This window comes from Pseudomonas sp. GW821-FHT03C07, assembly GCF_059420925.1.
Genome location: NZ_JBWKUQ010000009.1, coordinates 172,543 through 275,296 on the forward strand (window position 1 = coordinate 172,543; position 102,754 = coordinate 275,296).

Annotated in this window: 93 protein-coding genes (1 of these 93 cut by a window edge); 65 read left to right on the plus strand and 28 right to left on the minus strand. The window is 61.5% G+C overall.

Annotation, left to right across the window (positions count from 1 at the left end):
* From ydcS to AC07VG_RS18880, 4 genes are all read right to left on the minus strand, one after another.
* A protein-coding gene (gene ydcS, locus AC07VG_RS18865) for a putative ABC transporter substrate-binding protein YdcS (RefSeq protein WP_494999352.1) crosses the window boundary here: on the minus strand, positions 1-676 show its 5' portion. 476 nt of this gene lie to the left of the window's left edge; the window shows 676 of its 1,152 coding nt (coding positions 1-676); it begins with the start codon at positions 674-676; the stop codon falls past the left edge of the window.
* Between the two features lie 87 nt (positions 677-763).
* The gene (locus tag AC07VG_RS18870; RefSeq protein ID WP_494999353.1) at positions 764-2,254 is read right to left on the minus strand and encodes a gamma-aminobutyraldehyde dehydrogenase; all 1,491 of its coding nucleotides are present in this window, start codon (positions 2,252-2,254) and stop codon (positions 764-766) included.
* Positions 2,255-2,360: 106 nt separating this feature from the next.
* A complete protein-coding gene (locus AC07VG_RS18875; protein ID WP_494999354.1) occupies positions 2,361-3,275 on the minus strand; it encodes a LysR family transcriptional regulator in 915 nt (304 codons plus the stop codon).
* Between the two features lie 95 nt (positions 3,276-3,370).
* Entirely contained in the window at positions 3,371-5,038 is a 1,668-nt protein-coding gene (locus AC07VG_RS18880; RefSeq protein WP_495021676.1) for a diguanylate cyclase domain-containing protein, read from the minus strand.
* Positions 5,039-5,124: 86 nt separating this feature from the next.
* Between AC07VG_RS18880 and AC07VG_RS18885 the strand changes: the two genes are divergently transcribed.
* The 8 genes from AC07VG_RS18885 (at position 5,125) to AC07VG_RS18920 (ending at position 14,202) form a co-directional block, all read left to right on the plus strand.
* Entirely contained in the window at positions 5,125-6,747 is a 1,623-nt protein-coding gene (locus AC07VG_RS18885; protein WP_495021677.1) for a methyl-accepting chemotaxis protein, read from the plus strand.
* Entirely contained in the window at positions 6,747-7,265 is a 519-nt protein-coding gene (locus AC07VG_RS18890; RefSeq protein ID WP_495021678.1) for a chemotaxis protein CheW, read from the plus strand. The genes AC07VG_RS18885 and AC07VG_RS18890 overlap by 1 nt, the downstream gene beginning before the upstream one ends.
* Positions 7,262-8,545 carry a CheR family methyltransferase gene (locus tag AC07VG_RS18895; protein ID WP_495021679.1) on the plus strand — a complete coding sequence of 428 codons (1,284 nt, stop codon included), beginning with the start codon at positions 7,262-7,264 and terminating at the stop codon, positions 8,543-8,545. The genes AC07VG_RS18890 and AC07VG_RS18895 overlap by 4 nt, the downstream gene beginning before the upstream one ends.
* Positions 8,542-9,228, plus strand: a complete 687-nt coding sequence (locus tag AC07VG_RS18900; protein WP_494999359.1) for a chemotaxis protein CheW — start codon at positions 8,542-8,544, stop codon at positions 9,226-9,228. Before AC07VG_RS18895 ends, AC07VG_RS18900 begins: the two co-directional genes overlap by 4 nt.
* A complete protein-coding gene (locus AC07VG_RS18905) occupies positions 9,225-11,519 on the plus strand; it encodes a hybrid sensor histidine kinase/response regulator (protein ID WP_494999360.1) in 2,295 nt (764 codons plus the stop codon). Before AC07VG_RS18900 ends, AC07VG_RS18905 begins: the two co-directional genes overlap by 4 nt.
* Positions 11,516-12,526 (plus strand): chemotaxis response regulator protein-glutamate methylesterase, encoded by a 1,011-nt coding sequence (locus tag AC07VG_RS18910; RefSeq protein ID WP_494999361.1) that lies wholly within the window; start codon positions 11,516-11,518, stop codon positions 12,524-12,526. The genes AC07VG_RS18905 and AC07VG_RS18910 overlap by 4 nt, the downstream gene beginning before the upstream one ends.
* A 51-nt stretch (positions 12,527-12,577) precedes the next feature.
* Positions 12,578-13,582, plus strand: coding sequence for a diguanylate cyclase domain-containing protein (locus tag AC07VG_RS18915; protein ID WP_494999362.1), 1,005 nt, complete (start codon positions 12,578-12,580; stop codon positions 13,580-13,582).
* Between the two features lie 335 nt (positions 13,583-13,917).
* Complete coding sequence (locus AC07VG_RS18920) at positions 13,918-14,202, plus strand: hypothetical protein (protein WP_177144040.1); 285 nt, start codon at positions 13,918-13,920, stop codon at positions 14,200-14,202.
* 367 nt (positions 14,203-14,569) lie between these two features.
* Here AC07VG_RS18920 and AC07VG_RS18925 read toward each other — a convergent pair whose 3' ends face one another.
* The 3 genes from AC07VG_RS18925 to AC07VG_RS18935 are packed head-to-tail and all read right to left on the minus strand — an operon-like array spanning position 14,570 to position 18,662.
* Positions 14,570-15,460, minus strand: a complete 891-nt coding sequence (locus AC07VG_RS18925) for a hypothetical protein (protein WP_494999364.1) — start codon at positions 15,458-15,460, stop codon at positions 14,570-14,572.
* Positions 15,457-16,458, minus strand: a complete 1,002-nt coding sequence (locus AC07VG_RS18930) for a DUF2515 family protein (RefSeq protein WP_494999365.1) — start codon at positions 16,456-16,458, stop codon at positions 15,457-15,459. Before AC07VG_RS18930 ends, AC07VG_RS18925 begins: the two co-directional genes overlap by 4 nt.
* Positions 16,455-18,662 carry a type VI secretion system Vgr family protein gene (locus AC07VG_RS18935; RefSeq protein WP_495021680.1) on the minus strand — a complete coding sequence of 736 codons (2,208 nt, stop codon included), beginning with the start codon at positions 18,660-18,662 and terminating at the stop codon, positions 16,455-16,457. Before AC07VG_RS18935 ends, AC07VG_RS18930 begins: the two co-directional genes overlap by 4 nt.
* 273 nt (positions 18,663-18,935) lie before the next feature.
* Here AC07VG_RS18935 and AC07VG_RS18940 point away from each other — a divergent pair, with 273 nt between their 5' ends.
* The 8 genes from AC07VG_RS18940 (at position 18,936) to AC07VG_RS18975 (ending at position 26,235) form a co-directional block, all read left to right on the plus strand.
* Positions 18,936-19,484 carry a hypothetical protein gene (locus AC07VG_RS18940; RefSeq protein ID WP_495021681.1) on the plus strand — a complete coding sequence of 183 codons (549 nt, stop codon included), beginning with the start codon at positions 18,936-18,938 and terminating at the stop codon, positions 19,482-19,484.
* Positions 19,485-19,580: 96 nt separating this feature from the next.
* Entirely contained in the window at positions 19,581-19,922 is a 342-nt protein-coding gene (locus AC07VG_RS18945) for a type II toxin-antitoxin system YafO family toxin (protein WP_495021682.1), read from the plus strand.
* An 88-nt stretch (positions 19,923-20,010) separates the two neighbouring features.
* A protein-coding gene (prfB, locus tag AC07VG_RS18950) for a peptide chain release factor 2 (protein WP_248794669.1) occupies positions 20,011-21,106 on the plus strand; the annotation gives its coding sequence in 2 pieces (ribosomal slippage) (positions 20,011-20,082 and positions 20,084-21,106; 1,095 coding nt in all).
* An 82-nt stretch (positions 21,107-21,188) separates the two neighbouring features.
* The gene (gene lysS, locus AC07VG_RS18955; RefSeq protein ID WP_494999368.1) at positions 21,189-22,691 is read left to right on the plus strand and encodes a lysine--tRNA ligase; all 1,503 of its coding nucleotides are present in this window, start codon (positions 21,189-21,191) and stop codon (positions 22,689-22,691) included.
* A gap of 93 nt (positions 22,692-22,784) precedes the next feature.
* Positions 22,785-23,501, plus strand: coding sequence for a TetR/AcrR family transcriptional regulator (locus tag AC07VG_RS18960; RefSeq protein WP_494999369.1), 717 nt, complete (start codon positions 22,785-22,787; stop codon positions 23,499-23,501).
* A 9-nt stretch (positions 23,502-23,510) separates the two neighbouring features.
* Entirely contained in the window at positions 23,511-24,824 is a 1,314-nt protein-coding gene (locus tag AC07VG_RS18965; protein WP_494999370.1) for a flavohemoglobin expression-modulating QEGLA motif protein, read from the plus strand.
* Positions 24,825-24,997: 173 nt separating this feature from the next.
* On the plus strand, positions 24,998-25,912 hold the full coding sequence (locus AC07VG_RS18970; RefSeq protein WP_494999371.1) for an alpha/beta hydrolase: 915 nt from the start codon (positions 24,998-25,000) through the stop codon (positions 25,910-25,912).
* Positions 25,909-26,235 (plus strand): PA3694 family proteiin, encoded by a 327-nt coding sequence (locus AC07VG_RS18975; RefSeq protein WP_494999372.1) that lies wholly within the window; start codon positions 25,909-25,911, stop codon positions 26,233-26,235. Before AC07VG_RS18970 ends, AC07VG_RS18975 begins: the two co-directional genes overlap by 4 nt.
* A 195-nt stretch (positions 26,236-26,430) precedes the next feature.
* On the opposite strand, the gene AC07VG_RS18980 is transcribed toward AC07VG_RS18975, so the two are convergent.
* Positions 26,431-26,772, minus strand: coding sequence for a pilin assembly protein (locus AC07VG_RS18980; RefSeq protein WP_494999373.1), 342 nt, complete (start codon positions 26,770-26,772; stop codon positions 26,431-26,433).
* A gap of 223 nt (positions 26,773-26,995) precedes the next feature.
* Between AC07VG_RS18980 and ppc the strand changes: the two genes are divergently transcribed.
* The 6 genes from ppc to AC07VG_RS19010 all read left to right on the plus strand — a co-directional run bounded on the left by ppc (position 26,996) and on the right by AC07VG_RS19010 (position 33,711).
* Positions 26,996-29,626 carry a phosphoenolpyruvate carboxylase gene (gene ppc, locus AC07VG_RS18985; protein ID WP_495021683.1) on the plus strand — a complete coding sequence of 877 codons (2,631 nt, stop codon included), beginning with the start codon at positions 26,996-26,998 and terminating at the stop codon, positions 29,624-29,626.
* 285 nt (positions 29,627-29,911) lie between these two features.
* The gene (adk, locus tag AC07VG_RS18990; protein WP_100942394.1) at positions 29,912-30,559 is read left to right on the plus strand and encodes an adenylate kinase; all 648 of its coding nucleotides are present in this window, start codon (positions 29,912-29,914) and stop codon (positions 30,557-30,559) included.
* A gap of 93 nt (positions 30,560-30,652) precedes the next feature.
* Positions 30,653-31,327, plus strand: a complete 675-nt coding sequence (tsaB, locus tag AC07VG_RS18995) for a tRNA (adenosine(37)-N6)-threonylcarbamoyltransferase complex dimerization subunit type 1 TsaB (protein ID WP_494999375.1) — start codon at positions 30,653-30,655, stop codon at positions 31,325-31,327.
* A gap of 334 nt (positions 31,328-31,661) precedes the next feature.
* Positions 31,662-31,964, plus strand: a complete 303-nt coding sequence (locus AC07VG_RS19000) for a hypothetical protein (RefSeq protein ID WP_494999376.1) — start codon at positions 31,662-31,664, stop codon at positions 31,962-31,964.
* 13 nt (positions 31,965-31,977) lie between these two features.
* Positions 31,978-32,850: a DUF72 domain-containing protein gene (locus AC07VG_RS19005; protein WP_494999377.1), complete on the plus strand. Its 873-nt coding sequence runs from the start codon at positions 31,978-31,980 to the stop codon at positions 32,848-32,850.
* 33 nt (positions 32,851-32,883) lie between these two features.
* Positions 32,884-33,711 (plus strand): isocitrate lyase/PEP mutase family protein, encoded by an 828-nt coding sequence (locus AC07VG_RS19010; protein WP_494999378.1) that lies wholly within the window; start codon positions 32,884-32,886, stop codon positions 33,709-33,711.
* Between the two features lie 29 nt (positions 33,712-33,740).
* On the opposite strand, the gene AC07VG_RS19015 is transcribed toward AC07VG_RS19010, so the two are convergent.
* Positions 33,741-34,355: an energy transducer TonB gene (locus tag AC07VG_RS19015; protein ID WP_494999379.1), complete on the minus strand. Its 615-nt coding sequence runs from the start codon at positions 34,353-34,355 to the stop codon at positions 33,741-33,743.
* 92 nt (positions 34,356-34,447) lie between these two features.
* Between AC07VG_RS19015 and AC07VG_RS19020 the strand changes: the two genes are divergently transcribed.
* Positions 34,448-35,230 (plus strand): class I SAM-dependent methyltransferase, encoded by a 783-nt coding sequence (locus AC07VG_RS19020; protein ID WP_494999380.1) that lies wholly within the window; start codon positions 34,448-34,450, stop codon positions 35,228-35,230.
* 156 nt (positions 35,231-35,386) lie between these two features.
* On the opposite strand, the gene AC07VG_RS19025 is transcribed toward AC07VG_RS19020, so the two are convergent.
* Positions 35,387-36,022: a TetR/AcrR family transcriptional regulator gene (locus AC07VG_RS19025; protein WP_494999381.1), complete on the minus strand. Its 636-nt coding sequence runs from the start codon at positions 36,020-36,022 to the stop codon at positions 35,387-35,389.
* A 93-nt stretch (positions 36,023-36,115) separates the two neighbouring features.
* Between AC07VG_RS19025 and AC07VG_RS19030 the strand changes: the two genes are divergently transcribed.
* Positions 36,116-37,216, plus strand: a complete 1,101-nt coding sequence (locus AC07VG_RS19030; protein ID WP_494999382.1) for an efflux RND transporter periplasmic adaptor subunit — start codon at positions 36,116-36,118, stop codon at positions 37,214-37,216.
* 6 nt (positions 37,217-37,222) lie between these two features.
* The gene (locus AC07VG_RS19035; RefSeq protein ID WP_495021684.1) at positions 37,223-40,333 is read left to right on the plus strand and encodes an efflux RND transporter permease subunit; all 3,111 of its coding nucleotides are present in this window, start codon (positions 37,223-37,225) and stop codon (positions 40,331-40,333) included.
* Between the two features lie 123 nt (positions 40,334-40,456).
* Here AC07VG_RS19035 and AC07VG_RS19040 read toward each other — a convergent pair whose 3' ends face one another.
* From AC07VG_RS19040 to plsB, 3 genes are all read right to left on the minus strand, one after another.
* Positions 40,457-41,146 (minus strand): DUF4197 domain-containing protein, encoded by a 690-nt coding sequence (locus AC07VG_RS19040; RefSeq protein WP_494999384.1) that lies wholly within the window; start codon positions 41,144-41,146, stop codon positions 40,457-40,459.
* Between the two features lie 122 nt (positions 41,147-41,268).
* Positions 41,269-41,889: a hypothetical protein gene (locus tag AC07VG_RS19045; RefSeq protein ID WP_121137127.1), complete on the minus strand. Its 621-nt coding sequence runs from the start codon at positions 41,887-41,889 to the stop codon at positions 41,269-41,271.
* Between the two features lie 126 nt (positions 41,890-42,015).
* A complete protein-coding gene (plsB, locus tag AC07VG_RS19050) occupies positions 42,016-44,523 on the minus strand; it encodes a glycerol-3-phosphate 1-O-acyltransferase PlsB (protein ID WP_494999385.1) in 2,508 nt (835 codons plus the stop codon).
* Between the two features lie 246 nt (positions 44,524-44,769).
* Here plsB and AC07VG_RS19055 point away from each other — a divergent pair, with 246 nt between their 5' ends.
* Positions 44,770-44,979: a cold shock domain-containing protein gene (locus AC07VG_RS19055; RefSeq protein WP_017127105.1), complete on the plus strand. Its 210-nt coding sequence runs from the start codon at positions 44,770-44,772 to the stop codon at positions 44,977-44,979.
* Positions 44,980-45,172: 193 nt separating this feature from the next.
* Here AC07VG_RS19055 and AC07VG_RS19060 read toward each other — a convergent pair whose 3' ends face one another.
* From AC07VG_RS19060 to AC07VG_RS19075, 4 genes are all read right to left on the minus strand, one after another.
* The gene (locus AC07VG_RS19060) at positions 45,173-45,550 is read right to left on the minus strand and encodes a hypothetical protein (protein ID WP_494999386.1); all 378 of its coding nucleotides are present in this window, start codon (positions 45,548-45,550) and stop codon (positions 45,173-45,175) included.
* An 85-nt stretch (positions 45,551-45,635) separates the two neighbouring features.
* The gene (locus tag AC07VG_RS19065; protein ID WP_494999387.1) at positions 45,636-46,445 is read right to left on the minus strand and encodes a putative RNA methyltransferase; all 810 of its coding nucleotides are present in this window, start codon (positions 46,443-46,445) and stop codon (positions 45,636-45,638) included.
* Positions 46,445-47,596, minus strand: a complete 1,152-nt coding sequence (gene dapE / locus AC07VG_RS19070) for a succinyl-diaminopimelate desuccinylase (RefSeq protein WP_494999388.1) — start codon at positions 47,594-47,596, stop codon at positions 46,445-46,447. The genes AC07VG_RS19065 and dapE overlap by 1 nt, the downstream gene beginning before the upstream one ends.
* A 189-nt stretch (positions 47,597-47,785) precedes the next feature.
* A complete protein-coding gene (locus tag AC07VG_RS19075) occupies positions 47,786-50,377 on the minus strand; it encodes a glycosyltransferase (RefSeq protein ID WP_495021685.1) in 2,592 nt (863 codons plus the stop codon).
* A 264-nt stretch (positions 50,378-50,641) separates the two neighbouring features.
* Here AC07VG_RS19075 and tcdA point away from each other — a divergent pair, with 264 nt between their 5' ends.
* Positions 50,642-51,451, plus strand: coding sequence for a tRNA cyclic N6-threonylcarbamoyladenosine(37) synthase TcdA (gene tcdA, locus AC07VG_RS19080; protein WP_494999390.1), 810 nt, complete (start codon positions 50,642-50,644; stop codon positions 51,449-51,451).
* Between the two features lie 200 nt (positions 51,452-51,651).
* Here the strand turns inward: tcdA and AC07VG_RS19085 are convergent, their stop codons facing one another.
* The 4 genes from AC07VG_RS19085 to AC07VG_RS19100 form a co-directional block, all read right to left on the minus strand.
* Entirely contained in the window at positions 51,652-52,059 is a 408-nt protein-coding gene (locus AC07VG_RS19085; RefSeq protein WP_494999391.1) for a SufE family protein, read from the minus strand.
* Positions 52,056-53,261, minus strand: a complete 1,206-nt coding sequence (locus tag AC07VG_RS19090) for an aminotransferase class V-fold PLP-dependent enzyme (protein ID WP_494999392.1) — start codon at positions 53,259-53,261, stop codon at positions 52,056-52,058. Before AC07VG_RS19090 ends, AC07VG_RS19085 begins: the two co-directional genes overlap by 4 nt.
* 259 nt (positions 53,262-53,520) lie before the next feature.
* Positions 53,521-54,555, minus strand: a complete 1,035-nt coding sequence (gene dapD / locus AC07VG_RS19095) for a 2,3,4,5-tetrahydropyridine-2,6-dicarboxylate N-succinyltransferase (protein WP_494999393.1) — start codon at positions 54,553-54,555, stop codon at positions 53,521-53,523.
* Between the two features lie 45 nt (positions 54,556-54,600).
* The gene (locus tag AC07VG_RS19100) at positions 54,601-54,909 is read right to left on the minus strand and encodes an arsenate reductase (protein ID WP_494999394.1); all 309 of its coding nucleotides are present in this window, start codon (positions 54,907-54,909) and stop codon (positions 54,601-54,603) included.
* A gap of 268 nt (positions 54,910-55,177) precedes the next feature.
* Here AC07VG_RS19100 and AC07VG_RS19105 point away from each other — a divergent pair, with 268 nt between their 5' ends.
* Positions 55,178-56,839: a Na+/H+ antiporter gene (locus tag AC07VG_RS19105; protein ID WP_494999395.1), complete on the plus strand. Its 1,662-nt coding sequence runs from the start codon at positions 55,178-55,180 to the stop codon at positions 56,837-56,839.
* 133 nt (positions 56,840-56,972) lie between these two features.
* On the opposite strand, the gene dapC is transcribed toward AC07VG_RS19105, so the two are convergent.
* The 3 genes from dapC to map form a co-directional block, all read right to left on the minus strand.
* Positions 56,973-58,172, minus strand: coding sequence for a succinyldiaminopimelate transaminase (gene dapC, locus AC07VG_RS19110; protein ID WP_495021686.1), 1,200 nt, complete (start codon positions 58,170-58,172; stop codon positions 56,973-56,975).
* A gap of 159 nt (positions 58,173-58,331) precedes the next feature.
* Positions 58,332-61,034 carry a [protein-PII] uridylyltransferase gene (locus tag AC07VG_RS19115; RefSeq protein WP_494999397.1) on the minus strand — a complete coding sequence of 901 codons (2,703 nt, stop codon included), beginning with the start codon at positions 61,032-61,034 and terminating at the stop codon, positions 58,332-58,334.
* A gap of 55 nt (positions 61,035-61,089) precedes the next feature.
* Positions 61,090-61,872: a type I methionyl aminopeptidase gene (gene map / locus AC07VG_RS19120; RefSeq protein WP_494999398.1), complete on the minus strand. Its 783-nt coding sequence runs from the start codon at positions 61,870-61,872 to the stop codon at positions 61,090-61,092.
* A gap of 396 nt (positions 61,873-62,268) precedes the next feature.
* Here map and rpsB point away from each other — a divergent pair, with 396 nt between their 5' ends.
* The 23 genes from rpsB to ispD all read left to right on the plus strand — a co-directional run bounded on the left by rpsB (position 62,269) and on the right by ispD (position 88,343).
* Positions 62,269-63,009, plus strand: a complete 741-nt coding sequence (gene rpsB, locus AC07VG_RS19125) for a 30S ribosomal protein S2 (RefSeq protein WP_248794635.1) — start codon at positions 62,269-62,271, stop codon at positions 63,007-63,009.
* A gap of 189 nt (positions 63,010-63,198) precedes the next feature.
* Positions 63,199-64,062: a translation elongation factor Ts gene (gene tsf / locus AC07VG_RS19130; RefSeq protein WP_494999399.1), complete on the plus strand. Its 864-nt coding sequence runs from the start codon at positions 63,199-63,201 to the stop codon at positions 64,060-64,062.
* A gap of 203 nt (positions 64,063-64,265) precedes the next feature.
* Positions 64,266-65,009: a UMP kinase gene (gene pyrH, locus AC07VG_RS19135; RefSeq protein WP_003172271.1), complete on the plus strand. Its 744-nt coding sequence runs from the start codon at positions 64,266-64,268 to the stop codon at positions 65,007-65,009.
* Positions 65,006-65,563, plus strand: a complete 558-nt coding sequence (frr, locus tag AC07VG_RS19140) for a ribosome recycling factor (RefSeq protein ID WP_248794633.1) — start codon at positions 65,006-65,008, stop codon at positions 65,561-65,563. The genes pyrH and frr overlap by 4 nt, the downstream gene beginning before the upstream one ends.
* Positions 65,564-65,579: 16 nt before the next feature.
* On the plus strand, positions 65,580-66,335 hold the full coding sequence (gene uppS / locus AC07VG_RS19145; protein WP_494999400.1) for a polyprenyl diphosphate synthase: 756 nt from the start codon (positions 65,580-65,582) through the stop codon (positions 66,333-66,335).
* Positions 66,335-67,141 carry a phosphatidate cytidylyltransferase gene (locus tag AC07VG_RS19150; protein WP_495021687.1) on the plus strand — a complete coding sequence of 269 codons (807 nt, stop codon included), beginning with the start codon at positions 66,335-66,337 and terminating at the stop codon, positions 67,139-67,141. Before uppS ends, AC07VG_RS19150 begins: the two co-directional genes overlap by 1 nt.
* Complete coding sequence (ispC, locus tag AC07VG_RS19155) at positions 67,138-68,328, plus strand: 1-deoxy-D-xylulose-5-phosphate reductoisomerase (RefSeq protein WP_495021688.1); 1,191 nt, start codon at positions 67,138-67,140, stop codon at positions 68,326-68,328. The genes AC07VG_RS19150 and ispC overlap by 4 nt, the downstream gene beginning before the upstream one ends.
* A 51-nt stretch (positions 68,329-68,379) precedes the next feature.
* The gene (gene rseP / locus AC07VG_RS19160) at positions 68,380-69,732 is read left to right on the plus strand and encodes a sigma E protease regulator RseP (protein ID WP_495021689.1); all 1,353 of its coding nucleotides are present in this window, start codon (positions 68,380-68,382) and stop codon (positions 69,730-69,732) included.
* A 75-nt stretch (positions 69,733-69,807) separates the two neighbouring features.
* On the plus strand, positions 69,808-72,195 hold the full coding sequence (bamA, locus tag AC07VG_RS19165) for an outer membrane protein assembly factor BamA (RefSeq protein WP_494999404.1): 2,388 nt from the start codon (positions 69,808-69,810) through the stop codon (positions 72,193-72,195).
* Positions 72,196-72,240: 45 nt separating this feature from the next.
* On the plus strand, positions 72,241-72,744 hold the full coding sequence (locus AC07VG_RS19170) for an OmpH/Skp family outer membrane protein (RefSeq protein ID WP_248794627.1): 504 nt from the start codon (positions 72,241-72,243) through the stop codon (positions 72,742-72,744).
* 3 nt (positions 72,745-72,747) lie between these two features.
* Positions 72,748-73,803, plus strand: a complete 1,056-nt coding sequence (gene lpxD, locus AC07VG_RS19175) for a UDP-3-O-(3-hydroxymyristoyl)glucosamine N-acyltransferase (RefSeq protein WP_495021690.1) — start codon at positions 72,748-72,750, stop codon at positions 73,801-73,803.
* Positions 73,804-73,917: 114 nt separating this feature from the next.
* Positions 73,918-74,358, plus strand: a complete 441-nt coding sequence (gene fabZ, locus AC07VG_RS19180) for a 3-hydroxyacyl-ACP dehydratase FabZ (RefSeq protein WP_040064770.1) — start codon at positions 73,918-73,920, stop codon at positions 74,356-74,358.
* Positions 74,355-75,131 (plus strand): acyl-ACP--UDP-N-acetylglucosamine O-acyltransferase, encoded by a 777-nt coding sequence (lpxA, locus tag AC07VG_RS19185; RefSeq protein WP_494999406.1) that lies wholly within the window; start codon positions 74,355-74,357, stop codon positions 75,129-75,131. The genes fabZ and lpxA overlap by 4 nt, the downstream gene beginning before the upstream one ends.
* Positions 75,132-75,133: 2 nt before the next feature.
* The gene (lpxB, locus tag AC07VG_RS19190; RefSeq protein WP_494999407.1) at positions 75,134-76,264 is read left to right on the plus strand and encodes a lipid-A-disaccharide synthase; all 1,131 of its coding nucleotides are present in this window, start codon (positions 75,134-75,136) and stop codon (positions 76,262-76,264) included.
* Between the two features lie 11 nt (positions 76,265-76,275).
* Positions 76,276-76,902, plus strand: coding sequence for a ribonuclease HII (gene rnhB / locus AC07VG_RS19195; protein ID WP_495021702.1), 627 nt, complete (start codon positions 76,276-76,278; stop codon positions 76,900-76,902).
* Positions 76,903-76,975: 73 nt separating this feature from the next.
* The gene (gene dnaE / locus AC07VG_RS19200; RefSeq protein WP_495021691.1) at positions 76,976-80,497 is read left to right on the plus strand and encodes a DNA polymerase III subunit alpha; all 3,522 of its coding nucleotides are present in this window, start codon (positions 76,976-76,978) and stop codon (positions 80,495-80,497) included.
* A gap of 149 nt (positions 80,498-80,646) precedes the next feature.
* The gene (locus AC07VG_RS19205; RefSeq protein WP_494999409.1) at positions 80,647-81,594 is read left to right on the plus strand and encodes an acetyl-CoA carboxylase carboxyltransferase subunit alpha; all 948 of its coding nucleotides are present in this window, start codon (positions 80,647-80,649) and stop codon (positions 81,592-81,594) included.
* 42 nt (positions 81,595-81,636) lie between these two features.
* Positions 81,637-82,965: a tRNA lysidine(34) synthetase TilS gene (gene tilS / locus AC07VG_RS19210; RefSeq protein WP_494999410.1), complete on the plus strand. Its 1,329-nt coding sequence runs from the start codon at positions 81,637-81,639 to the stop codon at positions 82,963-82,965.
* A gap of 274 nt (positions 82,966-83,239) precedes the next feature.
* Complete coding sequence (gene pyrG, locus AC07VG_RS19215) at positions 83,240-84,871, plus strand: CTP synthase (protein ID WP_494999411.1); 1,632 nt, start codon at positions 83,240-83,242, stop codon at positions 84,869-84,871.
* An 18-nt stretch (positions 84,872-84,889) separates the two neighbouring features.
* Positions 84,890-85,735, plus strand: coding sequence for a 3-deoxy-8-phosphooctulonate synthase (gene kdsA / locus AC07VG_RS19220; protein WP_100938597.1), 846 nt, complete (start codon positions 84,890-84,892; stop codon positions 85,733-85,735).
* 161 nt (positions 85,736-85,896) lie between these two features.
* A complete protein-coding gene (eno, locus tag AC07VG_RS19225; RefSeq protein ID WP_494999412.1) occupies positions 85,897-87,186 on the plus strand; it encodes a phosphopyruvate hydratase in 1,290 nt (429 codons plus the stop codon).
* A gap of 171 nt (positions 87,187-87,357) precedes the next feature.
* Positions 87,358-87,636, plus strand: coding sequence for a cell division protein FtsB (gene ftsB / locus AC07VG_RS19230; RefSeq protein ID WP_017906255.1), 279 nt, complete (start codon positions 87,358-87,360; stop codon positions 87,634-87,636).
* Positions 87,633-88,343 (plus strand): 2-C-methyl-D-erythritol 4-phosphate cytidylyltransferase, encoded by a 711-nt coding sequence (ispD, locus tag AC07VG_RS19235; RefSeq protein WP_495021692.1) that lies wholly within the window; start codon positions 87,633-87,635, stop codon positions 88,341-88,343. The genes ftsB and ispD overlap by 4 nt, the downstream gene beginning before the upstream one ends.
* 139 nt (positions 88,344-88,482) lie before the next feature.
* Here ispD and AC07VG_RS19240 read toward each other — a convergent pair whose 3' ends face one another.
* Positions 88,483-89,379 (minus strand): LysR substrate-binding domain-containing protein, encoded by an 897-nt coding sequence (locus AC07VG_RS19240; RefSeq protein ID WP_495021693.1) that lies wholly within the window; start codon positions 89,377-89,379, stop codon positions 88,483-88,485.
* 107 nt (positions 89,380-89,486) lie between these two features.
* Between AC07VG_RS19240 and AC07VG_RS19245 the strand changes: the two genes are divergently transcribed.
* From AC07VG_RS19245 to rpoS, 8 genes are all read left to right on the plus strand, one after another.
* Entirely contained in the window at positions 89,487-90,599 is a 1,113-nt protein-coding gene (locus tag AC07VG_RS19245; protein WP_248807047.1) for an S-(hydroxymethyl)glutathione dehydrogenase/class III alcohol dehydrogenase, read from the plus strand.
* Positions 90,600-90,607: 8 nt separating this feature from the next.
* Positions 90,608-91,453, plus strand: a complete 846-nt coding sequence (fghA, locus tag AC07VG_RS19250) for an S-formylglutathione hydrolase (protein WP_494999415.1) — start codon at positions 90,608-90,610, stop codon at positions 91,451-91,453.
* A gap of 77 nt (positions 91,454-91,530) precedes the next feature.
* On the plus strand, positions 91,531-92,004 hold the full coding sequence (gene ispF, locus AC07VG_RS19255) for a 2-C-methyl-D-erythritol 2,4-cyclodiphosphate synthase (RefSeq protein WP_494999416.1): 474 nt from the start codon (positions 91,531-91,533) through the stop codon (positions 92,002-92,004).
* A complete protein-coding gene (truD, locus tag AC07VG_RS19260; RefSeq protein WP_494999417.1) occupies positions 92,001-93,059 on the plus strand; it encodes a tRNA pseudouridine(13) synthase TruD in 1,059 nt (352 codons plus the stop codon). The genes ispF and truD overlap by 4 nt, the downstream gene beginning before the upstream one ends.
* Positions 93,047-93,796 (plus strand): 5'/3'-nucleotidase SurE, encoded by a 750-nt coding sequence (gene surE, locus AC07VG_RS19265; protein WP_494999418.1) that lies wholly within the window; start codon positions 93,047-93,049, stop codon positions 93,794-93,796. Before truD ends, surE begins: the two co-directional genes overlap by 13 nt.
* A gap of 41 nt (positions 93,797-93,837) precedes the next feature.
* Positions 93,838-94,473 carry a protein-L-isoaspartate(D-aspartate) O-methyltransferase gene (locus AC07VG_RS19270; RefSeq protein ID WP_248794953.1) on the plus strand — a complete coding sequence of 212 codons (636 nt, stop codon included), beginning with the start codon at positions 93,838-93,840 and terminating at the stop codon, positions 94,471-94,473.
* Between the two features lie 198 nt (positions 94,474-94,671).
* On the plus strand, positions 94,672-95,550 hold the full coding sequence (locus tag AC07VG_RS19275) for a peptidoglycan DD-metalloendopeptidase family protein (protein ID WP_494999419.1): 879 nt from the start codon (positions 94,672-94,674) through the stop codon (positions 95,548-95,550).
* Positions 95,551-95,657: 107 nt separating this feature from the next.
* Positions 95,658-96,662 carry an RNA polymerase sigma factor RpoS gene (gene rpoS, locus AC07VG_RS19280; RefSeq protein ID WP_248794610.1) on the plus strand — a complete coding sequence of 335 codons (1,005 nt, stop codon included), beginning with the start codon at positions 95,658-95,660 and terminating at the stop codon, positions 96,660-96,662.
* A gap of 64 nt (positions 96,663-96,726) precedes the next feature.
* Here the strand turns inward: rpoS and AC07VG_RS19285 are convergent, their stop codons facing one another.
* On the minus strand, positions 96,727-96,939 hold the full coding sequence (locus AC07VG_RS19285) for an SEC-C metal-binding domain-containing protein (RefSeq protein ID WP_495021694.1): 213 nt from the start codon (positions 96,937-96,939) through the stop codon (positions 96,727-96,729).
* A 7-nt stretch (positions 96,940-96,946) separates the two neighbouring features.
* Entirely contained in the window at positions 96,947-97,429 is a 483-nt protein-coding gene (locus tag AC07VG_RS19290) for an LEA/WHy family protein (protein ID WP_494999421.1), read from the minus strand.
* A 133-nt stretch (positions 97,430-97,562) separates the two neighbouring features.
* Between AC07VG_RS19290 and AC07VG_RS19295 the strand changes: the two genes are divergently transcribed.
* Positions 97,563-98,066, plus strand: coding sequence for a hypothetical protein (locus AC07VG_RS19295; protein WP_495021695.1), 504 nt, complete (start codon positions 97,563-97,565; stop codon positions 98,064-98,066).
* Here AC07VG_RS19295 and AC07VG_RS19300 read toward each other — a convergent pair.
* Entirely contained in the window at positions 98,059-98,535 is a 477-nt protein-coding gene (locus tag AC07VG_RS19300) for a YchJ family protein (protein ID WP_494999423.1), read from the minus strand. The two genes, AC07VG_RS19295 and AC07VG_RS19300, sit on opposite strands and share 8 nt — an antisense overlap.
* A 94-nt stretch (positions 98,536-98,629) precedes the next feature.
* On the opposite strand from AC07VG_RS19300, the gene AC07VG_RS19305 reads away from it, so the two are divergent.
* The 5 genes from AC07VG_RS19305 to AC07VG_RS19325 all read left to right on the plus strand — a co-directional run bounded on the left by AC07VG_RS19305 (position 98,630) and on the right by AC07VG_RS19325 (position 102,694).
* Positions 98,630-99,928, plus strand: coding sequence for a site-specific integrase (locus AC07VG_RS19305; protein WP_495021696.1), 1,299 nt, complete (start codon positions 98,630-98,632; stop codon positions 99,926-99,928).
* 240 nt (positions 99,929-100,168) lie between these two features.
* Positions 100,169-100,798, plus strand: coding sequence for a DUF2815 family protein (locus tag AC07VG_RS19310; RefSeq protein ID WP_495021697.1), 630 nt, complete (start codon positions 100,169-100,171; stop codon positions 100,796-100,798).
* Positions 100,799-100,887: 89 nt separating this feature from the next.
* A complete protein-coding gene (locus AC07VG_RS19315; protein WP_495021698.1) occupies positions 100,888-101,661 on the plus strand; it encodes a hypothetical protein in 774 nt (257 codons plus the stop codon).
* Positions 101,662-101,789: 128 nt separating this feature from the next.
* Positions 101,790-101,999, plus strand: coding sequence for a hypothetical protein (locus AC07VG_RS19320; protein ID WP_495021699.1), 210 nt, complete (start codon positions 101,790-101,792; stop codon positions 101,997-101,999).
* Positions 102,000-102,040: 41 nt separating this feature from the next.
* Entirely contained in the window at positions 102,041-102,694 is a 654-nt protein-coding gene (locus tag AC07VG_RS19325; protein ID WP_495021700.1) for a hypothetical protein, read from the plus strand.
* The last annotated feature ends 60 nt before the right edge of the window (positions 102,695-102,754 follow it).

The window sequence follows — 102,754 nt, forward strand, 5'->3', positions numbered from 1 at the left end:
GGTCGAGCACGGCCTTGTACTGGGTTTCGGTCAGTTCGTAAGGGTTCTGGATGCCCAATTCCGGTTTGGCCGATTTCAGGTACAGCGCCGCGTCGGCGATATAGATCGGGCCGTCATAGGCCTGCACGCGGCCCTTGTTCGACTTGCCGTCCGGCAGGTTCTGCGTATCGAAGAGCACGCCCCAACTGGTCGGTGCCTGCTTGAACACGTTGGTGTTGTACATCAGCACGTTCGGGCCCCACTGATAAGGGGTGCCGTAGGTCTGCTTGTTGACCACGTACCACGGCGCATCCTTGAGCCGCGGGTCGAGGTTCTTCCAGTTCGGGATCAACGCGGTGTTGATCGGTTGCACACGCTTGCCGACGATCAGCCGCAGGGACGCATCGCCGGAGGCGGTGACCAGGTCATAACCGCCCTTGGCCATCAGACTGACCATTTCGTCGGAGGTGGCCGCGGTTTTCACGCTGACCTTGCAACCGGTTTCCTTCTCGAAACCCGTCACCCAGTCGTAGGCCTTGTCGCTTTCGCCGCGCTCGATGTAGCCGGGCCAGGCGACGATATCCAGTTGGCCTTCGCCCGCACCGACGGCTTTCAGCGGCTCGGCGGCCTGGATCGAGACGCTGGCCAGCAGCGCGGTGGTCATTGCACTGAGCAATGCGGTCTTGTGCACGAACATGGGGATTCCCTCTTCTTTAATTATGGTCGGGGCAGTTGAACGTGATGCAGCGTGCCGTTTGCGGGCTGGTTATTAGCGTAGAGCGTGTTACAGATGCTGGCCGTGGCGCGCCATGATGTGGCGCACCACGCTGTAGTCCTGGAGCGAATCACTGGACAGGTCCTTGCCGTAACCGGAGCGCTTCAGGCCGCCGTGGGGCATTTCGCTGACCAGCATGAAATGGCTGTTGATCCAGGTGCAGCCATATTGCAGGCGCGAAGCCACCTGCATGGCCTTGTCCAGGTTCTGGGTCCAGACCGACGAGGCCAGGCCGTATTCCGAGTCGTTGGCCCAATCCACCGCCTGGCTCAATTCGTCGAAGCGGGTCACGGTGACCACCGGGCCGAACACTTCGCGCTGGACGATTTCGTCGCTCTGCCTGCAACCGGCAAGCAGGGTCGGCTGGTAATAGAAGCCGGGCCCGGAATGCACGGCGGCACCGGTGACCCGTTCGATATGCGGTTGTCCCAGGGCGCGTTCGACGAAGCTGGCGACGCGGTCGCGCTGGCGGGTACTGATCAGCGGGCCGATTTCATTGTCGGCGTCGCGTTTGCCGGCAAACCGCAGGCTGCTGACCGCCGCGCCGAGTTCGGCGACCAATTTGTCGTGAATCCCGGCCTGGGCGTAGATCCGGCAGGCGGCGGTGCAGTCCTGCCCGGCGTTGTAGTAGCCGTAGCTGCGCACACCTTCGACCACGGCTTGCAGGTCGGCGTCGTTGCAGACGATCACCGGTGCCTTGCCGCCCAGTTCCAGATGGGTGCGCTTGACGCTCTTGGCGGCGGCCTGGAGGATTTTCTGGCCGGTGACGATATCGCCGGTCAGCGACACCATGCGCACCTTCGGGTGGCTGACCAGATGGCTGCCGACCCCCTCGCCACCGCCGCAGACAATATTGATCACCCCCGGCGGCAGCAGCTCGGCGAGGACCGGCGCCAGGGCCAGGATCGACAGCGGCGTGTGTTCCGATGGCTTGAACACCAGGGTGTTGCCGGCGGCCAGGGCCGGGGCGATCTTCCAGGCGGCCATCATGATCGGGTAGTTCCACGGCGCGATGGAGGCCACCACGCCAATCGGGTCGCGGCGGACCATGCTGGTGTAGCCCGGCAGGTACTCGCCGGACAACTGGCCGGTCTGGCAACGCACGGCGCCGGCGAAGAAGCGGAAGACGTCGACGGTGGCGCTCAGGTCGTCCTGGCGGGCCAGGTGCAGGGGCTTGCCGCAGTTCAGCGATTCCAGGCGGGCGAGCAGGTCGGCGTTTTTTTCTACCGCGTCGGCGATGGCCAGGAGGAGAGTGGCGCGTTGCTGCGGGGTCGTCCGCGACCAGCCGGGAAAGGCCCGGTGGGCGGCGAGGATGGCGCTTTCGACCTGTTCGCTGCTGGCTTCGGCGATATGGGTGAGCACCTCGCCGGTGGCCGGGTTGAGGATTGGCTCGACAAAACCCTGGCCGGCAACGAGTTCACCGTCGATCAGTAAAGCGGTGAACAGTGGGGTCGGGTGCGCGCCAGCCATTTTGCGAGTTCTCTTTTCTTGTGTGGCCATGGAGCTTCCCCTATCGCTGGAGTCCGGCCTTTCTCTAGATGGATGGCAAGAGACTAGTGGGCGGACGGGAGGTCGACAAATACTAAATACTGAATGCAGCGTTCGATTAAATAGATGGCTTGCGCCCGCCGTGAGGTGGCTCACGGGCCACGGTCAGGAACGGGTCCACCAACGGCGGCCGGGCGGTGCCTCGGCGCCAAGCCAGGCCGACGTCGAGGGTCTGGCTCAGGTCGGCCAGTGGCCGGGCTTCGATGATGTCGCCCTCCAGTGACCAGGGTCGGTAGGTCATGTCCGGCTGGATCGATACCCCCAGCCCGGCGGCCACCAAACTCCGCACTGCCTCGGTCGACGCGGTACGCAGGGTGATCCGCGGTTGCAGGCCGGCGCCGCGCCACATGCGCTGGGCATTGCGGTCCATTTCATCGACATTGAGCTGGATCAGCGGCTCGCGGGCGACATCGGCCAGGTTGATGCTGTCGTGTTCCAGCAGCGGGTGCTGGGCCGGCAGCCACAGGCGATGCGGCGAATGGGTCAGGACTTCGGTCTGCAGGGCGTGACGGTCTTCGAGGTTGGAGAGGATCAGCACCCCGACATCGATCTCGCCGCTGACCAGCAAGTGTTCGATATAAGGTCGCTCGTCTTCCATCACGCGGATTTCCACGTTGGGATAGGCGCGTTGGAAACGAGTCAGCAGGTCGGCGAGGTAGTAACCGGCCACCAGGCTGGTCACGCCGATGGTCAGTTGCCCGGCGACCTGGTCGGTGCTCTGTTGCAGGCTGCGCTTGGCATTGTCGACGGTGGCCAGGATCAGGTGGGCCTGGCGCAGAAACTGATGGCCCTGGTGGGTCAGGGTCATGCCCTTGGCATGGCGGTTGAACAGGCTGACGCCGATCTCCTGCTCCAGTTGCTGGATCGCCAGGGTCAGGGTCGACTGGGAAATAAACACCGCCTGGGCGGCGGCGGAGATCGAGCCGGTCTCCGCCACGGCGATAAAATGACGGATCTGACGCAGGGTCATCATGGGGCGGGCACCGATGCCGGTTAACCGGCAGGTTGTTTTTATGGATGCGAGCCAGTGTATATCTTTTTAATCGATGGCCTTGCCGGTGGCGGGCGTCAGCACAAACCGCCTTCCTTGGCCATCCCATGAAAATGCGCCTGGCCCTTGCCCGCATGCTTGGCGCGGTACAAGGCCTGGTCCGCCAGGCCGAGCACGTCACTCAGGTCCGCGGCATCCAGGGGCCACAGTGCGCCGCCGATGCTGCAACCGATCCAGGCGGGCACATCGTGCACCTGGAACGATTGCCCCAGGCTGGCCAGGACCCGTTCGGCAATGCTGCGCGCCTGGTCGATGGCATCGTGGCGGGGCACCTGCAGGACCATCAGGAATTCGTCGCCGCCCAGGCGCGCCACCAGGTCGCCTTCACGCAGGCAGAGGCGCAAGCGGCTCGCTACTTCCCTGAGCAGTTCATCGCCGCCGGCATGGCCGAACTGGTCGTTGATCGGCTTGAAACCGTCCAGGTCCAGGTAGAGCAAGGCCAGGTAGTGGTTCTGCGCCTGGCTGCGCTGTTGGGCGCGCGGCAGGTATTTTTCCAGGGCGGCACGGTTCGGCAGGCCGGTCAGGGCATCATGGTGGGCCAGGCTTTCCATCATCCCCAGGGCGGTCTGGTGATTGCTCAGGCTGTCCACCAGATGGCGGATCGACTGGCTCAACTGGGCGATTTCCCGGGTACCCTTGACCTCGGGAATCTCCATGGATTCACCCAGGCTCAAACGGTCGGCGGCCCTGGCGATGTCATGCAGCGGCCGGGTAAACCAGGTGGCCAGCAGCCAGCCGATAAAGGCGATGACCACCGCCAGGGCGATGCCCCAGGCCAGGATATCGCGCTGCAACTCCTTGGCCGGGGCGTAGGCTTCATCGAGGGTCTGGCGCGACACTACGGCCCAGCCCAGCCCGGCATAACTGCCATAACCGCGGCTCATGGCAATTCCCGTCAGGTAGTCGTTGCCGTCCGGCCAGCGCTGGACGCCCCAGCGGGCCTGCTGGGGGTCGAGGTGGTCGAGCAAGGGCAGGGGCAATGACTGGCCGATCGACTCGCGGGGACCGAGAATGACCTGATGGTTGGCCGCGAGGACGAAAAACTCCACCTTGCGCCGGTCTTTCAGGGGTTCGAACAAGGATTGGCGCAGCTCCTCGGCCCAAGCCCAGGACAGGTGCGTCGCGAGTACCCCGACTTTATTTGGTGATGGTATGTTGCCAAGTTCGTCGCTGAACACCGGCAGGCTGATATCGACGAACTTCATCGCCTCGCCATTGGGGTTGGGTAGCAGTCTGGACAGCAGCTTGGCGTCATGCACATCACCGACGAACAAGTGTTCCCGGCCCTGGGTGAACACTGGCCGCGCGCCGATATCGACCTGTTCGAGAACACCCTGGGTCGCGGCCTTGACCACGCCGTCGGGGGCGACGAAACCGACCCAGGCGAAGCTCGGGAACTCTTCCTGCAAATGGTTGAGCAGGTGACGGATCTGCGGGGTATCCGAGGCTTGTTGCATCACCTGCAGCCGGCTGATGACGCTCAGCAGGTGAATCCGGCTGGCCATGTCGCGGTCCAGCCGATCGGCCATCTGGTAGGCATTTTCGGCGAGATCCTGGCCGATTTCGTTGATCATTCGCGAATTGGAGTCGTGGCTGATGAACGAACCCAACAACCAGCTCAGCAGGCTGACCAACACGGCGATCATCAACGCAAAACGGCTGCGCAAGCTGGGCAGGGCGGGCATGGCCTGGGTTCCTGGAATGGATGGATCAAGGATGACACACGCTCGGCTATACTGCCCTTCATTTGAACGGCTCTAGAGGACTGCGAGTGAAGAACTGGACGTTGCGCCAACGAATACTGGCAAGCTTTGCCGTCATCATCGCGATCATGTTGCTGATGGTCGTCGCTTCGTATTCCCGACTGCTGTCGATCGAGTCCAGCGAGGAGAGTGTGCGCACCGACACCCTTCCCGGGGTTTACTACAGCACCATGATCCGCGGCGCCTGGGTCGACAGTTACGTGCTGACCCAACAATTGCTGGGGTTCAACGCGGACGGTGCTATCAGTGCCGCCGACCAGGCGCAGTTCAAGGCGTTCGAAAACCTTCTGGCGGAGCAGATAAGCAATTACCAGACAACGGTCTTCAGGCCTGAGGACGCGGCCGCCTTCGATCTTTTCAAGCGGGATCACGAGGCCTACAACAAGCTGCTGGTCAACGTGCTGGATCTCTATCAGCACAAACAGAACGACCAGGCCGTCCGTCTGTTCAACGAGCAACTGGCGCCCGCCTGGGCCGCCGGTCGCCAGCACCTCAACGCGATTATCAACGAGAACAAGGGGGCGGCCGACCAGGACACCAACTCGATTTCCGCGGCGGTATCCGCGGCGAAAATCAGCATGGGGATTTCGTTGCTGATCGCGGTGGTCGCCGCCGGCCTCTGCGGCCTGCTGCTGATGCGGGCGATCATGGCGCCGATGCAGCGGATTGTCGACATACTCGAAATCATGCGCACCGGTGACTTGAGCAGCCGCCTGAACCTGGAGCGCAAGGACGAGTTCGGCGCGGTGGAAACCGGCTTCAACGACATGATGACCGAGTTGACGGCCCTGGTCTCCCAGGCCCAGCGCTCCTCGGTACAGGTCACCACCTCGGTCACGGAAATCGCCGCGACCTCCAAGCAGCAGCAGGCCACGGCCACCGAAACCGCCGCGACCACCACCGAGATCGGCGCGACCTCGCGGGAAATCGCCGCCACCTCGCGGGACCTGGTGCGAACCATGACCGAGGTGTCCACCGCCGCCGACCAGGCCTCGGTGCTGGCCGGCTCCGGCCAGCAAGGGCTGGCCCGCATGGAAGAAACCATGCATTCGGTGATGGGCGCCGCCGACCTGGTCAACTCCAAACTGGCGATCCTCAACGAGAAGGCCGGCAATATCAACCAGGTGGTGGTGACCATCGTCAAGGTCGCCGACCAGACCAACCTGTTGTCCCTCAATGCCGCCATCGAAGCGGAAAAGGCCGGCGAGTACGGTCGCGGTTTTGCCGTGGTCGCCACCGAAGTGCGGCGCCTGGCGGATCAGACCGCCGTCGCCACCTACGACATCGAGCAGATGGTGCGTGAGATCCAGTCGGCGGTGTCCGCCGGGGTCATGGGCATGGACAAGTTCTCCGAGGAAGTGCGCCGCGGCATGTCCGAAGTGCAGCAGGTCGGTGAGCAGCTGTCGCAGATCATCCATCAGGTCCAGGCCCTGGCCCCACGGGTGCTGATGGTCAACGAAGGCATGCAGGCCCAGGCCACCGGGGCTGAACAGATCAACCACGCCCTGGTGCAACTGGGCGACGCGAGCAGCCAGACCGTCGAGTCCCTGCGCCAGGCCAGTTTCGCCATCGACGAGCTGAGCCAGGTCGCGGTGGGCCTGCGCAGCGGCGTCTCGCGTTTCAAAGTCTGATGAGCGAGTGGGTGGCTAAACGCGTCGCCAGCGCGCAGCCCAGGAACAGCCTGTTCCTGGTCTTTCGGATCCAGGGTGAACGTTATGCCCTGGAGGCCGTCGAGGTGGCCGAGGTACTGCCGTGCCTGCAACTCAAGCCGATTGCCCAGGCACCCGCCTGGGTGGCGGGGGTGTTGGCTCATCGGGGGACGATGGTGCCGGTGATCGACGTCAGCGCCATGACCTTCGGTGAGCCAGCGGCGGCGCGCACCAGCACGCGGCTGGTGTTGGTACATTATCGTCCCGCCGGCGAGGTGCCCGGGCGCTTGCTCGGGCTGATTCTCGAACAGGCCACCGATACCCTGCGCTGCAACCCGGCGGACTTCCAGCCCTATGGCCTGGACAACCGCGCGGCGCCCTACCTGGGACCGGTGCGTGAAGATGCCCAAGGCCTGCTGCAACGTATCCGGGTCAACGACCTGCTCAGCGCCGAGGTGCGCGCGCTGCTGTTTCCGGCTGCGGATGAGGCGCCTGCATGAGTGACGACCAGCGGTTTTTCGACTTTCTCAAGCAGCGCATCGGCCTCGACGTGGCCTCGGTCGGCCCGGCGATTATCGAGCGTGCCGTGCGGCAACGCTGCATGCAGTTGCAGATGCCCTCGGCGGATCACTACTGGACCCGCTTGCAGACCCGCGACGACGAACAGCAAGCGTTGATCGAGGCGGTGATCGTTCCGGAAACCTGGTTCTTCCGCTACCCGGAATCCTTTTCCACCCTGACGCGCCTCGCCACTGAGCGGTTGGCGCAGCTCAAGGGCCTGCGCACCCTGAAGATCCTCAGCCTGCCCTGTTCCACCGGCGAAGAGCCCTATTCGATCGCCATGGCCTTGCTCGATACGGGCTTGGCGCCGCACCAGTTCAAGGTCGACGGCATCGACGTCAGCCCGCTGTCGCTGGAGCGGGCCAAGTGCGCGGTGTACGGCAAGAACTCCTTTCGTGGCCAGGGCCTCGAGTTTCGCGAGCGGCATTTCACCCAGGTGGCGGACGCTTACCGGCTCAGCGAGCGGGTTCGCGAACAGGTGCGTTTGCAGAGCGGCAACCTGCTCGATCCCGAGTTGCGGGTCGGCGAGGTCTATGACTTCGTGTTCTGCCGCAACCTGCTGATCTATTTCGACCTGGCGACGCAACGCCAGGTCTTCGACATCCTCAAGCGCCTCACCCATGTCGACGGGGTACTGTTTATTGGCCCGGCCGAGGGCAACCTGCTGGGGCGGATGGGCATGCGCTCCATTGGCGCGGCGCAGTCCTTTGCCTTCCGCCGCCAGACGCAAGCCGAGCTCGAACCCTTACCAGTGCTCGTACCGCCATCCTTGCCGGTGCGGGTGTTGCAGCCGGTCAGCGCGCCGGTGCCGCCGCGTCGACCGTTCAGCAGCGGCGCGGCTTTCGCGCCGCCGGTGCCAGCGCCGGTGGTGACGGCCAAGACGTCGGACGACGCGGCTGGCTTGCTGGCGCGGATCGCCACCCTGGCCAACGAAGGCAAGGGCGCTCAAGCCCGCCAGGCCTGCGAAACCTATCTGCGTCAACACCCGCCGTTGGCCCAGGTGTTCTACTGGCTGGGCCTGCTGAGCGACGTGGCCGGCAGTGCGCTGGAGGCCCAGGGTTTTTATCGCAAGGCTTTATACCTGGAACCGCAGCATCCCGAGGCTCTTGTCCACCTGGCGGCCTTGCTGGCCTCCCAGGGCGACGTGGCAGGCGCCCGACGATTGCAGGAACGCGCCGCCCGTAGCGAGCGCACCGCTGACAGTGAGCGTAAACGATGAGCGGTTTGACAGCCTTGAACCTGACCCACCACGACGCCGAGAAAATCGACGATTGCTGGAACCGCATCGGTATCCACGGCGACAAGTCCTGCCCGCTGCTGGGCGAGCATATCCACTGCCGCAACTGCGCGGTGTACTCCGCCGCCGCCACGCGCCTGCTGGACCGTTACTCGTTGCAACAGGAGCGTCCCGAGCAGGCCGCGACAGTGGCGGTCGACAGCGATGTCATCACCCGTTCGCTGCTGATGTTCCGGCTCGGCGAGGAATGGCTGGGCCTGGTCACCCGCTGCCTGGTGGAAGTCGCGCCGTTGCGACCGATTCATTCCCTGCCGCACCAGCGCTCGCGGGCCTTGCTCGGTGTGGCCAATGTGCGCGGGGCGCTGGTGGCTTGTCTGTCGTTGGTGGAGTTGTTGGGGCTGGATGCCTCGCTCACGGTCGCACCGACCGGGCGGGTCATGCCGCGCATGCTGATCGTCAGTGCCCAGGGCGGTCCGGTGGTGCTGCCGGTGGACGAGGTGGACGGTATCCATGCCATCGACCAGCGTCTGCTCGACAACGCCAGCGCCGCGGGCCCCCAGGCCAGTGCGCGGTTCACCCGTGGCGTATTGCCGTTCAAGGGGCGCAGTCTGCGTTGGCTGGATGAAGAGCAATTGTTGTTGGCCGTGACCCGGAGCCTCACATGACCCCTGATCAAATGCGCGACTCGTCGCTGCTGGAACTGTTCAGCCTGGAGGCCGAGGCCCAGACTCAGGTACTCAGCGCCGGCTTGTTGGCCCTGGAGCGCAACCCGACCCAGGCCGACCAGCTCGAAGCCTGCATGCGCGCCGCCCATTCGCTCAAGGGCGCGGCGCGGATCGTCGGCGTCGATGCCGGGGTCAGCGTGGCCCATGTGATGGAGGATTGCCTGGTCAGCGCCCAGGAAGGTCGCTTATACCTGCAAGCGGAACATATCGACGCCTTGCTGCACGGCACCGACCTGTTGATGCGCATCGCCACGCCGAGCGCCAATGTCGGACCGGTGGAGATCGAGGCCTATGTCCTGCGGTTGCAGGCGTTGCTCGATCCTGCAGCCGCCGTTGCCCGGACGGTGCCTGAGCGGGCGGGTGTGGCCGTGTTGCCGGAACCTGAATTCGTGCCGCCAGCCGCGTCCCTTGACGTTGAAAGCGTGCTTGTTGAAACGGCCTCACCTGAACCGACGAGCCCCGGCCGCCGGGTCGCCGAAGGTGGCGAACGGGTGTTGCGGGTCACCGCTGAACGCTTGAACAGCTTGCTCGATCTGTCGAGCAAGTCCCTGGTGGAAACCCAGCGTATCAAACCTTACCTGGCGAGCATGCAGCGGGCGCGGCGGATACAGAACAAAGGCCTGCGCGCCCTGGACCAGCTTAGCGAGCAATTGAAAAACATCGGCCTGAGCCTTGAGGCCGAGGAGGCCCTGGTCGATGCCCGGCGCCTGTTGGCCGAGTCCCAGCAGATGCTGGCGGCGCAAACGCTGGAGCTGGACGAGTTCGGTTGGCAGGCCAGCCAGCGTGCCCAGGTGCTCTATGACACGGCCCTGGCCTGTCGCATGCGACCCTTTGCCGATGTCCTCAATGGTCAGGTGCGAATGGTTCGCGACCTGGGCCGTAGCCTGGGTAAGCAGGTTCGTCTGGAAATCGAAGGGGAGAAAACCCAGGTCGACCGCGACGTGCTGGAAAAGCTCGAAGCGCCGCTGACCCACCTGCTGCGCAATGCGGTCGACCATGGCATCGAGAGCCCGGAGCTGCGGGTACTGGCCGGTAAACCCGCGGAAGGCCTGATTCGCCTGCGCGCCTCGCACCAGGCCGGGCTGTTGGTGTTGCAATTGAGCGACGACGGCACTGGCGTCGACCTGGAACGGGTTCGGCGCAACATTATCGAGCGCCAGTTGTCACCGGCCGAAACCGCCGCGCAACTGAGCGAAGAGGAACTGCTGAGCTTTCTCTTCCTGCCGGGTTTCAGCCTGCGGGACACAGTCACCGAAGTCTCCGGGCGCGGGGTCGGTCTTGATGCGGTGCAGCATATGGTCCGCCAGTTGCACGGCGCGGTGGTGCTGGAGCAGGCAGCGGGGCAGGGCAGCCGCTTCCACCTCGAAGTGCCGCTGACCTTGTCGGTGGTGCGCAGCCTGGTGGTGGAAGTTGGCGGCGAGGCCTATGCCTTTCCTCTGGCCCATATCGAGCGTATGTGTGATCTGGCCCCCGAGGACATCGTTCAGCTCGAGGGGCGTCAGCACTTCTGGCATGAAGGTCGGCATGTCGGGCTGGTGGCGGCCAGCCAGTTGCTGCAGCGTCCGGCCAGCGGACACCAGGATGGTAGCCTCAAGGTCGTGGTGATCCGCGAGCGCGAGGCGGTCTACGGGGTTGAGGTGGAACGGTTTATCGGCGAGCGCACCCTGGTGGTATTGCCGCTGGACCCACGGCTGGGCAAGGTCCAGGATATTTCCGCCGGGGCCTTGCTCGACGACGGTTCGGCGGTGTTGATCGTCGACGTCGAGGACATGCTGCGGTCGGTGGAAAAACTGCTCAATACCGGTCGCCTGGAACGTATCGACCGGCGCAAGCGCCAGGTCAGCGAGGCTGTGCGCAAGCGCGTGCTGGTGGTCGACGACTCCCTGACCGTGCGCGAACTGCAACGCAAACTGCTGCTCAACCGGGGTTACGAGGTGGCGGTCGCGGTGGATGGCATGGACGGCTGGAACGCCCTGCGCGGCGAAGACTTTGACCTGTTGATCACCGATATCGACATGCCACGAATGGACGGGATTGAATTGGTCACCCTCTTGCGTAAAGACACACGCTTGCAGTCGCTGCCGGTCATGGTGGTGTCCTACAAGGACCGTGAAGAAGATCGTCGCCGTGGGTTGGACGCCGGGGCCGACTATTATCTGGCCAAGGCCAGTTTTCATGACGACGCCCTGCTCGACGCGGTGGTGGAACTGATTGGGGGTGCTCAGGGATGAGGATTGCTATCGTCAACGATATGCCCATGGCGGTAGAAGCGTTGCGCCGTGCCCTGGCGTTGGAGCCGGCGCACGAAGTGATCTGGGTCGCGGGCAACGGTGCCGAAGCGGTGAAACAATGCGCCGAGGACACCCCGGACTTGATCCTGATGGACCTGATCATGCCGGTGATGGATGGCGTCGAAGCTACCCGGCGGATCATGGCCGAGTCGCCGTGTGCCATTGTGATCGTCACCGTTGACCGGCAGCAGAATGTGCACCGGGTTTTCGAAGCCATGGGCCACGGAGCCCTGGACGTGGTCGACACCCCGGCCATCGGCGCCGGCAATCCGAAGGAAGCCGCGGCGCCGTTGTTGCGCAAGATCCTCAATATCGGCTGGCTGATCGGCCAGCGCGGCAGCCGGGTGTGCAGCGTGACCGCGCCGGCCCGGGACCACAGTCCACGGCAGAAACTGGTGGTCATTGGCTCTTCGGCCGGGGGGCCGGCGGCCCTGGAAACCTTGCTGAAAGGTTTGCCTGCCAATTTCCCCGCCGCCATTGTCCTGGTCCAGCATGTCGACCAGGTGTTTGCCGCCGGCATGGCCGAGTGGTTGGGCAGCGCCTGTGGTTTGCCGGTGCGCCTGGCCCGCGATGGCGAGGCGCCGCAGCGCGGTACCGTGTTGCTGGCCGGGACGAACCACCACATCCGCTTGTTGAAAAACGGGACCTTGGCCTACACCGCCGAGCCCGTGAACGAAATCTACCGGCCCTCCATCGATGTGTTTTTCGAGAGTGTCGCCAGTTACTGGAATAGCGATGCGGTGGGCGTGTTGTTGACGGGCATGGGGCGCGACGGTGCCCACGGGTTGAAGCTGATGCGCGAGCGCGGCTACCTGACCATCGCCCAGGACCAACAGAGCAGCGCCGTGTACGGCATGCCCAAGGCGGCGGCGGCTATCGATGCCGCCGTTGAAATTCGCCCACTGAACAAGATCGCACCACGTTTGCTGGAGATATTTCCGACATGAGTTCTATAGTCAGCAATCCTGGTTTGAAAGCAGTACTTCAGGTGACCGCGTATGAATGAATTACAGCTGTATGATTTCAAGACCTCCGACGAAAATGCCGCGATGGTGTTGCTGGTCGATGATCAGGCCATGATCGGCGAGGCGGTTCGGCGCGGGCTGGCCACTGAGGCCAATATCGATTTTCACTTTTGTGCCGATCCGCACCAGGCGATTGCCCAGGCGATTCGCATCAAGCCGACGGTGATCCTGCAGGACCTGGTGATGCCCGGGCTCGATGGTCTGAGCCTGGTGCGCGAGTACCGTAATCACCCGGCGACCAAGGACATTCCGATCATCGTGCTCTCGACCAAGGAAGAACCGCTGATCAAGAGCGCGGCGTTTGCCGCCGGGGCCAATGATTACCTGGTCAAGTTGCCGGACAACATCGAGTTGGTGGCGCGGATTCGCTATCACTCGCGGTCCTACATGACCTTGTTGCAGCGTGACGCGGCGTATCGGGCATTGCGGGTCAGCCAGCAGCAATTGCTCGACACCAACCTGGTGTTGCAGCGCCTGATGAACTCCGATGGCCTGACCGGCTTGTCCAACCGTCGGCACTTCGACGAGTACCTGGAGCTGGAGTGGCGACGGGCGCAGCGCGAGCAGATGCAGATGTCGCTGTTGATGATCGACGTTGACTATTTCAAAGCCTTCAATGACAGCTTTGGTCATCTGGAGGGTGATGAAGCCCTGCGCAAGGTGGCGGAGACGATCCGCGAGGCCGGCAACCGGCCTTCGGACTTGCCGGCGCGTTATGGCGGTGAGGAGTTTGCGTTGGTCCTGCCGAACACCTCGCAGGGGGGCGCGCGGCTGGTGGCGGAAAAACTACGGCAGACCGTGGCGGGGTTGAAGATTCCGCACAATACGCCGAGCGAGGGTTCGGTGCTGACCATCAGCATCGGCTTGTCCACCGTGATCCCGCAGCAGGGCAGCAACTGCCGCGAGCTGATTTCGGCGGCGGACAAGGGGCTGTATTTGGCGAAGAACAGTGGGCGTAATCAGGTGGGGATTGGTTGAGGCGGATAAATCGCCATTACTGGCATCCGCAGTGGCTCGTATTTCAAGGTGTAAAAGCGGCGACTATTGGGTGACTGGCTGGACTATAGTTCGGTCGTCGCCGATGTGTCGGTGATCGATCTTAGCCGGTCGAAATTCCTAACGGAGCTTGAGCGCCGCCATTACAATGCTGGCGCTTCCTACTGCCTGACGTTTGCGTTATGGCGGTTGTGCGCGGGACACCTTCGGGTGTGCCGGGTGTAGCTCCATAGGACCCGGTCGGCTAACCCGCGTACAGCTGCCACCCTAGTTTTGCTTAGCCGCAAAAGGTGGTGGCTCCTAATGGAGCTTTAGCAATGACTCAATATCGCCCGCTACAAAGCAACCTCACCGAAGTCCCCGTTCTCTACCTCAATCTCGATGCCCCGGTACGTGACCTGTATGAGTGCGCCATCCAGCGCATCAAGGCCGCCCGCGACCTGAGCCACAGCCTGACCTGCATGAGCATCGGCAACACCTGCGACCGTGATCTTCAGCATTTCGCCAGTGCCTCTTACCTGCTGTTGCAGGATGGCTGCGACGCGCTGGATGCGATGCAGGGCCGCTTCACCGACCGAGCCCGCAGCGCCCCGGTTTCCTGATCGAACACTCCCTGTGTGGGAGCCGGCTTGCCGGCGATGACGTCCGCAAGATCGGCACATGGCTCAAGGGCCTCTTCGCGGCGGTGCGGCGTCCCGACAAGCTCAGTTCCCACAGGTTTTGTGTCGTACACAATATCCGGGGTCGACTCAAAACCTGTGGGAGCGGAGCTTGCCCGCGAAGGCGTCAGTTCTGGCGATGCAAAATTTTAGGGTTTTATCACCCGTAAAGCCGGCTCCGACACGAGCCGGCATTGGCCTGAAAGGTTGCGTGAATTAAATGTTCAGCCCGCTCAATGAGGGTTTTTAAATTCATGCCAATTCCTCGGTTTCAACCGGAAGAGGGCGAAGGTTCTCCAGCGGGGAATGGCTATAAGCTAAGCGCCTTAATTAGCGGGTCTTGATACGATTCATCAATTTCTATGCCGGCTGCTCGGGCTTTGGTTTCCTGATCTTCGCGTTGTTTTTTAGCGGTCGCTAGCACGTCTGGTAGTAGCTCTTTCCAACGAAGCTTGTCTTTGCCTTGGAAGGGAGTTCGCCAAAATTCCGCCTCTGTCGAGAACTCCAGGCTTATTAGATAGGTTCCTCTTTCGTTAGGGTATTTTTTTGAAAGTCGACGCCACGCTCTAAGGTGCAGATATGAGCCGTTGTTGTAAAAAAACCAATTATAAAATGAGCCTACTTTAAGCCAGCGATCTATGTCGACTCTATAGTTTGGGTCTAGCCAAGGATGGCTGGATGTGAATTTTCCAAGTACTTCCCGCGGTGTGTCAATTTTGTCCATCTCTTTGCCCGAAACTCTAGGGTCGCTCCTACGGTAGTAGTGAGTCCAACCAGCACGTTGGATACCGTCGATTAGGTGGTATATGGAATTTTGATGGTCCGTGTGTAGGCTGTTGTCGGGAAGGCCTCTCAAAACGATTTCTATGTTTTCGATTTGGCTGCCGAATCTGTCAAAGATGGCAGTGCTTATTCTTGATGCATTCTTTAATAGTAGTGTGTGAGCCCCCGTCTTTATACTGGCGATAGGGAACTCTTTGCTATTGGGCGAACGAGATATTTCATGCCAGCATACACCCGCTGCCGCTAAGCAGTCAGGTTTGAATGGTATTGGGCTGCGCGCGATGACATCATTGATATCTTCGTGAAGGTTGATTTTGATGATAGGGGGACTGTCTTTCATTTTTTGCTTCTCTGGATTACTCGAGGTGTCGCAAGCAGTGAGTCCAAGTATTAGTGTCGCCACCAGGATTTTTTTCATGCGGCATCAGACCAGTTGGATATAGAGGTAATGCACTCCTCCATGTATTCGGTATTGTATTGCATGAGTAAATGGTATGTGTTTGCAATTTTTGTAATGAAATTCATTCTGTGCGTTTCGTTGTACAGATCCCCTTCCGTCATGTGCTCTCGAAGATTTTCTTCTTCTACATCACATGTCGTACTGAAAGCTGCAACCCTTAAGGGGAAACCGGGAAACCCTTCTGTCAATGCTTGGAGGTCCAACACTTTTTGGAAGATTTGATTCTCGTAGATAAGTGGCTGCAGGATTTCTAGCTGTTCATGGTTGGCTATGGCTAAAAGGGAGTCGAGCTGCAGGTCTGGCTTGTTTTCCGTGGTGGCCTGCTCGCACTTCTTGATGGTTTCAAAAGCTTCAAGAATATAAGAATTTACCCTGAAGTTATTCAAAGTCGCCAACGCCTCCTCCGCCCATGGCAAATTCTTTAGTCCCGCCAGTGCCAACTCAGGGCAGTTCAGCGCATTACGCTCCAACGCACATTCTTCGAATTGTTCGGGAAATTGGCTGTAAAACCAGTGCCAGACAAAAATGTCTTGGAACAACCAAAAGTTACCCTTACCCAGCCCGTCCTTGCCGATAGCCATTGGATTGGGCAGATAATCCCCTACTGAGACAGCCAGAGCGTCCGGTATGAAGTCCAATCCGCACTTGACTTGTTTACTGGCAAAGGCCGCCAGACCCATCCAGTAGAAACGTCCCTTCAGTTCGGGCTTTCCACCGTCTTCCAACTCCAGATAGAACCGCGCATAGGTCGCCGCGATACGCGCGGCACGGGCACTGAAACTGGCGACCAATTCGCTGCGTACGTGTTGCGAATAGGGATCGCGCCTCTCTACTGTCAGCCGACGTATCGCTTCCTGCTGACCCCAGGCCCAGAGTATTGCGCAGTCAAAAGTCTGCTGAGAGACCGAGCCGGGTCGAGTATTGGTGGTGCATGTGAGGATCGGATCTGCGCTCATTGCTTGCGACTCCTTTCGTAACTATCAGCGCCTTCCGGGACATGGAATTTGTCCCAGTTCAGAAATGCCTTGAGGTCCTGGGCGGTTTGGGTCTTGATACGGGGGAGAAGTCCGTCGACGTCGCTGGTGACAACCAGAGGGGCGCTTTCTCCAGGCACTGCAACGGTGACCTTGATCCCTTTCAGCGGCGTGCCGGAGCGGCTGAGCAGTTGCATCTGCTCGTCGTGGGCTTCTTGGGGTGAACTGCCGGGTATACGATGTGTGGTTCCGGCCTGTCCTACGGCGGCTGGTTTGAGAGCCGTCAACACGGCAATACCTGCTCCTGTACCTGCGATTCCATCGGTATCGGGGCCTACACGACTGATGCCGTTGCCGTCGAGCTTGATGAAGTGACCACCCACCTTGATCGTCAATTCAGCACCGGCCTCGATAACGATTTTTTTGCCTGCATAGAAATGAATTTCCTGGCCCGCTTCGACGAGGTAACCCACTCCTGCTTTCACCTGCTGGCTTCGACCCACCGTCAGATGATCATCCCCCTTCACCTCGCAACGCCGATCCTGATGAACCGTGTGATGCTCTTCGGCCCTGAACTCGGCATAGCTGTTGGCGTCGACCCTTTCATGCCGTTCATGGCCGACCTGTACGTGCTGGTCATGTTCGATGTGCTGCTCGAAATCCCGTTGGGCATGCACATAGATCTGTTCCTGGCCCTTGAGGTCTTCGATACGGATTTCATTACTGCCGCCACCCCCCGGGCTGCTCTGGCTTTTGAACACGCTGCGGGTCTTGTGCGCTGGCAGAGGGTAGGGCGCTTGCTGCACCGCGTTGTTCAGGCAACCGACGATCAGTGGCTGGTCCGGGTCGCCTTCCAGAAAGGTCACCAGCACTTCCATGCCGACACGGGGCAGGGTGACGGCGCCATGACTCGGCCCGGCCCAGCCGGACGCCACCCGCAACCAGCAACTGCTGTGGGTGCCGGTTTCGTCGGAACGGTCCCAGTGAAACTTCACCTTCACCCGGCCATATTCGTCGCAGTGGATTTCTTCGCCGGGCGGGCCGGTGACGATAGCGGTCTGGGCATTCAGACGACGGGATTCGCGCACCTGTAGCGGCGGCCGAAAGAACACATCCCACGGCGTGGCGAGAAAGCTGTTGCGGTAGCCCTGACGGAAACCGTCGTTGGCACTGTTCGGGCCAGGTGCCGACTCCTCCAGCACCTGCGGCTGTTTGCCTTCGTGGGTCAGGTGGGTCAGCAGCCAGAGATCATTCCAGTCCGGCTGTGGATGGTCGCTCAGGGTCAGGAGGTGACCGCTGACCAGTTGTGGCGCGTTGCTTTTGCCCGAGGCCTGTCGATAGTCGGCGCGATGGCGTTCCAGTTGGCGGCGATTGAGCTGTTTGCCGGCGTCGTCATGCTTGAAACGGCCGGGATAGCGATAGTCCTCCAACACAGGTTTCGGTAGTGAATCCGAGCAGTGGGTCGTCCGCTCCAGCAAGGTATGCGGCGTCTCGAAGTCGTAATCACGCAAGGCCGCATGACTGCTGCGGGTCTCCAGGCGCAGGTCAAAGGACTTGATGCTCGCGGTCGTAGCCACGGTGCCGCCGTCCGGCACATAGGGCACGGCATTGGACAGCCGGCGAAAGAAGGTCTGGTCATCGCCGAAGGCCAGGTGATGGTCGGCCGGGCTGTGCTGGAAGTGGTAGTGCAGGCCATCTTCCTCACACAGCCGATGGATGAAATCCAGGTCGGATTCGTTGTACTGCACGCAATACTCGCGGGCGGGCAGGGGGGTGGCGAGGTTGAAGCTGAAGGCATTGCCGAGGATGCCGTGGTCCTTGAGCACTCGGGCGATGATCTGCGGTACGGTCTGGTTCTGGAAAATGCGCTGGTTGAAGCGATGGCCCAGGTAAGTCAGTTGCGGCACAAGGGTGAGGTGATAGTGGCTCCAGCGCTGGCCGGTATCGCTTTGGCCGATGCTGTAGACCTGGCCGTGAATACCCGCGCCACCATCGTTGAAGGCGAGAAAGCCCTGCTGGTGCAGCAGCGCGTCGAGGTTCAGGTCCGGGCGGCGGCTGACCAGTTCCAGCTCGAAACGATAGGGCTGGCTGATGGCTTCACTGCCTTTGAAGGCCAGCACCTGGAGTTCAGGGGCAAGGCCCGGGAGGGTCAGGGTAAAGCGGTTTAACGGCGCTGAAATGAACATTCGTAGTCCCTTACTCAAGCGGTAAGGGGGGAGTCTGCTTGTCCTCGGCGGTGTGTTGAATAGGTCTGTTAAAAAACAGAAATGCCTTACATTTTAAGGTTAAAAGGACTGACGCAATAGCGGAATGTTTTGCCAAAAGAGGTGAAAGTGCCACTGCTGGGGGGCTTAAGCAGGTGGAGGGTTGCTGAAATATCACGATACGGTGTGCGGCTGTACAATAATTGCACACCAAAATACTTTTGAGCAGACCGCTCCTTGAACGGGTATTTCAACATGAAGCCTGAATCACCGCCCAGCATCCCCACAGCGTCGCTGCTATTGGCCGCGCTCGCTTTGATTGGTGGGTACGGTGCGGCGGTATCGGTTCAGGCTGCTGCGGATCATGATAGCGGCTTCAGAAATGAGGCCAGCCAGAAGTCTAGCCAGCTTGCCATTGAGATTCATAGGCTGATAAAAAAGGCGAAACAGGTAGAAAACGGGTTCGCAAGCCTCATCAAAGACATGCTTGCCAGAGACCCAGCTCGTACTCCTGAAGGACTGGATGCTCAAGCAAAACTTGAAGATCTAGGGCGGAATCTGGACAGCTTTCGCGGCATGGAACTGACGCTACGCAGTGCGATTGTTCCGGAGGGGTTGACCGAGGTCCATATGGATCTTCGTCGGTCCATGGCTCGTGCAAGGGAGAAAATGGCGATTACCCATAGCCTGCTTTCTCAGATGCTGACAGTGACGGAATCCTTTGAAGGTACTGCTGATGGAGAAGGGCTACGTGCATTGGCCGAGCATTCCACCCAGAGGCTGATTGAGTTGGCTAACGCCTGATGTCCAGGGCGTCAGCCAACTTTCATCCGGAATCCTGCCGCGAGTTTTTTCTGGATGTCCTGAAGGATTATCCTGGGTTGGACGCCGCTCTACTGAATGATTTCGCCCTCTATAAAGCAGACAGGTATCCCTTCAGATCGGTTTGGGCGTGACGCTCCCTACGTCTGGCCGGCGGCAGCGTTTAATGCAAACCTCATGCATATCCACTTAAAGCTTCCGCCGGAAAAATTCCCCAGGCACCTTCCGCAGATTGATCGAGTATGTCGTAGAGGCGCTCCGGAAAAGGACGCCGCTCTAGTTTATGTGCGCGGGGAGTTGGAGGAGCATCGTTACTGTCTCCTCGCGGTCCTGTATCCCGATGGGCATGCAAGGGCACGTGAAGAGAAGCTAATGCGATACCTGGCCAGATTGGCGCAGAAGTTTCGCGGCGAAAACTGAAATCACCCCGCCAAGCGGGCTGCCGGGACGCGCGCAATTCGGTTATACTCGCCGGCTTTCAAAAGTTCACCGACGAGTGCTGCCCGCCATGGAAATCAACCCGATCCTTAACAGTATCAAGGACCTGTCCGAGCGCTCCGAAACCATTCGGGGGTATCTTTGACTACGATCAAAAGCATGAGCGTCTGACCGAAGTCAATCGCGAGCTTGAAGATCCGGCTGTCTGGAACAACCCCGAATACGCGCAGAACCTCGGCCGCGAGCGCTCCGCGCTGGCGCTGATCGTTGAGACCCTGGATGACATGTCCAGTGGCCTGAGCGACGCCCGCGACCTGCTGGAAATGGCCGCCGCCGAAGAAGACCAGGGTGCCGTCGACGACGTCGCCGCTGAAGTCGAACGCTTGCGCGCCGCCCTCGAGAAACTCGAATTCCGGCGGATGTTCAGCGGCGAAATGGACGCGAACAACGCCTACCTGGATATCCAGGCCGGTTCCGGCGGCACCGAAGCCCAGGACTGGGCCAATATCCTGCTGCGCATGTATTTGCGCTGGGCCGACAAACGCGGTTTCGACGCCACCATCATGGAACTGTCCGCCGGTGAAGTCGCCGGGATCAAGGGCGCCACCGTGCATATCAAGGGCGAGTACGCCTTCGGTTGGCTGCGCACCGAGATCGGCGTGCACCGCCTGGTGCGCAAGAGCCCGTTCGACTCCGGCAACCGTCGTCACACCTCGTTCTCGGCGGTTTTCGTCTCGCCGGAAATCGACGACAACATCGAAATCGAAATCAACCCGGCCGACCTGCGGATCGATACCTATCGCTCCTCCGGTGCCGGTGGCCAGCACGTTAACACCACCGACTCGGCCGTACGGATCACCCACGTACCGACCAACACCGTGGTCAGCTGCCAGAACGAACGTTCCCAGCACGCGAACAAAGACACCGCGATGAAAATGTTGCGGGCGCGCTTGTACGAACAGGAAGTGCAGAAGCGCAACGCCGCTTCCCAGGCCCTGGAAGACACCAAGTCGGATATCGGCTGGGGTCACCAGATCCGCTCCTACGTACTCGACGCCTCGCGGATCAAGGATCTGCGCACCAACATCGAACGCAGCGACTGCGACAAGGTGCTGGACGGCGATATCGACGAATACCTGGAAGCCAGCCTCAAGCAAGGGCTGTAAGACACTACTGTGGGAGCCGGCTTGCTGGCGATCCCCGGCCGTAGGCCGGGGGCAACGAACCTGTGATGGAAAATCTAAAGACATGAGCGACCTACAACTCGACCCGCAAGCCCTGCAACAGGAAGAAAACACTCTGATCGCCCTGCGCAAGGAAAAGCTGGCTGCCGAGCGCGCCAAGGGTCAGGCCTTCCCCAACGACTTCCGTCGCGACGCCTACTGTGAAGACTTGCAGAAACAGTACGCCGACAAGACCAAGGAAGAGCTGGCAGAGGCAGCGATCCCGGTCAAGGTTGCCGGTCGCATCATGCTCAACCGTGGCTCCTTCATGGTGATCCAGGACATGTCCGGGCGCATCCAGGTCTACGTCAACCGCAAGACCCTGGCCGAAGACACCCTGGCCGCGGTGAAAACCTGGGACCTCGGTGACATCATCGCCGCTGAAGGCACCCTGGCCCGTTCCGGCAAGGGCGACCTGTACGTCGAAATGACCCAGGTGCGCCTGCTGACCAAGTCGCTGCGCCCGCTGCCGGACAAGCATCACGGCCTGACCGACACCGAAACCCGCTATCGCCAGCGCTACGTCGACCTGATCGTCAACGAAGAAGTACGCCAGACCTTCCGCGTGCGTTCGCAGGTCATCGCCCATATCCGCAACTTCATGATGCAGCGCGATTTCATGGAAGTGGAAACGCCGATGCTGCAGACCATTCCCGGCGGTGCCGCGGCCAAGCCGTTCGAAACCCACCACAATGCGCTGGACATGGGCATGTACCTGCGCATCGCGCCGGAGCTGTACCTCAAGCGCCTGGTGGTCGGTGGCTTCGAGCGGGTGTTCGAGATCAACCGCAACTTCCGCAACGAAGGCGTGTCGACCCGGCACAACCCTGAATTCACCATGTTGGAGTTCTACCAGGCCTACGCCGACTATGAAGACAACATGGACCTGACCGAAGAGCTGTTCCGTGAACTGGCCCAGGCCGTTCTCGGCAGCACCGACGTGCCATACGGTGACAAGGTCTTCCACTTCGGCGAACCTTTCGTGCGCCTGTCGGTGTTCGACTCGATCCTCAAGTACAACCCGGAGCTGAGCGCCGCCGACCTGCAGGACGTCGACAAGGCCCGCGCCATCGCCAAGAAGGCCGGCGCCAAGGTCCTCGGCTTCGAAGGCCTGGGCAAGCTGCAGGTGATGATTTTCGAAGAACTGGTCGAGCACAAGCTGGAACAGCCGCACTTCATTACCGAGTACCCGTTCGAAGTCTCGCCGCTGGCCCGCCGCAATGACGAGAACCCGAACGTCACCGACCGTTTCGAGCTGTTTATCGGCGGTCGTGAAATCGCCAACGCCTATTCCGAGTTGAACGACGCGGAAGACCAGGCCGAGCGCTTCCAGGCCCAGGTGGCCGAGAAGGACGCCGGTGACGACGAGGCCATGCACTACGACGCCGACTTCGTGCGGGCGCTGGAGTACGGCATGCCGCCCACTGCGGGCGAGGGCATCGGTATCGACCGCCTGGTGATGTTGCTCACCAACGCACCGTCGATCCGCGATGTGATCCTGTTCCCGCACATGCGGCCGCAAGCGTAAACCTGTTGTTGAAAAAGCCGCCCTTGCAAGGCGGCTTTTTTATTGTCTGTTGGTACTGATGTTTCAAATCATTACAAGAGAGGAAGACCGGTAGTGGAGCGTGCAAAGGCGCAAAAGGGAGCAGCTGGCGTCGCCACGGCGGTGGCTGAAAGCGTTCAGTATCAAGGGCGCAAGGCCAGCCGGCAGGGCAGCGAGCAGCGGCGACAGGAGATTCTCGACGCGGCCATGCGCATTGTCGTGCGCGACGGCGTACGCGGGGTGCGGCACCGCGCGGTGGCCGCCGAGGCCGGTGTGCCGCTGTCGGCCACCACCTATTACTTCAAGGATATCGATGACCTGCTTACCGATACCTTCGCCCAGTATGTCGAGCGCAGTGCGGCCTTTATGGCCAAGCTGTGGGGAAACACCGAAGGCATCTTGCGGGAAATGGTCGCCTACGGTGACGGCAGTACGGCCTCACGGGCGCAACTGGCCGACGACATCGCCCACATGATCGCCGACTACATCCAGCGGCAACTGCACAACCGTCGCGAGCACCTGATGGCTGAGCAGGCGTTTCGCCAGGAAGCGCTGCTCAATCCACGCCTGGCGGTGTTGGTGCGCTCGCACCAGCAGATTCTCCTGGAGGGCGCCTACCAGTTTGTCCAGGTGCTGGGAACCAAAGAGCCACAGCAGGATGCCAAAGTGTTGACGGCGATTATCGGACGGATGGAATATCAGGGCCTGCTCAACGACACCGAGGCCCAGACCGAGCAAGACATGCTGGGGATCCTCTCGCGTTACATGCATCTGGTGCTGGCCTCGGTCTAGGCTGCGTGCATGGCTATTCACCGCCGTCACTTTCAGGAGTCACCCTTGGACGATTACCAGCAGACGATACGCAGCCTCTCCGATCGCATTGTGCTGGCGCAGACACCGATTCGCGTGCTCGATGCGGTGAAGTGGGACGACAATATCCGCAAGGGGTTTCTCAAGGCCAAGGGCAAGGAAATGCCGGCGGTGGATCGCGACTATTACACCTCGCGGCCGCTGTCGTTCGATTCCAGCGCGGTGAAGCTGGAGTTCCAGAATATCGAGCGCGACATCACCCGGCGGCTCGGCCAGTTCAATCCGGTCGGGCAGATCATGCGCCGTATGTGCCGTGAGTACCGTCAGGTGGTGCGGATGCTTGAAGCCCGTGGCACCGCGGATTTCGGGCTGATTTCCCAGGAACTGTACGGCGCCGCGTCGGATGCCTTCCACGCCGGTGATCCGACCCTGGCGGACCTGGGCTTGATGCTGTCCGATTACCTGAACAATATCGACGTGCGCGGGGACCTCAAGGACGAACCCAAGACCCTCACTGCCAAGGACGCGGTCGAGCTGTTGCAAAGCCGCTTGAACAAGGTGTTCGGCGAGGCCGAGGGCACCATCCGGGTGTTCGAGTCTGACGGTATCGTCGCCGACGCGGCGGCGGGTGCCGATTACATCAAGATCCGTGCCGATGCGATGTTCAACTCGCGGGATGTACGGGCGCTGGAGGTGCATGAAGGTCTGGTGCATGTCGGCACCACCCTCAACGGCTTGAACCAGCCGATCTGCACCTTCCTGTCCAAGGGGCCACCCTCGTCGACCGTGACCCAGGAGGGCCTGGCGATCCTGATGGAGGTGATTGCCTTCGCCTCCTATCCGACCCGCCTGCGCAAGCTGACCAACCGTACCCGGGCCATCGACATGGTGGAGCAGGGCGCGGATTTCCTCCAGGTGTTCGAATTCTTTCGCGAACAGGGTTTCGAGATGGCGGAAAGCTATGGCAACGCCAGTCGGATCTTCCGTGGCTCGACCCCCACGGGCCTGCCGTTTACCAAAGACTTGTCCTACCTCAAGGGCTTCATCATGGTTTACAACTATATTCAGTTGGCCGTGCGCAAGGGCAAGCTCGAACAGGTGCCGTTGCTGTTTTGCGGCAAGACCACGTTGGAGGACATGCGCACGCTGCGCCAACTGGTGGATGAAGGCCTGGTGGTAGCCCCCAAGTACCTGCCGGAACAGTTCCGCGACATGAATGCACTGTCGGCCTGGATGTGTTTCAGCAACTTCCTGAACCACTTGAGCCTGGATCGGATCGAAGCGGATTACTCTAATATCCTCTGACCGCTGACCGCTGACCGCTGACCGCGCCCTGTAGGAGCGAGCTTGCTCGCGATGGACGTCAACGATAACGCGGGGCAACTGCTGCCCCGCGGTGCCTGTGCCGCCATCGCGAGCAAGCGCGCTCCTACAGGGGATGGCGGGGGGCTCTACATATCTAGCGAGGCTTCAAACGGATGAGAATCCTCGGCGTGCTGTGCTTGTTGCTGACCCTGGGCGGTTGCAGTTCCCTGCTGTTCTATCCCGATCCCGGCCTGCCATTCACCCCGGACAAGGCTCACCTCGAATACCGCGATGTCACCCTGACCACCGCCGACGGCTTGCGCCTGCGCGCCTGGTGGCTGCCGGTCAAGGCCGGCGTGGCGGTCAAGGGCACGGTGCTGCATCTACATGGCAACGGCGGCAACCTGTCCGGGCATCTGGGCGGCAGTTGGTGGTTGCCGGAGCAGGGTTACCAGGTGCTGATGCTCGACTATCGCGGTTATGGACTGTCCGAAGGCGAGCCGAGCCTGCCGGCGGTTTACCAGGATATCGATGCCGCGTTCGACTGGCTGCAAAAGGCCCCGGAAGTCCAGGGCAAACCCCTGGTGGTCCTGGGGCAGAGCCTGGGCGGAGCGCTGGTGGTGCATTACCTGGTGGAACGCCATCCCGAGTATCAGTCGCGGCTCAAGGCCCTGGTGCTTGATGGCGCGCCGGCCGGCTACCGGTCGGTGGGGCGTGATGCCCTCGCTTCGTCCTGGTTGACCTGGCTCCTGCAAATCCCGCTGTCCTGGTTGGTGCCCGACGGTGACAGCGCGATCAAGGCCATGCCGCGCCTGACCGGGGTGCCGAAACTGATTTTCCACAGCCTCGACGACCCGATCGTGCCGCTGAGCAATGGCATCCAGCTGTATCAGGCGGCGCCACCGCCACGGGTGCTGCAACTGACCCGTGGCGGTCATGTGCAGACCTTCGGCGACCCGACCTGGCGCCAGGTGATGCTGCGTTATCTCGACGACCCGCAACACTTCAACGGCCTGCGCCGCCTGGGCGAGATCCCGAATTATCCGCCTGTCCCGAATTCGAATAGTGAACCAGAGAGTCCGCAATGACTGAAGAACGTAACGCCATTCCCCTGATCATCACCGGTATCTGCAGCATCCTCGGTACGGTGGCGTGCTTGTGGTACTACGGCTACCTGCATTTCGCCAAGCCGGAGGATGCGCTGCTGTTGAACGAGTTCACCATGCTCAAGACGGTGCCCGGGGAGGATTACAAGCTGTCGCTGGAGCCGGCGGCGCAAACCGCGCAGTGCGTCGATGGCGTGCTGGTGCTGTTCGACACCGAACAGAAGGGCCTGACCGGCGTGCTGGTGAACAGCCAGAAGCAGGCGGTGCGCTGCATGGGGCAGGAAACGCCGAAGTTGGAGCAGTAACCTGCCTTATCTGTAGGAGCGAGCTTGCTCGCGATGGGCGTCAACGATAACGCGATTCTTCAAGGGTATCGCGGTGTCCTTGCGTTTATCGCGAGCAAGCTCGCTCCTACAGTGACCGCATGACCGCATGACCGCAGTGACTGTCGTTGCGCGTCAAGGGGCAAGACGGTATCCATAAGGGACGCGCGCTGCGCTTTAATGTTTCGGTTTGTCCTGGGACGCCAGGTCATGCAGATGACGTCGCGACAACGTCAGGAAACGCGGTGTCGGCCCGACGTCCTCATACAGCGGATCGCCTTCTTCGTCGGTGGCCACCACCTGTGCGCCCTGGATATAGGGGAAACTGGCTTCCAGTTCCTCCAGCGCCGCGCCGATCAGCTCGCCGAGCAGCTCTTCCGGGCGCCGTTTGGGGTACATGTCGATCACCGCCGCCAGTCGCGCCGCAGCTTCCACATCCAGATGAATGGCATAGCCGGTGTCGGTCAACCGACCCTTGGCGTTTTCTTCCCAGTGCTGGGCAAGCTCGCGGATTTTCATATCGACCTCAATTCGCACCCGTTGATGGTGGGTATTGATGAGTGACCGGCCTGTACCGGCGATAAGGCCCTCATGGGACCTATCTATCAGACTAGCTTCAGGTCACGAGGTTCATTGCGGATTTTTGCCGGGCAGCAATTATCCGCTCGACTTGTAAGCATTCGCCGCCGTGGTGCACTCTTGCGCTTGTGAGCCATCTCAGCGTCCCCCGGAGAGTCTGTCGATGTCCGATATTGATGTACGTTTGCGTGAAGACGTCCACCTGTTAGGTGAACTGCTGGGTAATACCATCCGTGCCCAGCACGGTGACGAATTCCTCGACAAGATCGAGCGTATCCGCAAAGGCGCCAAGGCCGACCGCAGCGGTTCGGTCAATGCCGAGCTCAGTGCCAGCCTGGACAGCCTGGGCGACGACGAGCTGCTGCCGGTGGCCCGGGCCTTCAACCAGTTCCTCAACCTGGCCAATATTGCCGAGCAGTATCAGTTGATTCACCGCCGCGACGAGTCGCAGCCAGCGCCCTTCGAGTCGCGGGTGCTGCCGGAGTTGCTGGCGCGGCTGCTCGCCGAAGGCCATGGCGCCGAATCCCTGGCGCGGCAATTGGGCCGCCTGGAGATCGAACTGGTGCTCACCGCGCATCCCACCGAAGTGGCGCGGCGGACTCTGATCCAGAAATACGATGCGATTGCCGCGCAATTGGCGCAGCAGGACCACCGTGATCTCACCGGCGCCGAGCGCGAGCAGATCCACCAGCGCTTGCAGCGTCTGATCGCCGAAGCCTGGCACACCGAGGAAATCCGCCGTACCCGACCGACGCCGGTAGACGAGGCCAAATGGGGCTTCGCGGTGATCGAGCATTCCCTCTGGCAAGCCATCCCCAATTACCTGCGCCGTGCCGACCAGGCGCTGTTTGCCGCCACTGGCCTGCACCTGCCCCTGGAAGGTGCGCCGATTCGTTTCGCCTCCTGGATGGGCGGCGACCGCGACGGCAACCCGAATGTCACGGCCAAGGTCACCCGTGAGGTCCTGTTGCTGGCCCGCTGGATGGCGGCGGACCTCTATCTGCGCGATATCGATCAGTTGGCCGCCGAGTTGTCGATGCAACAGGCCAGCGCGGCCTTGTGCGCCCGCGCCGGCGAGAGCGCTGAACCTTACCGCGCCGTGCTCAAGCAATTGCGTGAGCGGCTGCGGGCCACCCGCAACTGGGCCCAGGCCTCCCTCGCCACGACGCAACCGGCGTCGGACGAGGTGCTGCAGCACAACCGTGAACTGCTGGAGCCGCTGCAACTGTGCTACCAGTCCCTGCACGACTGCGGCATGGGCGTGATTGCCGATGGCCCGCTGCTCGATTGCCTGCGCCGGGCGGTGACCTTCGGTCTGTTCCTGGTGCGCCTGGATGTGCGCCAGGACGCCTCCCGTCACGCCGCCGCGATGACCGAGATCACCGACTACCTGGGCCTGGGGCGTTACGAAGACTGGAAGGAAGAAGACCGCCTGACGTTCCTGATGCGCGAGCTGGCCAATCGTCGCCCGCTGCTGCCGGCCTATTTCAAGCCTTCCGCGGACACCGCCGAAGTGCTGGCAACCTGCCGGGAAATCGCCGCGGCGCCGGCGGCGTCCCTCGGTTCCTATGTGATCTCCATGGCCGCTGCCGCCTCCGATGTGCTGGCGGTGCAGTTGCTTCTCAAGGAGTCCGGGGTGCTGCGGCCGATGCGTGTGGTGCCATTGTTCGAAACCTTGGCTGACCTGGACAACGCCGGGCCGGTGATGGCGCGACTGTTGCTGCTGCCCGGTTATCGCGCCCGCCTGCAAGGTCCGCAGGAGGTGATGATCGGCTACTCCGATTCGGCCAAGGACGCCGGCACCACGGCGGCGGCCTGGGCGCAGTATCGGGCCCAGGAACGCCTGGTGGAGATCTGCCGCGAGCAGCAGGTCGAACTGCTGCTGTTCCATGGTCGCGGTGGCACCGTCGGCCGTGGCGGCGGTCCGGCCCACGCGGCCATCCTGTCGCAGCCGCCGGGTTCGGTGGCGGGGCGTTTCCGCACCACCGAGCAGGGCGAAATGATTCGCTTCAAGTTCGGCCTGCCGGATATTGCCGAGCAGAACCTCAACCTCTACCTGGCCGCCGTACTCGAAGCCACCTTGCTGCCGCCACCGCCGCCGCAGCCGGCCTGGCGCACGTTAATGGACGAACTGGCCGCGGACGGCGTCAATGCGTACCGCGCCGAGGTGCGGGATAATCCGCAGTTCGTCGAGTACTTCCGTCAGTCGACCCCGGAACAGGAACTCGGGCGCCTGCCGCTGGGCAGCCGTCCGGCCAAGCGCCGCGCCGGCGGTATCGAAAGCCTGCGGGCGATCCCGTGGATTTTCGGCTGGACCCAGACGCGCTTGATGCTGCCGGCCTGGCTTGGCTGGGAAGCCGCGTTGCGCAAGGCCCTGGCCCGGGGTGAAGGCGAGCTGTTGGCGCAGATGCGTGAGCAATGGCCGTTCTTCCGCACCCGTATCGACATGCTGGAAATGGTCCTGGCCAAGGCCGACAGCGATATCGCCCGCTCCTATGACGAGCGCTTGGTGGATGCCGAATTGCGGCCATTGGGGGCGCACTTACGCGACCTATTGTCGCAGGCGTGCGCGGTGGTTCTGGGTTTGACCGGCCAGTCGCAACTGCTTGCCCACAGCCCCGAGACCCTGGAATTCATTCGCCTGCGCAACACCTATCTGGATCCGCTGCATCGCTTGCAGGCCGAGTTGCTGGCCCGTTCGCGGCGCCAGGAAACCACCCAGGACAGCCCTCTGGAACAGGCTTTGCTGGTGTCTGTGGCGGGAATTGCCGCCGGACTGCGCAATACTGGCTAAGGTGTGTAGGAAGCGTCTCTGTGTACGGCAAGGCAAAAGCGACTGCCCAGTCAGGGGCGGTCGTTTTTGTGTGGCGACACTTTATTGTCGGGGGGCGACCCGGCGTAGCAGGTTTCAGCGCTTGTGCAGGCATGAGTGACTGCGACTTTCGGCGGCTTGTGTGGGTACGGTCGGCTGTGTATCTTGATCAGCCTTTGGCCGTTTTGCGGCCATGACCCTATTTTTGAGATTGGCCCCACGAGGCGAATCCGAGCGTTTCTAAATAAAAAATTGAGGAGCACATCGATGCGCGTCATTCTGCTGGGAGCTCCCGGGGCCGGTAAAGGTACTCAGGCTAAGTTCATCACCGAAAAATTCGGCATCCCGCAAATCTCCACTGGCGACATGCTGCGCGCCGCGGTCAAGGCCGGCACCGAGCTGGGCCTCAAGGCCAAGGGCATCATGGACGCCGGCGGTCTGGTCTCCGACGACCTGATCATCGCACTGGTCAAGGACCGTATCGCCCAGGCCGATTGCGCCAAGGGTTTCCTGTTCGACGGTTTCCCGCGGACCATTCCCCAGGCTGAAGCCCTGGTGGACGCCGGCGTCGAGCTGGACTACGTGGTCGAGATCGCCGTCGATGACGAAGAAATCGTCCAGCGCATTGCCGGCCGTCGTGTGCACGAGGCTTCCGGGCGCGTCTACCACACCGTCTACAATCCGCCGAAAGTCGAAGGCAAGGACGATCTGACCGGGGATGACCTGGTCCAGCGCAAGGACGACACCGAAGAAACCGTGCGTCATCGCCTGTCGGTCTACCATTCCCAGACCAAGCCGCTGGTGGATTTCTACCAGAAGCTCTCGGCCGCCCAGGGCAAGCCGAAGTACAGCCATATCGCCGGTGTCGGTTCGGTGGAATCGATCACCAGCAAGGTGCTTGAAGCCTTGAGCTGATCGTTGTAGTTGCCGCGTCTACAACAGCCCGCTTGCGGGCTGTTGTTGTTTATACTGTTGCACTTTTTTCCTTTCGACCTGACGGATACATCGATGAGCACCTTGCTGGCCCTGGACACCGCGACTGAAGCCTGCTCCGTCGCCTTGCTGCACGACGGCAAGGTGACGAGCCACTACGAGGTGATTCCGCGCCTGCACGCGCAAAAGCTCTTGCCGATGATCCAGCAGTTGCTGGCGGACGCCGGTATCAGCCTGTCGGCCGTGGAGGCGATTGCCTTCGGCCGTGGTCCAGGGGCCTTTACCGGGGTGCGGATTGCCATTGGTGTGGTTCAGGGGCTGGCGTTTGCCCTGGAGCGTCCGGTGTTGCCGGTGTCGAACCTGGCGGTCCTCGCGCAACGGGCCTTTCGTGAGCGCGGTGTGCGTCAGGTGGCCGCGGCCATCGATGCGCGGATGGACGAGGTGTATTGGGGCTGCTACCGCGAGGAAGCGGGGGAGATGCGCCTGGCCGGGGTTGAGGCCGTGCTGGCACCGCAACTGGCGGCGTTGCCGGACGACGCCACGGGCGAGTGGTTTGGTGCGGGCACGGGCTGGGGTTATGGCGAACGGATCCAGGTTGCGTTGAGCGGTCAGGATGCCAGCCTGCTGCCTCACGCCGAAGACCTGTTGAGCCTGGCGCGCTTTGCCTGGGCGCGCGGCGAGGCGATCCCGGCCGACGATGCCCAGCCCGTCTACTTGCGCGATAAAGTGGCAACGCCCAAGGCGCGTTGAGCCCGCAAGGCTGCATACGGTCCTTGTAGGAAGTCTGGCTTGCCAGCGATGACGGCCGAAAGGGCAATACAAGGCTTACTGGCCTCATCGCCGGCAAGCCGGCTCCCACAAGGTTGGGCGGCAACTGATAAAATTCAGGCTAAACTGAACGTTAACTCGATCAGCCGAAAAAACGCCTGAATCAGTCAAAAATGTGCCGTTCATCATGTTTTTCCCACCCAGGCGTCAGGGTGTGAAAACCTTTTCCAGGTTCTGTGGTCCAGTTATCACTCGGGCAATAGCTAAGTGCGGTGCGTGCTGCTAAATTGCCATCATCGACACCGAGCATGCCCCAATGCGTATAGACGGCGTTTCCTCACAGTCCTACCCCATCAAGCGCAAGCCGCGCAAAGGCAGCGTCGTGCTCGACGACGATGCCGATGTCTCGAATGGTGATAGCGATGAGGACCTCTCCGAGGTCGCCGCCCGCGCCGAAGCGGCCGGTAGTCGTCTGGCCAATCTGCCGGCCCGCCCGCAGGACATGATCTTCCATCGCGCCATGAGCAAAAGCGTCGCCAATGCCCTGGCCAGCTACCTGACCACCGCCGGTTTCGTCGAGTGGGACATGGAAGTGCTGGGGCTCGACCTGCATATCTGATTTAATCGGGTCGATGACTGATCCTGTCCTGCTGCCTTACTACCTCGGTTGCCCCTCCTGGAGCGAAAACGCCTGGCGCGAGTCTCTGTACCCGCCCACCGCGCGCGCCAGCGACTTTCTCGATCTCTACGCTCAGCTGTTCAATGCCGTCGAAGGCAACACCACCTTCTACGCACGGCCCGCGCCCGCCACGGTAGAACGCTGGGCGCAGCTTATGCCCGAACACTTTCGCTTCACCGCCAAGTTTCCCCGGGATATCAGCCACGGCGGTGACCTGCGCGAGCAGGTCCAGGCCGCTGAAGACTTCCTGCAACTGCTCAAGCCGCTGGGCCCGCGGGTGGCGCCACTGTGGCTGCAATTGCCGGCCAGTTTTGCGCCGCAGCGCCTGGCCGAGCTGGCCGGGTTTATCGACGCATTGGAGCGCCCGTTGGCGATTGAAGTCCGTCATCGCGACTTCTTCGCCAAGGGCGACGCGGAGCGGATGCTCAATCGCATGCTGCTGGACCGGGGTGTCGAACGGATCTGCCTCGATCCGCGGGCACTGTTCAGTTGCACCTCCACTGAAGCCTCGGTGCTCCACGCCCAGTCGAAAAAGCCCAAGGTGCCACCACGGCCGGCGGCGTTCACGCTGTTCCCGCAAGTGCGTTTTATCGGTCACCCGGAACTGCAGGCGAATGAGCCTTTCCTGACCCCCTGGGTCGAAAAGGTCGCCGGCTGGATCGAGGAGGGACGCACGCCCTATGTGTTTCTGCATACCTCTGACAACCGTCTCGCACCGGCGCTGGCGCAACGGTTCCATGCCCGGCTGATGGCGCGAATGCCTGGCTTGCCGGCGCTGCCTGAGCTATACAGAGGACCCGCCACGGAGCAACTTGGTTTGCTCTGATGGCACTCCACTCTCTTCGCCAGGAGTCGACCCATGGATGCGCAAACCCTTAGAGCCCAAGCCTTCAAGGCCCTGCACGAACGTGCGGGGGCCTTCGTGATTCCCAATCCCTGGGATGCCGGCTCGGCGAAAATGCTCGCCGCGCTGGGCTTCGAGGCGCTGGCCACCACCAGCGCGGGCCTGGCGTTTTCCCTTGGACGTCCGGATGCGGAGGGGGCCAACTCGCTGAGCGATACGCTGGAAAACGCGCGCAGCATTGTCCTGGCCACGGCGCTGCCGGTGGCGGCGGATCTGGAAAATGGCTTCGGCCACAGCTCCGTCGGTTGCGCCGAGGCGATTCTGCGCGCGGCTGACGCCGGATTGGTCGGCGGCTCGATCGAGGACGCCAGCGGCCATGCCGAAGACCCTATCTATGCATTCAACCATGCAGTCGAGCGGGTCGAAGCCGCGGTTGCCTCAGCCCGCAGCCTGGCGTTCCCGTTCATGCTCACGGCGCGGGCGGAGAATCTGCTGCATGGCCGCCTGGATCTGGCGGATACGATTCGCCGATTGCAGGCGTTCGCCGAGGCCGGTGCCGACGTGTTGTATGCACCGGGCCTGCGCACACGTGAGGATATCCAGGCGGTGGTCAAGGCCGTGGCGCCCAAGCCGGTGAATGTGTTGATGTCGGGTGGGGTGTCGCTGTCGGTAGCCGAGTTGAGCGAGTTGGGGGTCAAGCGCATCAGCGTCGGTTCGGCGCTGGCCCGGGCGGCGTACGGCGCGTTCTATCGGGCGGCCGAGGAGATTCGTGGGCAGGGGACGTTTGGCGCGCTGGATCAGGCGATACCTTTTGCGCGGATCAATCAGATGTTCAAGGGCTAGGTAGACACATTCTTGCAGGCGCTGGCGACTCAGGCCGCCAGGCGCAGATTCTGTGCCACCAGCGGACGGGCCCAGTGCAGGTCGTAATCCATGGCTTTCTGCTGCTTGGCCAGGGTTTCTTCGTCGAATGGCACGTGGGGTTGCAGCAGGTCCAGTTCGAATTCGGCAATCGGCAGGTGCAGCGGACGCGGTTGCGGTGCCGGGCCGGGCACGGGCAGTGGCTGACCGGCGGTAAGAACGATAGGACGGACCCAACCGCTTTCGAAATCCTGCTGCTTCTGCTGGGCGACGATTTCTTCCGGCGGATAGGGCACGGGACGCTTCAGCAGGTCCAGATCGAATTCGGCAATCGGCAGGAACAGCGGCTCCGGTGGACGCACCGGTGTGTCCTGCACATCACACTGGCGCTGGTCGACGATCTGCGCGAGCAGCTCGGCGCCGGCGGTGGGTTCCACCGGGCCATCGACAGGCAGCTGTGCCTGGACATTCTTGCCATCCGGCGTATCCCCCACCTGTTCGGCCAGCGCCCGGGCAAAAAAATCTTGCCACAGGTGACTGACACCGCTCAGTGCCTGGGAATTGCGCAGGCCATAATCGCCGGTGGGCGACAGATAACCTATGGATGTATTGCGAATGTCTGACATGGCTCTCGAGTGGCGCTCAGGTCTGGCAAAATGCTGGATAATGTTTTTATCGGCAGCTTTTGCCGATCATTAAATTTTTGAGCGTGTTTTTCATGAGTGAGCAGCAAGCGCCGGTGCGTATCAGAGTCGAGGCCCTGGCCGAAGGGTTGCAATCCCGGGCCGAAGAGTGGGCCGAGCGCCTCGGTTTGCCGTTGCAGGAGCCCGAAGCGGAGTTCGCTCTGCAGCTGTCCGAGCAGGGCTTGCAATTGCAACAACTGGGCCCCGAGGCGCCCGGGCCGGTCCGCGTGGACTTTGTCGAAGGCGGCGCGGCACATCGACGTCTGTACGGCGGCGGCAGCGGGCAGATGATCGCCAAGGCGGTCGGGATTCAGCCAGGCGTGCGTCCGCGGGTGCTGGATGCCACGGCGGGCCTGGGCAAGGATGCGTTCGTGCTGGCCAGCCTGGGCTGCGAGATGAGCCTGATCGAGCGCCAGCCGTTGATTGGCGCCTTGCTCGAAGACGGTCTGTCCCGCGGGCTGGAGGATTTCGAGGTGGCGCCGATTGTCTCGCGCATGCGCCTGCTCAAGGGCAACTCGATCGAGGTGATGCGCAATTGGGAGGGTGAGGCGCCGCAGGTGATCTATCTGGATCCGATGTTTCCCCACCGCGAGAAAACCGCCCTGGTGAAGAAGGAAATGCGCCTGTTCCGGCCGTTGGTGGGCGATGACCCGGACGCGCCGGCCTTGCTCGAGGCGGCACTGGCTCTGGCGACCCATCGGGTGGTGGTCAAGCGCCCACGCAAGGCACCGTGCATCGACGGGCCGAAACCGAGCCATGGCCTGGACGGCAAGTCGAGTCGCTACGATATCTATCCGAAGAAAGCCCTGAAACCGTGAAAGCCTGCTTGGCGTGACGGCTTGGGCGGTCTTGAGGGCCTCATCGCGAGCAAGCTTGCTCCTACAAGTTTTGCGTCGTGCATAGACTTTGCTTACGACACAAATCTTGTAGGAGCAAGCTTGCTCGCGATAGCGGTTTGACAGGCACCCGAGTGCTCAAGGCCGGTAGGCGCGCATGAACAACCCCACCACTTCGCGCACATGCGCCTCGCCCTCGATTTCGCTCAACGGCTCGCCGCAGCCGTAGAGCAGGCGGAAGTTCCCCGCACCCTTGAGCAGGCAGAAAAAATGCTCGGCGGCGTTATGCGGCTTGTCGATCACCAGGGCGCCGCTCTGGTGAATCTGGCTGAGCAGTTGCTCCATCTCCGTGAGCATGCGTTGGGGCCCGGCCTCGAAGAAGATCTGCGAGAGCTTCGGGTCCTGGCTACCCAGGGCCATGATCAGCCGATGCAGGTTCACCGACTCGTCACTGTTGATCAGGTGATGAAAGCCCCGGGCGATGTTCAGCAATACGCTTTCCACCGGTACGCCTTGGGGCAGCACGAAGAACAACTCGGGCAGCTGTTCTGTGCATTTGGCCACCACGGCAGCGGAGAACAGCGTCTCCTTGTCGTTGAAATGGCTATACACCGTCAGCTTTGAAACACCTGCTGCTGCAGCGACTGCGTCCATGCTGGTGCTGGCGTATCCATGACTCAGGAACAGATCTTTCGCCGCGTTCAGAATGGCCTGGCGTTTTGCCAGGTCCTTGGGGCGGCCGGGACCGCTGGGCACTGAAAGATTGTCGGACATTTTTTTACTTAATACTGGACTGGTCGGTTTGGTATTAATACCATACTGATCAGTATAAATATTCTGAGCACCACTAGCGAAAGGTCCTACACCATGTTCCGCTATGTCATGCCCCTTGCGTTGCCCGTCAGTCTAGCCCTTTTCCTAGTCGGTTGTGGTCATGAAGAGCCGGCCCAGGTCAGCGTGCGTCCCGCGATGGTGGTGCAGCCACAGCCTTCGGCCCAGGCCATGGACAGTTATCCCGGCGAAGTGCGCGCGCGTTTCGAGCCTGATCTGGCCTTCCGCATCGGTGGCAAGGTGAGCAAGCGATTGGTGGAGGAGGGCGAGCGGGTCAAGGCCAACCAGCCCCTGGCGGAGCTCGACCCACAGGACGTGCGCCTGCAACTGGAAGCGACCCGCGCCCAGGTCGCGGCCGCCGAGGCCAACCTCAACCTGGTGCGCTCCGAGCGTGATCGCTACAAGACCTTGCTCGACCGGCAGATGGTCAGCCGCTCACAGTACGACAATGCGGAGAACCTCTACCGTTCCGGTGAGGCGCGCCTCAAGCAGATCAAGGCCGAGTTCGACGTGTCCAGCAACCAGGCTGGGTATGCTGTGTTGCGCGCGCCCCAGGACGGTGTGGTTGCCAAGCGCCTGGTGGAAGTCGGCCAGGTGGTTGCCGCCGGCCAGACGGTCTTCACCCTGGCCGCCGATGGCGAACGTGAAGTGCTGATCAGTTTCCCGGAGCAGGCCTTTGGACGATTCAAGATCGGCCAGGATGTCTCGGTGGAGCTTTGGTCGCAGCCGGATCAACGCTTCAACGGGCGGATCCGCGAGTTGTCGCCGGCCGCCGATCCCAAGTCGCGGACCTTCGCCGCGCGGATTGCCTTCAGTGCCGGCAAGGTTCCGGCCGAGCTGGGCCAGAGCGCCCGGGTGTTTATCCAGGCCGCCGGCGTGGTGCCGTTGTCGGTGCCGCTGTCGGCGCTGACCGCGGAAAACGGTGCGACCTATGTCTGGCGAGTTCAGGCCGACAATACCCTCAAGCTGACCCCGGTGCGGGTCGGCGCCTTTGGCGAAAAGACCGTGCCGGTGTTCGAAGGCCTGACGGCCAGCGACTGGGTGGTGGCGGCCGGCGTGCATGTGCTCCATGACGGCGAGTTGGTTCGCCCGGTGGATCGCTCCAACCGCGTGGTCAATCTGGCGGCCAAGGAGTAGTCCTCGATGGGTTTCAATCTTTCCGAATGGGCGTTGCGTAATCGCCAGATCGTGCTGTTCCTGATGATCCTGCTGGCGGTAGTCGGCGCGTTGTCCTACACCAAGCTGGGGCAGAGCGAAGACCCGCCGTTCACCTTCAAGGCCATGGTCATCAAGACCAACTGGCCGGGAGCCACGGCCCAGGAAGTTTCGCGGCAGGTCACTGAACGCATCGAAAAGAAGCTGATGGAGACCGGCGAGTACGAGCGGATTGTGTCCTTTTCCCGGCCGGGCGAATCCCAGGTGACGTTCATGGCCCGGGATTCGATGCACTCTTCACAGATTCCCGACCTCTGGTACCAGGTCCGGAAGAAAATCGGCGATATCCGCCAGACCTTGCCGCCGGACATCCAGGGGCCATTCTTCAACGATGAGTTCGGCACCACCTTCGGCAATATCTACGCCCTGACCGGCGAAGGTTTCGATTATGCGGTGCTCAAGGACTACGCCGACCGTGTCCAGATCCAGTTGCAGCGGGTCAAGGACGTGGGCAAGGTCGACCTGCTCGGTTTGCAGGACGAAAAGGTCTGGATCGAGCTGTCCAACGTCAAGCTGGCCACCCTCGGCCTGCCGCTGACCGCCGTGCAACAGGCCCTGCAAGAGCAGAATGCGGTGTCCACCGCCGGCTTCTTCGAGACCCCGACCGAGCGCGTGCAACTGCGGGTCAGCGGTAACTTCAAAACGGTCGACGAGATCAGGAGCTTCCCGATTCGCGTGGGCGATCGCACCTTCCGGATCAGCGATGTCGCCGATGTCCATCGCGGCTTCAACGATCCCCCGGCACCGCGCATGCGTTTCATGGGGGAAGACGCGATCGGCCTGGCGGTGGCGATGAACGAGGGCGGCGATATCCTGGTGCTGGGCAAGGCCCTGGAGACCGAGTTCGCGCGTATCCAGAAAAGCCTGCCGGCGGGGATGAAACTGAGCAAGGTCTCCGACCAGCCCGCCGCGGTGAAGAGTGGCGTCGGCGAGTTCGTCCAGGTGCTGGTGGAGGCCCTGGTCATCGTGCTGCTGGTGAGTTTCTTCTCCCTCGGCGTGCGCACCGGGATGGTGGTGGCCCTGGCGATTCCGCTGGTGCTGGCGATGACCTTTGCCGCCATGTATTACCTGGGCATCGGCCTGCACAAGATTTCCCTCGGTGCACTGGTGCTGGCCCTCGGCTTGCTGGTGGACGATGCGATCATTGCCGTGGAGATGATGGCGATCAAGATGGAGCAGGGCTTCGACCGCCTCAAGGCGGCGAGCTTTGCCTGGACCAGCACCGCATTCCCGATGCTCACCGGTACCCTGATCACCGCCGCCGGCTTCTTGCCGATTGCTACCGCGCAGTCGGGCACGGGCGAGTACACCCGTTCGATTTTCCAGGTGGTGACCCTGGCGCTGCTGGCGTCATGGATCGCGGCGGTGGTGTTCGTACCTTATCTGGGGGAAAAACTGCTGCCGGATTTGGCCAGGATCCATGCCGCCAAACACGGCGGCGAGCAACCGGACCCTTATGGCACGCCGTTTTACCAGCGGGTCAGACGCACGGTGGAGTGGTGCGTGCGTCGGCGTAAAACCGTGATTGTGCTGACTATCGCGCTGTTTATCGGCTCGGTGTTGCTGTTCCGCTTTGTGCCGCAACAATTCTTCCCGGCCTCCGGGCGACTGGAGCTGATGGTCGATCTGAAGCTGGCCGAAGGTGCGTCCCTGAACAACACCACCGAACAGGTTTCGCGGCTGGAGGCCCTGCTCAAGGATCACCCCGGTATTGATAACTATGTGGCCTATGTCGGCACTGGTTCGCCGCGTTTCTACCTGCCGCTGGACCAGCAATTGCCGGCCACCAGCTTTGCCCAGTTCGTCGTGCTGGCCAAGAGCATCGAGGAGCGGGAAGCACTGCGTACCTGGCTGATCAAGGTGCTCGATGAGCAGTTCGCCGATATACGGGCCCGGGTGACACGTCTGGAGAACGGGCCGCCGGTGGGCTATCCGGTACAGTTCCGGGTGACCGGCGAGCATGTCGAGGTGGTCCGTGCCCTGGCGCGCAAGGTCGCGGCCAAGGTCCGTGAGAACCCGCATGTGACCAACGTGCATCTGGACTGGGAAGAGCCGAGCAAGGTGGTCTACCTGAACGTCGATCAGGACCGTGCCCGGGCGTTGGGGGTCAGCACCGCGAACTTGTCGCGCTTCCTGCAGTTGTCGCTGACCGGTTCGACCGTCAGCCAGTACCGCGAGGACAACGAGTTGATCGAAATCCTGATGCGCGGCACTGTCCAGGAACGCAACCAGTTGTCGGCACTGCCGAGCCTGGCGATACCGACGGACAACGGCACCAGCGTGGCGCTGTCGCAGATCGCGACCTTGGAGTACGGTTTCGAGGAAGGCATTATCTGGCACCGCAACCGCTTGCCGAACGTGACGATCCGCGCCGATATCTACGGCCAGGAGCAGCCGCTGAGCCTGGTCAAGCAGATCATGCCGACCCTGGACCCGATTCGCGCCGAGTTGCCGGATGGCTACCTGCTGGACGTCGGCGGCACCGTGGAGGATTCGGAGCGCGGCCAGGCTTCGGTGAATGCCGGCGTGCCGCTGTTTATCGTGGTGGTGCTGACCTTGTTGATGCTGCAACTGCGCAGCTTCTCGCGGGTGGCGCTGGTGTTCCTCACCGCGCCGTTGGGCCTGATCGGGGTGACCTTGTTCCTGCTGGTGTTCCACCAGCCGTTCGGGTTTGTCGCGATGCTCGGGACTATCGCCTTGTCGGGGATGATCATGCGCAACTCGGTGATCCTGGTCGACCAGATCGAGCAGGATATCCGGGCGGGCATGTCGCAATGGCAGGCGATCATCGAGGCGACCGTGCGGCGTTTCCGACCCATCGTGCTGACCGCCCTGGCGGCGGTGCTGGCGATGATTCCGTTGTCACGCAGCGTATTCTACGGGCCGATGGCGGTGGCGATCATGGGGGGCCTGATCGTGGCGACGGCCTTGACCCTGCTGTTCCTGCCGGCGTTGTATGCGGGGTGGTTCAGGGTGAAGAAGACGGTCCATCAAGAGCAGCCGCTCGGAGCCGGCCTAGTAAGCGCCCCGGACCTGTAGGAGCCAGCTTGCTGGCGATGAGGCCAGTAAGCCTTGCATCGCCTGATCGGCCGTTATCGCCAGCAAGCTGGCTCCTACAGGGGAATTGTAGGGCGCCAGCAAGCCGGCGCGCCACAGGTGACATCACAGCGCGCCAAACACCTTCTTCGCCAGGCTGGTAGCCGCCGCCGCCGGGTTGGCGCGGATGTCTTCTTCCTTCTGGGCGATCATCTTGAACAGGCCGTCCAGGGCCTTTTCCGTTACGTAGCTTTCAACGTTGGCACTCTTGGCGTCGAGTACGCCGAGGGTCGCCGCCTGCCCGGCGAACGAGTTGTACTGCTTGGCCAGGCCCACCTGGTCGGTGGCCTGCTTGACGATCGGCAGGAACTTGGCGCGGATCTGTTCGCGGCTGGTCTTGTCCAGGTACTGGGTCGCCGAATCCTTGCCACCGGTGAGGATGCCCTTGGCATCGGTCACGGTCATCTTCTTCACCGCATCCACCAGCAGCGCCTGGGCCTGTGGCATGGCGGCTTCCGCGGCCTTGTTCATGCTGGCTTCCAACTGGTCAACCTGGGCGCCCATGCCGAACTGCTTCATCTTGCTGGCGACCTTGCCGAGGTTGCCCGGCAGTTCGATCTTCACGGCCGGGTTGTTGCTGAAACCACCCGGTTTGCCGAGGTTGGTCACGGCGGCGACGGCGCCCTGGGCCAGGGCATCCTTGAGGCCGCCGGACGCTTCGCCCTGGGTAAGACTGCCGAGGGACAAGGCCAGGGCGTTGACGGAAATCAGCAGGCCCGCGCAGAAGCCGGCCAGACGAAGGGAGGGACGGAGCATGGAAGCTTCCTTGTTGGGGTCAGTGGGGAAATCCGTGGCGCCAGAAGAAACCTGGCGCCAGCCAGTAAGAATCTAACGAATTTATCGACAAACGTCAGTTTTTGAAAGGCGCCGCATGCGACTCAGGCACTGAGGATCAGGCTTTGCGGTTTCTCTTTCAGTAGCACGACGGTGCGCGGAATGGGCTTCATGGTGAACTTGCGCCGACTGCCGAAGGTGCCCTGGGTCTCGTAGGTCTGGCCCGGCTTGACCTTGTTCACGTCGTAGCGCAGGTAGCGTGGGATGGAGCCCTTGAAGAAGGTGATTTCCTCGCTGAGCACATGCACTGGAATACCCGGTTCGGTCTGGGCGACCAGCCTCAGGGTGGCCAGGGTATTGTCCTGCGTGCCGATCATCGGCACCAGCGCCGCGCTGAGGTACAGGTACCCCGGTGGGCTCAGGTGAAAGGTTTCTTCCTGGTTGTCCCGACGCCAGCGGAAGCTGTACTTGATGTCCGGCAGCAGGGAGGTGCCGGCGACACTCAGGTCGATGTCGATCTCGACCTTGCAGTTACGCTTGAGATCCGCCGGCAGTTCGAAGGTGAAGCGCCAGGGCGACTGGTCGGGAAGTTGCGCGCTGGTCCAGGTCCCCAGCAGGGTGTCGCTGCAGCGGTTGCGCAAGGTGATACGGGTTTCGGCCTTGGCCGGGATCCTGTAGTCCGGTGGGAAGTGGAACACAGCGGTCACGACGTTTTTTGCGGTCATCTCGATGTCCTTATCGAACGCGTCAAAGGCAACGCAAGATTGAGTCTACACGGGCCTTTGCGCTTGAAAACCGGCCGAGAAGCATCCTTGCTGCTTTACCGAATAGCCTGACAAGGGTGGTTCGCCTTATCCCACCTCTGGAGCCGAATTGGGGCTTTGTTCGGCGGCATCTTCGCTGCGATGCACGGCCACTTGACGGATCGACAGGCGAATTTCCGCCGGCAGTACCCGTTTGGCGGCGCCCTCGGCCAACTCGCCGAGCAGTTCGTGATAACCCAGTTTGCCGGCGGCGTCGCGGCGCAGCACATCGAGGTCGAGCAGGGTCTGGATAAAGTGGCGGAACAGGCTCTTGTCGAAAAACTCCGGGGCGTTCAGGCCATGCAGAATCGACAGGCGCTGGGCCATGACCGTGCACAGGTCTTCCAGCTCCTCGGCGCTGATGCTGTGCTGGCCGCTGTTGAGCAGTAGCGAGATGGCCATGTAGAAACGTTGCAGGGTCTGGGCGATGCTCCGCGACAGCAGGGTCAAGAGTACGAAGTGCCGCGAGCTCGGCGCCGGGCGCAGGTAGACGTCGTTCTCCAGGCGCAACAGGCCCTGTTCGACAAAGGCTTGCAGCCATTGGTCGATCACCGCGTCGAGTTCCTCCAATGACCAGCGGATAAACAGTTCCGCCTGCAGGTAGGGATAGAGCGCGCGGCTGTAGCGCAGGATCTGCTCGCGGCTCATGCGCGTGGCGCTCTGGAAGAAGCTCGCCAGCAATGAAGGCAGGGCGAAGATATGCAGCACGTTGTTGCGGTAATAGGTCATCAGGACGGCGTTCTGCTCGTCCAGGTAGAGGATCTTGCCCAGGGCGTCGCTTTGCTCGGCCAGCAGGTCCATGTCCTTGACGTGCTGGATCAGCGCGCGACCATCGCCTTCCGGCAGGGTGGTGTGCGGCGAGTAAGGCACGCGGCGCAACAGCGCCAGGTAAAGGTCGAGCACCCGGGCCATGGCGCGGTCGTCGAGGGCCAGGCGCGTGGTCGAGAGCAACGCCAGGGCCACCAGGTTCACCGGGTTGATCGCCGCCGCTTCGTTCAGGTGCCGGGCCACACGCTCGCCGAGACGGTTGGTGGTTTCGTTGAGCCAGGCCGGGCGGAATTGCGGGCCCAGTTCCTGGGCACGCCAGTCCGGTTGTTCCTGGTCGAGGAACTCGGCCAGCTTGATCGGCTCGCCGAAGTTGACCGCGACCTGGCCGAAGCGCTGCTTGAGTGCGCCGATGACCTTGAAAATGTCGAAGATCGATTCTTTCTTCTTGCTCGCGCCGCGCAGTTCGCCCAGGTAGGTGCGACCCTCCAGCACGCGCTCGTAGCCGATATACACCGGGATGAAGACGATCGGCATGCGCGAGGAACGCAGGAAGCTGCGCAGGGTGATGGCCAGCATGCCGGTCTTCGGCCGCAGCATGCGCCCGGTGCGCGAGCGGCCGCCCTCAACGAAGTACTCCACCGGGAAGCCCTTGGTGAACAGGGTGTGCAGGTATTCGTTGAACACCGCGGTGTAGAGCGGGTTGCCCTTGAAGGTGCGGCGCATGAAGAACGCCCCGCCGCGCCGTAGCAGGCTGCCGATCACCGGCATGTTGAGGTTGATCCCGGCGGCGATGTGCGGTGGGGTCAGGCCGTTGCGAAACAGCAGGTAGGACAGCAGCAGGTAATCGATATGGCTGCGGTGGCAGGGCACGTAGATGACTTCATGGCCCTGGGCCACGGCCTGCACGCCCTCGATATGGTTGACCTTGATGCCGTCGTAGATCTTGTTCCAGAACCAGCTCAGCACCACTTCGAGGAAGCGGATCGCGGTATAGGTGTAGTCCGAGGCGATCTCGTTGCCGTAGCGCAGGGCCTGGGCCTGGGCTTTGTCCACGGAGATGTTCTCGCGCTGGGCTTCTTCGAGGATGGCCTGGCGCACCATCGGTTCGTTGACCAGGCCCTTGACCAGGTTGCGCCGGTGCGAGATGTCCGGGCCGATCACCGCGGCCTTGAGGTTGCGCAGGTGCACCCGCAGGATCCGCTGGGCCATGCGCACGGTGCGTTCATGGCCCTTGTTGTGTTCGATCAGGCCGCGCAGGTGGATCGGCGCGGAGAACTGCACGCGGGTCTTGCGCCCGAGAATCAGGATGCTCAGCAGGCGGCGCAGGCGCCCGGTGACCGCCCAGCTGTCGGCGAACAGCAGTTTCCAGGGGCTCGACTCACTGTCCGGCGACTGCCCCCAGAACACGCTGACCGGGATGATCAGCGCATCTTCGGCGGGGTTCTCGCTCAAGGCGCTGACCAGACGGGTCAGGGTCGGTGGCGCGCCGCGCTTGTCCTGGCGGCCGAGCCAGTCAGGCTCGGGGGTCAGGTAGAAGAACGCCGCCGGTTCCAGCAGCGAGCCGACGGACACCGGCAGTACCGGACGCGGCAGGCCGGCCTTGGTGCATTCGCGGTCGACCACGGCGAGGTCGGTCAGCGACGGCGATTGCAGGACGTAGAACACCGGCCGGCTGCGGTCGAGGTCGAGGGTCAGCGACGACTGGTTGATCGTCTCCGAGCGCACCCACAGGTACAAGAGGCGGCGCAAGGTACCAAACACGAGGCGGCGGAACGGGGAACGGGTCATACGGCTTCTGCAGGCTAGTGGATTGAACCGAGCGTTTGCTCGGTATGGCTAGTGTGCCGTATTCGTCAAAGATCGGCAAAAACGCGGCGAACTAATATTGATTGAGAGTTTTTTGACCTGTCTTATACTCGGTCGTTCGCCGTGGACGGTAGGATTTATCCGCGCAGCATGATGTTCTGGCGACGCAGCAGGCAGGGCCCGTCGAGCCGGGCCTCTCCCCACAATAACAAGACGGAGTACGGATTCATGGCAACTCGCGAGACAGGCAATGTGAAGTGGTTCAACGATGCCAAGGGCTACGGCTTTATTCAGCGCGAAGACGGGGCGGATGTGTTTGTGCACTACCGCGCGATTCGTGGCGAAGGTCACCGCTCCCTGGCGGAAGGGCAGCAGGTGGAATACGCGGTGGTGGAAGGCCAGAAAGGCCTGCAGGCCGAGGATGTGGTGGGGCTGTAAGACCAGTCTTCAATCGACGCCGACCGTGGATTGGCCGTTACGGTCAACGCGGTCATTGTGGGAGCCGGCTTGCCGGCGATGAGGCCAGTGAGTCTTGCATTGATCTTGCGGACGCCATCGCTGGCAAGCCAGCTCCTACAGGTTCGGTGTTTCACCGCAGAATACCGCCAAGCCCCGGGTTTGCCTGCCAGTGCTATGCCGTACGCCAGGTGATTTCTTCTTCGCCATCGGCGCTGATGCGGATCCAGCGATCGGCCGTCTCCTCGCCTTCTTCCTCGACCCAACTGCCCGGGGCGCAACGCACTTCCACGTTCAGCGCGGCAAAGGCGGCGCGGGCGCAGGCGATGTCGTCGTCCCACGGCGTCTGGTCGCTTTCCAGGTACAGGCTGTTCCATTTGCCCACGGCCTTGGGCAGCCAGGTCACCGGCACATTGCCGGCCTGGCACTTCCAGGTCTGGCCTTTCTGGACCCAGTCGCTGCAAGGGCCCAGCGCGGCGCCGAGCCAGGCGGCAACGGCCTTGTGATCGACGTCGTCGTCCTTGAGGTAAATCTCGATATCGGGCTGGCGCATGGAAATCCTCGCTGCGGTTGTTCGAAAAATCCATTCGCGGATTTTGTCGGCCTTGAACCGGTGTCCAAGGCCATGAAGAGTGGGGTTATTGCAAAACGAAGTAATCGTAGCGCATCGACACGCTGACCTCGAACGGCTCCGGCTGTTCGATGACCTGTGCCCGGCGCTCGGCGCTGGCCCGCCAGCCGTGAGGGGTCATGGCCAGCAGGTTCGCGCGGTCCTGGGCGCTGGCCAGGCTCAGCTTGAACTCCAGCACTTCGCTGTGTTGCAGCGCCATGCCCGCCGGCACCAGGGCCAGGTGCTTGTCGTCGGTGTACTCGCGCACTTCATCGTACAGACGCTCGCGCAGTTCCATCAGATGGCCGCTGGTCGGTCCGACTTTCATCAGGCCGCCACCGGGGCTCAGCAGGCGTTTGGCTTCCTGCCAGTCCAGCGGGCTGAACACGCTGGCGATGAACTGGCAGCTGGCGTCGGCCAATGGCACCCGCGCCATGCTGGCGATCAACCAGGTCAGTTGCGGGTTGCGCCGACAGGCGCGCTTGACCGCCTCGCGGGAGATATCCAGCGCATAGCCGTCAGCCGTGGGCATGGCCTCGGCCAACTGCGCCGTGTAGTAGCCCTCGCCGCAGCCGATATCGACCCAGCGTCCCGGCGCGCGTTCGGCGGCCAGCTCCGCCAGGCGGCGGGCCACCGGCGCGTAGTGGCCGGCGTTGAGGAAATCCCGTCGGGCTTCGACCATGGCCAGGTTGTCGCCCGGGTCGCGGCTGTTCTTGTGCTGCACTGGCAACAGGTTCAGGTAACCCTGGCGTGCCCGGTCGAAACGATGTCCGAGCGGGCACGCCACGCCGTTGTCGACCGCGCCCAGGGGCGCGCTGCAGAGAGGGCAGGTGAGCATCAGGCAAGCAACTTGATCAGGGTCTGGTAGTAGATTTCGGTCAGCACGTCGAGGTCGCTGGCCAGGACCCGCTCGTTGACCTGGTGGATGGTCGCGTTGACCGGGCCCAGCTCGACCACCTGGGTGCCGAGGGTGGCGATAAAGCGCCCGTCGGAGGTGCCGCCACTGGTGGAGGCCTGGGTCTCGCGTCCGGTGATGCTCTTGATGCTCGCCGACACCGCATCGAGCAGCGCGCCCGGCTCGGTCAGGAACGGCAGGCCGGACAGCGCCCATTCCACATGCCAGTCCAGGCCGTGCTTGTCGAGGATCGCCGCGACCCGCTGTTGCAGGCCTTCGACCGTGGACTCGGTGGAGAAACGGAAGTTGAACAGCGCCACCAGTTCGCCAGCGATCACGTTGGTCGCGCCGGTCCCCGAGTTGAGGTTGGAAATCTGGAAGCTGGTGGGCGGGAAGAAGGCGTTGCCGTCGTCCCAGTGCTCGGCGGCCAGTTCGGCCAGGGCCGGGGCGGCCAGGTGGATCGGGTTCTTCGCCAGGTGTGGGTAGGCCACATGGCCTTGTACGCCACGCACGGTGAGCCGGGCGCCGAGGGAACCGCGACGGCCGTTTTTCACCACGTCACCGACCAGGGTGGTGCTCGACGGTTCGCCGACGATGCACCAGTCCAGGCGCTCTTTACGCGCGGCCAGGCGCTCGACCACGGCCTTGGTGCCGTGGTGGGCCGGGCCTTCTTCGTCGCTGGTGATCAGGAAGGCGACCGAACCGCGATGATCCGGGTAGTCGGCGACAAAACGCTCGGCGGCCACCAGCATCGCTGCCAGGCTGCCTTTCATGTCGGCCGCGCCGCGCCCACAGAGCATGCCGTGCCCGTCGATCAAGGCATCGAACGGATCGTTCTGCCAGGCCTGCACGGGACCGGTGGGGACCACGTCGGTGTGACCGGCGAAACACAGCACCGGGCCTTCATGCCGGCCATGGCTGGCCCAGAAGTTATCGACGTCTTCGATACGCATCGGCTCGAGCTTGAAACCGGCGTCGCCCAGGCGCTGCATCATCAGTTTCTGGCAGTCGGCATCGACCGGGGTCACGGAAGGGCGGCGGATCAGCTCGCAAGCGAGTTGCAAGGTCGGCGAAAGGTCGGCGTGGGCCGTCATGGGAAAGCTCCGGTGCTTTTTTTGTAGGAGCCAGCTTGCTGGCGATTTGAGCGACGCGGTTAACCAGGATCACCGCGTCGCCTGGATCGCCGGCAAGCCGGCTCCTACACGGGTAGGGGCGCGCAAAGGGGAGATATCTTAAAGCAAAACGGCGGCCCGCAGGCCGCCGTTTCGTGTTGTACATCGCGTTTATGCGACTGCGGCCGGCTCCGGCTCGCCGGCCGGTTTCGGCAGCGACGAGACGAAGGCCATGATCAGCGCCGCCAGGTACGGCAGCGACTGTACCAGCAACATCACCACCCAGAAGCGCATGTCGTTGCTCGGCAAGCCCTGCACCAGGAAGATCCCCAGCGCCGCGGCCCACAACAGCAGCATGATGAACATCTCTTCCCGGGCCTCCGAAATCGCCACCCAGAAGCCGTGGTTGTCGGCGTTTTTCGGTGTGCGGAAGAACGGGATGCTGCTGGTGAAGAAACCGTACAGCACCGCCTTGGCGATGGTGTGGGACAAGGCCAGCCCAGCCAGTGCCGCGGCGAAGGCATCCTTCATGTTCACCCCGACCGCGCGACGGTAGAGGAACAGGATCTTGCCGACCTTGAACACGAACAGCGCCAAGGGCGGGATTGCGAAGATCAACAGCGGCGGATCGACCCGTTGCGGCACGATGATCATCGCCGCCGACCAGAGCAGGGCACCAACGGTGAAGAAGATGTTCATGCCATCGGCGACCCACGGCAGCCAGCCCGCGAGGAAGTGATAGCGCTGACCACGGGTCAGTTCGGTGTCCTTGCCGCGCAGCAGGCTGGCGGTGTGCCGCTTGATGATCTGGATCGCGCCGTAGGCCCAGCGGAAACGCTGTTTCTTGAAGTCGATAAAGGTATCGGGCATCAGGCCCTTGCCGTAACTGTTGTGGTGATAAGCCGCCGACAGACCTTTTTCGAAGACCCGCAGGCCCAGTTCGGCGTCTTCGCAGATGCACCAGTCGGCCCAGCCCAGTTCTTCCAGGACCGAACGCCGGGTCATGGTCATGGTGCCGTGCTGGATGATCGCGTCGCGGTCGTTGCGGGTGACCATGCCGATATGGAAGAAACCCTTGTATTCCGAGTAGCAGAGCTTCTTGAAGGTGCTTTCGTTCTGGTCGCGGTAGTCCTGTGGCGACTGCACGATGGCGATCTTCGGATTGGCGAAGTGCGGCACCATGTGCTTGAGCCAGTTGCGATCGACGCAGTAGTCCGAGTCGATCACCGCGATGACTTCGGCGTCCTTGGCGGTGTGCGGGATCAGGTAGTTCAGTGCCCCGCCCTTGAAACCGGCCAGTGGCGCGACGTGGAAGAAGCGGAAGCGCGGACCGAGGGTTTCGCAGTAGGCCTGCACCGGTTCCCAGACCGCCGGGTCCTTGGTGTTGTTGTCGATGATCAGGACTTCGTAGTCCGGGTAATCGAGGGCCGCGAGGGCGTCGAGGGTCTGTTTGACCATCTCTGGCGGCTCGTTGTAGCACGGCACGTGGATCGAGACCTTCGGCCGGTAGTCCGAGTCGCCTTCCACCGGCAGGAATTCACGCCGGCGCTTGTGGGTCCAGACCGCCTCGGCCAGTTCGTGGGCCTCGGTCAGCAGGACGATAAACACGCCCAAGGCACCGATGGCCAGCAGGAAACCCACCGTCAGGCTGAACCAGGTGCTGTATTGCTGGCTGTAGTCGTAGCCGATCCACACCAGCACCGAACCGCAGAGGAACGCGGTAAAGGTCAGGAAGGTCCGCCCGCGCTGGCGCAGGGCCGAGCCGTCGATCATCAGCAGGGTCAGCGAGAGCAGCGCCAGGACCACCGAACCGATGGCCAGTACGCGCCATTGCGGGATTGCCACCACCGGGCCTTCGAAGTTGAACTTCTGCTGGCGCGCGGCGTTGAACACGCCCCAGTAGGCGCCCACGGAACCCTCGTCGCTGGCTTTCCACGGCTGGTCGAAGGCTTCGATCACGAAGTAGTTGAAGCCCTGGCGGTTAAGCTTGTTGACCAGGGTGCGCAGGTAAATGGCCTGGTCGGCCTGGGTTGCATCGGCACCGCCCCGCATGCGGCCATTGCTCGGCCAGCCGACTTCCGAGAGCAGCAGGGGTTTTTTCGGGAACATGCGCTTGAGTTCGCGGGCGCGGTCCAGCACGTACTGGCCGGCCTTGTCCATCGGGATAGATTCCCAATAGGGCAGGATGTGCGCGGCGATCAGGTCGACGTGCTTGACCAGTTCCGGGTTGCGTTCCCAGATATGCCACTGTTCCGAGGTGGTCACCGGCACCTTGACGGCGGCGCGCACGCGGTCGAGCAGCACGGCCAGTTCCTTGGCGGTGATTTCCTTGCGGAAGATCGCCTCGTTACCGACCACCACGCGCACGACACTGCGGCTGGTGTTGGCCAGTTCAATGGCGCGGGTGATTTCGCGCTCGTTGCGTTCCTGGTCCGGGCTGATCCAGATCCCCAGGGTGACCCGCAGGCCGAACTCTTCGGCGAGCTTGGGAATATCCTGGAGGGTGCCGTCGACCGAGTAGATACGGATGTTATCCGTCAGCTTACTCATGATCTCCAGGTCGCGACGCATATCATCGTCGGTCGGATACTGCTCTTTCTGTGGGAATTGTCCCTGCTGGAAAGGCGAGTAGGAGAAGCCGGCGATCTGCTCGGGCCAGTCAGGCGCCGAAACCGGGCGGTTGATCAGCGCCCAGAAACCGGTGAATAGTGCGGCAATTGCCAGCACCACGACCAGGTTGAGTCCAAATTTACGCGATGACATAGGTATTTCGGGTTCCGAAAAGGGCTAGAACAGGGAACAGAGCGGCGCGCATCCTACACTTGCTATCCGTCGACCGTACAGTACCGTGGAGTGTGCGCGGACATTGGGCAATAACGCATGACTTAAGTTCTTTCCGGATTCTTTGTAGCTCTATTCTCGTCAAAGCGTTGTGATTTAACGCTCGTCGGCAGCCATTCATAGGCTAAAGCTGCCCTCGGCCCGCGCCCGGCCCTATAATGCGCGCCGGTTTTTGGGGTAATGGTCATGAGTGCAGAAGATCCGCGGTTTGCCGGCGTCGCCCGGTTGTATGGCATTGAAGGCCTGGAACGGCTGAAGGCCGCCCATGTGGCGATCGTCGGCGTCGGCGGTGTCGGTTCCTGGGCGGCCGAAGCCATTGCCCGTTGCGGTGTCGGCGAGATCTCGCTGTTCGACCTGGATGATGTCTGCGTCAGCAACAGCAACCGTCAGTTGCATGCCCTGGACAGCACCGTGGGTCGGGCCAAGGTCGAGGTGATGGCCGAGCGCCTGAAGGGCATCAACCCGGACTGTCGAGTTCACGCGGTGACCGATTTCGTCACCCGCGAGACCATGGCCGAATACATCACCCCGGATATCGACTGCGTGATCGACTGCATCGACAGCGTCAATGCCAAGGCGGCGCTGATCGCCTGGTGCAAGCGGCGCAAGATCCAGATCATCACCACGGGCGGTGCCGGTGGGCAGATCGATCCGACGTTGATCCAGGTGTGCGATCTGAACCGTACCTTCAATGATCCCCTGGCCTCGAAAGTGCGTTCGACCCTGCGTCGTGACTACGGTTTTTCCCGCACGGTGACCCGCCATTACAGCGTGCCGTGTGTGTTTTCCACCGAGCAACTGCGTTATCCCAAGCCGGATGGCAGCATCTGCCTGCAGAAGAGTTTTGTCGGCGATGGGGTGAAACTGGACTGCGCCGGTGGTTTCGGCGCGGTGATGATGGTCACGGCGACCTTCGGCATGGTCGCGGCGACCAAGGCGGTGGACAAGATCGTCGCCGGTATGCGCCGTCCGGCGGATCGGCTCAAGCCGCAATAAGGAAGGTCGTCTGGGTATTTGTGTCGTTCCCGGAACTGATGGGCGACGTCGTACTGTGTAGGCGCAAGCTTGCTCGCGATCGGCTGCGCAGCAGTCGTAAAACCTCAGAACGCAGTTTTTCTGACACGCCGAGTCAAGCGAATTGCGGCCGCTACGCGCCCGATCGCGAGCAAGCTTGCTCCTACAGGTTTGTGGGGTTTTCAGGATTGGGTTAATTCACGCATCCGCTGCAGCACGGCATTCAGGCCGTTGCTGCGCGACGGCGACAATTGCCGGGACAGGCCAAGCTGGTTGAACCAGTCCGGCAGGTCGACCTGCTGCAACTCGCCGGCGCTCAGACCATTGACCCGCACCAGCAACAGCGCTACCAGCCCGCGAATCATTCGCGCATCGCTGCTCGCGGCAAACTGCCACTGACCGTCTTGCAAGTGCCCGGTCAACCACACCTGGCTTTCGCAACCGTGCACGCGGTTGGCCTCGGTCTTGTCGGCGTCGCTCAAGGGCGGCAAGCGCTCGCCCCATTGCATCAGCAGACGCGCCCGTTGTTCCCAGCCCGCCAGATGCCGGAAGTTTTCCAGCACCAGCAGCGCCTCATCGGGCAAGCTCATCGCAACAACTCCAGCGCCTGATCCAGCGCCTCGAAAAAACGCTCCAGATCTTCCGAGTCGTTGTACAACCCCAGCGATACGCGGATCGCGCCCGCCAGCCCAAGCTGTTTCATCAGTGGCATCGCGCAATGATGTCCGGCGCGCACGGCAATCCCCTGTTCTGTCAGCAGGTGCGCCAGATCGGCGTTGTGCACACCGTCGACGACGAAACTGGCCAGCGCCAACTGCGGCTCGCCCAGCAGACGGATGCCCTTGCGAACTTTCAAACCTTGCAACAGGTGGGCATGCAGCGCCGCTTCATGGGCCGAGACGGCCGTCTGGTCGAGGCCGGCCAAATAGTCGAGGGTCGCGCCGAGGCCGATGACGCTGGCAATCGCTGGTGTTCCGGCTTCGAAGCCCAATGGGGCAGGGCGGAAGCTGGCCTGTTGATAGTCCGCGTCCAGCACCATCTCGCCGCCGAATTGCCAGTGGCGCAGCTGGCTCAGGGCTTCGTGTCGGCCATAGAGCACGCCGACGCCATCCGGGCCGTAGAGCTTGTGACTGGAAAATACATAAAAATCGCAGCCCAGTGCCTGGACGTCGTGACGACCGTGGACCACGCCCTGGGCGCCGTCGACCACGCTCAGCGCGTTGAACGAGCGGGCCAGTGCCAGCAACGGCGCCAACGGTTGCCAGGCGCCGAGCACATTGGACAACTGGCTGACCGCCAGCAGACGGGTCCGCGGGCCGATCAACGGGCGGGCGGCCTCCAGGTCGATCAGGCCGCTGTCGCTGATCGGCAGGACCACCAGTCGCAGTCCCCGGCGCTGGGCCAGTTGCTGCCAGGGCAGCAGATTGGCGTGATGCTCCAGGGCGCTGATAACGATCTCGTCGCCGGGTTGGAAAAGCGCTTCCAGGCCGTAGGCCAGGAGATTCAGCGCCGAGGTGGCGCCGTGGGTGAAGACGATCTGTCCGCTATTGCCGACGTTGAGCCACTGGCCCGTCTTGCTCCGACTGTCCTCGAAGGCCTGGGTGGCGTGGGCGCCGGGCAGGTGTTGGGCACGGTGCACATTGGCCGCACCGTTGCTGTAATAGTGCGCCAGGGCATCGATCAATGCCTGGGGCTTCTGGGTGGTGGCGGCGCTGTCCAGGTAGACCTGGTCTTGCCGTTGCAGGGCGGCGATGGCCGGGAAATCGGCGCGCCAGGGGGAAGGTATCAACATGGTGTTCGGCCCTGGTTAGCATGGGCGGGGTACGCAAAACCTGTAGGTATCGGTCTGGTTCGCGAAGTTCTTTTGCGACCTTGAGGGCCTCTTCGCGGGCAAGCTCCGCTCCCACAGTTCGGCGCCGGGCACAATCTTTGTGCATGGCACAAATCTCTTGTGGGAGCGGAGCTTGCCCGCGAAGGCGGCCTTACAGACGCCATCGCCAGCAAGCCGGCTCCTACAATTGATCCTGTCGCACGGCCTACAGCAATCCTGCTTAGTTATGCGCGTGCAGGGCTTCGTTCAGTGCAATGGCCGACTTATGGCTCTTGCATTCCACCGCACCGGTTTCCGAGTTGCGACGGAACAGCAGGTCCGGCAGGCCGGCCAGGTCGCGGGCCTTGAGCACCTTGACCAACTGGTTGTTTTCGTCGAGCAGCGCGACCTTGGTCCCGGCAGTCACGTACAGGCCCGATTCCACGGTATTGCGGTCGCCCAACGGAATGCCGATACCGGCGTTGGCACCGATCAGGCAACCTTCGCCGACCTTGATGACGATATTGCCGCCACCGGACAGGGTGCCCATGGTCGAGCAACCGCCGCCCAGGTCCGAACCCTTGCCGACAAAGACACCCGCCGAAACGCGGCCTTCGATCATGCCCGGGCCTTCGGTGCCAGCGTTGAAGTTGACGAAGCCTTCGTGCATCACGGTGGTGCCTTCGCCGATGTAGGCGCCCAGGCGGATCCGCGCGCTGTCAGCGATACGCACGCCGCTCGGGACCACGTAGTCGGTCATTTTCGGGAACTTGTCCACCGAGAACACTTCCAGCAGCTCGCCACGCAGGCGCGCTTCCAGTTGATGCGCGGCCAGTTCCGACAGGTCGATGGCGCCCTGGCTGGTCCAGGCCACGTTCGGCAGCAGCGGGAACACGCCCGCCAGGCTCAGGCCGTGGGGCTTGACCAGGCGGTGGGAGAGCAGGTGCAGCTTGAGGTAGGCCTCGGGGGTGGAAGTCAGCTGGGCATCTTCAGCCAGCAGGGTCGCGACCAACGGCTTGTGGCTTTCGGCCAGACGGGTCAGCAGGGCAGCCTGGGCGGCGTCGACACTTTTCAGGGCCTCGGCCAGTTGCGAGGCCTGGGCGGTGCTGAAGGTGATCGCCTGGTTGCCGCCGGTGTAACCGAGGATCGGCGCGATGGCGGCGACCAGCTCGGCCGAAGGCTGAAGCAGGGGTTGGGCGTAGAAAACTTCCAGCCAGGCACCTTGACGATTCTGGGTGCCAACGCCGAAGCCCAGGCTGAACGGAGTAGTGGACATGCAGTTACCTCTTGCAAAATGAGTGGGGGCCTTGAGCGCTCTGGCTCAGTTGAGGGCCGCCGCATAGCTATCTGGCTTGAAGCCAATCAGGGTTCGGTCACCGAGATCAAGCACCGGGCGCTTGATCATCGAGGGTTGTGCCAGCATCAGTTCAATCGCTTTCGCCTGGTCGAGATCGGCTTTACGTTCGTCGTCGAGTTTGCGAAAGGTGGTTCCGGCGCGGTTCAGCACCACTTGCCAGCCGTGCTCGTTGCACCACTGGGTCAGGTGTTCGCGGTCGATACCGGCGGTCTTGTAGTCATGGAACGTGTAGGGCACGGCTTGCTCGTCGAGCCAGGTACGGGCCTTTTTCATGGTGTCGCACGCCTTGATTCCGAAAAGGTGCAACGTTTTGCTCGGAGCAGTCACAGCAATTGCCTCCCCTTTGGAGATGCGAGGGATGAAAGGTTGAAGATTATGCCATGACCGGGCCGCTTAGGCGTCTTAGTCGTGTGCGGTTACATCTTCCCCTGCCGACTGCGACTTTGGTGCAGCGTCCGGGTGGCAGCTTAAGCGGCTAATATGGCACTTCGACGGCAAGCTGTTGCCAGCGATCTGTTTTAAACGATTGGGAATGCTTTTTATGCAGACGGCCTACACCGTCCTGATTTTGCTGATGCTGGTCGGCGTCTCGCGTTTGCTCTGGCGGGTGATTCCGCTGCCGCTGCCCTTGGTGCAGATTGCCGCGGGGGCCTTGCTGGCCTGGCCGACCCTGGGTCTGCATGTGGCGCTGGACCCGGAGCTGTTTCTGTTCCTGTTTCTGCCGCCGTTGCTGTTTTCTGACGGTTGGCGCATGCCCAAGCGCGAGTTGTGGCGCCTGCGCGGGCCGATCCTGACCCTGGCCGTGGGGCTGGTGTTGTTCACGGTGGTCGGCGCTGGCTATTTCATTCACTGGCTGCTGCCGGCCATCCCCTTGCCCGTGGCGTTCGCCTTGGCGGCGGTGTTGTCGCCGACCGACGCGGTGGCGGTGTCCGCCATTGCCCAAAACCGTCTACCGACACCGCTGATGCATATGCTCCAGGGCGAGGCGCTGATGAACGATGCGTCGGGCCTGGTGACCTTCAAGTTCGCCCTGGCGGCGGCCGTGACCGGTGCCTTTTCCCTGGCCAATGCGAGCCTGACCTTTGTTCTGGTGGCGGTCGGTGGCTTGGCCGTCGGCGTGGCGCTGAGCTGGCTGGTGGGGCGCTTTCGGGTCTGGATGATCGCTCGCGGTTGGGACGATCCGGCGACCCACGTGGTGTTCATGTTGCTGTTGCCGTTCGCCGCCTATGTGTTGGCCGAGCGTCTCGAGGTCTCGGGGATTCTGTCGGCGGTGGCGGCGGGGATGATGCAGAGCTGGCTCGACCTGCTGCCGCGCCAGACCAGCACGCGGTTGCTCAACCGCAGTGTCTGGTCGCTGCTGGAGTTCGCCTTCAACGGGCTGATCTTCCTGCTGCTGGGCTTGCAGTTGCCGGACATCGTCAAGGCGGTCGTCAGTCATCAGCCTTCGTTGTGGCCGACCTTGCTCTATCGCTGCCTGGAGGTGCTGGCGATCTTTCTGGCGCTGGTGGCGTTGCGGTTTATCTGGGTGCACAGCATTTGGCGTTTGTCCGAGCTGCTGCGGGGCTGGCGTGGCAAAAGCCCATTGTCGGGCATGGCCAAGGGGCGTTCCTGCTGGTTGCTGACGGTGGGCGGCGTGCGCGGGGCGGTGACGCTGGCGGGCGTGATGTCGGTGCCGCTGCTGATTGCGCCTGGGGTGGATTTTCCCGAGCGTGATTTGCTGATTTTCATTGCCGCGGGGGTGATTCTGTTGTCTTTGGCGGCCGCCAGCATTGCCTTGCCGCTGCTGTTGCGCGACTTGCCGAAGAGTCAGGATGACAAACATCGCGGCGAAGTGCGCGAAGCCTGGAAGAAAACCGCCGAAGCGGCGATCCATGCGCTGGAGACCGAGGAACTGGCTGCGCCGCAGGACATGACTCAGGACGCTACTCAGGATGCGACCCAGGCAGCGTTGGCGACCGAGTTGAAAGCGCAGTTGATGGCCGAATACCGGCATCAGTTGGAGGTGTTCAACGACTCCGCCGAAGCTCAGGCGTTGGCATTCCAGATGGACCAGTTGGACCGCCGCTTGCGGCTGAGGGCACTGCGGGCGCAGCGCCTGGAGTTGTACCGGCTCAGTCGCCAGCATCAGATCGGCGACGATGTGTTGCGCGAGGTGCTGGCGGAGCTGGATCTGAGCGAGGCGAACCTCGGCTCGGTGAAATAGCCCGGGGTGTCACGGTGCCGTGGGAGCGGAGCTTGTCGGGATGTCCTTAGCGGCATCGCGGGCCTCTTCGCGGGCAAGCTCCGCTCCCACAAGGGCCCAACGGCTTCATCGCCGGCAAGCCTGCTGCTACAGGTTATTTGCGGCGCTGGATGAACGCGCGAATCCGCTCGGCGGCTTCGACGCATTCGGCCAGTGGCGCAACCAGGGCCATGCGCACGCGACCAGCCCCCGGATTGACGCCGTCGACTTCGCGGGACAGATAGGAGCCCGGCACCACGGTCACATGCTCCTCGGCAAACAGATCGCGGCAGAACGCCGCATCATCGCCCTGCACATTCGGCCACAGGTAGAAGCTGCCATCCGGCCGCCGCACATCCAGCACCGGCGCCAGGATCTCCAGCACCGCATCAAACTTCTCCCGGTACAGCGCACGATTGGCCCGCACATGCACTTCGTCGTTCCAGGCCGCCACGCTGGCCAGTTGCGTTTGCACCGGCATCGCGCAGCCGTGGTAGGTGCGATACAGCAGGAAGGCTTTGAGAATATCCGCGTCACCGGCGACAAAACCCGAACGCAGCCCCGGCAGGTTGGAGCGCTTGGACAGGCTGTGGAACACCACGCAACGCTTGAAGTCCTTGCGGCCCAGCGCCACGCAGGCGCTGAGCAGGCCCGGCGGCGGGGTCCGCTCATCGAAGTAGAGCTCGCTGTAGCACTCATCGGCGGCGATCACGAAGTCGTGCTCGTCGGCCAGAGCGATCAGCTTTTTCAAGGTCTCCAGCGGAATCAGCGCACCGGTCGGGTTGCCTGGCGAGCACAGGAAGAGGATCTGGCAACGCTGCCAGATCTCCGTCGGCACGGCCTCGAAGTCCGGGTTGAAGCCGTTCTCGTCCAGGCAGGGCAGATAGTGCGGCTTGGCCCCGGCGAGGAACGCCGCGCCTTCGTAGATCTGATAGAACGGGTTGGGGCTGACCACCAGGGCGTCGTCGCCACGGTTGACCACGGTCTGGGTAAAGGCGAACAGTGCCTCGCGGGTGCCGTTGACCGGCAGCACGTTGCGCGCCGGGTCGATCCAGCCGCTCGGCACGCCGAAACGCCGCTCGCACCAGCCGGCGATGGCTTCACGCAGGGCCGGCACCCCGAGGGTGGTCGGGTACACGGCCATCTGTTCCAGGTTGGCGCTCAGGGCCTCGGCGACAAATGCTGGCGAGCGGTGCTTCGGTTCGCCGATGGACAGGGCGATCGGCCGCTTGTCCGCGTTCGGCGTCACGCTGCCAAGCAGGGCGCGGAGTTTCTCGAACGGGTAGGGCTGCAACTGGTTCAGGGCGTTGTTCATGGACAGTCTCGTTCAATTCAGTTGTAGGCATGCGGCCTGCCGGGCGCGGCAGATCAAGTGTGGCAGCGGGCTTGCCGGCGATGACGGTGTGTCAGTCGCCGGCGATGTGTTTGGACTGACGCATCGCGGGCAAGCCCGCTCCCACAGGAAAGCATTTATTCAGATACTCAGGCGCATCGTTTCAGGGGGCGGTTCGGCGTTGACGCTCAGTTGTTCGACGATGGCGTCCTGCAATCGGCTGCACAGCTGCGGGTCGGACAGCGGTTGGTTGTCGGCGTCGGTGATGAAGAACACGTCTTCGACCCGCTCGCCGAGGGTGGCGATCTTGGCGTTCTGCAGCGACAGGTCGAACTCCAGGAAGATCTTGCCGATCCGCGCCAGCAGCCCGGGGCGGTCCGGCGCACTCAGCTCCAGCACCGTGACCGGGCGCTGGGCGTCGTTGTGGATGGTGACCTGGGGCGCAAAGGCGAAGTGCTTGAGCTGGCGCGGGACCCGGCGCTGGATAATGGTTGGGTAGTCGTCCGGGTTGCGCAGGGCCTCGGTCAGGCCGTCGCGGATCTGCTTGATGCGCTTCGGGTTGTCGCCGATGGAGCCGCCGTCGTTGTCCAGCACGATGTAGGTATCGAGGGTGAATTGGCTGCTGGAGGTGATGACCCGGGCGTCATGGATGTTCAGATTGAGCTGGTCCATCGCGGCCACGGTCACGGCGAAGAAGTCGTGCTGGTCCGGGGCGTAGATAAAGATCTGCGTGCCGCCTTCGAATTCGCGCTGGGTGGTTTCCTTGATCAGTACCAGCGGGCCGCCATCGGCCGGCTGCTGCAGGATCGCGTCGCTGTGCCAGGCGACATCGCCGGCGGTGTGACGCAGGAAGTAGTCATCGCCCAGTTGCGACCAGAGCTGTTCGACATCGTCCGGGTCGGTGCCGGCACGCACCAGGATATCCAGGGCGGCGCTCTGGGTCTGGCGAATCTGCTCTTCGCGGTCCACCGGGTTTTCCAGACCGCGGCGCAGGGCGCGCTTGGTCTCGGTGTAGAGCTGGCGCAACAGGCTGGCGCGCCAGGAGTTCCACAGGCTCGGGTTGGTCGCGTTGATGTCGGCGACGGTCAGGACATAAAGGTAGTCCAGGTAGACGTGGTCGCCGACGATCTGCGCGAAGTCATGGATGACCTGCGGGTCGGAGAGGTCCTTGCGCTGGGCGGTGGTGGACATCATCAGGTGGTTCTGCACCAGCCAGACGATCAGGCGGCTGTCCCACTGCGGCAGTTGGTGACGCGCGCAGAAGGCCGCGGCATCCACAGCGCCGAGTTCCGAATGGTCGCCGTGCCGGCCCTTGCCGATATCGTGGTAGAGCCCGGCCATGTAGATCAGCTCGGGCTTGGGCAGCTTGGCCATGAGCTTGGCGGCCAGCGGGAATTTCTCCGAGACCTGGGTGTACTGCAGTTTGCGCAGGTGCTTGATCAGGTTCAGGGTGTGTGCGTCGACCGTATAGATATGGAACAGGTCGTGTTGCATCTGCCCGACGATATCGCCGAACTCCGGCAGGTAGCGCCCGAGGAGGCCGTAGCGGTTCATCCGGCGCAGGTTGCGGTGGATGCCGATCTTGCACTTGAACAGCTCGATAAACAGGCTGGTGTTGCGGATATCGTTGCGGAAGTCGTCGTCGATCAGGTGGCGGTTTTCCCGCAGCAGACGGATGGTGTCGGCGCGCACCCCCTTGATTTCCGGCTGCTGGGCCATCAGCACGAAGATTTCCAGCATGGCGAACGGCGTGCGGCGGAAGACGTTCGGGTTGCACGCCTCGATGTAGCCGTCGTGCAACTGGAAGCGCGAGTTCAACGGCTGCGGCGGCGTTTCGTCTTCCGGGGCGAGGATGATTTCCTCGAAGTGCTGGATGATCAGGTCGCTGAGCTGGGCAATGCTCATGACCACCCGGTAGTACTGCTGCATGAAGTTTTCGATGGCCTGTTTCGCATCGTCACCCTTGAAGCCCAGCAGCCCGGCGATGCTGCGCTGGTGGTCGAACAGCAGGCGGTCCTCGGCGCGACCGGCGAGCATGTGCAGGGCGTAGCGGACTTTCCAGAGGAACTCCTGGGACGAGGCCAGCACGGCGTTTTCGCTTTCCACCAGGAAACCTTCGCCGGCCAGGGCCCGCAGGTTCAGGGTGCCGTACTGGCGGCGGGCGACCCAGAGGATCGTCTGGATATCCCGCAGGCCGCCGGGCGAGCCCTTGACGTTGGGTTCCAGGTTGTATTCGGTGTCGTTGTACTTGTGGTGGCGGGCCTTCTGTTCGGCGCGCTTGGCCAGGAAGAAGTCCTTGCTCGGCCACATGTGTGCCGTGCTGGTGACGTCGAGCATGCGCTGGCGCAGGCGCTCGGGGCCGGCGACGGTGCGGCTTTCCATCAGGTTGGTGATGACCGTCAGGTCGGCTCGGGCTTCCTCGGCGCATTCGTCAATCGAGCGCACGCTCTGGCCGACTTCCAGGCCGATGTCCCAGAGCAAGGTCAGGAAACGCTCGATGGAGTCGCGAAAGATCTCGTGGTCGGCGTCGTCGAGCAGGATCAGCAGATCGATGTCCGAGTAGGGGTGCAGTTCGCCACGACCGTAGCCGCCGACCGCCACCAGGGCGATGTCGGCGTCTTCGCTCCAACAGAACTGGTCCCAGGCCTGTTGCAGGATGTTATCGACGAACCAGGCGCGGTCTTCGATCAGCCGGCGGATATCGCGCCCGATACGAAAGCGTTCGTCGAGCACCTCGTGGGCATGGCGGATGGCCTTCTTGAAGGCAGCGATGGGGCTGGCCTTCAGTGCCAGTTCCGCCTGGAACTGGCCGCGGTCGAAGAGTTCGGGGTCCACCTGCGGCATCGATTGGCTTTCCTTGGGTTCTATAGGCGTTCTATATAAAGCGGCTGGCGAGCGATCAGGCCGAGACGCGCGGGATGGTCTCATCGCTACGCAGGGTGAAGATCTCATAGCCGCTGTCGGTGACCAGCAGGGTGTGCTCCCACTGGGCCGACAGCTTGCGGTCCTTGGTGATCGCGGTCCAGCCGTCGCCCAGCACCTTGGTGTCGGCCTTGCCCTGGTTGATCATCGGCTCGATGGTGAAGGTCATGCCGGCCTTGAGTTCCATGCCGGTGCCGGCGCGGCCGTAGTGCAGGATCTGCGGCTCTTCGTGGAACACCTTGCCGATGCCGTGGCCACAGAACTCACGCACCACCGAGAAACCGTTCTTTTCCGCGTGCTTCTGGATGATTTCGCCGATGTCGCCCAGGCGGCAGCCGGGTTTGACGATCTCGATGGCCTTGTACATGCATTCCTGGGTGATCTGCGACAGCCGTTCGGCCCAGACCGGCACCGCACCGACGTGGAACATCTTGCTGGTGTCGCCGTGGTAACCGTCCTTGATCACGGTGACGTCGATGTTCAGCGTGTCGCCATCCTTGAGTGCCTTGTCGCCGGGAATGCCGTGGCAGACCACGTGGTTGACCGAGGTGCAGATCGACTTCGGGAAACCCTTGTAGTTGAGCGGGGCGGGAATGGCCTGCTGCACATTGACGATGTAGTCGTGGCAGATACGGTCGAGTTCCTCGGTGGTGACGCCGGGCTTGACGTATTCACCGATCATTTCCAGTACATCGGCAGCCAGGCGGCCAGCGACACGCATTTTTGCGATGTCCTCGGGGGTTTTGAGGGTGACGGTCATACAGGCTCTCTTCTACGCGCCGGGCGCGGATAAACACGGAATGGGGTGTAAACGCCGGGGCCATGATGGCTGGCCCGGGGGGTCGCTACCCTTATAAAGCGCGATTCTACCAGACGGACGGGGTGAACCATGAGCATCCGGCCATCGCTTCTCTCTATCAAGCTGGGGTCATTCTGGCCTGAATCCTGGGCGGGCGCAAAAGCCCGGGGCAGGAAATGCGAATGCGGGTTCCGTTTTTGTCGTTGCTGTGGTATAAAATGCGCCGCTTTCCGGGGATAGCCCCGTGAAGCTTAAATCCACACACGTGTCGACACGATGACCTGGGTGCCTCAGCTAAAGCTGCGGGTTGGTCATTGGGATACGTGGAGGCCAAACCCGACTTATCAAGGAACTATCATGTCCCAAGTCAACATGCGCGATATGCTGAAGGCCGGTGTGCACTTCGGTCACCAGACCCGTTACTGGAACCCGAAAATGGGTAAGTACATTTTCGGCGCACGTAACAAGATCCACATCATCAACCTTGAAAAAACCCTGCCAATGTTCAACGAAGCTCTGACTTTCGTAGAGCGTCTGGCCCAGGGCAAAAACAAGATTCTGTTCGTCGGCACCAAGCGTTCCGCTGGCAAGATCGTTGCTGAAGAAGCAGCACGTTGCGGTTCGCCGTACGTCGATCACCGCTGGTTGGGCGGCATGCTGACCAACTTCAAAACCATCCGTGCTTCGATCAAGCGTCTGCGTGACCTTGAAATCCAAGCCGAAGACGGTACTTTCGCCAAGCTGACCAAGAAAGAGGCGCTGATGCGCACTCGCGACCTGGAAAAGCTCGATCGTTCCCTGGGTGGTATCAAGGACATGGGCGGTCTGCCTGACGCACTGTTCGTGATCGACGTTGACCACGAGCGCATCGCGATCACTGAAGCCAACAAGCTGGGCATCCCGGTTATCGGCGTAGTCGATACCAACAGCAGCCCGGAAGGCGTTGACTACATCATCCCAGGCAACGATGACGCCATTCGCGCCATCCAGCTGTACATGGGTTCGATGGCTGACGCTGTGATCCGCGGTCGCAACAATGTCAACGGTGGCACCGTCGAGTTCGCTGCTGAAGAAGCTCCGGTCGCCGCAGCTGAGTAATTGACGCCCTGGCGTTGACTCAGTAAGCAAAAAGGGGGCTTGGCCCCCTTTTTGCCACCTCGAAAACCGTTGGTTGCTGGTGCCGCTACAGCCTTTGTAATGTGTAGCCGCTACAACGGGATCGGGAAGAATTGAACGCCCGTTCGATCGGGTGGAATGGTTGATAACCTATCCAAGAGGAATTTTGAAATGGCAGAGATTACTGCAGCGTTGGTCAAAGAACTGCGCGAGCGTACCGGCGAAGGCATGATGGACTGCAAGAAGGCCTTGACCAAGGCTGACGGCGACATCGAAAAAGCCATTGATGACATGCGCGCTTCGGGCGCCATCAAGGCCGCCAAGAAAGCCGGCAACATTGCCGCTGAAGGCGCCATCGCAATCAAGGGCGACGGCACCGCTGCCGTGATCCTGGAAGTGAACTCGCAGACCGACTTCCTGGCTCTGCAAGACGACTTCAAGGGCTTCGTCGCTGCCAGCGTTGAAAAAGCCTTCGCTGACAAACTGACCGACGTAGCTCCGCTGATCGCCGCTCAGGAATCGGCGCGTGAAGCACTGGTTGCCAAAGTTGGCGAAAACGTCAACATCCGTCGCCTGGCTCGTATCGAAGGTGATGTGGTCGGCGCTTACCTGCACGGTAACAAGATCGGTGTGGTTGTTGCCCTCAAAGGCGGCAACGAAGACCTGGCCAAAGACGTTGCCATGCACGTTGCGGCGACCAACCCTGAATTCCTGCTGCCATCGCAGGTTTCCGCTGAAGCCATCGAACGCGAAAAAGGCGTTTTCCTGAGCCTCAACGAAGACAAGATCAAAGGCAAGCCAGCTGAAATCGTTGAAAAAATGGTCGGCGGCCGTATCAACAAGTTCCTGGCCGAAGCCAGCCTGGTTGAGCAAGCTTTCGTCAAGAACCCAGAAGTCACCGTGGGTGCTCTGGTCAAGAAAGCCGGCGCTGAAATCGTTTCCTTCACTTACTTCAAAGTAGGTGATGGCATCGAGAAGCCAGTGGACAACTTCGCTGAAGAAGTTGCTGCTCAACTGGCTGCCAACAAGCAGTAAGACGGTTTTCAACTGTCGACCCAAGAGGCTGCCCGCTTACGCGCGCAGCCTCTTTTCAAATGGGAGGAGGGATTTTCTCTTTTTCCATTCGGAACCGTCTTACAGAGATGTGTTCTGATGGCGCTGTAGCAGCGCCAAGCTAGAGTAAGCGCAGGCTGCAAACAGCTCGCAAGATTTTTTAAACGCCGCAGGAGAGATTCGCAATGGCTCAGCAGGGCAGTGGCTATCAAGCTCGCTATAAACGCATTCTACTCAAACTTAGCGGCGAGGCCCTGATGGGCTCGGAAGAGTTCGGGATCGACCCGAAAGTCCTGGATCGCATGGCGCTGGAAGTCGGCCAACTGGTTGGCATCGGCGTTCAGGTCGGACTGGTGATCGGCGGTGGCAACCTGTTCCGCGGCGCCGCCTTGAGTGCTGCCGGGATGGACCGTGTCACCGGCGACCACATGGGCATGCTGGCCACGGTGATGAACGCGCTGGCGATGCGCGACGCGCTGGAACGTGCGAATATCTCGGCCATCGTGATGTCAGCTATTTCCATGGTCGGTGTGACCGATCACTATGATCGCCGCAAGGCCATGCGTCATCTCAACGCCAAGGAAGTGGTGATCTTCGCGGCCGGTACCGGTAATCCGTTCTTTACCACGGACTCGGCGGCTTGCCTGCGGGCAATTGAAATCGACGCCGATGTGGTGCTCAAGGCGACCAAGGTCGATGGCGTCTATACCGCGGACCCATTCAAAGACCCGCATGCCGAGAAGTTCGATCATCTGACCTACGATGAAGTGCTGGATCGCAAGCTGGGGGTCATGGATCTCACTGCTATCTGCCTGTGCCGCGATCACAAGATGCCGCTGCGCGTATTTAACATGAACAAGCCCGGCGCCCTGCTGAACATCGTGCATGGCGGCGCTGAAGGAACCCTGATCGAGGAAGGCCAACAATGATCAACGAAATCAAGAAAGACGCTCAAGAGCGCATGAAGAAGTCCCTGGAATCCCTGGCCCATGCGTTTGGCCGGATTCGTACCGGGCAGGCTCACCCGAGCATCCTGGAAGGTGTGATGGTGCCTTACTACGGCACCGACACCCCGATCAAACAGGTCGCCAACATCACCGTCAAGGACGCGCGCACCCTGCAGGTCGTGGCGTTCGAGCGCAATATGCTCGGTGCCGTGGACAAGGCGATCGGCAGTGCCGGTCTGAACCTCAATCCGACCAACCTGGGCGAGTTGCTGCTGATCTCCATGCCGGCGCTGACCGAAGAAACCCGTCGTGGTTTCACCAAGCAGGCCCGTGAAGAAGCGGAAAACGCTCGCGTTGCCGTGCGCAATATCCGTCGCGACGTGCTGGGCGACTTGAAGGACCTGGTCAAGGAAAAAGAAATCAGCGAAGACGAAGAGCGTCGTGCGGCTGACGATATCCAGAAACTGACTGACAAGTTCGTGGCGGAAATCGAAGTCGCCGTGAAGCAAAAAGAAGCGGACCTGATGGCCGTATAAGGGTCAGGACGTTTTCATGGAAAAGACCAAGCAGTCTGTGCCGTCCTCGGTGCCGCGCCATGTTGCAATCATCATGGACGGCAATAACCGCTGGGCGAAGAAACGCTTTTTGCCCGGGGTTGCCGGGCACAAGGCTGGCGTCGACGCGGTGCGCGCCGTTATTGAAGTGTGTGCCGAGGCTGGGGTCGAGGTATTGACCCTGTTCGCGTTCTCCAGCGAGAACTGGCAGCGCCCCGCCGACGAAGTCAGTGCCTTGATGGACCTGTTCTTCAAGGCGTTGCGCCGCGAGGCCAAGCGTCTCAACGAGAACAATATCAGCCTGCGGATCATTGGCGACCGCTCGCGCTTTCACCCCGAGTTGCAGGCCGCCATGCGCGAGGCGGAAGCGGCGACGGTCGGCAGCAATCGTTTCATTCTGCAGATCGCCGCCAACTATGGCGGGCAATGGGACATCGCCCAGGCGGCCCAGCGCCTGGCCCGTGAAGTGCAGGCTGGGCATTTGCGTCCGGACGATATTACTCCGGAGCTGTTGCAGACCTGTCTGGCCACCGGCGACCTGCCGTTGCCGGACCTGTGTATCCGGACCGGTGGCGAGCATCGCATCAGCAATTTCCTGCTGTGGCAGCTGGCGTATGCCGAGCTGTATTTCTCCGACCTGTTCTGGCCGGACTTCAAACACGAGGCCATGCGCACCGCGCTGGCTGATTTTGCTTCCCGCCAGCGTCGTTTCGGTAAAACGAGCGAGCAGGTCGAAGCAGGAGCCCGGGTTTAATGCTCAAGCAACGCATCATCACGGCACTCATTCTCCTGCCTATTGCCTTATGTGGGTTCTTCCTGCTCGAAGGCGCCGGCTTTGCGCTGTTCATCGGCCTGGTCGTCACCCTTGGCGCCTGGGAATGGGCACGCCTGGCGGGGTTTGAAGCGCAGCCGGCCCGTGTGGCCTATGCGGCGCTGGTCGCGGTGCTGTTGTTCTTTATGTACATCCTGCCCAACCTGGCACCCTGGGTGCTCGGGGCGGCGGTGTTGTGGTGGGGCCTGGCGACTTTCCTGGTGCTGACCTACCCGCGCACCAGCGCGCACTGGTCGACGACCGCCAGCAAACTGGTGATCGGCTTCCTGATCCTGTTGCCGGCCTGGCAGGGCCTGATCCTGATCAAGCAGGAACCGTTGGGCAACTGGTTGATCATGGCGGTGATGATCCTGGTCTGGTGTGCCGATATCGGTGCCTACTTTTCCGGCAAGGCCTTCGGCAAGCGCAAGCTGGCACCTTCGGTCAGTCCGGGCAAGAGCTGGGAAGGTGTCTACGGCGGCCTGGCCTTGAGTCTGGTGATTACCGCGGTGGTCGGGGTCGTACGCGGCTGGGGTGCCGGGCAAATGATCGCCAGTCTGCTGGGGGCGGCGCTGATCGTGGTGATCTCGGTGGTCGGTGACTTGACCGAAAGCATGTTCAAGCGCCAGTCGGGGATCAAGGACAGCAGCAACCTGTTGCCCGGGCATGGCGGCATCCTCGATCGAATCGATAGCCTGACGGCGGCGATTCCGACCTTCGCCGTACTGCTCTGGATCGCTGCATCGTGAGCCGCCCACAGCAAATTACCGTGCTGGGTGCCACCGGTTCCATCGGCCTGAGTACCCTGGATGTCATCGCTCGCCACCCGCAGCGTTACCAGGTCTTTGCCCTGAGCGGTTTCAGCCGCTTGGCCGAGCTGTTCGCCCTGTGCGTGCGGCATCGACCGCGTTATGCGGTAGTGCCCGAGGCGGCCGCGGCGCGTGGTCTGCAGGAGCAGCTGCGCGATGCCGGCCTGGCGACCGAAGTGCGGGTGGGGGAGGCCGGCCTGTGCCAGGTCGCGGCCGATCCCGAGGTCGATGCGGTGATGGCGGCCATCGTCGGCGCGGCGGGCTTGCGTCCGACGCTGGCGGCGGTCGAGGCGGGCAAGAAGATCCTCCTGGCCAACAAGGAGGCGCTGGTGATGAGCGGCGCGCTCTTTATGCAGGCGGTACGCAAGAGCGGTTCGGTATTGCTGCCGATCGACAGTGAACACAATGCGATTTTCCAGTGTTTGCCCCAGGATCACGCCCGTGGCCTGGCGGCGGTCGGTGTGCGGCGGATCCTGCTGACCGCCTCGGGTGGCCCGTTCCGGCAAACGCCGTTGGCCGAACTGGCCGATGTCACTCCCGAGCAGGCGTGCGCCCATCCGACCTGGTCGATGGGGCGCAAGATCTCGGTCGACTCTGCGAGTATGATGAACAAAGGCCTGGAGCTGATCGAGGCGTGCTGGTTGTTCGACGCCAAGCCGTCCCAGGTCGAAGTGGTGATCCACCCACAGAGTGTGATTCACTCGTTGGTCGATTACGTTGACGGTTCGGTGCTGGCACAGTTGGGCAACCCGGATATGCGCACACCAATCGCCAACGCCCTGGCCTGGCCTGAGCGGATTGACTCCGGCGCGACGCCGCTGGACCTGTTTGCCGTGGCGCGGCTGGACTTCCAGGCACCGGACGAGCAGCGCTTTCCGTGCCTGCGCCTGGCCCGCGAAGCGGCTGAGGCCGGAGGCAGTGCGCCGGCGATGTTGAATGCGGCGAATGAAGTGGCGGTGGCGGCATTTCTCGAACGGCGCATCCGCTACCTCGAGATCGCGGGTATCATCGAGGACGTTTTGAACCTGGAGCCGGTGGTCGCGGTCAACCAGCTCGACGCGGTATTCGCGGCGGACGCTAAGGCCCGGGCGCTGGCCGGGCAGTGGCTGAGTCGCCACGGGCGATGAATCTGGCGTAGCCTTCGGGGCTGTCGGCACCTGGGATTGCGGAGAAAGTACATGAGCGCGCTCTATATGATAGTCGGCACCCTGGTGGCCCTGGGTGTGCTGGTGACCTTCCACGAATTCGGCCACTTCTGGGTGGCCCGTCGTTGCGGCGTCAAGGTCCTGCGTTTTTCCGTGGGCTTCGGCATGCCGCTGCTGCGTTGGCAGGATCGCCAGGGCACCGAGTTCGTGGTCGCCGCCATTCCGTTGGGCGGCTACGTGAAAATGCTCGACGAGCGCGAGGCTGAAGTTCCGCCGCATCTGCTCGACCAGGCTTTCAATCGCAAGTCGGTGCGCCAGCGTATCGCGATCGTGTCGGCCGGCCCGATTGCCAACTTTCTCCTGGCCATCGTGTTTTTCTGGGGCCTGGCGATGCTCGGCAGCCAACAGGTGCGTCCGGTCATTGGCACTGTGGAGAGCGGCAGCCTGGCCGAGAAGGCCGGACTGAGCAGCGGCCAGGAAATTGTTGCCGTCGACGGCGAGCCGACCACCGGTTGGGGTGCGGTCAATCTTCAGTTGGTGCGGCGCCTGGGAGAGAGCGGCACCTTGCAACTGCGGGTCCGTGAGTCCGGTTCGACCAGCGACTCGCCACGCGAACTGGCGCTGGACCATTGGTTGAAGGGCGCCGATGAGCCCGATCCGATCAAGGCCCTGGGGATTCGCCCATGGCGCCCGGCGTTGGCGCCGGTGCTGGCCGAACTCGATCCGAAAGGCCCGGCCCAGGCTGCCGGTCTCAAGACTGGCGACCGCCTGCTGGCGGTGAATGACCAGCCCCTGAGCGACTGGCAGCAGGTGGTGGATTGGGTCCGTGTACGTCCTGATACCAAAATTGTGCTGCACGTCGAGCGTGATGGTGCTCAAATCGACGTCCCGCTGACCCTGGCCAGCCGTGGCGAAGGCAAGGCGGCGAGCGGTTATCTGGGGGCGGGGGTCAAGGCCGTGGACTGGCCGCCGGAGATGGTTCGCGAGGTGAGTTACGGTCCGCTGGCGGCGATTGGCGAGGGTGCCCGGCGCACTTGGACCATGAGTGTTCTGACCCTGGACTCGCTGAAGAAAATGTTGTTCGGTGAGCTCTCGGTAAAAAACTTGAGTGGACCGATAACCATTGCTAAAGTGGCGGGCGCTTCGGCCCAGTCGGGCGTCGCTGATTTCCTGAATTTCCTGGCTTATCTGAGTATCAGCCTCGGGGTTCTGAATTTGTTGCCCATCCCGGTACTGGATGGGGGGCATTTGCTGTTTTATCTGATCGAGTGGGCGCGTGGTCGTCCCTTGTCGGATCGGGTGCAAGGTTGGGGGATTCAGATCGGTATCAGTTTGGTGGTCGGGGTGATGTTGCTTGCCTTGGTCAACGATCTGAGTCGACTGTAACGCTTCGCGAAAATTGCGAATCTGCCGCATTGTGCGGCAGTTTGTTTATTGCCAGTTGGAATAAGAAAGGACTTCATGAAACGTCTGCTGCTAACTGCGGTTCTCACCGTATTGATGATCGCCGAAGTTCACGCCGAGTCCTTCACTATCTCCGATATTCGTGTCAATGGCCTCCAGCGGGTATCCGCTGGTAGCGTCTTTGGCGCGTTACCGTTGAATGTCGGGGAGCAAGCGGATGACCGTCGCCTGGTGGAATCCACTCGCGCGCTGTTCAAAACCGGTTTCTTCCAGGATATCCAACTGGGGCGCGAAGGTAACGTCCTGGTCATCACGGTCGTTGAACGGCCCTCGGTGGCCAGTATCGATATCGAAGGCAACAAGGCGATCTCGACTGACGATCTGATGAAGGGTCTGAAACAGTCCGGCCTGGCCGAGGGTGAAATTTTCCAGCGCGCGACCCTTGAAGGCGTGCGTAACGAACTTCAACGTCAGTATGTGGCCCAGGGCCGTTACTCGGCCGAGGTCGAGACCGAAGTCGTTCCCCAACCGCGTAACCGCGTTGGCTTGAAGATCAAGATCAATGAAGGCACCGTCGCCGCGATCCAGCACATCAACGTGGTGGGTAACTCGGTATTCAAGGACGAAGACCTGATCGACCTGTTCGAACTCAAGACCACCAACTGGTTGTCGTTCTTCAAGAACGATGACAAGTACGCCCGTGAAAAGCTCTCCGGTGACCTGGAGCGCCTGCGTTCCTACTACCTGGACCGTGGCTATATCAACATGGATATCGCCTCGACCCAGGTCTCCATCACCCCGGACAAGAAAAGCGTCTATATCACGGTCAACGTCACCGAAGGCCAGAAGTACAAGGTCCGTGACGTGAAGCTCAGTGGTGACCTGAAGGTGCCTGAAGACCAGGTCAAATCCCTGCTGCTGGTGGAGAAGGGTCAGGTGTTCTCGCGCAAGCTGATGACCACCACCTCGGAACTGATCACCCGCCGCCTGGGTAACGACGGCTACACCTTCGCCAACGTCAACGGCGTCCCGACGCCGCACGATGACGATCACACCGTCGATATCACCTTCGTGGTCGACCCGGGCAAACGGGCCTACGTCAACCGCATCAACTTCCGTGGCAACACCAAGTCCGCGGACGAAGTGCTGCGTCGTGAAATGCGTCAGATGGAAGGCGGTTGGGCTTCCACCTACCTGATCGACCAGTCCAAGACCCGTCTTGAACGTTTGGGCTTCTTTAAAGAAGTCAACGTCGAAACCCCGGCGGTTCCGGGTGTCGACGACCAGGTTGACGTGAACTACGCCGTGGAAGAGCAGGCCTCGGGTTCGATTACCGCCAGCGTCGGTTTTGCCCAGAGTGCCGGTCTGATCCTGGGCGGCTCGATCACCCAGAACAACTTCCTCGGTACCGGTAACAAGGTCAGCATCGGCCTGACCCGCAGCCAGTACCAGAGCCGCTATAACTTCGGTTATGTCGACCCCTACTGGACGCCGGACGGTGTCAGCCTGGGCTACAACGTGTTCTATCGCACCACTGACTACGCTCAGCTCGATGTCAGCGTCGCCAGCTATGCCGTGGACAGCCTGGGTGCCGGTGTCAGCGTCGGCTACCCGATCAACGAAACCTCGCGCCTGACCTTCGGCCTGACGGCCCAGCAGGACAAGATCCAGACCGGCCTGTACACCGTCGACGAAATCTTCAACTTCGTTAACAATCAGGGCGATGAGTTCCTGAACTACAAGGCTTCGGCCGGCTGGTCGGAATCGACCCTGAACAAAGGTGTCCTGGCGACCCGTGGTCATTCCCAGAGCCTGACCCTGGAAAGTACCATCCCAGGCAGTGACCTGTTGTTCTTCAAACTCGACTACCGCGGCCAGGTATTCCAGCCGTTGAGCGACACCTACACCATGCGTTTCCATACCGAACTGGGTTATGGCGACGGCTACGGTTCGACCAACGGTCTGCCGTTCTATGAGAACTACTACGCCGGTGGTTTCAACTCGGTACGTGGCTTCAAGGACAGCACCCTGGGTCCGCGCGGCACGCCAAGTCGTGGCGTCGATGTGACCGGCAACGTCGGTACGGTTGCCGATACCAGCACGAGTGCCTTGCCGTTCGGTGGTAACGTGTTGATTCAAGGTGGTGCGGAGCTGTTGTTCCCGCTGCCATTCGTGAAAGACCAGCGTTCGCTGCGTACCTCGCTGTTCTGGGACGTGGGTAACGTGTTCGACTCCAAGTGCGAACAGGTCAGGAACACCAATGGCACGCTGTCGCAGACGCAGTGCAACGACATCAGTTTCAGCAATATGGCCAGTTCCGTGGGTGTTGGCGTGACCTGGGTGACCGCTCTGGGGCCATTGAGTTTCGCCCTGGCAATGCCGATCAAAGAACCGAATAACGCTGAAACCCAGGTTTTCCAATTCTCCCTCGGTCAGACCTTCTAACGGCCTGACCCTAGATAACGACAATGGATTTTGTAGGAGTTTATCGTGCGTAAGTTGACTCAACTGGTTCTGCTGGCCACTGTTCTGGTAGCGACCCCGGCCTTTGCCGAAATGAAAATCGCGGTCCTGAACTATCAGATGGCCCTGCTGGAATCCGACGCAGCCAAGAAATACGCGGTCGATGCCGAGAAGAAGTTCGGTCCGCAACTGACCAAGCTCAAGGCTCTGGAAAGCAGCGCCAAGGGGATCCAGGATCGTCTGGTGGCGGGCGGCGACAAGATGCAGCAAGGCGAGCGCGAGCGTCTTGAGCTGGAATTCAAGCAAAAGGCCCGTGACTTCCAGTTCCAGTCCAAGGAGCTGAACGAGCAAAAAGCCGTTGCTGACCGTGAAATGCTCAAGCAGCTCAAGCCCAAGCTTGATAGCGCCGTGGAAGAAGTCATCAAGAAAGGTGCCTTTGACCTGGTGTTCGAGCGTGGCGCCGTGATCGATGTCAAACCGCAGTACGACATCACCCGCCAGGTGATCGAGCGCATGAACCAGCTGAAGTAATCCATGACAGCGACCATCAAGCTCGGCCAATTGGCCGAGATCCTCGGTGCCACCTTGCGTGGCAACGAGGAGAAACAAATCACTGGGCTAGCCACCTTGCAGGAGGCTGGCCCAGCTCAGTTGAGCTTTCTGGCAAATCCCCAGTACCGCAAATATCTTGCTGACAGCCAGGCCGGTGCCGTGTTGCTCAAGGCCGCCGATGCCGAAGGTTATGCTGGCGATGCGCTGGTGGTGGCTGATCCTTACCTGGCCTATGCGCGTATTTCGCACCTGTTCGATCCCAAGCCCAAGGCGCCTGCCGGGATTCACCCGAGCGCGCTGGTAGCCGCCGATGCGCAGGTCGATCCGAGCGCCAGTATCGGTGCCTTTGCGGTGATCGAGAGCGGTGCGCGGATTGCTGCCGGGGTTAGCGTCGGGGCCCAGTGTTTTGTCGGTGCCCGCTGTGAAATCGGCGAAGGCGGCTGGCTGGCGCCACGGGTCACGCTTTACCACGACGTGCGCATTGGCAAGCGCGTGGTGATCCAGTCCGGTGCCGTGCTCGGTGGCGAAGGCTTCGGCTTTGCCAACGAAAAGGGTGTTTGGCAGAAGATTGCCCAGATTGGCGGCGTGACCATCGGTGACGACGTGGAGATCGGCGTCAATACCGCTATCGACCGTGGGGCCCTGGCCGACACGATCATCGGCAATGGCGTCAAGCTCGACAACCAGATTCAGATCGCCCACAACGTTCAGGTCGGCGATCACACGGCCATGGCTGCCTGCTGCGGGATTTCCGGCAGCACCAAGATCGGCAAGCATTGCATGCTCGCCGGTGGTGTCGGCCTGGTGGGGCATATCGAGATTTGCGACAACGTCTTCCTCACCGGGATGACCATGGTGACCCACTCGATTACCGAGCCGGGTGCCTATTCTTCCGGCACGGCGATGCAGCCGGCCGCCGAGTGGCGCAAGAGCGCGGCGCGTATTCGCCAGCTCGACGACATCGCCCGGCGCTTGCGGCAGCTGGAAAAGCGGGTAGGCGACGTGACCCCGGACGGTAATGCTTCATCAGATGGCTGATACCATTTTCCATATCAAGTAGCTGCCCGAGTCTGTACGAAAGCTGCCTTCTTGATTTGCTAGAGGAGCCGCGCGTGGCGCGCTCCCACTCTTTACTACAGGCTTCCCCACGAAATGATGGACATCAAAGAGATTCGCGAATACCTGCCTCACCGTTACCCGTTCCTGCTGGTGGACCGGGTGGTGGAACTGGATGTCGAGGCCCAGCGCATTCGTGCCTACAAGAATGTCAGCATCAACGAGCCTTTCTTCAATGGCCATTTCCCGGCGCATCCGATCATGCCGGGCGTGCTGATCATTGAAGCCATGGCTCAGGCTGCCGGCATCCTCGGTTTCAAGATGCTCGACGTGAAGCCTTCCGATGGCACCCTGTACTACTTCGTCGGCTCCGACAAGCTGCGCTTCCGCCAGCCTGTGCTGCCGGGTGACCAGTTGATCCTCGAAGCCAAGTTCATCAGCTGCAAGCGCAAGATCTGGAAGTTCGAATGCCAGGCCTCGGTTGACGGCAAGCCGGTCTGCTCGGCCGAGATCATCTGTGCGGAACAGAAAGTATGAGTTTGATTGACCCTCGTGCAATCATCGATCCGACGGCCATATTGGCCGAGGGCGTTGAGGTCGGCCCCTGGTCGATCGTCGGCGCAGGTGTGGAAATCGGCGAGGGGACAGTGATCGGGCCGCATGTGATTCTCAAGGGCCCGACCCGGATCGGCAGACACAACCGCATCTACCAGTTTTCCTCGGTAGGCGAAGACACGCCCGATCTCAAGTACAAAGGCGAAGAGACACGCCTGGTCATGGGTGACCACAACGTTATCCGCGAAGGGGTGACCATCCACCGTGGCACGGTGCAGGATCGCGCGGAAACCACCCTGGGCGACCATAACCTGATCATGGCCTACGCGCATATCGGTCACGACAGCGTGATCGGCAACCACTGCATCCTGGTCAACAACACGGCGTTGGCCGGGCATGTGCACATGGGTGATTGGGCGATCCTCTCGGGCTTCACCCTGGTCCATCAGTTCTGCCATATCGGCGCCCATAGCTTTTCCGGTATGGGCACCGCCATCGGCAAGGATGTTCCAGCCTACGTCACGGTATTCGGCAACCCCGCCGAAGCCCGTAGCATGAACTTCGAAGGTATGCGCCGTCGCGGCTTCAGCGAGGATGTGATCCACGCCCTGCGCCGGGCCTACAAGGTGGTGTACCGCCAGGGGCTGACGGTGGAGCAAGCTATTGCCGAATTGGTCGAACCCGCCGCGCAGTACCCGGAAGTAGCGGTGTTCCTCCAGTCGATCCAGTCCTCGACCCGCGGCATTACCCGCTGATCATGGCGACTTTGCGGATTGCGCTGGTCGCTGGGGAAGCCTCCGGTGATATTCTCGGCTCTGGTCTGATGCGGGCACTCAAGGCCCAGCATCCCGAAGTCGAGTTCATTGGGGTTGGTGGCCCGTTGATGCAGGCCGAAGGCCTGGTCTCCTATTTCCCCATGGAACGGCTGTCGGTAATGGGCCTGGTGGAAGTGCTGGGTCGTCTGCCAGAGCTGCTCAAGCGCCGCAAGCTGCTGATCCAGACGCTGATTGCCGAACGGCCCGATGTGTTCATTGGCATCGATGCGCCGGATTTCACCCTGAATATCGAACTGAAGCTGCGCCGTGCCGGGATCAAGACCGTGCATTACGTCAGTCCGTCGGTCTGGGCCTGGCGGCAGAAGCGGGTGCTGAAGATCCGCGAAGGTTGCGACCTGATGCTGACGCTGTTCCCGTTCGAAGCGCGTTTCTATGAAGAGAAGGGCGTGCCGGTGCGGTTTGTCGGGCATTCCCTGGCCGACGCCATCCCCTTGCAGGCCGATCGTGCTGCCGCCCGGGCTGAACTCGGTTTGCCGAGCGGTCCCGTGGTGGCGCTGATGCCAGGCAGTCGCGGTGGCGAAGTCGGGCGCCTGGGGGGCTTGTTCCTCGATACTGCGCAACGCCTGCGTGAGATGCACCCCGGCATTCGTTTTGTCATGCCCTGCGCCAGTCCGCAGCGGCGTAGCCAGATCGAGGCCTTGCTGGTGGGGCGCGATTTGCCGCTGACCCTGCTCGACGGCCAGTCCCACAAGGCCCTGGCCGCCTGCGACGCGGTGTTGATCGCCTCGGGTACGGCGACGCTGGAGGCCTTGCTGTACAAGCGGCCGATGGTGGTTGCCTACCGCCTGGCGCCGCTGACCTTCTGGATTCTCAAGCGGCTGGTGAAAAGCCCTTATATCTCGCTGCCGAACCTGCTGGCCCAGCGTCTGCTGGTACCCGAGTTGCTGCAGGACGACGCAACCCCCGAAACCCTGGCGCGGACCTTGTCACCGCTGCTCGAAGGTGGCGAAGAGCAGACCCGGGGCTTCGACGAAATCCATCGCACCTTGCGCCTGGATGCCTCGAACCAGGCCGCCGACGCGGTGTTGAAGCTGATCGGCAAAACCCTATGAGTAACCTGAAAATGCAGATGGGCTTGGACTTCACCCTGGTGGCGGATGCCGAAGACCTGGTCGCCGGTGTCGATGAAGTCGGTCGTGGCCCGCTCTGCGGCGCGGTGGTGACGGCGGCGGTTATCCTCGATCCCAAGCGCCCGATCCTCGGCCTGAACGACTCGAAGAAGCTCACTGAAGCCCGGCGCGAAAAGCTCTATGACGAAATTCGCGAAAAGGCCCTGAGCTGGTGTATCGCTCGCGCTGAAGTCGAGGAAATCGACGAGCTGAATATTTTGCATGCCACCATGCTGGCGATGCGGCGGGCGGTCGAAGGCCTGCACATCCAGCCCAAGCTGGCGATGATCGACGGCAACCGCTGCCCGAAGCTGTCGATGGCGGCCGAAGCCGTGGTCAAGGGCGATAGTAAGGTGCCTGCCATCGCGGCGGCGTCGATCCTGGCCAAGGTCAGCCGTGATCGTGAAATGGCGGCTGTCGAATTGATCTACCCGGGTTACGGCATTGGCGGGCATAAAGGCTATCCGACGCCGGTGCACCTGGAAGCCTTGCAGCGGCTGGGGCCGACCCCGATTCATCGGCGTTCGTTCGCACCGGTACGTTTGGCTTATGAGCGTCATGGGCGGTCCAGCGAACTTTGACGCTGCTGATGTTTTAGGCCAGGCCCGGTACAATCCGGGCCTTGTTGTTTTTACAGATATAGACAGGATCACTATGCCGGCTTCATTCGTTCATCTACGCCTGCACACTGAGTACTCCCTGGTCGATGGCCTGGTCCGGATCAAGCCGCTGGTCAAAACCCTGGTCGGCATGAACATGCCCGCCGTGGCGGTGACCGACCAGAACAACATGTGCTCCCTGGTCAAATTCTACAAGGCCGCCATGGGCACCGGGATCAAACCGATCTGCGGCGTCGACCTGTGGCTGTCGAACAAGGATCCCGATGCGCCGCTGAGCCGCATCAGCCTGCTGGCGATGAACGCGGTCGGCTACCGTAACCTCACCGAGCTGATTTCCCGTGGCTTTATCGATGGCCAGCGCAACGGCATGGTGATCATCGAGCGCGAGTGGGTGGCCGAGGCCAGCGAAGGCGTGATCATGCTCTCGGCGGCCAAGGAGGGCGAGATCGGCATGGCCCTGCTCGGCGACAACGCCGCCGAAGCCGAAGCCCTGGCCCGCGACTGGATGGCGGTGTTTCCGGACCGTTTCTACCTGGAAATCCAGCGCACCAACCGCCCCAACGACGAAGAGCAGTTGCACGGTGCGGTGGCCCTGGCCGACAAGCTCGGCGCGCCGCTGGTGGCGACCAACGATGTGCGCTTCATCAAGCAGGAAGATTTCGAGGCCCACGAAACCCGCGTCTGCATCGGTGAGGGCCGGGCCCTCGACGATCCGCGGCGCTCGAAGAACTACAGCGATCAGCAATACCTCAAAAGCGCCGAGGAAATGGCCGAGCTGTTCAGCGACCTGCCCGACGCCCTGGAAAACAGCGTCGAGATCGCCAAGCGCTGCAATATCGAAGTAAAGCTGGGCAAGCACTTCCTGCCCAACTTCCCGATTCCCGATGGCATGACCATCGACGAGTATTTCCGCAAGGTATCCTTTGACGGCCTTGAAGAGCGCCTGTCGGTACTGCTGCCCAAGGACACCACCGAAGACTACGAAGCCAAGCGCCAGGTCTATGTCGACCGGCTGAATTTCGAGCTGGATATCATTATCCAGATGGGCTTCCCCGGTTATTTCCTGATCGTGATGGACTTTATCCAGTGGGCCAAGAGCAACGGCGTGCCCGTCGGCCCCGGCCGGGGGTCGGGTGCCGGTTCGCTGGTGGCCTACGTGCAGAAGATCACCGACCTCGACCCGCTAGAATACGACCTGCTGTTCGAACGTTTCCTCAACCCGGAACGGGTTTCCATGCCCGACTTCGACGTCGACTTCTGTATGGACGGTCGCGACCGGGTGATCGAGTACGTGGCCGAGAAGTACGGCCGCAACGCCGTGAGCCAGATCATCACCTTCGGTTCCATGGCCGCCAAGGCGGTGGTGCGGGACGTCGCGCGGGTCCAGGGCAAGTCCTACGGCCTGGCCGATCGCCTGTCGAAGATGATCCCCTTCGAAGTCGGCATGACCCTGGAAAAAGCCTACGAGCAGGAAGAGATCCTGCGGGACTTCATCAAGGTCGATGAAGAGGCGGCGGAAATCTGGGAGATGGCGCGCAAGCTTGAGGGCGTAGTGCGTAACGTCGGTAAACACGCCGGTGGCGTGGTGATCGCGCCGACCAAGCTGACCGACTTCTCGCCGATCTATTGCGATGAAGAGGGCGACGGCCTGGTCACTCAGTTCGACAAGGACGATGTGGAGGCGGCCGGCCTGGTGAAGTTCGACTTTCTCGGCCTGCGGACCCTGACGATCATCGACTGGGCGTTGAAGACCATCAACCGTGAGCGCGCCAAGGTCGACGAGGCGCCGCTGGATATCGCCTTTATCCCGCTGGATGACAAGCCGACCTACAGCCTGCTGCAGAAAGCCGAGACCACGGCGGTGTTCCAGCTGGAATCGCGCGGCATGAAGGAGCTGATCAAGAAGCTCAAGCCCGACTGCCTGGAAGACTTGATCGCACTGGTGGCCCTGTTCCGTCCGGGTCCGCTGCAGTCCGGCATGGTGGACGACTTCATCAACCGCAAGCACGGCCGCGCCGAGCTGGCGTACCCGCACTCCGACTACCAGTACGAAGGCCTCAAGCCGGTGCTGGCGCCGACCTACGGCATCATCCTGTATCAGGAACAGGTGATGCAGATCGCCCAGGTCATGGCCGGCTACACCCTGGGTGGCGCGGACATGCTGCGTCGTGCCATGGGTAAGAAAAAGCCCGAGGAAATGGCCAAGCAGCGCGGCGGTTTCATCGAAGGTTGCGCGAACAACAATATCGATCCGGATCTGGCCGGTAACATCTTCGACCTGGTGGAGAAATTCGCCGGTTATGGCTTCAACAAATCCCACTCCGCCGCCTACGGCCTGGTCTCCTACCAGACCGCCTGGCTGAAGGCCCACTATCCGGCGCCGTTCATGGCCGCGGTGCTGTCCGCGGATATGCACAACACCGACAAGGTCGTGACCTTGATCGAGGAAGTGCGCACCATGAAGCTGCGCCTCGACGCACCGGACGTGAACGCCTCGGAGTTCAAGTTCACGGTGAACGACGAGGGCCGGATCATCTATGGTCTCGGCGCGATCAAGGGCGTCGGCGAAGGCCCGGTGGAAGCGATCACCGAAGCGCGCCAGGACGGTCCGTTCAAGGACCTGTTCGATTTCTGCGCCCGGGTCGACCTCAAGCGCATCAACAAGCGCACCCTCGACGGCCTGATCCGCAGCGGCGCGCTGGATCGCCTCGGTCCCTATTTTCACGACGAAACCAAGGCCTACCAGGCCAATATCGACCGTAACCGCGCGGTATTGCTGGCGGCGATGGAAGAGGCGATCAAGGCTGCCGAGCAGACCGCGCGTACCCATGACAGCGGTCACGCCGATCTGTTTGGCGGGTTGTTCGTCGAAGCGGACGCCGATGTCTACGCCAATCACCGCAAGGCCAAGGAGCTGACCCTCAAGGAACGGCTGAAGGGCGAGAAGGACACCCTCGGCCTGTACCTCACCGGTCACCCGATCGACGAATACGAAGGCGAGATCCGCCGCTTCGCCCGACAGCGCATCATCGACCTGAAGCCGGCCCGAGATACCCAGACAGTGGCCGGGATGATCATCAACCTGCGGGTGATGAAAAACAAAAAAGGCGACAAGATGGGCTTTATCACCCTCGACGACCGTTCGGCGCGGATCGAGGCCTCGTTGTTCGCCGATGCCTTCATGTCGGCCCAGTCGCTGTTGCAGACCGACGCCATGGTGGTGGTCGAGGGCGAGGTCAGTAACGACGACTTCTCCGGCGGCCTGCGTCTGCGGGTCAAGCGGGTGATGAGCATGGAAGATGCCCGCACCAACCTGGCCGAGAGCCTGCGCCTGAAGCTGCAAAGCGACGCGCTCAAGGGCGATCAACTGCGCTGGCTGGGGGCGTTGCTCGGCAAGCACCGGGGGGCTTGCCCGATCACCCTGGAGTACACCGGCAGCGACGCCAAGGCCTTGCTGCAGTTCGGCGAGAGCTGGCGGATCGACCCGGCGGACAGTCTGATTCAGGCATTGCGTGACCAGTTCGGGCGAGACAACGTCTTCCTCCAATACCGTTAGGACGGTGGCGCACTCGGTGCGCGCCGACCTTGACCCTATTTTTAATCTCGACCTGAGCGCGCCATATCCCGTAAGGTAGGGCGCGATACAGATCAATCGGCCGGCCAGGCTGTGTAAAAACTACTGTGCTCGACCCAAGACGGATGCTTATGAACCCGAATTTTCTTGATTTCGAACAGCCGATCGCTGACCTGCAAGCCAAGATCGAAGAGCTGCGCTTGGTCGGTAACGACAATTCGCTGAACATCGGCGATGAGATTTCCCGCCTGCAGGACAAGAGCAACACGCTGACCGAAGATATTTTTGGCAAGCTGACCAGCTGGCAGATCGCGCGTCTGGCGCGTCACCCGCGTCGTCCTTATACCCTGGACTACATCGGGCATATCTTCACCGAGTTCGATGAACTGCACGGCGATCGGCATTTCTCCGACGACGCGGCGATTGTCGGCGGTATTGCCCGTCTGGACGACCAGCCGGTGATGGTTATCGGTCACCAGAAGGGCCGCGAAGTGCGCGAGAAGGTTCGCCGCAACTTCGGCATGCCGCGTCCGGAAGGCTACCGCAAGGCTTGCCGCCTGATGGAAATGGCCGAACGCTTCAAGATGCCGATCCTGACCTTCATCGATACGCCGGGCGCCTACCCGGGTATCGATGCCGAAGAGCGCAACCAGAGCGAAGCGATTGCCTGGAACCTGCGGGTGATGGCGCGGCTGAAAACGCCGATCATCGCCACCGTGATTGGCGAGGGCGGTTCCGGCGGTGCGCTGGCCATTGGCGTGTGCGACCAGTTGAACATGCTGCAGTACTCGACCTACGCGGTGATTTCCCCGGAAGGTTGTGCCTCGATCCTCTGGAAAACCGCCGAGAAGGCCCCGGATGCCGCCGAAGCCATGGGCATCACCGCCGAGCGCCTCAAGGGCCTGGGGATTGTCGACAAGGTGATTTCCGAGCCCCTGGGCGGTGCGCACCGCGACCCGGCCACGGCGGCAGCATCGATTCGTGCCGAACTCAGCGCGCAGTTGGCTATGCTGAAGAAGTTCGACAACGATGCGCTGCTGGCTCGTCGTTACGAGCGTCTGATGAGCTACGGTCTCTGATAGCGCGCGTTATCGTTCGTGAGCCAGCGCGGGGGGCAACCCATGCGTCAGCCTGATATCGATCTGCCTTGCAGGCTGCTCGAAGCCCTTTCGCCCTGGCGCAATGCCCAGACCTGGCGGATCGGCTTCTCCGGCGGCCTGGACTCCACTGTGCTGCTGCACCTGCTCGCCACCCAGGCGAGAACCCGGCCCCTGCCCAGGATTGCCGCCTTGCATGTCCATCACGGACTGCAGGCGGTGGCCGACGGCTGGCCGGCCCATTGCCAGGCGGTCTGCGATGAGCTGGGGGTGCCGTTGCAGGTGATTCGGGTCAGCGTCCAGCTGGGCGCCAGCCTTGAGCGCGCCGCCCGCGACGCGCGCTACCTGGCCTTTGCCGGCGTCACCCAGTTGCATGATGTGCTGCTGACCGCCCAGCATCGCGAAGACCAGGCCGAAACCCTGCTCTTTCGCCTGCTGCGTGGGGCCGGAGTGCGCGGCCTGGCCGCCATGCCGGCGCAGCGCGAGGTCGGTGGCGGCTATCTGGTGCGGCCGCTGCTGGACGTTTCCCGGGCTGAACTCGAACGTTATGCCCGCGCGCACGACCTGCGCTGGATCGAGGACCCGTCCAACAGTGACCAGCAATTCTCGCGCAACTTCCTGCGCCAGCGGGTTTTCCCCGGGCTGACCGGGCGCTGGCCGCAAGCGGTGAGCAGCATGGTGCGTAGCGCCGCGCACCTGCGCGAAGCCCAGGAACTGCTCGACGAACTGGCCGAAGTCGACCTCGACGATGCCTTGGCGCATTCCCGGCACGTCTGGCTGGGCATGCCCTCGCTGGCCCTCGACGCCTTGATCGACCTGTCCCCGGCGCGTCAGCGCAACGCCCTGCGGCATTGGCTGGCACCGCTGACCCGGCTGCCGGACAGCGACCATTGGGCCGGTTGGGACGATCTGCGTGATGCCGCCCATGATGCCCGGCCGAAATGGCGCCTGGCGGAGGGCGAATTGCACCGGGCCGACGAGCATCTGTGGTGGTTGAGCGGTTCCTGGTTACGCCAGCCGCTGGCGGATATCGCCTGGAAATCTCCGAATCGCCCACTGGAACTGCCGGACAACGGCGAACTGCTGGTGGTCGGCGAGGCGCCGCCCGGTCCCTTGCAGGTTCGTTATCGCCAGGGCGGCGAGGTGCTGCACCTGCCGGACCGCGGACACCGCGATCTGAAGCGCCTGCTTAACGAAAGTGGCGTGCCCTGGTTTATCCGCGGCCGATTGCCGCTGCTCTATCGGGGCGACGAATTGCTGGCCGTGGCGAACCTGCCGGGCTTGGACGGTGGGGCTTTGGGCGACTGGCATTTGCATTGGCAACCACCTTCGAGCGATCAAGGTTTGAGCTGAAAGGCGCTTTCCGGTAGACTACGCTCCCTTCTTGATACAACTTCTGTGGATTGCCAGCAATTGCAGGAGTTGCCGATTACCAGGCTGTCTTTGCCGGGCGATTCCAAAAAATGTGTAGCGCGCACCGTACCGCGGGTTTGTCCCCGTGGCCCGTCTCAACGCAGCAGTTTTTCGAAAGGTGCACTGTGATGATCGCAGGTAATTGGGGGCTTCGGCCTTCCTTCGCTTTCCCCGGCGGCTCGGACCGCTTTAACGCAGACTTCTAGGGTTTTTCATGACGCGCTACATATTCGTCACGGGCGGTGTTGTTTCTTCATTGGGGAAAGGCATTGCCTCGGCTTCATTGGCGGCCATCCTGGAGGCGCGGGGGCTGAAAGTCACCATGCTCAAACTGGACCCGTACATCAACGTCGATCCGGGCACCATGAGCCCGTTCCAGCACGGTGAAGTCTTCGTCACCCACGACGGTGCCGAGACCGACCTGGACCTGGGTCACTACGAGCGGTTCATCCGCACGACCATGACCCAGAACAACAACTTCACCACCGGCCGTGTCTACGAGCACGTGCTGCGCAAGGAACGGCGTGGTGATTACCTGGGCGCGACCATCCAGGTGATCCCGCACATCACCGACGAGATCAAGCGCCGCATCATCAAGGGCGCCGGCGATGCCGACGTGGCCCTGGTGGAAATCGGCGGGACGGTCGGCGACATCGAGTCGCAACCGTTCCTCGAAGCCATCCGTCAGTTGCGTTTCGAGGTCGGTGCCAAGCGCGCGATGCTGATGCACCTGACCCTGGTGCCGTACATCGCCACGGCCGGCGAAACCAAGACCAAGCCGACCCAGCATTCGGTCAAGGAACTGCGTTCCATCGGCCTGCAGCCGGACGTGCTGGTCTGCCGCTCGGACCATCCGATCGATATTTCGTCGCGGCGCAAGATCGCCCAGTTCACCAACGTTGAAGAACGTGCGGTGATCGCGCTGGAAGACGCCGACACCATCTACAAGATCCCGGGCATCCTGCACTCCCAGGGCCTGGATGATTTCGTCGTCGAGCGTTTCGGCCTGCAATGCGGCGGTGCCGATCTGTCCGAGTGGGAAGCGGTGGTTGACGCCAAGCTGAACCCGGAACACGAAGTCACCATCGCCATGGTCGGCAAGTACATGGAGCTGCTGGACGCCTACAAGTCGCTGATCGAAGCGATGAGTCACGCCGGTATCACCAACCGAACCAAGGTCAACCTGCGTTACATCGACTCCGAAGACATCGAGAACCAGGGCACCGCGCTGCTGGAAGGCGTCGACGCCATTCTGGTTCCCGGCGGCTTCGGTCTGCGTGGGGTGGAAGGCAAGATCACCGCCGTGCAGTACGCCCGGGAAAACAAGGTGCCGTATCTGGGGATCTGCCTGGGCATGCAAGTGGCGGTCATTGAGTTCGCCCGTAACGTGATGGGTTGGAAAGATGCCAACTCCACCGAGTTCGATCGCACCAGCGGTCATCCGGTGGTGGGGCTGATCACCGAGTGGGAAGACGCCACCGGCGCGGTCGAGACCCGTACCGAAAGCTCCGACCTGGGCGGCACCATGCGCCTCGGCGCCCAGGACTGCCTGCTCGAAGCCGGTTCCCTGGTACACGACTGCTATGCCAAGGACGTGATCGTCGAACGTCACCGTCACCGCTACGAAGTGAACAACAATCTGCTGCCGCAGATCATTGAGGCCGGCCTGAAGATTTCCGGTCGTTCCGGTGACGGTGCACTGGTGGAAGTGATCGAGGCCCCGGATCATCCATGGTTCGTTGCTTGCCAGTTCCACCCTGAGTTCACCTCGACCCCGCGTGACGGCCATCCGCTGTTCAGCGGTTTCGTCAAGGCGGCCTTGGTTCAACACCAGAAGAACGCATGATCTCGGAGAGATAGAAGCATGGCCCAAAAGATCATCCGCGTAGGCGACATCGAGATTGCCAACGACAAACCGATGGTGCTGTTCGGTGGCATGAACGTACTGGAAAGCCGGGACATGGCGATGCAGGTCTGTGAGGAATACGTGAAGGTTACCGAGAAGTTGGGTATTCCTTACGTGTTCAAGGCCAGCTTCGACAAGGCTAACCGTTCTTCCGTCACCTCCTACCGTGGCCCCGGCCTGGAAGAAGGGATGCGGATTTTCCAGGACATCAAGCAGGCGTTCGGCGTGCCGATCATTACCGACGTCCACGAGCCGGCCCAGGCCGCCGTGGTCGCCGAGGTCTGCGACATCATCCAGTTGCCGGCCTTCCTGTCGCGGCAGACTGATCTGGTGGTGGCCATGGCCAAGACCGGCGCGGTGATCAACATCAAGAAGGCCCAGTTCCTCGCGCCCCAGGAAATGAAACACATCCTGAGCAAGTGCGTGGAAGCGGGCAACGACCAGTTGATCCTCTGCGAGCGCGGTTCGAGCTTCGGTTACAACAACCTGGTGGTGGACATGCTCGGCTTCGGCATCATGAAGCAGTTCGAATACCCGGTGTTCTTCGACGTGACCCACGCCCTGCAGATGCCGGGCGGTCGCTCGGATTCCGCCGGTGGTCGTCGGGCCCAGGTCACCGACCTGGCCAAGGCCGGCATGAGCCAGGGTCTGGCCGGGCTGTTCCTGGAAGCGCATCCGGATCCGGACAACGCCAAATGCGACGGCCCTTGTGCCCTGCGCCTGGACAAGCTGGAACCGTTCCTGGCCCAACTCAAGGCCTTGGACACGCTGGTGAAGAGTTTTCCGACGGTAGAAACCGCGTAATCCTCGTTTCTTCGGTAAACTGCCACACAAATTTTCGCTCTGGCCTGCCGGCCGTATAGCTTTTGTAGGCGCCGGCTTGCCAGCGATGGTGTCCGTAAGATCGCTATCGCCAGCAAGCTGGTTCCTACAGGGTTTTCGTCAACTTTGGAGTGTTTACAACAATGGCAAAAATCGTCGACATCAAAGGTCGTGAAGTTCTCGACTCCCGTGGCAACCCCACCGTGGAAGCGGACGTGCTTCTGGACAACGGCATCATCGGCAGCGCCTGCGCGCCGTCCGGTGCTTCCACCGGTTCGCGTGAAGCGCTGGAACTGCGTGATGGCGACAAGAGCCGTTACCTGGGCAAGGGCGTGCTGAAGGCTGTCGGCAATATCAACGGCCCGATCCGTGAGCTGTTGCTGGGCAAGGATCCTGCCGACCAGAAGGGTCTGGACCACGCGATGATCGCGCTGGACGCTACCGAGAACAAGGCAACCCTGGGCGCCAACGCCATCCTCGCCGTGTCCCTGGCCGCCGCCAAGGCCGCTGCCCAGGACCAGGACCTGCCGCTGTACGCGCACATCGCCAACCTCAACGGCACGCCGGGTGTCTACTCCATGCCGGTACCGATGATGAACATCATCAACGGTGGCGAGCATGCCGACAACAACGTCGACATCCAGGAATTCATGGTTCAGCCGGTGGGCGCCAAGACCTTCTCCGAAGGCCTGCGCATGGGCACCGAGATTTTCCATCACCTCAAAGCCGTGCTGAAGGCCCGTGGCCTGAGCACTGCCGTGGGTGACGAAGGTGGTTTCGCACCGAACCTGGCGTCCAACGAAGATGCTTTGAAAGTGATCTCCGAAGCCGTGGCCAATGCCGGTTACAAGCTGGGCACCGACGTGACCCTGGCCCTGGACTGCGCCGCCAGCGAATTCTACGAAGACGGCAAGTACAACCTGTCCGGCGAAGGCCAGGTGTTCAACGCCGAAGGTTTCGCCGACTACCTCAAAGGCCTGACCGAGCGTTACCCGATCATCTCCATTGAAGATGGCCTGGACGAGTCCGACTGGGATGGCTGGAAAATCCTCACTGACAAGATCGGCGAGAAGACCCAATTGGTAGGCGACGACCTGTTTGTTACCAACACCAAGATCCTGAAAGAAGGCATCGATAAAAAGATCGCCAACTCGATCCTGATCAAGTTCAACCAGATCGGCACCCTGACCGAAACCCTGGAAGCCATCCAGATGGCCAAGGCCGCCGGCTACACCGCGGTGATCTCGCACCGCTCCGGTGAAACCGAAGATTCGACCATTGCCGACCTGGCCGTGGGCACCGCCGCGGGCCAGATCAAGACCGGTTCGCTGTGCCGTTCCGACCGCGTTTCCAAGTACAACCAACTGCTGCGTATCGAAGAGCAACTGGGCGCCAAGGCCAAGTACAACGGTCGCTCCGAGTTTCGCGGTTAAGCCGTAGATGGTAAAAAGACACCGGATTGTGTCGAAAAAGTCGCTATCGCGAGTTTTTTAGCACTAATCTGATGCTTTGAGAGCACAAGCCTGGGTCTTCCAGGCTTCGTGCTATCAGTCGGTTCGAAATGGTTGGCATGGCTGTCTTTTCCACTGGATAACTGAAATTCGATGCGCAGTCCCAATTGGTTGTTCCTCGTTCTGCTCTTGCTGCTGGCTGGCCTGCAGTACCGCCTTTGGGTGGGCAATGGGAGCCTGGCGCAGGTAGCCGACCTGACACAGCAAATTGCCGAACAGCACGCCGAAAACGAGCGTCTGCTGGAGCGCAATCGTGTGCTTGACGCGGAAGTTCTTGAACTGAAGAAAGGCATGGAGACCGTTGAAGAACGCGCTCGCCATGAGCTGGGCATGGTCAAGGACGGTGAAACCCTTTATCAGCTGGCGCAATGACTGAATTCTCTCTACCGGCCTTCTGGGCCGTGATTCCTGCCGCGGGCGTCGGTGCCCGTATGGCCGCGGACCGTCCCAAGCAGTATCTGTCACTGGGCGGGCGCACTATTCTTGAACACAGCCTCGGCTGTTTCCTCGATCATCCGGGCTTGAAGGGCCTGGTGATTGCCCTTGCTCCGCACGATCCCTACTGGCCTGGCCTGGCCTGTGCCGCGGATTCGCGTATCCAGCGGGTCGAGGGTGGCAGCGAGCGGGCCGACTCGGTACTCAACGCCTTGCTGCACCTGCATACCCTGGGGGCGGCGGAGGACGATTGGGTGCTGGTACACGATGCGGCGCGGCCCAACCTGTCGCGTCATGACCTCGACACTCTGCTCGCTGAGTTGGCGAATGACCCGGTGGGCGGCCTGCTGGCCGTGCCGGCCCGGGACACGCTCAAGCGTGTCGACCAGCACGGGCGGGTGCTGGAAACCATCGACCGGAGCTTGATCTGGCAGGCCTATACGCCGCAGATGTTCCGCCTCGGCGCCTTGCACCGGGCCCTGGCCGACAGCCTGGTGGCGGATGCGACCATCACCGATGAAGCCTCGGCGATGGAGTGGGCAGGCCAGGCGCCGCGGCTGATCGAAGGGCGCTCGGACAATATCAAGGTCACCCGGCCTGAAGACCTGGAATGGCTGCGGCTGCGTTGGGCCAACCGTCGCTGAAGTTTGGGGCCCGACGCTATTTCTCGATGGAACGCGGACTCGTGTAGGAGCTGGCTTGCCGGCGATGGCGTCCGCAAGAACGATGCACGGCTTGCTGGCCTCATCGCCGGCAAGCCGGCTCCCACAGTAGTTACGGAGTTTAAACGCTGTACTCGGGCCGTTTGGCCAACCCTTCCTTGAGATGATCCACCAGCTTGCGCACCTTCGGCGACAGGTGCCGCTGTTGCGGATACAGCGCCCACACCGCCGTATTCGGTGGCTGATGGGCTTCGAGCAAGGAGATCAGCGTGCCGTTGTGCAAATGCTCCAGCACGTAATAGTCCGGCAACTGACACAACCCAACTCCCTGCAACGCCGCATCCAACACCGCCTGGCCACTGTTGCAGCGCCAATTGCCCTGCACCCGTTGGGAAAACTCCCGCCTGTCCTGCTCCAGTTGCCAGATATCCGAGCTGCCGATCAAACAGTTATGCCGGCTCAATTCCGACAGGCTATGAGGGCGACCGTAACGTTCCAGGTAGGACGGTGACGCACACAGATACATCCGCCGCGGCGCCAGCCGGGTCGCCACCAGTCGCGAATCCTGCAAGCGCCCCAGCCGGATCGCCAGGTCCAGCCCTTCATGCACCAGATCCAACGTGCGATTGCTCAACTCGATATCCACCCGCAACTGCGGATGCAGCCCCATAAAGCTGGTCACCAGCGGCACGATAAAACGTTCGCCATAAGCCACGGCGCAGGTCATGCGCAACATGCCCTTGGGCTCGCTGGTCAGGTCGCCCACCGCGCGCAAGGCTTCTTCGCGTCCGTCCTGCAGACGCTGGCAGTGTTGCAGGAAAGTCTGCCCGGCCTCGGTCAGGGTCACCCGCCGGGTGCTGCGATAAAGCAGGCGGGTTTGCAGTCGTTCCTCCAACCGGGCGATCTGCCGGCTGATATGCGAGGACGACACCCCCAGGCGCTCCGCCGCCGCCGTGAACTGGCTGCATTCGGCCACCGCGACGAACTCGTCGATGCCTTCCCAGCGGTTGTCATTCATTGGATTGTCCCTGCACAGCAATAATGTTTTGCTTTTGGCTGGATTATTAATCAACCAAGGCTGATTTACACTCGGGTTTTCGTTATTCACTTTTCAGGAGTTGCTGGATGATCAAGTCACGTGCTGCCGTTGCCTTCGAGGCCAAGAAACCCCTCGAGATCGTCGAAGTCGATGTCGCCATGCCCAAGGCCGGCGAAGTGCTGTTGCGTGTCGTGGCCTCCGGCGTTTGCCATACCGACGCCTACACCCTGTCCGGCGCGGACCCCGAAGGTATCTTCCCGTCGATCCTCGGCCACGAAGGCGGTGCGATTGTCGAGGCGATCGGCGAAGGCGTGACCTCGGTGGCGGTGGGCGACCACGTAATCCCGCTCTACACCCCGGAATGTGGCAAGTGCAAATTCTGCCTGTCGGGCAAGACCAACCTCTGCCAGGCCATTCGCGCCACCCAGGGCAAAGGCCTGATGCCGGACGGTACTTCGCGTTTCTCCTACAAGGGCGAGACGATTTTCCACTACATGGGCACTTCGACGTTCTCCGAGTACACCGTGCTGCCGGAAATTTCCGTGGCGAAGATCTCAAAAGACGCGCCGCTGGAGAAGGTCTGCCTGCTGGGCTGTGGCGTCACCACCGGGATCGGTGCGGTGATCAACACGGCCAAGGTCAAGCCGGGCGACACCGTGGCGATCTTCGGCCTCGGCGGCATCGGCCTGTCGGCGGTGATCGGTGCGGTCAAGGCCAAGGCGGCGCGGATCATTGCCATCGACATCAACCCGGCCAAGTTCGAAATCGCCCGACAACTGGGGGCCACCGATTGCGTCAATCCGAAGGATTTCGATCGTCCGATCCAGGAAGTGATTGTCGACATGACCGATGGCGGCGTGGATTTCTCCTTCGAGTGCATCGGCAATGTGCAATTGATGCGCGCGGCGCTGGAGTGCTGCCACAAGGGCTGGGGCGAGTCGGTGATCATCGGCGTCGCCGGGGCCGGCCAGGAAATTTCCACCCGTCCGTTCCAGTTGGTCACCGGGCGCGTCTGGCGCGGTTCTGCCTTCGGTGGCGTGCGTGGGCGCAGCGAGTTGCCGAGCTACGTGGAGATGGCGCAGAAGGGCGAGATTCCGCTGGATACCTTCATCACCCACACCATGGGCCTGGAAGATATCAACAAGGCGTTCGACCTGATGCATGAAGGCAAGAGCATTCGCACCGTCATCCATTTCTGAGGTCGCTCATGAGCCTGGAAAACCTGTCCTGCCAGAAAAGCTTCGGCGGCTGGCACAAACGCTACAAGCATCATTCCGAAGTCCTCGGCTGCGACATGGTGTTCGCCGTTTATCTGCCACCACAGGCCGAACAGGGTGGCAAGTTGCCGGTGCTGTACTGGCTGTCCGGCCTGACCTGCACGGACGAGAACTTCATGCACAAGGCCGGCGCTCAGCGCCTGGCCGCCGAGCTGGGATTGATCATCGTCGCGCCGGACACCAGTCCGCGTGGCACCGATGTGCCGGGGGATCCGGACAAGGCCTGGGACTTCGGCCTGGGTGCCGGTTTTTATCTCAATGCCACCCAGCAACCTTGGGCCGAGCATTACCGGATGCACGACTACGTGGTGCATGAGCTGCCGGCCCTGGTCGAGGCGCATTTCCCGGCTTCGGACAAGCGTGGTATCAGCGGTCATTCCATGGGCGGGCATGGCGCGCTGGTCTGCGCCTTGCGCAATCCCGGGCGTTATCAGTCGCTGTCGGCCTTCGCGCCGATCAGCAACCCGATGGATTGCCCCTGGGGACAGAAGGCCTTTTCCCGCTATCTGGGCGAGGAACGCTCGCGCTGGCGGGAATGGGATGCCTGTGTGCTGATCGCCGAGGCCACTGAAAAGCTGCCGATCCTGGTGGATCAGGGCGATCGTGACGATTTCCTGGCCAACCAGCTCAAGCCTGAGGCGCTGCAACAGGCGGCGAAACTGGCACAACATCCGCTGACATTGCGCCTGCAGCCGGGCTACGACCACAGCTATTTCTTCATCGCCAGTTTCATTGACGACCACTTGCGTCATCACAGCGCGGCTCTTGGCGGTTAAACAGCGCAGCTCTTAGCGGTTAATCTGCCGCAAAATAGGTAGAATCACGCCCTGACTTACATCGGGGCGTTTTTTTTATGCGTATTGGCCACGGCTATGATGTGCACCGTTTCGCCGAAGGCGACTTCATCACCCTGGGCGGCGTGCGTGTTGCGCACCACCACGGGTTGCTCGCCCATTCCGACGGCGACGTGCTGCTGCATGCCTTGAGCGATGCGCTGCTGGGGGCGGCTGCCCTGGGCGATATCGGCAAGCATTTCCCTGACACCGATCCGACCTATAAGGGCGCTGACAGCCGGGTGCTGCTGCGTCACGTGGTGTCGTTGATCAAGGCCAAGGGCTGGAAAGTCGGCAATGTCGATAACACCATCGTTGCCCAGGCGCCGAAAATGGCGCCGCATATCGAATCGATGCGCGCACTGATTGCCGCGGATCTTGAAGTTGAGTTGGATCAAGTGAACGTCAAAGCCACCACCACCGAAAAGCTCGGTTTCACCGGCCGTGAAGAAGGTATCGCTGTGCATAGCGTCGCCTTGTTGTTACGCGCATGACCGAACTGGAACTGTTGGGCCCACGTGCCTACGGCGATGTCCTGGGCAGCGCGGTGCTCAAGGCCACGGCTGAAGATTTCCAGGTCGACGAGGTCCTCGATATCCCGCTGAGCGGCGAGGGCGAGCACCTGTGGTTGTGGGTGGAGAAGCGCGGCCTGAATACCGAGGAGGCCGCCCGGCGCATCGCCAAGGCCGCCGGTGTGCCGTTGCGCACGGTCAGTTATGCCGGTCTCAAGGATCGCCAGGCTCTGACCCGTCAGTGGTTCAGCGTGCAACTGCCGGGCAAGGCCGATCCGGACCTGTCGGCGGCGCAGAACGACAGCCTGCTGATCCTCAAGAGCGCCCGGCACAAGCGCAAGCTGCAACGCGGTGCCCATGCCGCCAACGGCTTCACTCTGCGCCTGACCCAATTGAACGCGGACAAGGACGGTTTGCAGCAACGCCTCGAGCAGATCGCCGCGCAGGGTATTCCGAATTATTTCGGCGCCCAGCGCTTCGGCCACCTCGGCGGTAATCTGGGCGAGGCTCGTGCCTATGCGGCGCGCCAGGCTTTGCCCGAGCAGCGCAATGTCCGTTCGCGGCTGCTGTCCACGGCGCGCAGCTACCTGTTCAACCAGGTGTTGGCGGCGCGTGTCGCCGACGGCAGTTGGAATCGGGCCCAGGTCGGCGACCTGCTGGCGTTCACCGACAGCCGTAGTTTCTTCCCGGCCGGCGAGGCCGAGTGCAGCGACCCGCGCCTGGACATTCTCGATCTGCATCCCACTGGCCCGCAGTGGGGCGAAGGCCCGTCACCGGCGGCGGGGGCGACCTTCGCGCTGGAGCAAGCGGTTGCCGAGCGCGAGGCCGAACTCTGCCAATGGCTGGTCAAGGCGAGCATGGAGCACGAACGTCGCATCCTGCGGCTGCCCATTGGTCGGTTGTCGTGGCATTATCCTTCGTTGGACATTCTGCAACTGGAATTCGTCCTGCCGGCCGGTTGCTTCGCCACTGCTTTGGTGCGCGAACTCGTCGATCTGGTGCCGGTAGGACAGACGGACAGCTCATGCGTATTCTGATTTCGAACGATGATGGGGTTTTCGCACCCGGTCTCGCCGCGCTTCATGCTGCGTTGGCGGATTATGCCGAGTGCAAGGTGATTGCCCCGGACCAGGACAAAAGTGGTGCCAGCAGTTCGCTGACCCTGGACCGTCCGCTGCACCCGCATACATTGCCCAACGGCTTTATCAGCCTCAACGGCACACCTACCGACTGCGTGCACCTGGGGCTCAATGCCCTGCTATCGCATCCGCAGGACATGGTGGTGTCTGGTATCAACCTGGGGGCCAACCTGGGGGATGACGTGCTGTATTCCGGCACGGTGGCGGCGGCCCTGGAGGGGCGCTTCCTCGGGAAGCCTTCGTTCGCCTTCTCGCTGGCCTCACGCCAGGTCGACAACCTGGCCACCGCCGCGCATTTCGCCCGCCTGCTGGTGCAGGCCCATGAAGGCCTGGCACTGCCCACGCGCACGGTGCTCAACGTGAATATTCCCAACCTGCCCCTGGAGCACATTCGCGGTATCCAGCTCACGCGCCTGGGCCATCGTGCCCGGGCCGCGGCGCCGACGCGGGTGGTCGATCCGCGGGGCAAGGCCGGTTACTGGATCGCCGCCGCCGGCGATGCCGAAGACGGCGGCCCGGGTACCGACTTCCATGCCGTGATGCAAGGGTTTGTCTCGGTGACGCCGCTGCAACTGGATCGCACGTTCAATGATGCCTTCCAGTCGCTGGGTGGTTGGTTGGAGGGGCTTGCCTGATGGCCCGTGAGCAGGACGACCTGATGCGCCGCGGCATCGGCATGACCTCCCAACGAACCCGCGAACGCTTGATTCAGCGGCTCTATGAAGAGGGGGTGTCCAACGCCCAGGTGCTGGAAGTGATCCGCCGTACCCCGCGTCATCTGTTTGTCGACGAGGCGTTGGCCCATCGTGCCTATGAAGATACGGCGCTGCCGATCGGCCACAACCAGACCATTTCCCAGCCTTATATGGTCGCGCGCATGAGCGAGCTGCTGCTGGAGGCCGGGCCGCTGGACAAGGTGATGGAGATCGGGACCGGCTCCGGCTACCAGACGGCGGTACTCTCGCAGTTGGTGGAGCGGGTGTTTTCGGTGGAGCGGATCAAGGTCCTGCAGGACCGCGCCAAGGAGCGTCTGGTCGAGCTCAACCTGCGTAACGTGGTGTTCCGCTGGGGCGACGGTTGGGAAGGCTGGCCGGCACTGGCGCCGTACAACGGCATTATTGTCACTGCCGTGGCCACCGATGTACCGCAAGCGCTGCTGGACCAGTTGGCCCCGGGCGGGCGCCTGGTGATTCCGGTGGGTGCCGGTGAAGTCCAGCAGTTGATGCTGATCGTGCGCGAAGAACAGGGTTTTTCCCGTCATGTATTAGGCGCAGTACGTTTCGTTCCGCTGCTTAACGGACCCTTGGCCTGAACATTTGTTGAACGGCAATGAATTCTGTTTAAGGTCGTAGGTCTTAGAGCGGGACCAGGTACGGCAGCCATGTTTAAAATGTGTCGAGTTTTTCGACTTGGCTGGGTTGTCAGTGAAATTCCAACAGCCAGTTATACTTACGTCACATTACCGCCTGTACAGGCACTCTTATTTCAGCCACCACAAAGGGAGCGGCGGGTGAGTCTCACAGTCATTCGGCAGCGTATGGGTAAAGCAAGCGTTCAGCGCCTGATGATCGGCCTTGCCCTCAGTGCTTTACTGGCTGGTTGCTCCAGTGCTCCAAAAGGCGGCGTACGCGTCGTCGATCGTAACGGCAACACGACAACGACAACCGCCAACGCGGCGCCACAGAAGCCGATGACCACCACCGGCCAGCATGTGGTCGCCCGTGGCGATACCTTGTTTTCGATCGCCTTTCGCTACGGTTGGGATTGGAAAGCCCTGGCCGCGCGCAACAATATTCCCGAGCCTTACACGATTCACGTGGGTCAGGCGATTCGCTTCGACAGCCGTTCAAATTCAACACCGACCGCCGTTGCCTCGAGCACGTCGACGGCCTCGCCTTCGGGAAAATTCACCATCACCCGGCGCCCGGCCAACTCGACGTCTGGTCCGGCAACCAGCTCACAAGCCGCCGCCCAGACACCTGTGGCCGCCGCTCCGACGCCGCCGGCCGGTCCCGCGCCCAAGGGCTGGGCATGGCCTTCAAACGGGATTCTGATTGGAAAATTCTCTTCAAACGGTAGTTTGAATAAAGGTATTGATATCGCCGGGGATTTGGGACAGCCTGTTTTAGCTGCGTCTGATGGGTCAGTTGTTTACGCCGGGAGTGGGTTGCGGGGCTACGGCGAACTAGTCATCATCAAACACAGCGATACCTACGTCAGTGCTTACGGTCACAACCGTAGGCTGTTGGTTCGGGAGGGGCAGCAGGTCAAGGTCGGACAGACAATTGCCGAAATGGGGTCAACTGGTACAGACCGGGTGAAACTGCATTTTGAGATTCGCCGCCAGGGGAAACCCGTAGACCCACTGCAATTCCTGCCGCGTCGTTGATCCGTTTTCCAGCCTGTTCTCCTGATGTAGCGGGAACAGGTTCCAGCGTTGCCAAGGATAAAGGCGTCGCTTGAGCTTGAGGTCGAACTCACCAAAGGACTATAACAATGGCTCTCAGTAAAGAAGCGCCGGGGTTTGACATCGATGATGAGGTGCTCCTTATGGACTCCGACATCGTCATGGATATGATGCCGGAGGACGACAGTTCTCCACCCCCAGTTCGTGCCAAGGCCAAAAGTGCTGCTTCGCTCAAGCAGCACAAGTACATTGACTACACCCGGGCGCTGGATGCGACCCAGTTGTATCTCAATGAAATCGGTTTTTCCCCCTTGTTGTCCCCGGAAGAAGAAGTTCATTTTGCACGCTTGTCGCAAAGTGGCGATCCCGCGGGCCGCAAGCGCATGATCGAAAGCAACCTGCGCCTGGTGGTGAAAATCGCCCGACGTTATGTCAACCGTGGTCTTTCCCTGCTGGACCTGATCGAAGAGGGCAACCTCGGCTTGATCCGGGCCGTCGAGAAGTTCGACCCGGAACGTGGCTTTCGCTTCTCAACCTATGCCACCTGGTGGATCCGCCAGACGATTGAACGGGCGATCATGAATCAGACCCGAACCATTCGCCTGCCGATTCACGTGGTCAAGGAGTTGAACGTCTATCTGCGGGCGGCGCGGGAGCTGACCCAGAAGCTCGATCATGAACCTTCCCCGGAAGAAATCGCCAACCTGCTGGAGAAACCAGTGGGTGAGGTCAAGCGCATGCTGGGCCTGAATGAGCGGGTGTCTTCGGTGGACGTGTCCCTGGGACCGGACTCCGACAAGACGCTGCTCGATACCCTGACGGATGATCGGCCTACCGATCCCTGCGAGCTGCTTCAGGACGACGACCTGTCCCAGAGCATCGACCAGTGGTTATCGGAATTGACCGACAAGCAGCGTGAGGTGGTCGTACGGCGCTTCGGCCTGCGCGGGCATGAGAGCAGTACCCTGGAGGATGTCGGTCTGGAGATCGGCCTGACCCGCGAGCGCGTCCGCCAGATCCAGGTCGAGGGGCTCAAGCGCCTGCGCGAGATCCTTGAAAAGAACGGCCTGTCCAGCGAAGCACTGTTCCAGTAGCACGGCCCTGCACCTGGCCAAATAAAAATCCCCGATCTGGTCGGGGATTTTTTGTATCCGGGCCTCAGGCCCCGTGGCACTTCTTGAATTTTTTGCTGCTGCCGCACGGGCAAGGATCGTTGCGACCCACATCCTTCAGCGCGTTGCGTACCGGCTCCTGGTGAGCGTGGCCGCAGTTCGGGCCGTGGACATGACCATGGTCGTGATCGTGATCGTGGTGGTCATGGTCATGATCGTGGTTGCAATCAGGGCCGTGAACATGGGGTTGCTGGGTCATGCTGGTGTCACTCCGGAGTAATTTCGGCGGGAATTATCTCGCCTTTGCGCTCCAGGTGCACGTCATGGCTGAGGAATAGTCCGGTTTCCAGTTCGCCCTCCAGTCGGTAGGGGATCGGATCATGGGGGTGTTTCAGGCGTTTGGTCAGGTCGCGCAGGTGCTCCCAGAGATTGGTCCTGACTGGAATCACCAGGAAGGCGTGGCTGTTGGCTTCGACGGTGAACCAGCCATTGGCGGACTCGCCTTCGCTTAGCAGCCAGCCATCGAGGTAGAGACGATAATGCAGGCCACGCACGGTCAGGCTATCGTCGTTGGGGTTGTCGACGCGAAAGTGCAGGCGAAACTTCTGTTGCACCAGCCGGGCCTTGACCAGTTCGACCCGCACCAGGCGCACCTCGGGCTCGCGGGTACTGCTGTCGAACCAGGACGCGCAGCCGGAAAGTGTCAACAGCATAAGCAGGCCGAGCGTGCCAAGTGTCCGTGAGTGCATGGGTTTCCTCCCGCCGAGGCCCCAGCATAGCAAGCCTGTGACAGAAAAAGCTCATGGTTGTGGCGGTAAATCCACTGGGGGATACTGCCTACCATTCGCGCAATGGATCAGGCTGGCGCACAGGAGTGTGATCATGACGCTTTACGAGATTGTCTTCAGTGGCGAGTCGCTGCCCGGCGCGGCGCCCGATCAGGTCAAAAGCAACCTGACCCGGCTGTTCCAGGCCGATTCCCAGCGTGTCGAGCTGCTGTTTTCCGGGCGTCGCCTGGTGCTCAAGAGCAATCTCGATGCTGTGGCCGCGGAAAAGTATCGGCTCACCCTCGAGCGTGCCGGCGCTTTGGTCACGGTGGTCGAGATGGCCGTCGAGGAGATCGAAATGACGGCGCTCGCGCCGATGCCCGGCCGCGCCCAGGTGGCGCCGCGGGATGCCTATATGGCGGCGTTCAGTGCGGTCGATGCGCCGGACTTTGGCATCGCCGAGGTCGGCAGCGACATGCAGGACGCCAAGCCTGAACCGGTCGTGGCGGTGTTGGATCTGTCAGCGTTCAGCGTGGCGCCGGTGGGTGCCGACATGGGCCAACTGCCGACGACAACCGTCGCCACGCTGCCGGATATCTCACACCTGAGTCTCAGTTGAGCAGGTAACCTGCGCAGCATTTTTTGTATTTCTGCCCGCTGCCGCAAGGACAGGCGTCATTGCGCCCGGCCTTGAGGGGCACGGTGGGGTCGATGAAATACCAGCGCCCGTCGGTTTGCACGAAGGACGACTTTTCCCGGTGGCTGTGTTCGCCGTTGCTGTCGTGCCAGCGCGCGGTAAAGGTCACGAAGGCATGTTCGGGCTGGCCGCCGAAGACTTCCGAGCTTTCCACCTGCAAGCCCAGCCAGGTGCTTTGCGCGCTCCATTCGCCGATGGCCTGGCGGTCCAGTCCGGGTTGTTGAGCCGGCAGCGTGGTGTCCACCAGATAGTCGACCAGTCCCAGCACATAGGCGCAGTAGCGCGAGCGCATCAGGGCTTCGGCGCAGGGGGGCGGATGGCCGGAGTGATAGTGGCCACAGCAGGCATCCAGCAGGTTGCCGCTACCACAGGGACAGATGGATGTACTCACGGGAATCACCACCAGTACTTGCCGAAATTTTCCGGATTGGCCCAGAACTGAGAGCAGGAGAGGAAACCCCTTGGTTTATATAGGTTTCCTTCAAATGATCGCTTCAAATCAGACCACCAATGTTAGAGATTTGTTAGACATCAAGCTGGCTAAGCCTTGGTACTACCGCAGGAATGGTCGTTACTACATGCGACTACGGCCTACAGGGGCCAAGGCTGCCGTAACGGTTTCCCTAAGAACCTCGGAGCGCTCCAGGGCTATGGACCTCTCGACGGATATCCTCAAGGGACTTGCCGGATTCCACTTGGCGAACCAATCGGCTACGTGGGAGGACCTACGGGTCTACACACTGACCATAGCTGATCAGGTCACGGCGGAAAGCTCGCTAACTGCATACGACCGAATCTTACAGGGGATCGCTGGGGAACTCGACGGTCAGCAGGCGGGTACGGCAAACGCCCATGTCAACCTGTCTCTATCTGTAAGTACCCAACCAGACCTCGAACCGATCACCTTCAGCTTCCTTGCCGACCTCTACATGTCTGAACTCAGGGCGAACGTTCAGCCCAGTACGATGCATGAGGTCACTACGTCTTGTAAGGTCATCGCTATGGCACTTGGCGAACTGGACCTGCGGACGCATACACGCGCCGATATGGTGGCTCTCAAAGAGCAGCTACTCGAAACCCGCAAGGGCTCAACCGTGAACAAGCTACTGACTCGGTTATCGACGGTCATGACTTGGGCCGTGAACACGGGACATCTCGATAAGACATACGACAAGGGGCTCAAGCTGACCAAAGGTGCCGACAGCACCCGAGAGGCGTTCTCGCAAGATCAGATAGCTACCCTCATGACCTACGCCAATGGCCTCCCTGATGATTCATGGAAGCGTTGGGCGCTATCGCTGGGCGTCCTTACTGGGGCTCGTATCGGCGAGGTCTACCAGCTTGCCAAAGACGATGTGAAACAGATTGGCGATGCCTGGATTATCGATATCAACGCAGACAACGGGAAGACCCTCAAGAACAAGCATTCTGCCCGTGTCGTTCCGTTGGTCGATGGGGCATTTGGGTTCAACCTTGAAGCGTTCCTTGAGTTCGTCAAACGGTGCAGCTCTGACCGGCTGTTCACTGCCAAAGCTCATTATTTTAACAAGCCACTGAACGAGATGATTCGAGAGGTGCTCAAGCTGGAGGCAGGGGGCGACCTGTCGTTCCACTCGTTGAGGCACTTCGTTGCGGGGGCCCTGAAAGCCGCTGAGGTTCCCCTGGGGATCGCTCAGGAAATCCTGGGGCACAGCTCGGGTTCTATTACATTCGATCTATACGGGGCGGGTAGGACGGTGCAGGTTGTCCGATTGGCTGAGGCTCTGGGGGGCGCTCTGCGGTAATGGCACCGCTCTACAGAAAGTGAACATCTGCCGTTTTGGATTTGCCCTGCATTGTTTGTCGTATTTTCTGGCGGAAATCCAAGACGGACCTTCGGTGCCCCTTCTGCTCATCATGAGGCAAGCTCTCCGTTCCGCTTTTCTAAATGGTGCATTGCGCTTGTCTCTGATTCCTTCGCCGAGTCTCGGCAGCCCCACTCATGACGACTACCAGCGGCTCGAAACTGGCTGGCGCACTGAGTCATGATGATCAAGAAAGAATTCCATTTTACCCCGGTTGGTATTGCCGACGATTACTGCTCGATCCAGAAGCCAGACTATGGCAACCCTGAGAAGGGTTTCGGTAACCCTCGCGGGGTCTACAAGGTCGACCTGACCGTTCCAAACCGTGAGGCCCAACCGCTGATCGACAAGATCAACAATCTGCACGAAGCGAACTACGCGACTATCTGCGAAGAGTTCGAAGCGGCCCGTCCGGCCCTCATGGCGAAACTGGGTCGCGGTAAGAAACTGCAAGAACCCTATGAGGGCAACATGCCGTACTTCGAAAACGAAGACGGGACGGTCACCTTCAAGTTCGCCTCTTATGCGTCCTACGTGGACAAGAAGACCGAAGAGCTGAAGCCCCTGGTCCTGAAAGTGGTGGATTCCAAGGGCAAGCGCATCGACAACGTTCCGGCCATCTCCGGTGGTTCGGAGCTGAAGGCCCGTTTCTCCATGTTCCCCTATGGTTTCTCGGCTGTCGCTGGTGCTTCCGTCAAGCTGCAATTGGACTCTGTGATGCTGCTGAAATTGGTCGAGTACGGTGATGGTGACGAATGGAGTGGTGAGACAGTAGAAGGTGGCTACGAGGTTTCAGACTCAACGGGATAGGCTTTGGCGGTCCGAAATAGGCGCTGCGTAAAACCCCTCACTTTAGCGAAGAAAGACATTCCGTCGACTTGCTGATGAGGAGCCACACGATGCTTGCAACTGCCGAACTGGACCGCCAACGTGCCACCCATGCCCAACTGACCACGATCATATGCCGAGAGCCTTGGACGCTGCCTGACCCAAACCGCAAACCACCAGAGCCACGGGCAACCGAGCTGCTCAAAACCATGAGCCAACGCGCTGCCGCTGCTGAGTTAGGCATTTCTCGTCGCCAACTGTCCAAGATGGTCGAGGCTGAAGCTCAAGCTATTGAGGATGAGAACCCGTTCATTGTTGATGCGCTCGGACATCTGCCCCGTGTGTCTGCCATTGATTTGGTCGCTGAGAAAGCCTGCCGCCCTCAAGGGGCCAAGTGGGCCGACTACAAGGAAATCATTGCGGACCTTTACGGCTTCACAGAGGACGGGAAACTGGCCGCAACGAGCCAACAGCTCAAGGACTTGCGCAAGGCGGTCAAGAAAAGGCACCCGACTGCATTGTTTGTTGCCGATTGGATCGACCCTGATCGGGCAGTAAGTCAACGGAATGCTGTTCTTGCAGAGGTTGTTGAGCTGACCGACAGAATCACGGAGGCTACTACGCGCCTTGCTCAAGCGTTCCCCGGTGGCAGCTCCAGGGCTGTCCAGGTTCAAGTATTGAATCTAATCGACTATCGGACCTCGGTCACTGCTGTCAATTGGGAGGGCGCCGAGGCTGACCGAGCTGCGCAGTTGGTGAACCGCCTGGGTGATGCGGGACCTGCGATAGCTGGAGGAATCGAAATATCGCTGGCTGACCCGGTGCTTGATTCGCTGTGTCTTTGAGCACCCCGTGATTGCATCGAGTGGTCCGGTCATTGAAAACGAGTGGTCCGGGCTGTAGCCCTTTAACGACGTGGCCTGTAGCGATTTTTGACACTCAGTTCCCCCCATACATAAGGAGGGACCTAAAGATGGACCAACAGTTGCCTGAGCTGCTCAAAGAGGAGGCTTTCAGTTTGGGGTTGTTGGCAATAGCCACCCCCACCTATGAGGACATCGTAAAGGGCAACAAAGAGATCCTGATCACTCTATGGTTCTCCTTGAATGCCCCTTGGCGAGAACTGAGCAAATTTCCGTTAGGCTTTAAAGTGGGTGGGCTCTGTCTCGGGAGGTGGATTTAAGACACAATCCGGAGTTCTGAACATTTCCACAGAGATTGATCATGGCGGCCACTTACGAGCAGAGAGCGGTTTTGTTTTTGGATGTCCTTGGATTTAAGCGTCTTATAGATGAGCGTCGCGAGGATTTGATAGAGGAGGCGCTGGCTATTACTACTGCGCAGTACCAGTCGAACTATGTGGTGTCAGCATTCTCAGACAACATGGTCGTTTCTCTTGCGTTTCGCCAAGGGTATGAGCTGGCGGAGTTGATTCAGTTTGCCAGCTTTCTTACCTTGCACCTCCTTCATTTGGGGGTCTTGTCACGCGGCGGTATTGCGGTTGGGGAGTTACGCCACCAAGGCAATATTGTTTATGGCCCTGCGTTAGTTGAGGCGTACCGACTCGAAAACCAAGTTGCCAACAACCCTCGTATCGTCTTAGCTCACGATGCAGTGGCAAAATCGCTGGGCATAGGGGGTAACCCGCATGGGTGCGAGGAGCTCATTCGTGGGTTCCTACGCACAGATTTCGATGGGTTGGAACATGTGAACATATTGGACCATAAGGCCATGATGCCTTTTCACATCATGCTTCCAGCTGAGGCTCAAGGACCCGGACAGATCTGTTTTAAAGCGCTCATAGCAGCGAAGACTGAAGCAGTTAGGCGCGCGCTTGATAATAATCCGCCAACTGACCCCCGTGAACGAGCCCCATGAAAGACAGGACACCGTTCCCCCCTTAAGATAAGGGATAGGCAAACGGGTATGTTTATGACT

Bases quoted from the DNA above. Each gene is read 5' to 3' on its own strand.
- pyrG (WP_494999411.1), top strand. From the start codon at position 83,240: ATGACGCGCTACATATTCGTCACGGGCGGTGTTGTTTCTTCATTGGGG.
- AC07VG_RS19020 (WP_494999380.1), top strand. From the start codon at position 34,448: ATGAGTGAGCAGCAAGCGCCGGTGCGTATCAGAGTCGAGGCCCTGGCC.
- eno (WP_494999412.1), top strand. From the start codon at position 85,897: ATGGCAAAAATCGTCGACATCAAAGGTCGTGAAGTTCTCGACTCCCGT.
- pyrH (WP_003172271.1), top strand. From the start codon at position 64,266: ATGGCTCAGCAGGGCAGTGGCTATCAAGCTCGCTATAAACGCATTCTA.
- AC07VG_RS18980 (WP_494999373.1), bottom strand. From the start codon at position 26,772: ATGAAAATCCGCGAGCTTGCCCAGCACTGGGAAGAAAACGCCAAGGGT.
- AC07VG_RS18930 (WP_494999365.1), bottom strand. From the start codon at position 16,458: ATGAGCGCAGATCCGATCCTCACATGCACCACCAATACTCGACCCGGC.
- ftsB (WP_017906255.1), top strand. From the start codon at position 87,358: ATGCGCAGTCCCAATTGGTTGTTCCTCGTTCTGCTCTTGCTGCTGGCT.
- AC07VG_RS19150 (WP_495021687.1), top strand. From the start codon at position 66,335: ATGCTCAAGCAACGCATCATCACGGCACTCATTCTCCTGCCTATTGCC.
- dapD (WP_494999393.1), bottom strand. From the start codon at position 54,555: ATGTCCACTACTCCGTTCAGCCTGGGCTTCGGCGTTGGCACCCAGAAT.
- AC07VG_RS19075 (WP_495021685.1), bottom strand. From the start codon at position 50,377: ATGTCATCGCGTAAATTTGGACTCAACCTGGTCGTGGTGCTGGCAATT.
- rseP (WP_495021689.1), top strand. From the start codon at position 68,380: ATGAGCGCGCTCTATATGATAGTCGGCACCCTGGTGGCCCTGGGTGTG.
- frr (WP_248794633.1), top strand. From the start codon at position 65,006: ATGATCAACGAAATCAAGAAAGACGCTCAAGAGCGCATGAAGAAGTCC.
- AC07VG_RS18900 (WP_494999359.1), top strand. From the start codon at position 8,542: ATGAGCGGTTTGACAGCCTTGAACCTGACCCACCACGACGCCGAGAAA.
- lpxB (WP_494999407.1), top strand. From the start codon at position 75,134: ATGGCGACTTTGCGGATTGCGCTGGTCGCTGGGGAAGCCTCCGGTGAT.
- rpoS (WP_248794610.1), top strand. From the start codon at position 95,658: ATGGCTCTCAGTAAAGAAGCGCCGGGGTTTGACATCGATGATGAGGTG.
- dnaE (WP_495021691.1), top strand. From the start codon at position 76,976: ATGCCGGCTTCATTCGTTCATCTACGCCTGCACACTGAGTACTCCCTG.
- AC07VG_RS18920 (WP_177144040.1), top strand. From the start codon at position 13,918: ATGACTCAATATCGCCCGCTACAAAGCAACCTCACCGAAGTCCCCGTT.
- AC07VG_RS19025 (WP_494999381.1), bottom strand. From the start codon at position 36,022: ATGTCCGACAATCTTTCAGTGCCCAGCGGTCCCGGCCGCCCCAAGGAC.
- ispD (WP_495021692.1), top strand. From the start codon at position 87,633: ATGACTGAATTCTCTCTACCGGCCTTCTGGGCCGTGATTCCTGCCGCG.
- AC07VG_RS19285 (WP_495021694.1), bottom strand. From the start codon at position 96,939: ATGACCCAGCAACCCCATGTTCACGGCCCTGATTGCAACCACGATCAT.
- AC07VG_RS18965 (WP_494999370.1), top strand. From the start codon at position 23,511: ATGGCTATTCACCGCCGTCACTTTCAGGAGTCACCCTTGGACGATTAC.
- rnhB (WP_495021702.1), top strand. From the start codon at position 76,276: ATGCAGATGGGCTTGGACTTCACCCTGGTGGCGGATGCCGAAGACCTG.
- fghA (WP_494999415.1), top strand. From the start codon at position 90,608: ATGAGCCTGGAAAACCTGTCCTGCCAGAAAAGCTTCGGCGGCTGGCAC.
- AC07VG_RS19015 (WP_494999379.1), bottom strand. From the start codon at position 34,355: ATGTCAGACATTCGCAATACATCCATAGGTTATCTGTCGCCCACCGGC.
- AC07VG_RS19310 (WP_495021697.1), top strand. From the start codon at position 100,169: ATGATGATCAAGAAAGAATTCCATTTTACCCCGGTTGGTATTGCCGAC.
- AC07VG_RS18925 (WP_494999364.1), bottom strand. From the start codon at position 15,460: ATGAAAAAAATCCTGGTGGCGACACTAATACTTGGACTCACTGCTTGC.
- rpsB (WP_248794635.1), top strand. From the start codon at position 62,269: ATGTCCCAAGTCAACATGCGCGATATGCTGAAGGCCGGTGTGCACTTC.
- AC07VG_RS19240 (WP_495021693.1), bottom strand. From the start codon at position 89,379: ATGAATGACAACCGCTGGGAAGGCATCGACGAGTTCGTCGCGGTGGCC.
- AC07VG_RS19035 (WP_495021684.1), top strand. From the start codon at position 37,223: ATGGGTTTCAATCTTTCCGAATGGGCGTTGCGTAATCGCCAGATCGTG.
- AC07VG_RS19065 (WP_494999387.1), bottom strand. From the start codon at position 46,445: ATGCTCACCTGCCCTCTCTGCAGCGCGCCCCTGGGCGCGGTCGACAAC.
- AC07VG_RS19325 (WP_495021700.1), top strand. From the start codon at position 102,041: ATGGCGGCCACTTACGAGCAGAGAGCGGTTTTGTTTTTGGATGTCCTT.
- AC07VG_RS19270 (WP_248794953.1), top strand. From the start codon at position 93,838: ATGACCTCCCAACGAACCCGCGAACGCTTGATTCAGCGGCTCTATGAA.
- AC07VG_RS19305 (WP_495021696.1), top strand. From the start codon at position 98,630: ATGATCGCTTCAAATCAGACCACCAATGTTAGAGATTTGTTAGACATC.
- lysS (WP_494999368.1), top strand. From the start codon at position 21,189: ATGAGCGACCTACAACTCGACCCGCAAGCCCTGCAACAGGAAGAAAAC.
- dapE (WP_494999388.1), bottom strand. From the start codon at position 47,596: ATGACGGCCCACGCCGACCTTTCGCCGACCTTGCAACTCGCTTGCGAG.
- AC07VG_RS18870 (WP_494999353.1), bottom strand. From the start codon at position 2,254: ATGGCCACACAAGAAAAGAGAACTCGCAAAATGGCTGGCGCGCACCCG.
- AC07VG_RS19005 (WP_494999377.1), top strand. From the start codon at position 31,978: ATGACTGATCCTGTCCTGCTGCCTTACTACCTCGGTTGCCCCTCCTGG.
- AC07VG_RS19055 (WP_017127105.1), top strand. From the start codon at position 44,770: ATGGCAACTCGCGAGACAGGCAATGTGAAGTGGTTCAACGATGCCAAG.
- dapC (WP_495021686.1), bottom strand. From the start codon at position 58,172: ATGAACAACGCCCTGAACCAGTTGCAGCCCTACCCGTTCGAGAAACTC.
- tcdA (WP_494999390.1), top strand. From the start codon at position 50,642: ATGAGTGCAGAAGATCCGCGGTTTGCCGGCGTCGCCCGGTTGTATGGC.
- fabZ (WP_040064770.1), top strand. From the start codon at position 73,918: ATGATGGACATCAAAGAGATTCGCGAATACCTGCCTCACCGTTACCCG.
- AC07VG_RS19320 (WP_495021699.1), top strand. From the start codon at position 101,790: ATGGACCAACAGTTGCCTGAGCTGCTCAAAGAGGAGGCTTTCAGTTTG.
- AC07VG_RS18875 (WP_494999354.1), bottom strand. From the start codon at position 3,275: ATGATGACCCTGCGTCAGATCCGTCATTTTATCGCCGTGGCGGAGACC.
- AC07VG_RS19100 (WP_494999394.1), bottom strand. From the start codon at position 54,909: ATGAAAAAGGCCCGTACCTGGCTCGACGAGCAAGCCGTGCCCTACACG.
- surE (WP_494999418.1), top strand. From the start codon at position 93,047: ATGCGTATTCTGATTTCGAACGATGATGGGGTTTTCGCACCCGGTCTC.
- AC07VG_RS18905 (WP_494999360.1), top strand. From the start codon at position 9,225: ATGACCCCTGATCAAATGCGCGACTCGTCGCTGCTGGAACTGTTCAGC.
- AC07VG_RS18970 (WP_494999371.1), top strand. From the start codon at position 24,998: ATGAGAATCCTCGGCGTGCTGTGCTTGTTGCTGACCCTGGGCGGTTGC.
- AC07VG_RS19105 (WP_494999395.1), top strand. From the start codon at position 55,178: ATGCAGACGGCCTACACCGTCCTGATTTTGCTGATGCTGGTCGGCGTC.
- AC07VG_RS19315 (WP_495021698.1), top strand. From the start codon at position 100,888: ATGCTTGCAACTGCCGAACTGGACCGCCAACGTGCCACCCATGCCCAA.
- map (WP_494999398.1), bottom strand. From the start codon at position 61,872: ATGACCGTCACCCTCAAAACCCCCGAGGACATCGCAAAAATGCGTGTC.
- kdsA (WP_100938597.1), top strand. From the start codon at position 84,890: ATGGCCCAAAAGATCATCCGCGTAGGCGACATCGAGATTGCCAACGAC.
- bamA (WP_494999404.1), top strand. From the start codon at position 69,808: ATGAAACGTCTGCTGCTAACTGCGGTTCTCACCGTATTGATGATCGCC.
- AC07VG_RS19090 (WP_494999392.1), bottom strand. From the start codon at position 53,261: ATGTTGATACCTTCCCCCTGGCGCGCCGATTTCCCGGCCATCGCCGCC.
- AC07VG_RS18975 (WP_494999372.1), top strand. From the start codon at position 25,909: ATGACTGAAGAACGTAACGCCATTCCCCTGATCATCACCGGTATCTGC.
- AC07VG_RS18915 (WP_494999362.1), top strand. From the start codon at position 12,578: ATGAATGAATTACAGCTGTATGATTTCAAGACCTCCGACGAAAATGCC.
- AC07VG_RS19245 (WP_248807047.1), top strand. From the start codon at position 89,487: ATGATCAAGTCACGTGCTGCCGTTGCCTTCGAGGCCAAGAAACCCCTC.
- lpxA (WP_494999406.1), top strand. From the start codon at position 74,355: ATGAGTTTGATTGACCCTCGTGCAATCATCGATCCGACGGCCATATTG.
- AC07VG_RS18890 (WP_495021678.1), top strand. From the start codon at position 6,747: ATGAGCGAGTGGGTGGCTAAACGCGTCGCCAGCGCGCAGCCCAGGAAC.
- AC07VG_RS18880 (WP_495021676.1), bottom strand. From the start codon at position 5,038: ATGCCCGCCCTGCCCAGCTTGCGCAGCCGTTTTGCGTTGATGATCGCC.
- truD (WP_494999417.1), top strand. From the start codon at position 92,001: ATGACCGAACTGGAACTGTTGGGCCCACGTGCCTACGGCGATGTCCTG.
- AC07VG_RS19040 (WP_494999384.1), bottom strand. From the start codon at position 41,146: ATGCTCCGTCCCTCCCTTCGTCTGGCCGGCTTCTGCGCGGGCCTGCTG.
- AC07VG_RS19010 (WP_494999378.1), top strand. From the start codon at position 32,884: ATGGATGCGCAAACCCTTAGAGCCCAAGCCTTCAAGGCCCTGCACGAA.
- tsf (WP_494999399.1), top strand. From the start codon at position 63,199: ATGGCAGAGATTACTGCAGCGTTGGTCAAAGAACTGCGCGAGCGTACC.
- AC07VG_RS19000 (WP_494999376.1), top strand. From the start codon at position 31,662: ATGCGTATAGACGGCGTTTCCTCACAGTCCTACCCCATCAAGCGCAAG.
- AC07VG_RS19290 (WP_494999421.1), bottom strand. From the start codon at position 97,429: ATGCACTCACGGACACTTGGCACGCTCGGCCTGCTTATGCTGTTGACA.
- AC07VG_RS19295 (WP_495021695.1), top strand. From the start codon at position 97,563: ATGACGCTTTACGAGATTGTCTTCAGTGGCGAGTCGCTGCCCGGCGCG.
- AC07VG_RS18935 (WP_495021680.1), bottom strand. From the start codon at position 18,662: ATGTTCATTTCAGCGCCGTTAAACCGCTTTACCCTGACCCTCCCGGGC.
- tilS (WP_494999410.1), top strand. From the start codon at position 81,637: ATGCGTCAGCCTGATATCGATCTGCCTTGCAGGCTGCTCGAAGCCCTT.
- AC07VG_RS18945 (WP_495021682.1), top strand. From the start codon at position 19,581: ATGATTTCGCCCTCTATAAAGCAGACAGGTATCCCTTCAGATCGGTTT.
- AC07VG_RS18895 (WP_495021679.1), top strand. From the start codon at position 7,262: ATGAGTGACGACCAGCGGTTTTTCGACTTTCTCAAGCAGCGCATCGGC.
- plsB (WP_494999385.1), bottom strand. From the start codon at position 44,523: ATGACCCGTTCCCCGTTCCGCCGCCTCGTGTTTGGTACCTTGCGCCGC.
- AC07VG_RS19085 (WP_494999391.1), bottom strand. From the start codon at position 52,059: ATGAGCTTGCCCGATGAGGCGCTGCTGGTGCTGGAAAACTTCCGGCAT.
- AC07VG_RS18910 (WP_494999361.1), top strand. From the start codon at position 11,516: ATGAGGATTGCTATCGTCAACGATATGCCCATGGCGGTAGAAGCGTTG.
- uppS (WP_494999400.1), top strand. From the start codon at position 65,580: ATGGAAAAGACCAAGCAGTCTGTGCCGTCCTCGGTGCCGCGCCATGTT.
- AC07VG_RS18940 (WP_495021681.1), top strand. From the start codon at position 18,936: ATGAAGCCTGAATCACCGCCCAGCATCCCCACAGCGTCGCTGCTATTG.
- AC07VG_RS19205 (WP_494999409.1), top strand. From the start codon at position 80,647: ATGAACCCGAATTTTCTTGATTTCGAACAGCCGATCGCTGACCTGCAA.
- ppc (WP_495021683.1), top strand. From the start codon at position 26,996: ATGTCCGATATTGATGTACGTTTGCGTGAAGACGTCCACCTGTTAGGT.
- AC07VG_RS19115 (WP_494999397.1), bottom strand. From the start codon at position 61,034: ATGCCGCAGGTGGACCCCGAACTCTTCGACCGCGGCCAGTTCCAGGCG.
- tsaB (WP_494999375.1), top strand. From the start codon at position 30,653: ATGAGCACCTTGCTGGCCCTGGACACCGCGACTGAAGCCTGCTCCGTC.
- AC07VG_RS19045 (WP_121137127.1), bottom strand. From the start codon at position 41,889: ATGACCGCAAAAAACGTCGTGACCGCTGTGTTCCACTTCCCACCGGAC.
- lpxD (WP_495021690.1), top strand. From the start codon at position 72,748: ATGACAGCGACCATCAAGCTCGGCCAATTGGCCGAGATCCTCGGTGCC.
- AC07VG_RS19030 (WP_494999382.1), top strand. From the start codon at position 36,116: ATGTTCCGCTATGTCATGCCCCTTGCGTTGCCCGTCAGTCTAGCCCTT.
- ispF (WP_494999416.1), top strand. From the start codon at position 91,531: ATGCGTATTGGCCACGGCTATGATGTGCACCGTTTCGCCGAAGGCGAC.
- AC07VG_RS19060 (WP_494999386.1), bottom strand. From the start codon at position 45,550: ATGCGCCAGCCCGATATCGAGATTTACCTCAAGGACGACGACGTCGAT.
- adk (WP_100942394.1), top strand. From the start codon at position 29,912: ATGCGCGTCATTCTGCTGGGAGCTCCCGGGGCCGGTAAAGGTACTCAG.